Annotated in this window: 108 protein-coding genes, 1 tRNA gene, 3 pseudogenes and 1 riboswitch (2 of these 113 cut by a window edge); of the genes and pseudogenes, 63 read left to right on the top strand and 49 right to left on the bottom strand. The window is 71.7% G+C overall.

Features of this window, described 5'->3' with window-relative positions; all coding sequences use genetic code 11:
- From ACFVFH_RS02700 to ACFVFH_RS02710, 3 genes are all read right to left on the bottom strand, one after another.
- Positions 1 to 680 carry the 5' portion of a prenyltransferase gene (locus tag ACFVFH_RS02700; RefSeq protein WP_383762389.1) on the bottom strand. It extends 394 nt beyond the left edge of the window, so 680 of the gene's 1074 nt are visible here — the first part of the coding sequence; the start codon lies at positions 678 to 680; the stop codon falls past the left edge of the window.
- Positions 677 to 1432, bottom strand: a complete 756-nt coding sequence (locus tag ACFVFH_RS02705) for a class I SAM-dependent methyltransferase (protein ID WP_383762391.1) — start codon at positions 1430 to 1432, stop codon at positions 677 to 679. Before ACFVFH_RS02705 ends, ACFVFH_RS02700 begins: the two co-directional genes overlap by 4 nt.
- A 63-nt stretch (positions 1433 to 1495) precedes the next feature.
- Positions 1496 to 2827 (bottom strand): glycosyltransferase family 4 protein, encoded by a 1332-nt coding sequence (locus ACFVFH_RS02710; RefSeq protein ID WP_383762393.1) that lies wholly within the window; start codon positions 2825 to 2827, stop codon positions 1496 to 1498.
- A gap of 231 nt (positions 2828 to 3058) precedes the next feature.
- Here ACFVFH_RS02710 and ACFVFH_RS02715 point away from each other — a divergent pair, with 231 nt between their 5' ends.
- The 8 genes from ACFVFH_RS02715 to ACFVFH_RS02750 all read left to right on the top strand — a co-directional run bounded on the left by ACFVFH_RS02715 (position 3059) and on the right by ACFVFH_RS02750 (position 10123).
- Positions 3059 to 3670, top strand: a complete 612-nt coding sequence (locus tag ACFVFH_RS02715) for a TetR family transcriptional regulator (RefSeq protein WP_383762395.1) — start codon at positions 3059 to 3061, stop codon at positions 3668 to 3670.
- Between the two features lie 162 nt (positions 3671 to 3832).
- A complete protein-coding gene (locus ACFVFH_RS02720) occupies positions 3833 to 4183 on the top strand; it encodes a DUF4190 domain-containing protein (RefSeq protein WP_383762398.1) in 351 nt (116 codons plus the stop codon).
- A 238-nt stretch (positions 4184 to 4421) separates the two neighbouring features.
- Positions 4422 to 5663, top strand: a complete 1242-nt coding sequence (locus tag ACFVFH_RS02725; RefSeq protein ID WP_383762400.1) for a substrate-binding domain-containing protein — start codon at positions 4422 to 4424, stop codon at positions 5661 to 5663.
- Between the two features lie 3 nt (positions 5664 to 5666).
- A complete protein-coding gene (locus tag ACFVFH_RS02730; protein ID WP_383762402.1) occupies positions 5667 to 6458 on the top strand; it encodes an ABC transporter ATP-binding protein in 792 nt (263 codons plus the stop codon).
- Positions 6455 to 7201: an ABC transporter ATP-binding protein gene (locus ACFVFH_RS02735; RefSeq protein WP_383762405.1), complete on the top strand. Its 747-nt coding sequence runs from the start codon at positions 6455 to 6457 to the stop codon at positions 7199 to 7201. The genes ACFVFH_RS02730 and ACFVFH_RS02735 overlap by 4 nt, the downstream gene beginning before the upstream one ends.
- The gene (locus ACFVFH_RS02740; RefSeq protein ID WP_383762407.1) at positions 7201 to 8088 is read left to right on the top strand and encodes a branched-chain amino acid ABC transporter permease; all 888 of its coding nucleotides are present in this window, start codon (positions 7201 to 7203) and stop codon (positions 8086 to 8088) included. The genes ACFVFH_RS02735 and ACFVFH_RS02740 overlap by 1 nt, the downstream gene beginning before the upstream one ends.
- Complete coding sequence (locus tag ACFVFH_RS02745; RefSeq protein ID WP_383762409.1) at positions 8085 to 9239, top strand: branched-chain amino acid ABC transporter permease; 1155 nt, start codon at positions 8085 to 8087, stop codon at positions 9237 to 9239. Before ACFVFH_RS02740 ends, ACFVFH_RS02745 begins: the two co-directional genes overlap by 4 nt.
- A complete protein-coding gene (locus tag ACFVFH_RS02750; protein ID WP_383762412.1) occupies positions 9236 to 10123 on the top strand; it encodes an alpha/beta hydrolase in 888 nt (295 codons plus the stop codon). The genes ACFVFH_RS02745 and ACFVFH_RS02750 overlap by 4 nt, the downstream gene beginning before the upstream one ends.
- 336 nt (positions 10124 to 10459) lie before the next feature.
- Here ACFVFH_RS02750 and ACFVFH_RS02755 read toward each other — a convergent pair whose 3' ends face one another.
- Together ACFVFH_RS02755 and ACFVFH_RS02760 are read right to left on the bottom strand one after the other, a co-directional pair.
- Positions 10460 to 12442 carry a helix-turn-helix domain-containing protein gene (locus ACFVFH_RS02755; protein WP_383762415.1) on the bottom strand — a complete coding sequence of 661 codons (1983 nt, stop codon included), beginning with the start codon at positions 12440 to 12442 and terminating at the stop codon, positions 10460 to 10462.
- A 30-nt stretch (positions 12443 to 12472) separates the two neighbouring features.
- Positions 12473 to 13279: a 3-hydroxybutyrate dehydrogenase gene (locus ACFVFH_RS02760; protein ID WP_383762418.1), complete on the bottom strand. Its 807-nt coding sequence runs from the start codon at positions 13277 to 13279 to the stop codon at positions 12473 to 12475.
- A gap of 637 nt (positions 13280 to 13916) precedes the next feature.
- On the opposite strand from ACFVFH_RS02760, the gene ACFVFH_RS02765 reads away from it, so the two are divergent.
- Positions 13917 to 15386 carry a PHB depolymerase family esterase gene (locus ACFVFH_RS02765; protein ID WP_383762420.1) on the top strand — a complete coding sequence of 490 codons (1470 nt, stop codon included), beginning with the start codon at positions 13917 to 13919 and terminating at the stop codon, positions 15384 to 15386.
- Between the two features lie 16 nt (positions 15387 to 15402).
- On the opposite strand, the gene ACFVFH_RS02770 is transcribed toward ACFVFH_RS02765, so the two are convergent.
- The 7 genes from ACFVFH_RS02770 to ACFVFH_RS02800 form a co-directional block, all read right to left on the bottom strand.
- Entirely contained in the window at positions 15403 to 16344 is a 942-nt protein-coding gene (locus ACFVFH_RS02770) for an urease accessory protein UreD (RefSeq protein ID WP_383762423.1), read from the bottom strand.
- Positions 16341 to 16982 (bottom strand): urease accessory protein UreG, encoded by a 642-nt coding sequence (gene ureG, locus ACFVFH_RS02775; protein ID WP_383763526.1) that lies wholly within the window; start codon positions 16980 to 16982, stop codon positions 16341 to 16343. The genes ACFVFH_RS02770 and ureG overlap by 4 nt, the downstream gene beginning before the upstream one ends.
- 101 nt (positions 16983 to 17083) lie before the next feature.
- On the bottom strand, positions 17084 to 17782 hold the full coding sequence (locus tag ACFVFH_RS02780) for an urease accessory protein UreF (RefSeq protein ID WP_383762426.1): 699 nt from the start codon (positions 17780 to 17782) through the stop codon (positions 17084 to 17086).
- 54 nt (positions 17783 to 17836) lie between these two features.
- Positions 17837 to 19561, bottom strand: coding sequence for an urease subunit alpha (gene ureC / locus ACFVFH_RS02785; RefSeq protein WP_383762429.1), 1725 nt, complete (start codon positions 19559 to 19561; stop codon positions 17837 to 17839).
- Complete coding sequence (locus ACFVFH_RS02790; RefSeq protein ID WP_383762432.1) at positions 19561 to 19971, bottom strand: urease subunit beta; 411 nt, start codon at positions 19969 to 19971, stop codon at positions 19561 to 19563. Before ACFVFH_RS02790 ends, ureC begins: the two co-directional genes overlap by 1 nt.
- A gap of 18 nt (positions 19972 to 19989) precedes the next feature.
- Positions 19990 to 20295, bottom strand: coding sequence for an urease subunit gamma (locus ACFVFH_RS02795; RefSeq protein ID WP_093543040.1), 306 nt, complete (start codon positions 20293 to 20295; stop codon positions 19990 to 19992).
- Positions 20292 to 21302, bottom strand: coding sequence for an urea transporter (locus tag ACFVFH_RS02800; RefSeq protein ID WP_383762435.1), 1011 nt, complete (start codon positions 21300 to 21302; stop codon positions 20292 to 20294). Before ACFVFH_RS02800 ends, ACFVFH_RS02795 begins: the two co-directional genes overlap by 4 nt.
- Before the next feature lie 508 nt (positions 21303 to 21810).
- On the opposite strand from ACFVFH_RS02800, the gene ACFVFH_RS02805 reads away from it, so the two are divergent.
- From ACFVFH_RS02805 to ACFVFH_RS02815, 3 genes and pseudogenes are all read left to right on the top strand, one after another.
- Entirely contained in the window at positions 21811 to 23427 is a 1617-nt protein-coding gene (locus tag ACFVFH_RS02805) for an alpha/beta fold hydrolase (RefSeq protein ID WP_383763529.1), read from the top strand.
- A 243-nt stretch (positions 23428 to 23670) separates the two neighbouring features.
- Positions 23671 to 25536, top strand: a complete 1866-nt coding sequence (locus ACFVFH_RS02810; RefSeq protein ID WP_383762438.1) for an FG-GAP-like repeat-containing protein — start codon at positions 23671 to 23673, stop codon at positions 25534 to 25536.
- Positions 25537 to 25747: 211 nt separating this feature from the next.
- Positions 25748 to 26053: pseudogene (locus tag ACFVFH_RS02815) on the top strand (SUMF1/EgtB/PvdO family nonheme iron enzyme); the annotation flags it as partial.
- Here ACFVFH_RS02815 and ACFVFH_RS02820 read toward each other — a convergent pair.
- Positions 26007 to 26240 (bottom strand): ferredoxin, encoded by a 234-nt coding sequence (locus ACFVFH_RS02820; RefSeq protein WP_383762441.1) that lies wholly within the window; start codon positions 26238 to 26240, stop codon positions 26007 to 26009. The pseudogene ACFVFH_RS02815 and the gene ACFVFH_RS02820 sit on opposite strands and share 47 nt — an antisense overlap.
- On the bottom strand, positions 26240 to 27700 hold the full coding sequence (locus ACFVFH_RS02825; protein ID WP_383762444.1) for an aldehyde dehydrogenase: 1461 nt from the start codon (positions 27698 to 27700) through the stop codon (positions 26240 to 26242). Before ACFVFH_RS02825 ends, ACFVFH_RS02820 begins: the two co-directional genes overlap by 1 nt.
- 268 nt (positions 27701 to 27968) lie before the next feature.
- Between ACFVFH_RS02825 and ACFVFH_RS02830 the strand changes: the two genes are divergently transcribed.
- The 8 genes from ACFVFH_RS02830 (at position 27969) to ACFVFH_RS02865 (ending at position 36788) form a co-directional block, all read left to right on the top strand.
- Positions 27969 to 29048 (top strand): MBL fold metallo-hydrolase, encoded by a 1080-nt coding sequence (locus tag ACFVFH_RS02830; protein WP_383762447.1) that lies wholly within the window; start codon positions 27969 to 27971, stop codon positions 29046 to 29048.
- Between the two features lie 206 nt (positions 29049 to 29254).
- Positions 29255 to 29389: riboswitch (cobalamin riboswitch) on the top strand.
- 106 nt (positions 29390 to 29495) lie between these two features.
- Positions 29496 to 30770, top strand: a complete 1275-nt coding sequence (locus ACFVFH_RS02835) for a prenyltransferase/squalene oxidase repeat-containing protein (protein WP_383762450.1) — start codon at positions 29496 to 29498, stop codon at positions 30768 to 30770.
- Positions 30767 to 31450 carry an SCO2322 family protein gene (locus ACFVFH_RS02840; protein ID WP_383762452.1) on the top strand — a complete coding sequence of 228 codons (684 nt, stop codon included), beginning with the start codon at positions 30767 to 30769 and terminating at the stop codon, positions 31448 to 31450. The genes ACFVFH_RS02835 and ACFVFH_RS02840 overlap by 4 nt, the downstream gene beginning before the upstream one ends.
- On the top strand, positions 31447 to 32604 hold the full coding sequence (locus tag ACFVFH_RS02845) for an energy-coupling factor transporter transmembrane component T (protein ID WP_383762454.1): 1158 nt from the start codon (positions 31447 to 31449) through the stop codon (positions 32602 to 32604). Before ACFVFH_RS02840 ends, ACFVFH_RS02845 begins: the two co-directional genes overlap by 4 nt.
- Positions 32601 to 34313 (top strand): ABC transporter ATP-binding protein, encoded by a 1713-nt coding sequence (locus ACFVFH_RS02850; protein ID WP_383762456.1) that lies wholly within the window; start codon positions 32601 to 32603, stop codon positions 34311 to 34313. The genes ACFVFH_RS02845 and ACFVFH_RS02850 overlap by 4 nt, the downstream gene beginning before the upstream one ends.
- Positions 34310 to 35128 carry an ECF transporter S component gene (locus ACFVFH_RS02855; RefSeq protein WP_383762458.1) on the top strand — a complete coding sequence of 273 codons (819 nt, stop codon included), beginning with the start codon at positions 34310 to 34312 and terminating at the stop codon, positions 35126 to 35128. The genes ACFVFH_RS02850 and ACFVFH_RS02855 overlap by 4 nt, the downstream gene beginning before the upstream one ends.
- Before the next feature lie 321 nt (positions 35129 to 35449).
- A complete protein-coding gene (locus tag ACFVFH_RS02860; protein WP_383762460.1) occupies positions 35450 to 35890 on the top strand; it encodes a transglycosylase SLT domain-containing protein in 441 nt (146 codons plus the stop codon).
- A gap of 193 nt (positions 35891 to 36083) precedes the next feature.
- Positions 36084 to 36788: a hypothetical protein gene (locus ACFVFH_RS02865; protein ID WP_383762463.1), complete on the top strand. Its 705-nt coding sequence runs from the start codon at positions 36084 to 36086 to the stop codon at positions 36786 to 36788.
- Between the two features lie 80 nt (positions 36789 to 36868).
- Here the strand turns inward: ACFVFH_RS02865 and ACFVFH_RS02870 are convergent, their stop codons facing one another.
- The gene (locus ACFVFH_RS02870) at positions 36869 to 38170 is read right to left on the bottom strand and encodes an alpha/beta hydrolase family protein (protein ID WP_383762466.1); all 1302 of its coding nucleotides are present in this window, start codon (positions 38168 to 38170) and stop codon (positions 36869 to 36871) included.
- A 150-nt stretch (positions 38171 to 38320) separates the two neighbouring features.
- Positions 38321 to 39490 carry a steroid 3-ketoacyl-CoA thiolase gene (locus ACFVFH_RS02875; RefSeq protein ID WP_383762468.1) on the bottom strand — a complete coding sequence of 390 codons (1170 nt, stop codon included), beginning with the start codon at positions 39488 to 39490 and terminating at the stop codon, positions 38321 to 38323.
- Between the two features lie 280 nt (positions 39491 to 39770).
- On the opposite strand from ACFVFH_RS02875, the gene ACFVFH_RS02880 reads away from it, so the two are divergent.
- Positions 39771 to 41081 (top strand): cytochrome P450, encoded by a 1311-nt coding sequence (locus ACFVFH_RS02880; RefSeq protein WP_383762471.1) that lies wholly within the window; start codon positions 39771 to 39773, stop codon positions 41079 to 41081.
- A 130-nt stretch (positions 41082 to 41211) separates the two neighbouring features.
- Positions 41212 to 42240: an AEC family transporter gene (locus tag ACFVFH_RS02885; RefSeq protein WP_383762474.1), complete on the top strand. Its 1029-nt coding sequence runs from the start codon at positions 41212 to 41214 to the stop codon at positions 42238 to 42240.
- Between the two features lie 143 nt (positions 42241 to 42383).
- Here the strand turns inward: ACFVFH_RS02885 and ACFVFH_RS02890 are convergent, their stop codons facing one another.
- Positions 42384 to 44372, bottom strand: a complete 1989-nt coding sequence (locus ACFVFH_RS02890; protein WP_383763532.1) for a bifunctional glycosyltransferase 87/phosphatase PAP2 family protein — start codon at positions 44370 to 44372, stop codon at positions 42384 to 42386.
- Positions 44373 to 44786: 414 nt separating this feature from the next.
- On the opposite strand from ACFVFH_RS02890, the gene ACFVFH_RS02895 reads away from it, so the two are divergent.
- Together ACFVFH_RS02895 and ACFVFH_RS02900 are read left to right on the top strand one after the other, a co-directional pair.
- A complete protein-coding gene (locus tag ACFVFH_RS02895; RefSeq protein ID WP_383763535.1) occupies positions 44787 to 45878 on the top strand; it encodes a DUF2330 domain-containing protein in 1092 nt (363 codons plus the stop codon).
- Between the two features lie 162 nt (positions 45879 to 46040).
- Positions 46041 to 46565, top strand: a complete 525-nt coding sequence (locus ACFVFH_RS02900) for a GNAT family N-acetyltransferase (RefSeq protein WP_383762477.1) — start codon at positions 46041 to 46043, stop codon at positions 46563 to 46565.
- 85 nt (positions 46566 to 46650) lie between these two features.
- On the opposite strand, the gene ACFVFH_RS02905 is transcribed toward ACFVFH_RS02900, so the two are convergent.
- Positions 46651 to 48735: an MFS transporter gene (locus ACFVFH_RS02905; RefSeq protein ID WP_383762479.1), complete on the bottom strand. Its 2085-nt coding sequence runs from the start codon at positions 48733 to 48735 to the stop codon at positions 46651 to 46653.
- A gap of 154 nt (positions 48736 to 48889) precedes the next feature.
- Between ACFVFH_RS02905 and ACFVFH_RS02910 the strand changes: the two genes are divergently transcribed.
- On the top strand, positions 48890 to 50185 hold the full coding sequence (locus ACFVFH_RS02910) for a peptidoglycan-binding protein (RefSeq protein ID WP_383762482.1): 1296 nt from the start codon (positions 48890 to 48892) through the stop codon (positions 50183 to 50185).
- 322 nt (positions 50186 to 50507) lie between these two features.
- On the top strand, positions 50508 to 51170 hold the full coding sequence (locus ACFVFH_RS02915; RefSeq protein WP_383762485.1) for an HAD-IA family hydrolase: 663 nt from the start codon (positions 50508 to 50510) through the stop codon (positions 51168 to 51170).
- 105 nt (positions 51171 to 51275) lie between these two features.
- Here ACFVFH_RS02915 and ACFVFH_RS02920 read toward each other — a convergent pair whose 3' ends face one another.
- A complete protein-coding gene (locus ACFVFH_RS02920; protein ID WP_383762488.1) occupies positions 51276 to 52010 on the bottom strand; it encodes an ABC transporter permease in 735 nt (244 codons plus the stop codon).
- Positions 52011 to 52277: 267 nt separating this feature from the next.
- On the opposite strand from ACFVFH_RS02920, the gene ACFVFH_RS02925 reads away from it, so the two are divergent.
- The 3 genes from ACFVFH_RS02925 (at position 52278) to ACFVFH_RS02935 (ending at position 55375) form a co-directional block, all read left to right on the top strand.
- Positions 52278 to 52922, top strand: a complete 645-nt coding sequence (locus ACFVFH_RS02925) for an HNH endonuclease family protein (RefSeq protein ID WP_383762490.1) — start codon at positions 52278 to 52280, stop codon at positions 52920 to 52922.
- 955 nt (positions 52923 to 53877) lie between these two features.
- Complete coding sequence (locus ACFVFH_RS02930; RefSeq protein WP_383762492.1) at positions 53878 to 54339, top strand: DoxX family protein; 462 nt, start codon at positions 53878 to 53880, stop codon at positions 54337 to 54339.
- A 364-nt stretch (positions 54340 to 54703) separates the two neighbouring features.
- A complete protein-coding gene (locus ACFVFH_RS02935; RefSeq protein WP_383762494.1) occupies positions 54704 to 55375 on the top strand; it encodes a DedA family protein in 672 nt (223 codons plus the stop codon).
- Here ACFVFH_RS02935 and ACFVFH_RS02940 read toward each other — a convergent pair.
- From ACFVFH_RS02940 to ACFVFH_RS02950, 3 genes are all read right to left on the bottom strand, one after another.
- The gene (locus tag ACFVFH_RS02940) at positions 55362 to 55586 is read right to left on the bottom strand and encodes a DUF2277 domain-containing protein (protein WP_266419691.1); all 225 of its coding nucleotides are present in this window, start codon (positions 55584 to 55586) and stop codon (positions 55362 to 55364) included. The genes ACFVFH_RS02935 and ACFVFH_RS02940 overlap by 14 nt on opposite strands.
- Before the next feature lie 161 nt (positions 55587 to 55747).
- Positions 55748 to 56212, bottom strand: coding sequence for a hypothetical protein (locus ACFVFH_RS02945; protein WP_383762497.1), 465 nt, complete (start codon positions 56210 to 56212; stop codon positions 55748 to 55750).
- 186 nt (positions 56213 to 56398) lie between these two features.
- The gene (locus ACFVFH_RS02950) at positions 56399 to 56899 is read right to left on the bottom strand and encodes a hypothetical protein (protein WP_383762499.1); all 501 of its coding nucleotides are present in this window, start codon (positions 56897 to 56899) and stop codon (positions 56399 to 56401) included.
- Here ACFVFH_RS02950 and ACFVFH_RS02955 point away from each other — a divergent pair.
- Together ACFVFH_RS02955 and ACFVFH_RS02960 are read left to right on the top strand one after the other, a co-directional pair.
- Positions 56889 to 57011, top strand: coding sequence for a hypothetical protein (locus ACFVFH_RS02955; protein ID WP_383762501.1), 123 nt, complete (start codon positions 56889 to 56891; stop codon positions 57009 to 57011). The two genes, ACFVFH_RS02950 and ACFVFH_RS02955, sit on opposite strands and share 11 nt — an antisense overlap.
- Before the next feature lie 250 nt (positions 57012 to 57261).
- Positions 57262 to 57336: a 50S ribosomal protein bL37 gene (locus ACFVFH_RS02960; RefSeq protein WP_015034725.1), complete on the top strand. Its 75-nt coding sequence runs from the start codon at positions 57262 to 57264 to the stop codon at positions 57334 to 57336.
- A gap of 340 nt (positions 57337 to 57676) precedes the next feature.
- On the opposite strand, the gene ACFVFH_RS02965 is transcribed toward ACFVFH_RS02960, so the two are convergent.
- The 5 genes from ACFVFH_RS02965 to ACFVFH_RS02985 all read right to left on the bottom strand — a co-directional run bounded on the left by ACFVFH_RS02965 (position 57677) and on the right by ACFVFH_RS02985 (position 62607).
- Complete coding sequence (locus ACFVFH_RS02965) at positions 57677 to 58108, bottom strand: hypothetical protein (RefSeq protein WP_383762503.1); 432 nt, start codon at positions 58106 to 58108, stop codon at positions 57677 to 57679.
- 798 nt (positions 58109 to 58906) lie between these two features.
- A complete protein-coding gene (locus tag ACFVFH_RS02970; RefSeq protein ID WP_383762506.1) occupies positions 58907 to 59545 on the bottom strand; it encodes an MAE_28990/MAE_18760 family HEPN-like nuclease in 639 nt (212 codons plus the stop codon).
- Between the two features lie 14 nt (positions 59546 to 59559).
- Complete coding sequence (locus ACFVFH_RS02975; RefSeq protein ID WP_383762508.1) at positions 59560 to 60663, bottom strand: DUF262 domain-containing protein; 1104 nt, start codon at positions 60661 to 60663, stop codon at positions 59560 to 59562.
- A gap of 638 nt (positions 60664 to 61301) precedes the next feature.
- Complete coding sequence (locus ACFVFH_RS02980) at positions 61302 to 61811, bottom strand: GNAT family N-acetyltransferase (protein ID WP_383762511.1); 510 nt, start codon at positions 61809 to 61811, stop codon at positions 61302 to 61304.
- A 22-nt stretch (positions 61812 to 61833) separates the two neighbouring features.
- The gene (locus ACFVFH_RS02985; RefSeq protein WP_383762514.1) at positions 61834 to 62607 is read right to left on the bottom strand and encodes a GntR family transcriptional regulator; all 774 of its coding nucleotides are present in this window, start codon (positions 62605 to 62607) and stop codon (positions 61834 to 61836) included.
- Positions 62608 to 62748: 141 nt separating this feature from the next.
- Between ACFVFH_RS02985 and ACFVFH_RS02990 the strand changes: the two genes are divergently transcribed.
- Entirely contained in the window at positions 62749 to 63081 is a 333-nt protein-coding gene (locus ACFVFH_RS02990) for a hypothetical protein (RefSeq protein WP_032760241.1), read from the top strand.
- A 64-nt stretch (positions 63082 to 63145) separates the two neighbouring features.
- On the opposite strand, the gene ACFVFH_RS02995 is transcribed toward ACFVFH_RS02990, so the two are convergent.
- A complete protein-coding gene (locus tag ACFVFH_RS02995) occupies positions 63146 to 63286 on the bottom strand; it encodes a hypothetical protein (RefSeq protein ID WP_383763622.1) in 141 nt (46 codons plus the stop codon).
- On the opposite strand from ACFVFH_RS02995, the gene ACFVFH_RS03000 reads away from it, so the two are divergent.
- From ACFVFH_RS03000 to ACFVFH_RS03040, 9 genes and pseudogenes are all read left to right on the top strand, one after another.
- Positions 63219 to 64433: an FtsK/SpoIIIE domain-containing protein gene (locus ACFVFH_RS03000; protein ID WP_383763538.1), complete on the top strand. Its 1215-nt coding sequence runs from the start codon at positions 63219 to 63221 to the stop codon at positions 64431 to 64433. The genes ACFVFH_RS02995 and ACFVFH_RS03000 overlap by 68 nt on opposite strands.
- Positions 64434 to 64520: 87 nt before the next feature.
- A complete protein-coding gene (locus ACFVFH_RS03005; RefSeq protein ID WP_383762517.1) occupies positions 64521 to 64709 on the top strand; it encodes a hypothetical protein in 189 nt (62 codons plus the stop codon).
- Positions 64710 to 64789: 80 nt separating this feature from the next.
- Positions 64790 to 65404 carry a DUF2637 domain-containing protein gene (locus ACFVFH_RS03010; protein ID WP_383762519.1) on the top strand — a complete coding sequence of 205 codons (615 nt, stop codon included), beginning with the start codon at positions 64790 to 64792 and terminating at the stop codon, positions 65402 to 65404.
- Positions 65405 to 65424: 20 nt separating this feature from the next.
- A complete protein-coding gene (locus ACFVFH_RS03015; protein WP_383762522.1) occupies positions 65425 to 65613 on the top strand; it encodes a mobile element transfer protein in 189 nt (62 codons plus the stop codon).
- Positions 65614 to 65627: 14 nt separating this feature from the next.
- Positions 65628 to 65948 carry a SpdD protein gene (locus ACFVFH_RS03020; protein WP_383762525.1) on the top strand — a complete coding sequence of 107 codons (321 nt, stop codon included), beginning with the start codon at positions 65628 to 65630 and terminating at the stop codon, positions 65946 to 65948.
- 42 nt (positions 65949 to 65990) lie between these two features.
- Positions 65991 to 66728: pseudogene (locus tag ACFVFH_RS03025) on the top strand (DNA cytosine methyltransferase); the annotation flags it as partial.
- Positions 66725 to 68149: a replication initiator protein RepSA gene (gene repSA / locus ACFVFH_RS03030; protein ID WP_383762528.1), complete on the top strand. Its 1425-nt coding sequence runs from the start codon at positions 66725 to 66727 to the stop codon at positions 68147 to 68149. The pseudogene ACFVFH_RS03025 and the gene repSA, both read left to right, overlap by 4 nt.
- The gene (locus tag ACFVFH_RS03035) at positions 68146 to 68334 is read left to right on the top strand and encodes a helix-turn-helix domain-containing protein (RefSeq protein WP_383762531.1); all 189 of its coding nucleotides are present in this window, start codon (positions 68146 to 68148) and stop codon (positions 68332 to 68334) included. Before repSA ends, ACFVFH_RS03035 begins: the two co-directional genes overlap by 4 nt.
- A pseudogene (locus ACFVFH_RS03040) lies at positions 68334 to 69489 on the top strand (tyrosine-type recombinase/integrase). The gene ACFVFH_RS03035 and the pseudogene ACFVFH_RS03040 overlap by 1 nt, the downstream one beginning before the upstream one ends.
- A 68-nt stretch (positions 69490 to 69557) precedes the next feature.
- Here the strand turns inward: ACFVFH_RS03040 and ACFVFH_RS03045 are convergent.
- Positions 69558 to 69632 (bottom strand) — tRNA-Val (locus ACFVFH_RS03045).
- A 273-nt stretch (positions 69633 to 69905) separates the two neighbouring features.
- On the opposite strand from ACFVFH_RS03045, the gene ACFVFH_RS03050 reads away from it, so the two are divergent.
- The 4 genes from ACFVFH_RS03050 (at position 69906) to ACFVFH_RS03065 (ending at position 73427) form a co-directional block, all read left to right on the top strand.
- Positions 69906 to 70622, top strand: coding sequence for a DUF4097 family beta strand repeat-containing protein (locus ACFVFH_RS03050; RefSeq protein WP_383763541.1), 717 nt, complete (start codon positions 69906 to 69908; stop codon positions 70620 to 70622).
- Between the two features lie 71 nt (positions 70623 to 70693).
- The gene (locus ACFVFH_RS03055) at positions 70694 to 72061 is read left to right on the top strand and encodes a hypothetical protein (protein WP_383762534.1); all 1368 of its coding nucleotides are present in this window, start codon (positions 70694 to 70696) and stop codon (positions 72059 to 72061) included.
- A gap of 468 nt (positions 72062 to 72529) precedes the next feature.
- A complete protein-coding gene (locus tag ACFVFH_RS03060) occupies positions 72530 to 73120 on the top strand; it encodes a DUF4383 domain-containing protein (protein ID WP_383762537.1) in 591 nt (196 codons plus the stop codon).
- An 82-nt stretch (positions 73121 to 73202) separates the two neighbouring features.
- Positions 73203 to 73427 (top strand): zinc ribbon domain-containing protein, encoded by a 225-nt coding sequence (locus tag ACFVFH_RS03065; protein ID WP_383762539.1) that lies wholly within the window; start codon positions 73203 to 73205, stop codon positions 73425 to 73427.
- Between the two features lie 187 nt (positions 73428 to 73614).
- Here ACFVFH_RS03065 and ACFVFH_RS03070 read toward each other — a convergent pair whose 3' ends face one another.
- From ACFVFH_RS03070 to ACFVFH_RS03085, 4 genes are all read right to left on the bottom strand, one after another.
- The gene (locus ACFVFH_RS03070) at positions 73615 to 74274 is read right to left on the bottom strand and encodes an O-methyltransferase (protein ID WP_383762542.1); all 660 of its coding nucleotides are present in this window, start codon (positions 74272 to 74274) and stop codon (positions 73615 to 73617) included.
- Between the two features lie 46 nt (positions 74275 to 74320).
- The gene (locus ACFVFH_RS03075; RefSeq protein WP_383762545.1) at positions 74321 to 75178 is read right to left on the bottom strand and encodes an HAD family hydrolase; all 858 of its coding nucleotides are present in this window, start codon (positions 75176 to 75178) and stop codon (positions 74321 to 74323) included.
- A gap of 260 nt (positions 75179 to 75438) precedes the next feature.
- Positions 75439 to 78000 (bottom strand): phosphoribosyltransferase, encoded by a 2562-nt coding sequence (locus ACFVFH_RS03080; RefSeq protein WP_383762548.1) that lies wholly within the window; start codon positions 77998 to 78000, stop codon positions 75439 to 75441.
- Positions 78001 to 78301: 301 nt separating this feature from the next.
- A complete protein-coding gene (locus ACFVFH_RS03085) occupies positions 78302 to 79465 on the bottom strand; it encodes an HpcH/HpaI aldolase/citrate lyase family protein (protein WP_383762551.1) in 1164 nt (387 codons plus the stop codon).
- Positions 79466 to 79684: 219 nt separating this feature from the next.
- Between ACFVFH_RS03085 and ACFVFH_RS03090 the strand changes: the two genes are divergently transcribed.
- A complete protein-coding gene (locus ACFVFH_RS03090) occupies positions 79685 to 80587 on the top strand; it encodes a TerD family protein (protein ID WP_383762554.1) in 903 nt (300 codons plus the stop codon).
- 155 nt (positions 80588 to 80742) lie between these two features.
- On the opposite strand, the gene ACFVFH_RS03095 is transcribed toward ACFVFH_RS03090, so the two are convergent.
- From ACFVFH_RS03095 to ACFVFH_RS03120, 6 genes are all read right to left on the bottom strand, one after another.
- Positions 80743 to 81477: a Tellurium resistance gene (locus ACFVFH_RS03095; RefSeq protein ID WP_383762557.1), complete on the bottom strand. Its 735-nt coding sequence runs from the start codon at positions 81475 to 81477 to the stop codon at positions 80743 to 80745.
- Positions 81478 to 81647: 170 nt separating this feature from the next.
- A complete protein-coding gene (locus ACFVFH_RS03100; RefSeq protein ID WP_383762559.1) occupies positions 81648 to 82787 on the bottom strand; it encodes a DUF475 domain-containing protein in 1140 nt (379 codons plus the stop codon).
- A 70-nt stretch (positions 82788 to 82857) separates the two neighbouring features.
- A complete protein-coding gene (locus ACFVFH_RS03105; protein WP_383762562.1) occupies positions 82858 to 83433 on the bottom strand; it encodes a TerD family protein in 576 nt (191 codons plus the stop codon).
- Positions 83434 to 83601: 168 nt separating this feature from the next.
- Positions 83602 to 84177, bottom strand: a complete 576-nt coding sequence (locus ACFVFH_RS03110; RefSeq protein WP_383763544.1) for a TerD family protein — start codon at positions 84175 to 84177, stop codon at positions 83602 to 83604.
- 146 nt (positions 84178 to 84323) lie between these two features.
- Positions 84324 to 84782, bottom strand: a complete 459-nt coding sequence (locus tag ACFVFH_RS03115) for a peroxiredoxin (protein WP_124717865.1) — start codon at positions 84780 to 84782, stop codon at positions 84324 to 84326.
- Positions 84783 to 84944: 162 nt separating this feature from the next.
- Positions 84945 to 85367, bottom strand: a complete 423-nt coding sequence (locus tag ACFVFH_RS03120; RefSeq protein WP_093542974.1) for a DUF3052 domain-containing protein — start codon at positions 85365 to 85367, stop codon at positions 84945 to 84947.
- A gap of 471 nt (positions 85368 to 85838) precedes the next feature.
- Here ACFVFH_RS03120 and aceE point away from each other — a divergent pair, with 471 nt between their 5' ends.
- Positions 85839 to 88571, top strand: coding sequence for a pyruvate dehydrogenase (acetyl-transferring), homodimeric type (gene aceE / locus ACFVFH_RS03125; RefSeq protein ID WP_383762566.1), 2733 nt, complete (start codon positions 85839 to 85841; stop codon positions 88569 to 88571).
- Between the two features lie 156 nt (positions 88572 to 88727).
- Here aceE and ACFVFH_RS03130 read toward each other — a convergent pair whose 3' ends face one another.
- Positions 88728 to 89105: a peptidase inhibitor family I36 protein gene (locus ACFVFH_RS03130; protein WP_383762569.1), complete on the bottom strand. Its 378-nt coding sequence runs from the start codon at positions 89103 to 89105 to the stop codon at positions 88728 to 88730.
- 184 nt (positions 89106 to 89289) lie between these two features.
- Positions 89290 to 90900 (bottom strand): MFS transporter, encoded by a 1611-nt coding sequence (locus tag ACFVFH_RS03135; protein ID WP_383762572.1) that lies wholly within the window; start codon positions 90898 to 90900, stop codon positions 89290 to 89292.
- Positions 90901 to 91017: 117 nt separating this feature from the next.
- Here ACFVFH_RS03135 and ACFVFH_RS03140 point away from each other — a divergent pair, with 117 nt between their 5' ends.
- The 6 genes from ACFVFH_RS03140 (at position 91018) to ACFVFH_RS03165 (ending at position 97514) form a co-directional block, all read left to right on the top strand.
- Entirely contained in the window at positions 91018 to 91683 is a 666-nt protein-coding gene (locus tag ACFVFH_RS03140) for a TetR family transcriptional regulator (protein WP_383762574.1), read from the top strand.
- 230 nt (positions 91684 to 91913) lie between these two features.
- Complete coding sequence (locus ACFVFH_RS03145; RefSeq protein ID WP_383762578.1) at positions 91914 to 93125, top strand: alpha/beta hydrolase; 1212 nt, start codon at positions 91914 to 91916, stop codon at positions 93123 to 93125.
- Between the two features lie 85 nt (positions 93126 to 93210).
- Positions 93211 to 94161: a DUF4429 domain-containing protein gene (locus ACFVFH_RS03150; protein WP_383762580.1), complete on the top strand. Its 951-nt coding sequence runs from the start codon at positions 93211 to 93213 to the stop codon at positions 94159 to 94161.
- A 127-nt stretch (positions 94162 to 94288) separates the two neighbouring features.
- The gene (locus tag ACFVFH_RS03155; RefSeq protein WP_383762583.1) at positions 94289 to 95641 is read left to right on the top strand and encodes a sensor histidine kinase; all 1353 of its coding nucleotides are present in this window, start codon (positions 94289 to 94291) and stop codon (positions 95639 to 95641) included.
- Positions 95638 to 96321, top strand: coding sequence for a response regulator (locus ACFVFH_RS03160; protein ID WP_383762586.1), 684 nt, complete (start codon positions 95638 to 95640; stop codon positions 96319 to 96321). Before ACFVFH_RS03155 ends, ACFVFH_RS03160 begins: the two co-directional genes overlap by 4 nt.
- Positions 96322 to 96467: 146 nt before the next feature.
- Positions 96468 to 97514 carry an alpha/beta hydrolase gene (locus tag ACFVFH_RS03165; protein ID WP_383762588.1) on the top strand — a complete coding sequence of 349 codons (1047 nt, stop codon included), beginning with the start codon at positions 96468 to 96470 and terminating at the stop codon, positions 97512 to 97514.
- Positions 97515 to 97532: 18 nt separating this feature from the next.
- Here ACFVFH_RS03165 and ACFVFH_RS03170 read toward each other — a convergent pair whose 3' ends face one another.
- Both ACFVFH_RS03170 and ACFVFH_RS03175 read right to left on the bottom strand, forming a co-directional pair.
- Positions 97533 to 98549 carry an aldo/keto reductase gene (locus tag ACFVFH_RS03170; protein ID WP_383762590.1) on the bottom strand — a complete coding sequence of 339 codons (1017 nt, stop codon included), beginning with the start codon at positions 98547 to 98549 and terminating at the stop codon, positions 97533 to 97535.
- On the bottom strand, positions 98549 to 99010 hold the full coding sequence (locus ACFVFH_RS03175; RefSeq protein ID WP_383762593.1) for a MerR family transcriptional regulator: 462 nt from the start codon (positions 99008 to 99010) through the stop codon (positions 98549 to 98551). The genes ACFVFH_RS03170 and ACFVFH_RS03175 overlap by 1 nt, the downstream gene beginning before the upstream one ends.
- Before the next feature lie 118 nt (positions 99011 to 99128).
- Here ACFVFH_RS03175 and ACFVFH_RS03180 point away from each other — a divergent pair, with 118 nt between their 5' ends.
- Positions 99129 to 99950 carry a serine hydrolase domain-containing protein gene (locus ACFVFH_RS03180; protein ID WP_383762596.1) on the top strand — a complete coding sequence of 274 codons (822 nt, stop codon included), beginning with the start codon at positions 99129 to 99131 and terminating at the stop codon, positions 99948 to 99950.
- Here ACFVFH_RS03180 and ACFVFH_RS03185 read toward each other — a convergent pair.
- Positions 99910 to 100377 (bottom strand): ATP-binding protein, encoded by a 468-nt coding sequence (locus ACFVFH_RS03185; RefSeq protein WP_383762599.1) that lies wholly within the window; start codon positions 100375 to 100377, stop codon positions 99910 to 99912. The two genes, ACFVFH_RS03180 and ACFVFH_RS03185, sit on opposite strands and share 41 nt — an antisense overlap.
- 85 nt (positions 100378 to 100462) lie before the next feature.
- On the opposite strand from ACFVFH_RS03185, the gene ACFVFH_RS03190 reads away from it, so the two are divergent.
- Both ACFVFH_RS03190 and ACFVFH_RS03195 read left to right on the top strand, forming a co-directional pair.
- Positions 100463 to 101311, top strand: a complete 849-nt coding sequence (locus ACFVFH_RS03190) for a helix-turn-helix domain-containing protein (protein WP_383762602.1) — start codon at positions 100463 to 100465, stop codon at positions 101309 to 101311.
- Entirely contained in the window at positions 101271 to 101534 is a 264-nt protein-coding gene (locus ACFVFH_RS03195; protein WP_383762605.1) for a DUF397 domain-containing protein, read from the top strand. The genes ACFVFH_RS03190 and ACFVFH_RS03195 overlap by 41 nt, the downstream gene beginning before the upstream one ends.
- Positions 101535 to 101605: 71 nt before the next feature.
- Here ACFVFH_RS03195 and ACFVFH_RS03200 read toward each other — a convergent pair whose 3' ends face one another.
- Complete coding sequence (locus tag ACFVFH_RS03200; RefSeq protein WP_383762608.1) at positions 101606 to 102865, bottom strand: DUF4157 domain-containing protein; 1260 nt, start codon at positions 102863 to 102865, stop codon at positions 101606 to 101608.
- 190 nt (positions 102866 to 103055) lie between these two features.
- Here ACFVFH_RS03200 and ACFVFH_RS03205 point away from each other — a divergent pair, with 190 nt between their 5' ends.
- Entirely contained in the window at positions 103056 to 103646 is a 591-nt protein-coding gene (locus ACFVFH_RS03205) for a GNAT family N-acetyltransferase (RefSeq protein ID WP_383762611.1), read from the top strand.
- Positions 103647 to 103722: 76 nt separating this feature from the next.
- Here ACFVFH_RS03205 and ACFVFH_RS03210 read toward each other — a convergent pair whose 3' ends face one another.
- The 3 genes from ACFVFH_RS03210 to ACFVFH_RS03220 all read right to left on the bottom strand — a co-directional run bounded on the left by ACFVFH_RS03210 (position 103723) and on the right by ACFVFH_RS03220 (position 106123).
- Positions 103723 to 104814: a glutamate--cysteine ligase gene (locus ACFVFH_RS03210; RefSeq protein ID WP_383762614.1), complete on the bottom strand. Its 1092-nt coding sequence runs from the start codon at positions 104812 to 104814 to the stop codon at positions 103723 to 103725.
- Between the two features lie 162 nt (positions 104815 to 104976).
- Entirely contained in the window at positions 104977 to 105456 is a 480-nt protein-coding gene (locus tag ACFVFH_RS03215; protein ID WP_383762617.1) for a hemerythrin domain-containing protein, read from the bottom strand.
- A 511-nt stretch (positions 105457 to 105967) separates the two neighbouring features.
- A complete protein-coding gene (locus ACFVFH_RS03220; RefSeq protein WP_093542938.1) occupies positions 105968 to 106123 on the bottom strand; it encodes a DUF6131 family protein in 156 nt (51 codons plus the stop codon).
- A 206-nt stretch (positions 106124 to 106329) separates the two neighbouring features.
- Here ACFVFH_RS03220 and ACFVFH_RS03225 point away from each other — a divergent pair, with 206 nt between their 5' ends.
- From ACFVFH_RS03225 to ACFVFH_RS03235, 3 genes are all read left to right on the top strand, one after another.
- Positions 106330 to 107292: an iron-containing redox enzyme family protein gene (locus ACFVFH_RS03225; protein WP_383762621.1), complete on the top strand. Its 963-nt coding sequence runs from the start codon at positions 106330 to 106332 to the stop codon at positions 107290 to 107292.
- Positions 107293 to 107374: 82 nt separating this feature from the next.
- Positions 107375 to 108058: a HemK2/MTQ2 family protein methyltransferase gene (locus ACFVFH_RS03230; protein ID WP_383762624.1), complete on the top strand. Its 684-nt coding sequence runs from the start codon at positions 107375 to 107377 to the stop codon at positions 108056 to 108058.
- Positions 108042 to 108248 carry a CDGSH iron-sulfur domain-containing protein gene (locus ACFVFH_RS03235; protein ID WP_383762626.1) on the top strand — a complete coding sequence of 69 codons (207 nt, stop codon included), beginning with the start codon at positions 108042 to 108044 and terminating at the stop codon, positions 108246 to 108248. Before ACFVFH_RS03230 ends, ACFVFH_RS03235 begins: the two co-directional genes overlap by 17 nt.
- Positions 108249 to 108251: 3 nt before the next feature.
- Here ACFVFH_RS03235 and ACFVFH_RS03240 read toward each other — a convergent pair whose 3' ends face one another.
- Positions 108252 to 108911: a pirin family protein gene (locus ACFVFH_RS03240; RefSeq protein ID WP_383762629.1), complete on the bottom strand. Its 660-nt coding sequence runs from the start codon at positions 108909 to 108911 to the stop codon at positions 108252 to 108254.
- A gap of 186 nt (positions 108912 to 109097) precedes the next feature.
- Between ACFVFH_RS03240 and ACFVFH_RS03245 the strand changes: the two genes are divergently transcribed.
- The 3 genes from ACFVFH_RS03245 to ACFVFH_RS03255 form a co-directional block, all read left to right on the top strand.
- The gene (locus tag ACFVFH_RS03245) at positions 109098 to 110297 is read left to right on the top strand and encodes a PucR family transcriptional regulator (protein WP_383762632.1); all 1200 of its coding nucleotides are present in this window, start codon (positions 109098 to 109100) and stop codon (positions 110295 to 110297) included.
- Positions 110298 to 110386: 89 nt separating this feature from the next.
- Positions 110387 to 111301, top strand: a complete 915-nt coding sequence (locus tag ACFVFH_RS03250) for an ACP S-malonyltransferase (RefSeq protein ID WP_383762635.1) — start codon at positions 110387 to 110389, stop codon at positions 111299 to 111301.
- Positions 111302 to 111314: 13 nt separating this feature from the next.
- A protein-coding gene (locus ACFVFH_RS03255) for a ketoacyl-ACP synthase III (protein ID WP_383762638.1) crosses the window boundary here: on the top strand, positions 111315 to 112217 show its 5' portion. It continues 99 nt past the right edge of the window; the window shows 903 of its 1002 coding nt (coding positions 1–903); it begins with the start codon at positions 111315 to 111317; its stop codon lies beyond the right edge, outside the window.

A 112217-nucleotide genomic window follows, 5' to 3' on the forward strand; every position in this document is an offset into this window, starting at 1 on the left:
CCGAGGACCGGGTAGTACCAGTCCATCGAGTAGCGGCCCTTGTCCAGGAAGCGTTCCGGGTGGGCACGGATGGCGTGGCTCAGCGCGCCCGTCGCCAACTCCCAGTCGGGCTGCGGCTCCTCGCGCCGTTCGGCGATGGCGAGCGCGCAGCGCAGCGCCTGGTGGATGGAGGAGCAGCCGGTCAGCAGCGCGTCCTCGACGGGGGTTCCGTCGGCCTCGCGCTTCCAGCCGATCTGGCCGCCGGGCAGCTGGAGCCGCAGGACGAACTCGACGGCGGCGAAGACGGTCGGCCACATCCGGTCGACGAACGCGTCGTCGCCGGTGGCGAGGTAGTGGTGCCAGACGCCGACGGCCACGTACGCGCAGAAGTTGGTCTCCAGCGAGCGGTCGGTCGGCCGGCCGGGGTCGCCGTCCTGGTACGCGGCGTACCAGGAGCCGTCCTCGTTCTGATGGCGGGCCAGCCATTCGTAGGCGCGCTCCGCGGCACCGTGCTCGCCCGCCGCGTCGAGGGCCATGGCGGCCTCGGTGTGGTCCCAGGGGTCGAGGTGGTGGCCGCGGAACCAGGGCAGGGCGCCGTCCGCGCGCTGCTCGGCGAGGAGTGCGGCGACGGTCTCGGCGGCCTGTTCGGCGGTGAGGACCCCGGGCAGGACGAGGTGTTCGGTCTGCTCGGGAACGGTCACGCCTCGGCCTCGGTGAGGTTCTCGGCGGCGGCCGCGGGCAGGTGCGGCTTGGTCGCGTACGCCACGAAGCTCTTGCCGACGACCGGGTTGAGCAGCTGTTCGGCCACCCGGGTCGCCATCGGCTTCTTCATGATGTCCCAGACCAGCAGCTTGTGGTACGCGCGGACCGGCAGCGCCTTGTCGTTGTCCACCCCGAAGGCGCACTTGAGCCACCAGTAGGGCGAGTGCAGGGCGTGCGCGTGGTGGGTGCCGTACGGCTTGAGGCCGGCGCCGCGGATCCTGCCGAGGAGTTCGTCGGCCTTGTAGATGCGGATATGGCCGCCCTCGACCTCGTGGTACGCGTCGGAGAGGGTCCAGCAGACCTTCTCGGGGCCGTAGCGCGGCACGGTGATCGCGATCCGGCCGCCGGGCCTGAGGACCCGGACCATCTCGGCGAGCACGCCCTTGTCGTCGGGGATGTGCTCCATCACCTCGGAGATGATCACGACGTCGAAGGACGCGTCGGGGAACGGCAGGTTGAGCGCGTCGCCCTGCATCGCGGTGGCGGTGGCGCCCTCGGGGGCCTCGCCGGCCTCCTTCATCGCGGCGAACCACTTCGCGACCTCGCGGATCTCCTCGCCGTTCTGGTCGAGTGCCACGACCTGGGCGCCGCGCCGGTAGCACTCGAAGGCGTGGCGTCCGGCGCCGCAGCCCAGGTCGAGCACTCGGTCACCTGCGGCGAGCGGGAAGCGGGTGAAGTCCACGGTCAGCACGAATGCCTGCTTTCGCGGTCGAGGGGTGTCAGGGGGCGGGGACGACGGGTACGGGCGGCGGGGTCAACGACGGCCGCCGGAGCGCCTGGCACCGGACCGGGCGGCGATCGCCTCGCGGTAGAGGGCGACGGTGCCGATGGCGGCCTGCTTCCAGGTGAAGCGGGAGAGCACCCGGTCGCGGCCCGCGGCACCGAGCCGGGCCCGCAGCTCCGGGTCGCCGAGCAGCCGGGCGAGCGCGTCGGCCAGCGCCCCGGCGTCGGCGGGCGGGACGGCCAGGCAGGTCTCGCCGTCCGGGCCCGCCACCTCGGGGATCGCACCGCCGGTGGTGGCGACGAGCGGGGTGCCGGTGGCCATGGCCTCGGCGGCGGGCAGCGAGAAGCCCTCGTACAGCGAGGGGACGCAGGCGATCTGGGCACCGCGCACCAGGTCGACGAGTTCGGCGTCGCTGATGCCCTTGACGAACTCGACGGCGTCCTGGAGCCCGTGCCGCTCGATGGCCTGGGCGACCGGTCCGTCCTCGGCCCGCTTGCCGACGACCACGAGGTGCGCCGCCGGGTTGCCGGTGCGGAGCTTGGCGAGCGCCTCGACCAGGTGGACGAGGCCCTTCAGGGGGACGTCGGCGCTGGAGGTGGTGACGATCCGGCCGGGCACCTCGGCGACCGAGGGGTCCGGCGACCAGAGGTCGGTGTCGGCGCCGATGTGCACGACGTGGACGCGCTCCGGGCGCACCCCGAGGTGGTCGATGATCTCCTGCTGGGAGGAGCCGGAGACGGTGAGCACCGAGGGCAGCCGCCGCGCGACCCGCTTCTGCATGCGGGTGAAGCCGTACCAGCGGCGTACGGAGGCGCGTCGGCGGCGGGTCTCCGCGGCGTCCAGGTCCAGCTGCCGGTCGACGGTGATGGGGTGGTGGATCGTGGTGACGAGCGGGGCGCCGAGGTCGGCGAGCAGCCCGTAGCCGAGCGTCTGGTTGTCGTGGACGACGTCGAACTCGCCGCGCCGGGCGGCGAGATGGCGCCGGGCGCGCAGGCTGAAGGTGAGCGGCTCGGGGAAGCCGCCGGTCCACATGGTGGCGACCTCGGCGGCGTCGATCCAGTCCCGGTACTCGCCGCGCTTCGGGGTACGGAACGGGTCGGGCTGGCGGTAGAGGTCCAGGCTCGGCAGTTCGGTGAGCGGGACGCCCTCGTCGAGCACCGGATAGGGCTGGGCGCCGATCACTTCGACGCCGTGGCCGAGGCGGGCGAGCTCGCGGGCGAGGTGGCGTACGTAGACGCCCTGGCCGCCGCAGAAGGGGTTGCCCTTGTAGGTGAGGAGTGCGATGCGCAACGGGCGGTCGTCGTCGGTGCCGGGCGTGTCGCCGCCCGTACGGGGGCCCGACTCTATGGCCTCAGCGGTCACACTCGGCCCCCTTCTCACTGCGTGTTCGCCGGAGCGTAACCGCTCACGCTAATCTAGAACAAGTTTCAGACTGGATCGTTCAATGAGCTACGAATCTACCGGCAGGTAGCGTCGGTGCAACGGCCGGATCAGGTGATTCGCGCCACCACCGGGCACGCTGGCATGCTGTGCGCCCCCGGGGGACCGGGCACCTCCCTGCCGGTCGCGGACAGAAGCCATGGATGAGGACACATGACAGCGGAAGCCAGGCCGGCATCGCCGCCCCTGACCGAGCGGCAGGAGGCCCGGCGCCGCCGCATCCTGCACGCCAGCGCCCAGCTCGCGGGCCGGGGCGGCTTCGAGGCGGTACAGATGCGCGAGGTCGCGGAGGAGGCCGGGGTCGCCCTGGGCACGCTGTACCGCTACTTCCCGTCCAAGATCCATCTGCTGGTCGCCACCATGCAGGACCAGTTGCAGCACATGCACACCACGCTGCACAAACGTCCCCCGACCGGCCAGGACCCGGCGCAGCGGGTCGCCGACACCCTGATGCGGGCCTTCCGGGCGCTTCAGCGCGAGCCGCACCTGGCGGACGCGATGGTGCGGGCGCTGACCTTCGCGGACCGCAGCGTCAGCCCGGAGGTGGACACCGTCTCGCGGATCACGACGGCGATCATCCTGGACGCGATGGGGCTGGAGCACCCGACGCCGGAGCAGCTGTCCGCGGTCCGGGTCATCGAGCACACCTGGCACTCGGCGCTGATCACCTGGCTCTCGGGGCGGGCGTCGATCGCCCAGGTGAAGATCGACATCGACACGGTGTGCCGGCTGATCGACGTGACGAAGCCGTCGGACCCGGCCTGAGGGCACTCCCGGCACAGCCGCCGGACCCGGCCCCAGAGCGCTCGTAGCACATACGAGTGCCACTCCGCAGTGTTTTCATTACATTTCTCTCACCGGTCCGACCGAAAGAACCACAGGCCACTCCTTACCATGGTCATGACCAGTACCGATGGAGAGGAAGACATGGCTGACCAGTCAGGCACCACAGGCGGCACGGCCCAGGCCCCGGCCCCGGGCGGACCGGGATACGGCGTCCAGCCGCCGGCCGGCTACGGGTACCCCGGTGGCGCCCCGCTGCCCAGCGGCAAGGCGACCGCCTCGATGGTGCTCGGCATCCTCGGTCTGGTGCTCATCCCGATCATCCTGCCGATCATCGCGCTCTGCCTCGGCATCTCGGCCAAGCGCATGGCCGACCGGGGCCAGGGCGGCGGCCGGGGCCAGGCGGTCGCGGGCATCGTGATGGGCTGGATCGGCATCGCGTTCGCCCTGCTCGGCGTCACCGTGGCCACGATCCAGGGCATCAGCGCGATGTGACGGGCCACCGCCCGCAACCCGCGCAGCACTCACCACGCGCCGCGCAGCCCGCGGCACGCACAGGCCGCGCGGGGGAACCGTACGATCCGGTTCCCCCGCGCGGCTTCCGCGTTCCCGGCCCATGTGCGGGCCCCACATGCGCACCGCGCCAGGTGGGGCGTCCGGCACCATGTCGACGGGAGCGCGGTGTTCATACGGTTCGGCGACATCACATGAACACGCCGAGGAGCCGGTCACCATGCGTCGCAGAGCCACGGGCAGCCCCCGCCCCCTCAGATCACTGTCCACCGCCGTCGCACTGGCCTCCGCCGGTCTCCTGCTGGTCGGGTGCACCGCCGCCGGGAAGGCGGGCGAGGGCGATTCCGGCGGGGACGCGAAGGACCGGACCGTCGAGGTGGGCCTGGTGTACTCCCGGACCGGACTCCTCGCGGACTACGGCAAGCAGTACCGCGACGGGTTCATGGCGGGCCTGGACCACGCCACCCACGGCACCCGCGAGGTGGCGGGACACCGCATCGAGGTCACCGAGCAGGACGACGCGGGCGACCCGGGCAAGGCGGTCTCCGCGGCCAAGAACCTGATCGGCAAGGGGTACAAGGTGCTGGCGGGCACCACCGACTCCGGGGTGGCGCTCCAGATGGCGCCGCTCGCCGCCCAGAACAAGGTGCTCTACATCAGCGGCCCGGCCGCCACCGACGCCCTGACCGGCATCAACGACTACACCTTCCGTTCGGGCCGGCAGTCCTACCAGGACATCCTGACCGCCGGGACCATGCTCGGCGGGGCCAAGGGCAAGAAGGTCACCGTGCTGGCCCAGGACTCCACGTTCGGCCAGGCCAATGTGGCCGCCGTGAAGGCCGTCCTCGGTGCCGGGGGCGCGAAGGTGGGCTCGGTACTGGCTCCGCCCAGCGCCACGGACCTGACCCCCTTCGCCCGGCAGGTGAAGGCGGGCCGGCCCGATCTGGTCTTCGTCGCCTGGGCCGGGTCGACCGCCCCGGCGCTGTGGACCGCGCTGGACCAGCAGGGCGTGCTGGAGGCGGGCAAGGTCGTCACGGGCCTCGCCGGAACGGCCTCGTACCCGGTCTTCGGCGACGCCGGTCCCAAGGTGTCGTTCCTGGCGCACTACTTCCCCGGCGCGGCGGGCGGCAACGCCGTGGAGAAGGCCATGCTCGACTCGGTCACCAAGGCCGGCGGCACCCCGGACCTGTTCACCCCCGACGGCTTCACCGCCGCGCAGATGGTGGTGCGCGCGATCGAGAAGGGCGGCGCCGACGACACCGCCGCCATGGTGAAGGCCCTGGAGGGCTGGAGCTTCGACGGGGTGAAGGGCAAGGAGCGGGTCCGGGCCGAGGACCACGCCCTGGTGCAGCCGATGTTCGTCGCGAAGCTCGACGGGGAGGGCGCCGGTGCCCGGCCCGAGCTGGTGACCACCGCGCCGATGGACGCGGTGGCGCCGCCCGCGAAGCCCTCGGCGGGCTGACCGGTGACCGCACCGGACATCACCGCACGGCGCACGGCCGGAGCACCGGACACCGCCCCGGTGCTCCGGCTCGCCGGACTCGGCTGGGGCGTCGGCGGGGCGACCATCGTCGAGGACGTCTCGCTGAGCGTCCACGAGGGCGAGTTCCTGGCCTTCATCGGCCCCAACGGGGCGGGCAAGACCTCCCTGTTCAACCTGATCAGCGGGGTGACCACCGCCACCTCCGGAACCATCGAGCTGGACGGCACGGACATGACGGCCGCCCCCGCGCACGCACGGGCGCGACGCGGACTCGGCCGCACCTTCCAGACCTCCAGCCTCTGGTCTGCGATGAGCGTGGCCGACCACGTCCGGCTGGCCGCGCAGGCGGCCCGGGGCGGCTCCCACCGGCTCTGGCGCCGGGCGTCCCGCTACAGCGCCGAGGTGGACGGCGTACTGGAGCGCACCGGCCTCGGCCACCGGGCACGGGCGACGGCGGCCGAACTGTCGCACGGCGAGAAGCGGAAGCTGGAACTCGCGGTGCTGCTGGTGGGCGAGCCCCGGCTGATGCTGCTCGACGAGCCGATGGCCGGGGTCAGCGCGGAGGAGGTCCCCGCGCTGACCGAGCTGATCCGCGCCCTGCACCGGGACGAGGGACGCACCGTCCTGATGGTCGAGCACCACATGGACGTCCTGCTGGGCCTGGCCGACCGACTCGCCGTGATGCACCACGGCAGGCTGCTGGCGCTGGACACCCCCGGGGCCGTCACCGCCGACCCGACCGTCCAGCGGGCCTACCTCGGGGAGGGGCTGTGACGGCCGGGACCCTGCTCGCCGTACGGGACCTGCGGGTCCTGATCGGCGGCCGGCACATCCTGCACGGCGTCGACCTGGACGTCGCCCGGCACGGGGTGACCGCGCTGCTGGGCCGCAACGGCGCCGGGAAGACCACGACCGTACGCGGTGTGCTCGGCCTCGTCCCGCGCACCGGCAGCGTCCGGCTGGACGGCGCGGAGACCGTGGCGCTGCCCACCCACACCGTGGTGCGGCTCGGCATCGGCTACGCCCCCGAGGACCGGGGCGTCTTCGCCTCGCTGACCGTCGCGGAGAATCTGCGCCTGGCCGAGCGGCCCGGCGCGGACGGGCCCGCCTACGGACTCGTCCACGAGCTGTTCCCGGAACTGAAGCGCCGGGAGCGGCAGTTGGCGGGCACGCTGTCCGGCGGGCAGCAGCAGATGGTGGCGATCGGCCGCACCCTGCTCAACGGCAACCGCCTGATCATCGCCGACGAACCCACCAAGGGCCTGGCGCCCAAGGTGGTCACCGAGGTCGCCCAGGTGCTGGAGCGGGCCGCCGAGGCGGTACCGGTGCTGCTCGTGGAGCAGAACCTCGCCGTCGTACGGCGGCTGGCCCGGCACTGCGCGGTGCTCGCCGACGGCCGGACGGCCCACCAGGGGCCGGCCGCCGAACTGCTGGGCGACGCGGAGGCGGCCCGGCGGCTGCTGGGAGTCGGTCACGGACCGGCCGCCGCGGCACCTTCCCGGGAGGCGGATTCCTGATGTCCACCGTCGTACTGCTCACCATGACCGGACTCGGTCTGGGAGCCCTCTACTTCCTGATCGCCTCCGGCCTCTCGCTGATCTTCGGCCTGATGGACGTGCTCAACTTCGCGCACGGGGCGCTGCTGTCCATCGGCGCGTACGGCACCTGGTGGGCGGCCTCCGGCCATCTGCCCGGCGCCGGTCCGGGCGGCGCGGGCTTCGTCCTCGCGGTCCTGTTCGGTACGGCGGTGGGCACCGCGGCCGCCGTGCTGCTGGAACTCGCCGTCGTCAGGCCGCTCTACACCCGGCCGCGCGAGCAGGTGCTCGCCACGGTCGGGGTGGGGCTCGCCGTCCCGGCCCTGCTGTCGGGGATCTGGGGCTCGGACGCCCGGACCTTCCCCGGCCCGAAGGCGCTGTCCGGCACCTTCGGCCTGTTCGGCGCCCAGGTGCCGGTGAACCGGCTGGTGCTGGTCGCGGCGGCGGTCGTGGTGCTGGTGGCGCTGCGGCTCTTCCTCGGCGGGACCCGGCACGGCCTGGTGGTACGGGCCGGGGTCGAGGACCGCGCGATGGTCACCGCGCTCGGCATCGACGTCCGGAAGGCGTTCACGCTCGTCTTCGCGATCGGCGGCTGCGTGGCCGCGCTCGGCGGGGCGCTCGGCGGCCTCTACTTCGGTTCGGTCGACCCCCGTCAGGGCACCTCGCTGCTGATCTTCGCGTTCGTCGTGGTGGTCACCGGCGGCATGGGGTCGGTGAGCGGCGCCGCCGTGGCGTCCGTCGTCATCGGCCTGGTCCAGCAGTTCGCCAACTACTACACCGCAGCGGGCCTCGGCGACCTGGCCGTCGTCGTCCTGCTCGCCGCGCTGCTGCTCGTACGGCCGCGCGGACTGACCGGGAGGCTCGCGTGAGCACCGCCGCCGAGACACACCACCGCACCGGCGGGGAGGACCGCGCCCCCGCACGCGCCGGGGCCGCCGCCCCGCGGCTGCGCCGCTGGTGGCCCGCCGCCGCCCTGCTGCTCCTGGCCCTCGCGCCTTTCAGCGCGCTGCCGCTGCCGGGGCTCCTGGACGGCCCGCTGGGCAGTCCGGGGAGCCTGCAACTCCTCGCCACCTGCCTGTTGTTCGGCGCGCTGGCGACCGGCTACGACCTGCTGCTCGGCCGCACCGGGCTGCTCTCCTTCGGGCACGCGCTCTACTTCGCCGCGGGCAGCTACGCCACCAATATGTTCCTGCTGGAGGCGGGCCTCCCGTTCGCCGTGTCCGCACTGCTCGGCATCGGCTGCGGGATCGTCCTCGCGCTGGTCCTGGGCTCGGTGAGCCTGCGGGTCACCGGCATCGGCTTCTCCATGGTGACACTGGCCTTCGCCCAGGCGGGGTCGATCCTGGTCGCCCGCAACCCCGGCGGGCTGACCGGCGGCGAGGAGGGCCGTGCCGTCCCCGCCGACCTGCTGCCGTCCGGGCTCGTCGGCATCGGGAACACCGCGAACCTCTACTGGCTGGCGCTCGCCTACCTCGTCCTGACCCTCGCCGTCGTCCACCGGGCGGTCAACTCCCCCACCGGCCGGGTCTGGGAGGGCATCAAGGAGAACGAGCGCCGGGTGGAGGTGCTGGGGCTGAAGCCGTACGGGTTCAAGCTCACGGCCTTCGTCCTGGCGGGCGCCCTGGCCGCGCTGGGCGGGCTGGTCCACCTGCTGCTCACCGGCGGCTCGACCCCCCAGACGACCACCTCCGACTTCACCCTGTCCCTGCTGGTGATGGTGGTGCTGGGCGGTACCGGCACCCGGTGGGGGCCGATGGCCGGCGGCATCCTCTACACCTGGGCCGACCACCGGCTCGGCGATCTGGCCGGATCGGGCATGGTCGCGGAACTGCCGGCGATGCTGCGGGTGCCGCTCTCCCAGCCGCTGTTCCTGCTCGGTGCGGTGTTCGTGGCCGTGGTACACCTGCTCCCCGGCGGCCTGGGGCGGCTGCCGTCGCGGCTGCGCGCGGCACGCCGTACGCCCGCCGCCGCCGAAACGTCCAGGGACAGCAACTCCCGGAAGGAGAACGGACAGCCGTGATCGCGTACGAAGAGGTACGGGTCCCCGTGGCCGGGGGCGAGCTGACGGTACTGCGGTGGCCGGCCCGGGAGCCCGGGGCGCCGGTCGTCGTCGCCCTGCACGGCATCACGGCCAACGCCCTGTCCTGGGGCCGGGTGGCGAGGCTGCTGGACGGCCGCGTCACCCTCGTGGCGCCGGACCTGCGCGGCCGGGCGGGGAGTTCGGCGCTGCCGGGCCCGTACGGGATCGCCGCGCACGCCGACGACGCGGCCGCGGTGGCCACGGCGCTGGGCCCTCCGGGGCGGGTGGTGCTGGCGGGGCACTCGATGGGCGCCTTCGTGGCGGCACTGGCCGCCGTACGGCACCCGGAGCGGTTCGGGCCGCTGCTGCTGGTCGACGGCGGCGTCGGCTTCCCGGCCCCCACCCATCTCTCCCCGGACGACCTGCTGACCGCGGTGATCGGCCCGGCCATGGACCGGCTGTCGACGACCTTTCCCGACCGGGCCGCGTACCGCTCGTTCTGGCAGGCGCACCCGGCGTTCGCGGACGCCTGGTCGGACGAGGTGGACGCGTACATCCAGCGCGATCTGACCGGGGCGGAACCCGCCCTGCGCTCCAGCTGCCGGATCGAGGCGGTGCGCGCCGACGGCGTGGGCCTCTTCGGCGAGGAGGTGCTGGCGGCGGTGCGCGGGCTGCCCGTCCCGGCGACGCTGCTGTGGGCACCGCGCGGTCTGATGGACGAGGCGCAGGGGCTGTACGACGAGGACCGGCTGGCGGCGGCGGACCTCGGGGACACCCGGGTGACGCCGGTCGAGGTGCCGGACACCAACCACTACACACTGCTGACGGGGGACACGGGCGCCGCGGAGATCGCGCGCCGCCTGGTGGAACTGTCCGACACCTGAGAAGCGGGCCGCGCCGGGGCGAGCGGGCGGGGCTGACGGGCGGGGCGAGCGGGCGGGCGGGCCGGGCGAGCGGGCGGGCCGGGCGCGCGGGCAGGCGGGGCGAGCAAGCGGGCGGGACGGACGAGCGGGCAGGCAGGGCGCGCGCGGGCAGGCAGGCAGGCAGGCAGGCGAGCGGGGCGAGCGGGCGGGCCGGGCGCGCGGGCAGGCAGGCAGGGCGCGCGGGCAGGCAGGGCGCGCGGGCAGGCAGGCGAGCGGGGCGAGCAGGCGGGCAGGGCGAACGGGCCAGGCGAGCAGGCCGGTCGCGCGGGCAAGCGGTCGGGCCGGGCGGGCGGAGGGCTACCGTTCGCGTCCGTTCGTCAGCAGGTGCAGCCGCAGGGCGAGTTGCAGCTCCAGGGCGCGGCCCGGCTCGTTCCAGTCGCGGCCCAGCAGCACCTGCACCCGGTCCAGCCGCTGCACCACCGTGTTGACGTGCACGTGGAGTTCGTCCTTGGCGCGGACGAGGCTGCCCCCCGAGCCGAAGTAGGCGCCCAGGGTGCGCACCAGGTGGGTGCCGCGCTGCGCGTCGTACTCCAGCAGCGGCCCGAGCGTCGCCGTGACGAATCCGTCGACGTCCTGCGCGTTGCCCAGCACCACGCCCAGGAAGCCGAGTTCCTCGACACAGGCCCCCTCCCCCGTACGCCCCAGGACCCGCATCGCGCGCAGGCAGCGGGCCGCCTCCCCGTACGCGGCGGCCAGCTCCCGGGCGCCGCGCGCGGGCCCGGTGGCGGCGACGGTGACCGGGGTCTGGGCGAGTTGGCCGAGCTGGGCCGCCGCCGCGCGGGCCGCGTCCCCCGGGGCCGGGCCGGAGTCACCGGCCGCCACCAGCAGCACCACGCTCCCGGCGTGCTCCGCGCTGACCCCGTGGATGCCGCCGCCGAACAGATAGCGGACCGCGGCGGGGGCCAGCCGCTCCCGGGTCCCGCCCTCGGCGACCAGCAGCAGATGCGGGCGGTCGAGGTCGATGCCGAGGCGGCGGCCGCGTTCGGCGAGTCCGGCCGGGTCGCGGTCCGCGTCGGTCAGCAGATCGGTGATCAGCTCGCCGCGGATCCGGTTCTCGGTCTCGGCGACCGTGCGGCGCAGCAGCAGGAGGAGGCCGGTGACCACCGCGGCCCGTTCGAACAGCCGCCGGTCGGAGTCGTCGAGCTGCCCGCGCCGGTGCAGGACCAGCCCGGCCAGGAGTTCCCGTCCGGCGAGGACCGCGCAGATCCACCGGCCGTCGCGGTGCACGGCACGGGCACCGGTGCGGGACTCCTCCGCGGTCTCGGCCAGCCAACCGGCGTCCATGCCGTCGGCGGCGAAGGCCGCGCCGTCGGGCCGGACGGCCGCCAGCGGGCGGCCGCCCGGGTCGTGGATGGTGAGCGGGGAGTCCAGCAGCCCCGCGACCGCCGACGCGACGTCCTTGACGTCCCCGCCGCGCAGCACCAGGTCGGTCAGCCGGTCATGGGACTCCTCGGCCCGGCGCATGGCCGCCGAGTGGGCCCGCACCGCCGCGTTGGCCTCGGCCAACTCGGCGTTCGCGCCCGCCAGTTCGTCCAGCGCGGACCGGGTGTCGGCGAGGGCGCGGGCGGTGTCGATGGCGATCGCGGCGTGCGCGGCGAGCGAGCAGAGCAGCGCGACCTCGTCGGGGCTGAAGACCCGGGCGGAGCGGTCGGCGGCGAAGAGGACGCCGATGACCTTTCCCGTGCCGCCGCGGCTGGAGCCGAGCAGCAGCGGTACGCCCAGGATGGCGACGAGCCCCTCGTCGAGCACTCCGGCGTTGATGTTGCGGGTGTGGTGGAAGCGGTCGTCGGTGCGGTAGTCGGGGGTCGCGTACGGGCGTGCGGTCTGTGCGACCAGGCCGCCCAGGCCGTGTCCGAGCTCCAGCCGCAGCTCCTGGAAGACCACCGAGACCGATCCGTCGGTGACCCGCATGTAGGTGTCCCCGGCCTCCTCGTCGGGGAGGGTGAGGTACGCCGTGTCCGTGCCGAGCAGCATCCTGGCCCGGCGGACGATCGCCTTCAGCACCTCGTCCAGGTCGCGGGAGGCGGCCAGGTCGCCCGCGGTGTCGAAGAGCGCGGTGAGCTGGAGCTCGCGGCGGCGGTGCTGGCGCAGCGCGCCCCTGATCCGCAGGGCGGTGGCGGTGGCCCGCTCCACCTCCGCCAGCTCGCCCGCGGGCACCCCGGCGGCACGGGCCCGCGAGGAGACGGCGCCCAGCGTCTCGGCGGGGGCGTCGTCGGCCAGCAGATCGAGCAGACGGCGCAGATGGGGCGCGGCGGAGGCGGAGGCGGGCGGTTCAGACATGGGCGGCCGGTATTCGTCGGGGGCGGGCGGTCAGTTGGCGGTCCAGCCGCCGTCCATGGAGAGCGAGGTTCCGGTGATGTGCCCGGTGCGCGGACCGCAGAGCCAGAGCACGGCCCCGGCGACGTCGTCGGGCTCGATCAGCCGCTTGATCGCGCTGCGCTCCAGCATGACCCGGCCCACCACCTCCTCCTCGGAGATGCCGTGCGTACGGGCCTGGTCCGCGATCTGGTTCTCGACCAGGGGGGTGCGTACGTAGCCGGGGCTGACGCAGTTGCTCGTCACCCCGTGCTCCGCCGCTTCGAGCGCGACCACCTTGCTGAGTCCCTCCAGTGCGTGCTTGGCCGTCACATAGGCCGATTTGTAGGGGCTGGCCCGCAGTCCGTGCACGGACGAGATGTTGACCACGCGCCCCCAGCCGCGTTCGTACATGCCCGGCAGGGTCCGGCGCAAGATGCGGAACGGGGTCTCCACCATGACGCGCTGGATCAGTGCGAAGCGGTCCGGGGGGAACGCGTGCACGGGCGCGACGTGCTGGAGCCCGGCGTTGTTGACCACGACGTCCACGTCGGCGGGGAGGGTGTCCACCACGTCGGGGACGGCGAGGTCGGCCACCCATGCCGTCCCGCCGATCGCCGACGCGAGGTCCCGCGCGGCGTCGGCCGCCTTGTCCACCACGTGCACATGGGCGCCGGCGGCCGCCAGGGCCTGGGCGCAGGCCCGTCCGATCCCGCTCGCGGCTCCGGTCACCAGGGCGGTGCGCCCGGCGAGGAACGGGTCCCCGGGCGACGGGGCGGTGTGCGGGGCGGGCCCGGGGCCGGGGCGCTGAGGAGTCTCCATGGCCGTCACCGTAAGGAGGCCGGGGCCCGCGTCACACGGCGTCGGTGCACACACCGCCGCGCACCGGCATGGTGGCCACCCACATGGGCGAGTCCGGCGGCGGGCGGTCCGTGGGCCGCGTCCAGCGCCGTCGGTGCGCCCCGTCTCCCGCCCCGCCCGCCGCCCGCACGCGCCTCCGGCGCCGCTCCCTCGGTGCGCCCCGTCTCCCGCCCCGCCCGCCGCCCGCACGCGCCTCCGGTACCGCTCCGTCGATGCGCCGCGTCCCGCCCCGCCGGTGCGCCCCTCGCCGCCCACCACCCGACCGCCTCGTCGGTGGGCGTGCCCATCGGCATGGTGCCGGGGCCGAGCACACCCGCCTCCCGGCGGGTGGCGGGGTCCGTGCCGAGGGGGCGGTGGCCCACGGCGGGTCCCCTCCCGGATCACCCGTCCCGGTGCGGGTGCCGGCCCGGAGTCCGTGCCCCGGAGTGCACCTCATGGCAGGCGGACGCAACGGCCGGGCCGCACACAGCCGGGCCCGGGGTGTGTCCGCGCGGCCCATGGGCGGGTACGCCGCCTCGTCCTAGCGTCCGCCCCACAGCAGCCGCCCGCGCCGCCCGCACGGCCCGAGCGGCCCCGCTCCCCCACCCAGGAGGCACCCGTGCGCCCATCGATCCTGCGACGGCTGCTGCGGCGCGTCGCGTCCGCGGCCGCGCTCGCGCTCGTCGCGGCGACGCTGAGCACCGCCGCCGCCGTGCAGCCGGCCACGGCCGCCGGCGGTCTGCAACAGGTCACCGGCTTCGGCACGAACCCCGGCAACCTCCAGATGTACGCGTACGTCCCGGCCGGTCTGCCCGCGAACGCGCCGCAGGTCGTCGCCCTGCACGGCTGCACCCAGAGCGCGAACGACTACTACGCGGCGTCGGGCTGGCCGAAGTACGCCGATCTGTGGGGCTTCGCCGTGGTCTTCCCGCAGACCACGGCCGCCAACAACGCGCTGTCCTGCTTCGGCTGGTTCGATCCGGCGGAGGACGGCCGGGGCAGGGGCGAGGCCGCCTCGGTCGTGCAGATGGTGGAGTACGCGAAGCAGCGGTACGGCTCGGACGGCCGCCGGGTGTACGTCACCGGCCTCTCGGCGGGCGGCGGCATGACGGCCGATCTGCTGGCCGCGTACCCGGACGTCTTCGCGGGCGGCTCGGTGGCCTCGGGGCTGCCCGCCCAGTGCGCGACGAGCCAGGCGGGCGCGTCCGGCTGCCAGACGGGGCCGCCGAAGCTGACGCCCGCGCAGTGGGGCGACAAGGTGCGCGGCGCCCATCCCGGGTACGCGGGGCCCTGGCCCCGGGTGGCGATCTGGCAGGGCACCGCCGACTACACGGTGTACCCCGCCAACGCCACGGCCCTGCGCGACCAGTGGACGGACGTCTGGGGCATCGGCCAGACCCCGTCGGCCACCGACAGCCTCCCCGGCGGCACCACGCGCAGTGTGTACGACGACGCCTCGGGGAGTCCCGCGGTGGTGACGTACTCCGTGGCCGGGATGGGGCACGGCCTGGCCGTGAGCCCCGGTTCGGGGGCGGAGAACTGCGGCGCGACGGCCGCGTACTTCCTGAACGCCCTCTGCTCGACGTACCACACCGGTGTGTTCTGGGGCCTGGACCGGGACGTGCCCGGTGGCGGGGAGCAGTTGCCCGCCCCGTCCGGCCTGCGGGTCACGGGCGTCACGGCGGACAGCGTCTCGCTGGCCTGGGACGCGGTCGCGGGCGCGGACTCGTACGCGGTGCACCGCGACGGCGTGCGGGTGGCCACCGCCGCCTCCCCCTCGTACACCGACCCGGGTCTCACCGCCGGTACGGCGTACCGCTACACGGTCGCGGCGGTGGACCCGGCGGGCGCCCCCGGGACCGCCTCGGCCCAGGTGACCGCGACCACGTCCGGCGGCGCGCCCGCGCGGTGCTTCACGGCGACCAACTACGCGCAGGTGGCGGCCGGCCGGGCCCGGACGGCGGGCGGCCATGTGTACGCCGTCGGCTCGGACCAGGACATGGGCCTGTACAACGTCTTCGTCACCCACACCCTGAGGGAGTCGCCGCCCGGGTACTTCGTGATCGCGGACACCGGGTGCACGGCCTGAGCGGTGCCCGGCGCGGTCAGGTCTTGCGCAGGTCCGGGGCCGGGACGCCGATGAGCAGCCGCCGCACCGCGTCCCACACGGCGCGCATCGCGCGGGTGAGGGCGGGCGGATCGCTGCCGACGACCCGGACCCAGGCCCCGCAGTCGTCGGGCAGGGTGCTCGCCCCGAAGGCCAGGCCGGTCGGGGCGAGCGCCTCGTGGAGCGTGTCGGCGACCCGGTCCGCGGGGGCGAGCGGGGTGACCGCGTACAGGGTGGCCATCAGGTCGTGGTCCCCGAAGACGGCGGGTCCGGTGACCGGGCCCGGTCCCCGTGGATCGAGGCGGACGGTGTCCACGGCCAGGAGCGTGCCGTCGGGGCGGCGGATCTCCAGGTCGCTGAAGAGCATCCGGTAGGCGTGCCGTTCGCCGCGGGCCAGCCGTCCGGCCGCGATCGTCTCGCCCAGCAGCACGGTGGCGGTCGGGTCGACGGTCACCCGGGTGTGCTGGTAGAGGCGCGCGTCCCGGTAGGGGATCAGCGGGTCGGGCAGGTACTCGACGTAACTGCCCTCGTCCGCCGCGAGTTCGACGATCTGGGTCGCGTGGTCGAACTCCATCCGGTGCACCTTGGTGGCGGCCTGGGTGGTGAGGTGGACCGAGGTGCCGGGGCCGCAGTCGATGTCGATCCGGTTGCGGTCCGCCTGGATGATGCCGCCGCCGGTGGACATCAGATAGGTCACCGGGAGATCGGGGCGCGCCGGGTCGATGTACAGCGGGCGCATGATCTGGAGCGGTGACTTCTGGTACCGGTGGACGAGCTCGGTGCGCCCGCCGGCCCGTGCGTAGCGCAGTTCGAGGAGGCCGACCTTGCCGGGGCGCCCGGCGGCCAGGGTGTCCGGGGTCCCGGTGAGGTCGAGCATCCGGGCCGGTACCCGACGGGGTTCGTAGTGCGCGGGATCCAGCCGCGCGGGCGCCTCGGTCATGCGGAGGCCGTCTCCTGGGCGGCCTCGTGGGAGAGGAGGAAGTCGGCGATGGTGCCGAGGCCCTCCCCGGTGAGCGAGTTGGTCAGCACCACCGGGCGGCCCTCCCGGACCCGGTGGGCGTCCGACTCCATGACGGCGAGGTCGCACCGCACGTAGGGAGCGATGTCCACCTTGTTGATGACGAGCAGTTCGGACTCGGTGATGCCGGGGCCGCGCTTGCGCGGCATCTTGTCGCCCTCGGCGGTGTCCAGCACGAAGAGGAACAGGTCGACCAGCGCGGGGCTGAAGGTGAGGGTCAGGTTGTCCCCGCCGCTCTCGAAGAGCAGGGTGTCCACCTCGGGGAAGCGCTCCAGGAGTTCGTCCGCGGCGGCCTGGTTCATCGTCGGGTCGTCACGGACGGCGGTGTGCGGGCAGGCCCCGGTCTCCACGCCGACGATCCGGTCCGCGTCGAGGACCCCGGCCAGGGTGCGGCGCACGTGCGCGGCGTCCTCGGTGGTGAAGATGTCGTTGGTGATGACGGCGGGGATCCGGCCGCGCTCGATCAGTACCGGCACGAGCGCCTCGATCAGCGCGGTCTTGCCGGAGCCGACCGGTCCGGCGACGCCGACGCGCAGCACGCCGTCCTTCGGGCGCCGCATGAGCTCGTCGTCGTGGTGGTGGTGCCTGGCCTGCATGGGGTCGTGCATGGTGGTCCTTGTCCTCGTGGTGTGGGTGCGGGGGAAGGGGTACGGGGGCCGGGCTAGCTGGCGAACAGCCGTGCCTCGGCGCGTTCGTGGCGGCCGGCCATGACGTCGGCGACCGGGACGCAGCCGCCGATGTCGGGCAGCTCCCGGTCCAGGGCCGCCTCGACGGTCTCCTCGATGACCGGGGCGGCCCCGTGCAGGACGACCTGCGCGCGGCGGTGGTCGGTGAGCCGGAGCCGCAGGGCGGCCCCCACGAGACTGGCCGCGAAGGCGAACAGCTCGCAGGTGACCGCCTGGCGGACGGGCAGCCCGTTGCCCGCGTGGACGACGGCGGCGACGACCGGCTGGCAGCCGCGTACGGCGCCGTCCCGGTAGAGGCCCCGGTACCGCTCGATCGGCGCGGTGGCGTACACCTCGCCGGCCAGGTCCAGCAGCTGCCGTCCGGTGCGGACGGCGGCCTGCCGGGCCTCCCGGCCCAGTTTGGTGGCGTGCAGCCGCTGTTCGACGGCCACCACCCGCTCCCAGTCGTCGGCGGTGACCGCGCGGTGGGCGAGCGCGAGGGCGGTGGCGTCGGCCGGGCCCACGCTGTGGCGCAGCAGGTCGTGCAGGAGCGCCGGCAGGCTCGACGGGGTGACCGCGCGGGCCTGCTGAAAGCCCTCCAGTCCGTGCGAGAGCGTGTAGTAGCCACTGGGGAAGGCCGAGTCGGTGAGCTGGAGCCCGGTCAGCAGGGCCGGGATCGGTATCGGGTCGTTCACTCCGGGGTTTCCGTTCGGGCGGGTCGTCGGACGGTGCCGTGCGGCCGGGCGTCGTCAGACGATGTAGAAGAGGTGGTTGAGCGGGAGCCGTTCGGCCGGTTCGATGGTGGCGGGTTCCCCGTCGACGGTGACCTTGTACGTCTCCGGGTCCACCTCGATGTGCGGCAGCGCGTCGTTGCGCACCATGTGCTGCTTGCCGATGGTGCGGCAGCGCTGGACGGGCTCGATCCGCCGTTGCAGTCCCAGTTCGGCGGGGACCCCGGCGGCGATGGACGCCTGTGACATGAACGTCACCGAGGTGCGCTGCTTGGCGCGGCCGTGGGTGCCGAACATCGGCCGGTAGTACACCGGTTGCGGGGTCGGCAGGGAGGCGTTGGGGTCGCCCATCAGGGCCCAGTTGACCATGCCGCCCTTGATGATCAGCTTGGGCTTGGCGGCGAAGGAGTGGATCGGCCAGAGCACGATGTCGGCGAGCTTGCCGGGCTCCAGGGAGCCGATCACGTCCGCCGCGCCGACCGCCCGCGCGGGGTTGATCGTCAGCTTGGCCAGGTAGCGCAGGACTCGCGCGTTGTCGTTGCGGGAGCTGTCCTCCGCGAGCGGGCCGCGCATCTCCTTGCAGTGGTGCGCGGTCTGGAAGGCGCGGACGAAGGACTCGCCGACCCGGCCCATGGCCTGGGAGTCCGAGGAGAAGATGCTGATGACCCCGAGGTCGTGCAGCACGGTCTCGGCGGCGATCGTCTCGGCGCGGACCCGGCTGTCGGCGAAGGAGACGTCCTCGGGGATGTCCCGGGACAGGTGGTGACAGACCATCACCATGTCCAGCAGCTCGTCCACCGCGTTGACCGTGTACGGCAGGGTGGGGTTGGTGGAGGCCGGCAGGACGTTGGCCTCGCCCGACACCCGGATGATGTCGGGGGCGTGGCCGCCGCCCGCGCCCTCGGTGTGGAAGGTGTGGATGGTCCGGCCGTCGATCGCCGAGAGGGTGTCCTCGTAGAAGCCGCCCTCGTTGAGCGTGTCGGTGTGGATGGCCATCTGGACGTCGTACTCGTCGGCGACCCGCAGCGCGGTGTCGATCGAGGCGGGGGTGGCGCCCCAGTCCTCGTGCACCTTCAGTCCGGCCGCCCCGGCCTCGACCTGCTCGCGCAGTGCCTCGGGCAGGCTGCCGTTCCCCTTGCCGAGCAGCCCCACGTTGACCGGCAGGTCCTCCACGGCCTCCAGCATCCGGTGGATGTTCCAGGGGCCGGGGGTGCAGGTGGTGCCGTTGGACCCGTCGGTGGGGCCGGTGCCGCCGCCGAAGAAGGTGGTGATGCCGTTGGAGAGCCCTTCCTGGGCCTGTTGCGGCGCGATGAAGTGGATATGCGTGTCGACGCCGCCGGCGGTGGCGATGAGGTGCTCGCCGGATATCACCTCGGTGCCGGGGCCGATGACGAGCTTGGGGTCGACGCCGCTCTGGAGGTGCGGGTTGCCCGCCTTGCCGACGCCGACGATGAGGCCGCCGCGGACCCCGATGTCGCCCTTGACGACGCCGAGGACCGGGTCGAGGACCACGACGTTGGTGATGACGAGGTCCAGGGCGCCCTCGCGGTTGAGCGCGGACGGGTCCTGGGCCATGCCGTCCCGGATGGCCTTGCCGCCGCCGTAGACGGCCTCTTCGCCGTAGGACCCGGCGTTGTGGTCGTACTCGACCTCGACGACCAGGTTGGTGTCGGCCAGGTGGAACCGGTCGCCCACGGTGGGGCCGAACAGATCCGTGTACTGCTTGCGCGGGATGATCGCCATCAGATCCGTTCCTCTTCCTCGCTCTTCTCGGTGCCGGACCCGGGGTGCACGAACCCGAGTTCGGCGGCGCGGCGCAGCGCGTTCCGCTTGGTGTCCGGGGCCCTCAGGCCGCCGTCGACGAGCCCGGCGAACCCGACGAGCCGCCCGGTGCCCGCGAAGGCGCACAGCTCGACCTCGCGGGTGTCGCCGGGCTCGAAGCGCACGGCGGTCCCGGAGGGGATGTCGAGCCGCATGCCGTAGGCGGCCTCGCGGTCGAAGCGCAGGGCGCGGTTGATCTCGAAGAAGTGGTAGTGGGAACCGATCTGGACGGCCCGGTCACCGGTGTTGGCGACGGTGAGCCTCGTCCTGGCCCGGTTGGCGTTGATCTCCACGGGTTCGTCCCCGTAGAGGTAGTGGGCTCCGCCCGACATCTGTGTCTCCTCGGTCTTTCAGGCGCTGATCGGGTCGTGGCAGGTGACCAGCTTCGTTCCGTCGACGAAGGCCGTCTCGACCTGGAGGACGGTGAGCATCTCCCGTACGCCGGGCATCACGTCGTCGCCGGAGACGACCGTGCGGCCCAGCTCCATGCATTCGGCGACGGTGTGGCCGTCGCGCGCGGCCTCCAGGACGGCCTCGGTGATCAGGGCGGCTGCTTCGCTGTAGTTGAGCTTGGTTCCCCGGTCCCTGCGGCGGCGGGCCAGGTCCGCGACCACGTAGACATGGAGTTTGTCGATTTCCCGCGGTGCGAGGTTCATGACGTCACGTCTGCTTTCTCGAAGGGTGCTTTCTCGACTGGTGCTTTTCCGACGGAGAGCCCGGGGCGGCCCAGAGCCGGACCGGCCGCCAGGAAGAGCCAGGTCGTCACGGTGAACGGCCAGGTGAACGGGGTGGTACCGAACGACTGGGCGAACACTTCCCAGGCGGCGGCGAAGGGGACCGTGGCGACGGCGGCGAGTGCCGCGTAACCGGTGGTCCAGGAGGTCGGGGCCAGGAAGACGGCTCCCAGGGCGATGGCGCAGAGCACCGCGTTGTAGCCGTACAGCCCGTCGGTGATCGAAGCGGCGGGCAGCCCGGCCGCGCAGGCCGTCAGGAGCGCGACGGCGCTGGCCCCCACCGCGGCGAGCGCCACGGTCCGGGAGGCGACGAGGAGCCCGGCGAGCACGATCAGGCCCGCGTACCAGGTGTCGAGGAAGAAGATCTGGCCGATGTTGGCGCAGAGCGCCCGTCCCGCGTCGGCGAGGCTCAGCTCCGTGAACCCCGGCAGGCGCGCGGTCGCGCCGACGGTGACCGGGCCCTTCGACAGGGCGACGGTCAGGGCGCTGACGACCAGACAGTACGGGGCCGTCAGCACGGGCAGTCCGAGGGGGGTCAGCAGCCGGCCGACCGCCCCGCTCAGCACGGCGCAGACCGCCGCCGCGAGCACGACCAGCACGGCCGTCCGCCACGAGGCGCCGAGCCGCAGCACCAGGGCGAGGCCGGTCAGGCAGCCGCAGTAGCCCTGGAGCCCCTGCGCCACGCCCTTCTGGTCGGCCCCGAGCAGAACGGCGGCGCCGGTGGACGCGGCGGTGCCGAGCAGCCCGAACACCCCGAGCCGCCACCCGCCGACGAACAGCGCGAGCGCGAACAGCAGCCCGGACCACGGGCTGCCGACGAGCACCACCTGTGCGATGCCGCGCAACTGCGCCGCCCCGGCCCGGGGCACGGCCACTACCCCGGGAAATACCCGGCCCCGTATTCGCACCGCCTGTTCTGCTGCGGGCACGTCTTCTCTCCTTTGAGACACGACGAATGAGGGCACACCGAATTCATCCGCATCACCCCATTCGAGGGATGTGGATCTTGATCAACAATCTGTTGAGACGGTACGCCCGACCGTGGCGCAAAGACATCGACAAGGAATGCTCACGGAGTGCTACAGAACATGCACTCTCGGAAGTATCCCCAGCTCAACACCTCACCCAACTACCCCACAAGTAATCCGGAGCAACCCATTCCGTGGATTTCTTGATCAGAGGTTGAACATTCCACATCAACCTTTTGACCGAAAGATAAGACCCGCAAAGGCACTTCACCCCTTTCCGGCCATCCGGAACAGCGGGCACACCCCAGCACCTCGCACCACAACCACGTGTAGCATGCATATATAAAATTCGGCAAGAACATTGGGTTAAATCCCGGCACAAGGGAGCCGACCCGGCACGGCCCGTGGGGACCCGGCGTATGCTGCCCCCTCCCCACGGGTTCGGACCGTCCATGAGTGAATGGGCGCCATGCTCTCCGACTTCACCCACGGCCACGGCGGCGAACGCCTCAGCGGTGTGTACGGCGGCGAGCCGTCCGGGACCACGGCCGTGCTGCTGCACGGCGCGGGCACCGGCAGCAAGGAGAGACTGCTGCCGCTGGTACGGGAGTTCGTGGCCCGAGGCTGCCGTGCGGTCGCCTTCGACTTCTCCGGACACGGCGAAAGCACCGGCAGCCTCGCCGAGTCGAGCCTGCGTCGGCGGTTCGAGCAGGCGGTGTCCGTGATCGAGGCGTACGCGGAACCGGACGCGCCTCTGGTCCTGGTGGGGTTCAGCATGAGCGGGCAGACGGTGGCCGATCTCGCCCGGCACTATGGGGACCGGGTGGTGTCACTGGGGCTGTGCGCGCCCGCCGCGTACGCCGCCGAGGCGTGGCACGAGCCCTTCGGGAACGGGGACGGACGGTTCAGCCGGATCATCCGGCGGCCGGGCAGCTGGCGCGAGGCGCCCGCGTTCCGGACCCTGCGGGCGTACGAGGGCCGGGCCGTGCTCGCCGTACCGGGCACGGACGCGGTGATCCCGTCGGCGGTGACCGAGGCGGTGCAGGAGGCGCTGGCCGCGCGCGCCCAGTACACCCGGCTGGACCTGCCGGACGCGCCGCACCAGTTGGGGCTGTGGTTCCGCGATCACGCCGACGACCGGCGGGAGTTCGCGACGGCGGTGCTGTCCGGCCTCGACGACCGGGGCTGGACGGCGACGCGCGCGTGGATGGCCCGGCACATCGGCCCCGGCCGCTCGGTCACCGGCTCCCGCCTCCTGGCCGGCGGCTGGAGCTCCCAGATGCGCCGGCTCACCCTCGACGACGGCACGGACCTGGTGCAACGCACCTTCGTGAAGCCCTTCTTCCGGCGCCACGCAGCCGGGCTGCTCCGCCGCGAGGCGTCCGTCCTGACCCTGCTCGCCGAGCAGGAATCCGTCCCCGCGCCCGGCCTCGTCGCCGTGGACGCCACCGCCGAACACTGCGACCACCCGACCCTGCTGATGTCCGCGCTGCCGGGCCGCGTCCGCGTCGACGAAGACGATCTCGACCGGCGGCTCGACCTGCTCGCGGCCCAGCTCGTCCGCGTCCACGGCGTCTCACCGGCCGAGCGCCCGCGCACCTACCAGGCGTGGACGCCCCCAAAACGCGTCCGCACCCCGGACGGCCCCCTGTGGGAGCGGGCCGCGGACGTGCTCCGCCGCGACCCGCCCCCGTACGAAGGCCGGTTCCTGCACCGCGACTTCCACCCCGGGAACGTGCTCTTCTCCGGGTCGGGGCCCGGACTCCGGATCACCGGGGTCGTCGACTGGGTCGAGACGTCCTGGGGCCCCGCCGACCTGGACGTGGCCCACTGCTCGACCGCCCTCGCCCTACTGCACGGACCGGCGTACGGCCTGGACTTCCGCGACCGGTACGAGGCCCGGGGCGGCCACGGCCTCGCCGAGGGCCCCGACCACCTGTACTGGTGCCTGCTCGACGCCCTCCACTACTGCCCCGACGCGACGAAACTGGCCGGCCCCTGGCGCGAGATGGGCCGCACCGACCTGACGCCCGAGGTCCTGGGAGCCCGGCTGGAGGCGTACGTGGACGGGCTGCTGCGCCGCTAGGGCGGGGCCATCGCCCGACCCGCCTCGGGAAGTGGCAAGTTGTCGACGCTTATGCGTCAGCTTCACAGGGAAAAAAGGGAATTTTTATCCCATTTTCATGGGAGATGACAGGTCCTCGGCAGGCGTTTTCGGGCCACGCTTCCCCCATCCGGATAGCCGCCAACGCCACATTTCATCCACATTCCTCACACTTTCCACACACCCTAAGGTGCATATCGACCAGACCGGAAGGGGTGTCACTTCATGCGATTTCCCAGCGGGAAAAGTAGACAAATAAATATCAAGGGTGCGACCGCGTCGGTCGCGTGTGTGCTGGTGCTCGCGCTGGCGCTTCCCTCGCACGCGCAGGCGTCCGGGTCCGCGCAGGCCACGGGCGGCGGGCGGCCCGGCGTCACGTCCGGCCCGGGGGCGGCCGATCCGTCGGCCGCGTACGGCCGGGAGAAGTCCGTCGTCACATCGGCGGTGCTGTCCACCGGGCGCGACTCCGTGCCCGACACCCCGACCGGCCTGGACACCAGCCCGAGTTCGGGCGGCTGTCCGGCCTCCGGCCCGTTCGTCTCCCTCGGCAACACCGATGTGACGCTCGGCGCGGAGGTCTCCGACCCCGACGGCGGCACGCTGAACGCCCGGTTCGAGCTGTGGGCGACGGGCCACCATCCCGACGAGGACCCCGGCGGGTCCCTGATCGTCGGCGCCGAGGTCTCCGCGGCTTCCGGGACAGTGGCCTCGCTCCGGGTGCCGGGGGAGACACTGCGGCAGCACCTCACCGCCGCCGACGGCAACTTCTCCTGGCGGGTCCGGGCGCAGGACCGCACGTCCCGGTCCGCGTGGGCACCGGCCGACGACGGGCCCGGCTGCCGGTTCGTCTACGACCCCGACCGCCCGAGCGCACCGCCGACCGTCGAGTCGACCGACTTCCCCGACGCTTCCGAGGGCCGGCCGCAGGAGACCGGAAAGGCCCGGAAGCCCGGCACGTTCATCGTCGGCGACGGCGGTGTCGACGACGTGACGTCGTACGAGTACTGGACGGACTGGGCCCCCGGCCCGCGCTCCGTCGTGCCCACCGCCGACCTCGACGGGGACGGGAGGAAGGACGGCGAGGTCACGCTCGTTCCGCCGACGAGCGGACCGCACACGCTGAACGTCCGCAGCCTGGACGCCGCCGGGAACCGGTCGGACCTCACCCGGTACAGCTTCTGGGCCGACGGCCCCACCGCCCCGGACGGGCCCGGGGACCTCGACGGCGACGGAATCGCCGACCTCTACGGTGTACGCGCCGACGGTGAGCTGGTGCTCTTCCCCGGTGAGGGGGACGGCCGCGTCGGAGCCGCCACCGTGGCCGCGAGCACCGACTTCGACGGCGCCGCCCTCACCCGTCGCGGTGACTGGACCGGGGACGGCTACGAGGACCTGATCGCCGCGCTCCCCGGCGACGGCGGGAAGTCCCTCCACCTGTTCCCCAACAACGGAACGGGCTTCGCCTGCACGAGCCCCGGCGAACAGCCCGACGAGCAGTCGCCGCCCTGCACCGAGGGCGCGCGGCAGCTCCGGGTGTTCGACGAGCGGAACAACCACTGGGCGGCGGCCGACCAGATCCTCGCGATCGGAGACGTCGACGGGCCGCAGGACATCGACGGCGACGGCACGGCGGACGTTCCGGGCTTCCCCGACCTCCTGGTCAAGGAAGGCGACCGGCTCTGGCTGTACTTCGGCTCCCCGGCCTACTACCTCGACATGGAACGGGACCCGGTCCTGCTCGGTGAGGGCCCCTGGGCCGACTACGACCTCGTCGCGCCGGGCGACCGCACCGGGAACGGGCACGTGGACCTCATCGCCCGCGACAGGAACACCGGCCGGCTGCTCCTCTTCGAAGGCACGGGACACTCCGGCGAGGGGCTCGGTTCCGAGTCGGCGTCCGTCGTCCTCGACACCGGCTGGACCCCCGCCGACCGTCCGCTGCTCACGGCCGCCCCGGACGCGGGCGGCGATCGGGCCGCCGGCCTCTGGGCGACCGGCGGCGACGGCGGGCTCCGCTACTACCCGGACGTCCCGGGCAGCGGGATCCCCGTGGGCACCGCGGACCGGCCGGACCTCCAGGCGCTGAGCTGATCCCGGCGGCACGGAACCGAGCGGCGGCCCGTACCGGACGCGTTCCGGTACGGGCCGCCCGCGTGCGGGAACGCGCCGGTGCCCGTCCGGTTGCCCGGCGGCGGGGCCGAGGCCCTGGTCATGGACGCGCGTACGGGCACGGGAACCGGGCTGGTCGACGTCCCGCCGGGGTCGGTGACGCCGACGGACCGGCGGACGCGGCGCAGTTGGCTCGTGCGAACGCGTCCATGAGGTGGGCGGCAAGGACCCCGACGCCTGGGGTCTCCACGAGATGCCGGGCAACGTCCGGGACTGGTGCGGGGACGCCCACGACGCCGAGGCGTACGGCGCCTGCCGGGTGCTGCGCGGCGGCGGCTGGTGCGACGAGCACGGGAGCCGCCGCGCCTCCGCCCGCCGCCGCAGCCACCGGACGTTCCGCGTCGACGACATGGGCTTCCGCCTCGCCCGCTCGGGCACCGACGGACCGCCGTTTACTCCTCCGGCGGGAACACCACCTCGTCCGAGCCGCTCAGGGTGATCGTGATCGCCTCGACCGGGCAGCCCTCGGCGGCCGTGAGGACCTTCTCGTCGGCGTCGGTCTCCGCGTCCACCGGGTGGGACTGACGGGCGGTGTCCAGGGCGAAGCGGCCCGGGGCGTGGTTCAGGCACATCCCGGAGCCGATGCAGACGCCCCGGTCGACCTCCACGGACCAGCGGTCCCCCATCACGCCTCCCCGTATCCGGCCGGCAGGTGGATCATCTTGTGCTCGAAGTACTCGCCGTACCCCTCGGGGCCGAACTCCCGGCCCAGACCGGAGTTCTTGTACCCACCGAACGGGCCCAGCATGTCGAGGCTGAAGGTGTTCACGCTGTACGTGCCGGTCCTGACCCGGCGGGCGATGTCGATGCCGTGCTCGGTGTCGGCGGTCCAGACGCTGCCGCTCAGTCCGTACTCGGAGTCGTCGGCGATCCTCACCGCCTCGTCCTCGTCGCCGTACGGCAGCAGGCAGATGACGGGACCGAAGATCTCCTCGCGGGCGATGCGCATGGAGTTGTCGACGTCCCCGAAGAGGGTCGGCTCGACGTACCAGCCGCGCTCCTGGGACGCCGGACGGCCGCCGCCGGTCAGGACCTTGGCGCCCTCGTCCTGCCCGATCCGGATGTAGTCGAGCGAACGCCGCTGCTGGCGGCGGGCGACGAGGGGGCCGAGTTCGGTGGCGGGGTCCAGCGGATCGCCGACCTTCAGCGCGCCCGCCGCGGCGGCGAACGCCTCGGCCGTCTCGTCGTAGCGGGAACGCGGGACGAGGATGCGGGTCTGGGCCACGCACGCCTGGCCGTTGATCATCCAGGCGAAGGGGACGATGCCCGCGACGGCGGCGTCCAGGTCGGCGTCCGGGAGGATCACCGCGGCGGACTTGCCGCCCAGCTCCAGGGTGACCCGGGTGAGGTTGCGGGAGGCGACCTCCATCACCCGGCGCCCGGCGGCCACCGACCCGGTGAACGACACCTTGTCGACGCCCGGGTGCCCGACCAGGTACTCGCTGACCTCCCGGTCGGCGGGCAGGATCGACAGCACGCCCTCCGGCAGCCCGGCGTCGGCGGCGATCTCCGCCAGCAGATAGGCGTCCAGCGGCGTCTCCGGCGAGACCTTGAGCACCGCGGAGCAGCCCGCCAGCAGGGCCGGCGCGAGCTTGGCGGCGGCGGTGAACTGCGGGACGTTCCACGGCACCACGGCCGCGACCACCCCGACCGGCTCCCGGCGCACCAGCAGCGGCCCGAGCGCCCCGGCCCGCCGTTCCTCGTACGGGAAGTCGCGGGCGACGGTGATCGCCGAGTCCCACACCATCATCGCGGCGAGTGCCTGCACCATCACGCTCGATGTGTACGGGGTGCCGTTCTGCGCGCTGATGACCCGGGCGATCTCCTCGTACCGCGCGGCGAACGCGTCCTTGATCCGGGTCACCACCGCGATCCGCTCGTCCAGGCCCATCCGCGCCCAGGGCCCCTCGTCGAACGCCCGCCGCGCGGCGGCGACGGCCCGGTCCACGTCCGCCTCGCAGGCGTGCGGCACCCGGCCGATGACCTGTTCGGTGTGGGGCGAGACGACCTCGATCACGTCCCGGCCCAGCGGATCGACCAACTCCCCGCCGATGAAGAGTTTTCCGTGTTCGACAAGCTCGGTCATGACTGCTGCCTCCCGCGGCCCGGCGCGCGTCGTCCGGATCGGTGTCCGGGTCGGTGCCCGACCCGGCATCTGACTCTGTTTCAGAACTGATACCAGTTCCAGTTCCAGGAGTCCACGGCCGCGACCACGGCCCTCGAAGCCGCGGGGTCCGTGAGAGCGTCCGGAGGAGATGGGTGACCAGGGCTACTACTGAAACAAGTTCTCGTTACAGTGGGGGCGACGCACCGGAACCGCGAAACCGCACGTCGTCTGGAGAGATGGGGACCTCATGGCACAGGTGACCGACCACGGCGGAGGCGTGCACAGCATCAAGGTGCCCATCCCGGACAACCCGCTCGGCCACACGCTCGTGCACGTCCTGGAGACCGACCGGGGTCCGGTCCTGATCGACACCGGGTGGGACGACCCCGAGGCATGGGACACGCTCCGCGCCGGACTCACCGCCGTCGGTACGGAGATGGCGGACATCCACGGCGTGGTCATCACCCACCACCACCCCGACCACCACGGGCTCTCCGGGCAGGTGCGGGAGGCCTCCGGGGCGTGGATCGCCATGCACGCGGCGGACACCGCGATCGTGCGCCGTACCCGTGAGTCCCGGCCCGGCACCTGGCTGACGTATCTCGTGGCCAAGCTCACCGCGGTCGGCGCGCCCGAGGAGCACCTCGCGCCGCTGCGGGCCGCCGCGGCGGACGGGGGCCGTCTGCGGACCCTGCCGGGGCTGCGGGCCGCCCTGCCGGACCGGGAGATCGTGCCCGGCGAGCTGCTCGACCTGGCGGGGCGCAGACTGCGGGCGATCTGGACGCCGGGGCACACGCCGGGGCACGTGTGTCTGCATCTGGACGAGGAGCATCCGGGGAATCTGCCGGGCCGGGGGCGGCTCTTCTCCGGCGATCACCTGCTGCCGGGGATCAGCCCGCACATCGGGCTGTACGAGGACCCGGACGACGCCGCCGCCACCGATCCCCCCGCGGGCTCCCGGCCGCGTCCGAGCGGGGGAGACCCGCTCGGCGACTACCTCGACTCGCTGGAGCGGATCGGCAGGCTCGGGGCCGCCGAGGTGCTGCCCGCCCATCAGTACGCCTTCACCGACGCGGCCGGGCGGGTACGGGAGCTCCTCGCCCATCACGAGGAACGGCTGACCGGGCTGCTCGGGCTGCTGGCCGGGCCGCTGACGCCGTGGGAACTGGCCGAGCGGATGGAGTGGAACCGGCCCTGGGAGCAGATCCCGCACGGCTCCCGGAACATCGCGGTCTCGGAGGCGGAGGCGCATCTGCGGAGGCTGGTGAAGCTCGGTCGCGCGGAGGCGGTGCCGGGGACCGAGCCGGTGACGTACATCGCGGTGTGAGCGGCGAGCGGGGCGCGGCCGGCGGTGAATGGCGAGGGTGGTGTGAGCCGGGCCGGGCGGTACGGCTCCGCGCCGCCCTACTGACCCACCCTGGCATGCGGGTCATGGTCATTCGTGCGGGACCGGTCGTGCCAGTGGATTCCGCGTGATCGCCGGGACGGCCCCCGGGACGCCCGGCCTAAGCCGCCCCGGGGACCGTCCCGGACCGCCCGGTAGAGTGTGCGGGTCGTCATCATGCCCGTTCAGGGGGAAGCCGGTGCGAATCCGGCACTGACCACGCAGCCGTGAACCGTCCCGGAGACGGTGAGCCGGAATGCCCTGTCCGCGGACGTGACCGGCTCCCACCACCGATCCCGGTGGTCGGCACCGTCGAGGTATACGGAGCCGGAGCCTGGTGCCTGAGCGTGCCTGTGCCCGGTTCGTCGCACAGGAGAGGCCCCGCCCGCCATGACCGTACGCCGCAGCGCAGCAACGCTCGCCGCCACCGCCGCCGTGCTCTGCGCGGCCGCAGCGCCGGTCGCGGTCGCCGCGCCGTCCCCGTCGCCCTCGCCGTCCGCCGCGCTGCCCGCCGGGCTGTACGGCACGAAGGACCCCACCTACGACGGGGTGTGGCGGCAGTCGATGGCCTTCCTCGCCCAGCGGCTCGAAGGGGTCACCCCGGCCGCGAAGTCGGTGGACTGGCTGATCGGCCAGCAGTGCGCCGACGGGGCCTACGCGGCGTACCGGGCCGATGTCTCCGAGCCGTGCGACGACAAGACGGTGCTGGACACCAACGCCACCGCGGCCGCCACCCAGGCACTGGTCGAGGTCGGCGGCCACCGGGACATCGTGAACAACGGCGTGCGCTGGCTGAAGTCCGTGCAGAACGAGGACGGCGGCTGGGGCTACACCGCGGGCGCGCCCAGCGACGCCAACTCCACCTCCCTGGTGATCGGCGCCCTCGCCCGCCAGGGACAGCGGCTCGCGGACATCACGACCCCCGGCGGCAAGACCCCCTACGACCCGCTGCTCGCGCTCGCGATCCCGTGCGGCGGCAAGGACGGCGGGGCCTTCGCGTACCAGCCCGACAAGAAGGGGAAGCTGACCGCGAACGCGGACGCCACCGCGGCCGCCGTGCTCGGCACGATGGGCAAGGCCATGGCCGTCGGCGACAACGCCGCGGGCAAGGCCCCCCGCTGCCACCCGGGCTCCGGCCTCACGCCCGAGCAGGCCGCCCAGAACGGCGCCCACTACCTCGTCGGCGCCCTCGCCGGGAGCGGCCATCTGAACCAGGCGCCGATGCCCGGTGCCGCCGACACGACCCCGCAGCCCGACTTCGGCAACACCGCCGACGCGGTCGTCGCGCTGTCCGCCTCCGGCCACCAGGACAAGGCGGCCGGGGCGATCGCCTGGCTGAAGAAGAACGCCATGGACTGGGCCGGGCAGAACGGCCCCGCCGCCTACGCCCAGCTGGTCCTGGCCGCCCACGCGACCGGCAACGACGCCCGCGACTTCGGCGGAGTCGACCTGGTGGCCCGGCTGAACGCGGCCGGCCCCGCGCCCGCCGCCGTCGTGACGCCCGACCCGTCCGCCGACACCGGGTACGAGGCCACCGAGAAGGACCAGGTCCACAGCGGCGACGACGTGATCGGCGGCGTGTGGTGGTACATCGGCATCGCCCTGGTCCTCGCCGCGATCGCGTTCTTCCTGATCAGCGGTCGCCGGAAGAACAGGCAGCCGTGAGGCGGGCGGGAAGGGCCACCGCGCTGCTGGTGGTCCTGGGCGCCGTCCTGGCCGTGCTGGGCGCGGGACCGGCCCAGGCGGCCGGCTACCGCTACTGGTCGTTCTGGGAGGACTCCGGCTCCGGCTGGACGTACGCCACCCAGGGCCCGTCCCTGGTCCGGCCCGACGACGGCGCGGTGGAGGGCTTCCGGTTCTCGGTGAGCGAGGACTCCCAGGACGCGGCGAAACCGCGCCGCGCCCCCGACTTCGCGAAGATCTGCGCGGGCACCCCGGCCGAGGACGGCACCAAGCGGATCGCCCTCGTCATCGACCCGGGCACCGCCGCCGACGCCCCGGCCGGTGAGACCCCGCCCGCGCCGCGCACCGCGTGCGCCCGGGTGAGCCCCGACGCCAGTGCGGCCGAGGCGCTCGCCGCCGTGGCCAAGCCCCTGCGGTACAGCGGCGACGCGATGCTCTGCGCCATCACCGGCTACCCGGCCTCGGGCTGCGGCGAGCAGGTCTCCGGCGACGGGCACGGCACGCCCGCCCCGTCCCCGACCGGCTCCGCGTCCGCGTCGTCGGCCGCCGGCGGCTCGGGCGGTTCCGGCGGCTCCCCGTCCGCCGGGGTGTTCGTCGGCATCGGCGCCGTTCTCCTCCTCGGCGTCGCCGCGGTCGTGCGGGCCCGCCGCCGCCGCGGATGACCACCCCGACCGGCTCCGCGGTCCTGGCGAGCCGCCGCCCGCTGCGCGCCCCCGAAGCGACCCGGAGCAACGCGCTGCCCGCCGGGGCCTGGTGGCTGTGGGCGCTCGGCCTGGCCACCGCCGCCTCCCGCACCACCAACCCGCTGCTGCTCGGGCTGCTGGTGGGGGTGGCCGGTTATGTCGTGGCGGCGCGCCGCACGGACGCCCCGTGGGCCCGTTCGTACGGGGCGTTCCTCAGGATCGGACTGTTCGTCATCGCCGTGCGGCTGGTCTTCTCCGTCTTCCTCGGCTCGCCGATCCCCGGCACCCATCCGCTGTTCACGCTCCCCGAGGTGCCGCTGCCCGGCTGGGCGCAGGGGATCAGGATCGGCGGCCGGGTCACCGCCGAGCAGCTGCTCTTCGCCCTGTACGACGGGGCGAAACTGGCCACCCTGCTGATCTGCGTCGGTGCGGCGAACTCGCTCGCCAACCCGGCCCGGCTGCTGAAGTCGCTGCCGGGCGCGCTGTACGAGGCGGGCGTCGCCGTCGTCGTCGCGATGACCTTCGCGCCGAACATGGTCGCCGACGTGATGCGGCTGCGCACCGCCCGCCGGCTGCGCGGCCGTCCGACCGGCGGCATCGGCGCGGTCCTCCAGACCGGGCTGCCGGTCCTGGAGGGCGCGCTGGAGCGGTCGGTCGCGGTGGCGGCGTCGATGGACGCGCGGGGGTACGGGCGCACGGCGCAGGTCCCGCCCGCCGTCCGGCACACCACGAACGTCCTCACCCTCGGCGGGCTGCTCGGCGTGTGCGCCGGTACGTACGGGCTGCTGGCCGCGGAGGGCGCCCGGTACGGGCTGCCCCTGCTGGTCGCCGGGCTCGTCGCCGCGATGGCCGGGCTGCGGCTCGGCGGGGCCCGCTCGGTGCGTACCCGTTACCGGCCCGACCGGTGGGGCGCGCGGGCCTGGCTGGTGGCGGGCTCGGGGGTCGCGGTGGCGGTGGCGATGATCCGGGCGGGCGGGGTCCTCGGGGAGGCGCTGCACCCCGGGGTGGTGCCGCTGGTCGCGCCGGCGCTTCCGCTGTGGCCCGCGGCGGCGGTGCTGATCGGGCTGCTGCCCGCGGTGGTGGCGCCCGTGCCGCCCTCGGCGGGCGCCCCGTATTCCAAGGAGTTCCAGTGATCCGGTTCGAGCAGGTCTCGGTGCGCTACGAAGGAACGGAGCGCCCCACCCTGACCGGGGTCGATCTGACCGTTCCGGAGGGCGAGTTGGTGCTGCTCGTCGGTCCGTCCGGGGTCGGCAAGTCCACGCTGCTGGGTGCCGTGTCCGGTCTGGTGCCGCACTTCACCGGCGGCACGCTGAGCGGCCGGGTCACGGTCGACGGGCGCGACACCCGTACCCACAGACCGCGCGAGCTCGCCGATCTGGTCGGCACGGTGGGCCAGGACCCGCTCTCCCACTTCGTCACCGACACGGTCGAGGACGAGCTGGCGTACGGCATGGAGTCGCTGGGGCTCGCCCCCGACGTGATGCGGCGGCGGGTCGAGGAGACCCTCGACCTGCTGGGCCTCGCCGAGCTGCGCGACCGGCCGATCGCCACGCTCTCCGGCGGCCAGCAGCAGCGGGTGGCGATCGGTTCCGTCCTCACCCCGCATCCGAGGGTCCTGGTCCTCGACGAGCCGACCTCCGCGCTGGACCCGGCGGCGGCCGAGGAGGTCCTCGCCGTGCTGCAACGGCTGGTGCACGACCTGGGCACGACGGTCCTGATGGCGGAGCACCGGCTGGAGCGGGTCGTCCAGTACGCGGACCGGGTGGTCCTGCTGCCGTCGCCGGGCGCCGCCCCCGTCGTGGGCGCGCCCGCGGACGTCATGGCCGTCTCCCCGGTCCATCCGCCGGTCGTCGCGCTGGGCAGGCTGGCGGGGTGGGAGCCGCTGCCGCTCTCGGTCCGCGACGCGCGGCGCCGGGCGGCGGAGCTGCGCGAGCGGCTGGCGCCGGTGCGCCCGCCCGCCCCCGGGCCGGTGGCGGCCGCCGCCGTGCCCGCCCCGGCCCCCTCGCCCGTGCGGCGCGGAGCGCTGGCCCGGCTGCTGGGCCGTGGGACCGGCGACCGCGGTGGGCCCGAGCCGGTCGCCGGTCCCACGGCCCGGGTCGAGCGGCTCGGGGTACGGCGCGGGCGCGTCGAGGCGCTGCGCCGGGTGACGCTCACCGTCGGCCCCGGCGAGACCGTCGCCCTGATGGGGCGCAACGGCGCCGGCAAGTCCACCCTGCTGGCGGCGCTCGTCGGCATGGTCGAGCCGACCACCGGCACCGTCCTGGTCGGCGGCCGGCCCCCGCACCGCACCGAGCCGCGCGAGATGGTGCGCCGGGTCGGGCTGGTACCGCAGGAGCCACGCGATCTGCTGTACGCGGACACCGTCGCCGCCGAGTGCGCCGCGGCCGACGGCGACGCGGGCGCCGCCCCGGGCAGCTGCCGGGCCCTGGTCTCCGAGCTGCTGCCGGGTGTGCCGGACGACACCCATCCCCGTGATCTCTCCGAGGGCCAGCGCCTCGCGCTCGCCCTGGCCGTCGTGCTCACCGCGCGGCCCCCGCTGCTGCTCCTGGACGAGCCGACCCGCGGTCTGGACTACGCGGCGAAGGCCCGGCTGGTGGGGGTGGTGCGGGGTCTCGCGGCCGAGGGCCACGCGATCGTGCTGGCCACCCATGACGTGGAGCTCGCCGCGGAGCTGGCGCACCGGGTGGTGATCCTCGCCGACGGGGAGATTGTCGCGGACGGGGAGACCCGGCAGGTGGTGGTGTCGTCCCCGGCGTTCGCCCCGCAGACGGCGAAGATCCTCGCGCCGCAGGAGTGGCTGACCGTGCCGCAGGTGCGCGCCGCGCTCGGCGGGTCCTCGTGAGCGCGCGCCGGGCGCGGCCGGTACGGCTCGGGCCGCGTGCGATCGCCGCGCTCGTCCTCGTCAGCGCGATCGGGCTGGTGGCGTTCGGCTGGCCGCTGCTGGCCGGTCCGGAGGCCGGGCTGGCGCACTCGCGGGACGCGCCGTGGCTGTTCGCCGCGCTGCTGCCGCTGCTGGTCGGGGTGGTGGTCGCGATGATCGCCGACTCCGGTCTGGACGCGAAGGCGGTGGCGATGCTGGGGGTGCTGGCCGCGGTCGGCGCGGCGCTGCGGCCGCTGGGGGCGGGCACGGCGGGGCTGGAGCCGATGTTCTTCCTGATGGTGCTGAGCGGCCGGGTGCTCGGGCCGGGCTTCGGCTTCGTGCTGGGCTCGGTGACCATGTTCGCCTCCGCGCTGCTCACCGGCGGGGTGGGGCCGTGGATGCCGTTCCAGATGCTGTCGATGGGCTGGTTCTCGATGGGCGCGGGCCTGCTGCCCGGCCCGGACCGGCTGCGCGGGCGGGCCGAGCTGCTGACGCTGGCGGGGTACGGGTGCGTGGCGTCGTTCGCGTACGGCACGGTGATGAACCTGTACGGCTGGACGATCGTGCCCGGTCTCGGCTCGGGGATCTCGTTCCACCCGGGGGACTCGGTGGCGGAGAACCTGGTGCGCTTCCTGGCGTACTGCGTGGCCACCTCGCTCGGCTGGGACCTGGGCCGGGCGGTGCTCACCGCGGTGCTGACGCTGGCCGTCGGACCGGCGCTGCTGAAGGCGCTGCGCCGGGCCACCCGGCGCGCCAACTTCGAGGCCCAGGTCACATTTGACGCTCCCCGCGAGTGAGGGCTCCCACAGGACCTTGGTCCACCACTACCGGGGGTCGTAGTCGCCCCGTGGCCGAGGGCCGCGCCCGGGTCCCGCGCCGACCTGCGGTGATGCCTCCGGGGCGGCCGGGGCGGCCCGGGTCGTTCGGGCCCGGGTGCTAGGCGGGCTCGTACCGGGGGTCGTTGCGGTGGTTGAAAGCCGCCGCTAACACTGGATGAGTCGCCGAGCACCGCAGGGTCCGCCGAACCGGACCGCGGTCGACGAAGACCGGTCCACCCGCACCACCGCACGACTGCGGACCGGCCCGCGACTCCCCCGTACCCGACGTTAGGTCTCTCTGTGTCGTTCGCCCGTAACCTCCTCGCCAAGCCCCGCAACGCCCGCCGCAAGTCCGCCGTCGCAGGCGCCGCCGTGCTCCTCGGCGCCACCGGCCTGGGCCTCGGCGTCTCCCCGGCCATGGCCGCACCGGCCGCCGCGCCGACGACCGTCGCGGCGAGCGCGCAGGCCACGGCGAAGTCGATGATCGGCGACGCCGCGCAGTTCCAGTGCTTCAGCAACATCGTCCAGCACGAGAGCGGCTGGAACCACACCGCCACCAACGCCTCCTCCGGCGCCTACGGTCTCGTGCAGGCCCTGCCCGGCTCGAAGATGGCCTCCGCCGGTGCCGACTGGCAGACCAACCCCGCCACCCAGATCAAGTGGGGCGTGGACTACATGAACTCCCGCTACGGCAGCCCGTGCGCCGCCTGGTCGTTCTGGCAGGCCAACAGCTGGTACTGAGCCGGCGACCCGAACACCCTCACCGAGGCCCCGACCACCGGTCGGGGCCTCGGCCGTGCCCGGCCCCGGCCCGGTCGTCCGCCGGGCGGCGGGGCGCCGGACCACGCTTGGCCAAACCATTACCCGTTAGTCCATTTAGGCGCTTTTGGCTCGACCGTCCGTTCCCAGCGGCCACCGGCGCGTTGTCACTCTCGTGGAACCACGAGAATTCTGGGAGCGGAACACCGTCCTGGCGGAAGCTTTCTGCGCCAGCGACGAACGCATGCGCCAGGCACAGGCGTTGCTGGACGAGACACAGGCGGAGCGCAGCAGAACGCTGGCCGCCTTCGCCGTCACGGTCGGTGACGACGGATCGATCGCGGATCTGATGGGCCTGAACGAACGAGAAGTGCGATTAGCACGACGCACGGTCGGCCGCAGTGACGCGCGCAACCTCGCCGAGAAACTCCTGAGCCGGTCCCAGCCGGCGGCGGGCGGCGCGGCGGAGCCCCCCGCGCCGGAGAACGCCGTACCGCACCCGGCCGACGAGACCCCCGTCCCGCCGCAGCCTCCGGACGCCCCGCAGCCGCCACCGTCCTCGGCTCCGGCCCTCATCCCGGCACCCTCGCCGCCGGCCGAGGTGGAGCACACCGTCGCCTGGTCGCCGAGCATGGACTCCGTGCTGCTGTGGAGCTGGGAGTCGGGCCTGGACCTCCAGACGGTGGCCGCCGAACTCGGGCTGGAGGTACGCACGCTGCTGATGCGCGTCCAGGAACTCGCCAACGACGGTCTGCTCACCCTCGCGACCCCGGTCGCGGAGGTGAGCCGGTCCGGACGGCACCGCCGCCACCCCCACGAGGAGGGCTACGCGGCGCTGTTCAGCCCGACCGCCACCTTCCCCACCCACGTGCCGTACTGATCACGCACCCCCGTCGCCCCGGCGACCGGGCCCCGGCCGGACGACCGGCCGGGGTTCCCCCCACCCCGCCGGTCCCGCGCTCAGTGCCGCGCGGCCACCGCGTCGAACCAGCGGACGATCTGCGGCCCCGACTTCATGTACGTGGTGTTGTGGTCGACCGGACCCTGGTCGACCACCGGGGCGCCGACGCCCCGGGCCTTGAGGTCGGCGGCGCAGTGGCGGGCGTTGGCGATCGGGACATCGGTGTCGCCGGACGCGGAGTAGAGCCGTACCGGGACGCCCGGCTTCCAGGCGCAGTTGCCGTCCTGGGCGCGCGCCGCCTCCAGCAGACCGCCGTCGAGGTGCTGGAGCCTGCGGTAGTAGTCGTCGGTGAGCATCTCCTTCAGCGTCGCGGGCAGCGCCGAGATGATCTGCTCCTCGGTGTGGTGGGTGTCGAAGAGATCGTCGACGACGTCCGCGTAGGGCTTCCGGAACGCCTCGGAGGTGTCCTTGTAGAGCGGGTGCAGTCTGCTCTGCGCGGTGAGGTAGTACGCCATGTAGAAGACGGCGCTGGTGTCGTTGACCCGGCCGTCGAAGAGGGCGGGCGTCTCGGCGTTCTCGATGTCGTAGGGGCCCGATACGGGGGCGAGCGCCCGGAGCCTGAAGTTCCGGTCCGCCCCCTTGTCGAGCGCCCTGCCCAGGGCCATCGCGACCTGGCCGCCCTGGGAGAAGCCGCTGGCGTACACCTCGCCGGTGAGCGGCCGGTTCAGCCGCAGCGCGGCGGTCCGGGAGGCGCGCAGCATGTCGACGGAGGCGGTGACGGCGGACGCGGTGTCCATGTAGGGGTGGCGGCCGGGGCCCTTGCCGAGGCCCAGGTAGTCGGGTGCGGCGACGGCACGGCCCGCCGAGGCGTGCAGGTACGAGGCGAAGCGGCCGAAGTCCTCGGCGGCGGAGGGCGCGTAGTCGCGGTGGGCCATGGTGCCGTGGGTGTCGGAGACCACGTCGAGACGGTGCGGCCCGCCCTTGGGGAGGGTCAGGAGGCCGGTCGCGGTGGTGGGGGCGCCCTGCGGGGTGACGGTGCGGTAGGTGAGGCGGTAGGCCCGCAGCCCCTGGCGGACGGTGCCGGTGTCCATGCCGCCCGAGGCGAGGAACTCGGCCACCCGCGCGCGGTCGAGGTCGGCCACGGGGGTGAGGGCCAGGAGGGTGCCTCTGCCGTGCGCGGCCTGGGAGTGCGCGGCCTGGGAGTGCGCCGCCGCGGGCGCTCCGGCGGGCTGCTGCGCCACGGCCGGCGCGACGCCGAGGGCGGCGAGGACCAGCGCCGCTGCGGCCGCGGTCGTGCGGCGGGCGATGCGTCTCGTTGTGCGCGAAGTCCCTTGTGCGGTCGGGGCGTTGTTGTTTTCCATGGCGACGAAACTATGCGGGGCCTCGCCGCGCCGACATCGGCGTGGGCCCCCGGTCCTGGGTGCACCTGACACCACCCCGGGCCGGGGGCCTGCCCGACGCTCGCGGCCGACCGGGTCCGGCCGGAGGCGCTCAGAGCCGCTCAGAGCCGCTCAGAGCCGCTGGATGATCGTCCCGGTCGCCAGCGCTCCGCCCGCGCACATCGTGATGAGCGCGAACTCCTTGTCCCGGCGCTCCAGTTCGTGCAGCGCGGTGGTGATGAGCCGGGCGCCGGTGGCACCCACCGGGTGGCCGAGCGCGATGGCCCCGCCGTTGACGTTGACCTTTTCGAGGTCCTGCTCGAAGACCTGGGCCCAGCTCAGCACCACGGAGGCGAAGGCCTCGTTGATCTCGACGATGTCGATGTCCTTGAGCGACATCCCGGCCTTGCCGAGCACCGCGCGGGTCGCGTCGACCGGCCCGTCGAGGTGGAAGTGCGGATCCGAACCGACCAGGGCCTGGGCGACGATCCGGGCGCGCGGCCGGAGCTTGAGGGCGCGCGCCATCCGCTTGGAGGCCCACATGATCGCGCAGGCGCCGTCGGAGATCTGCGAGGAGTTGCCCGCGGTGTGGATGGCCGTGGGCATGACCGGCTTGAGCCGGCCGAGCCCGTCCATGGTGGTGTCGCGCAACCCTTCGTCCCGGTCGACCAGACGCCACATGCCCTGTCCGGCCGCCTGCTCCTCCTCGGTGGTCGGCACCTGGACCGCGTACGTCTCCCGTTTGAACCGTTCCTCGGCCCAGGCGACGGCGGCCCGCTCCTGCGAGATCAGCCCGAGCGAGTCGACGTTCTCCCGGGTCAGCCCGCGCTTGCGGGCGATGCGCTCGGCGGCCTCGAACTGGTTGGGCAGGTCGACGTTCCACTCGTCGGGCCAGGGCTTGCCCGGCCCGTGCTTGGAGCCGCTGCCCAGCGGCACCCGCGACATGGCCTCGACACCACAGCTGATGCCGATGTCGACGACCCCGGCCGCGACCATGTTGGCCACCATGTGGGAGGCCTGCTGCGAGGAGCCGCACTGGCAGTCCACGGTGGTGGCGGCGGTCTCGTACGGGAGGCCCACCGCGAGCCAGGCGTTGCGGGCCGGGTTCATGGACTGTTCACCGGCATGGGTGACCGTGCCGCCGACGATCTGTTCGACGCAGTCGGCGTGGATGCCGGTGCGGCCGAGGAGTTCTCGGTAGGTCTCGCCCAGCAGATAGCCGGGATGCAGATTGGCGAGCGCGCCTCCGCGCTTGCCGATGGGGGTGCGTACGGCTTCGACGATGACGGGTTCCGCGGCCATGAGCTCGTCCTCTCCTCGCACTTCCGCAGGGGCGTCCCGGCGCCCACGGGTGGAACTAGTACGCGTTCTAGTTCTGCAAGCAGTCTTATGAGCCTTACCCCCGGTACGCAAGAGGCCTGCACGCACCACGCGTCCGCTCCATACCGGCCCCACCCACTCTTCACGCAACAGAACGGACCACCGCTCTTGCCAGTTGTAGAACTCGTTACTACCTTTCCGTCAACATCTGATGGGCCGTCAGGCAATGTCCGCCGGCCCTCGGACCGACCTGGAGATGCCGATGCCCTGCCCCCATCTGCCCGAAGGGTTCGACTTCACCGACCCCGATCTGCTCCAATCCCGCATTCCGCACCCGGAGTTCGCCCAGATGCGGCAGACCGCACCGGTCTGGTGGTGCACCCAGCCGAACGGCATCTCCGGTTTCGACGACGCGGGCTACTGGGTCGTCACCCGGCACGCCGACGTCAAGTACGTCTCCACCCACCCCGAGCTGTTCTCCTCGCACACCAACACCGCGGTCATCCGCTTCAACGAGTCGATCAGCCGGGACCAGATCGACGTCCAGAAGCTGATCATGCTGAACATGGACCCGCCCGAGCACACCCGGGTCCGCCAGATCGTCCAGCGGGGCTTCACCCCCCGGGCGGTGCGCTCCCTGGAGCAGGCCCTTCGCAGCCGCGCCCGCTCGATCGTGGAGACCGCGCTCGCCTCGGCCGACGACGACGGTTCGTTCGACTTCGTCACCAACATCGCCGTCGAACTGCCGCTCCAGGCGATCGCGGAGCTCATCGGCGTACCGCAGGAGGACCGGTCCAAGCTCTTCGACTGGTCCAACAAGATGGCCGCGTACGACGATCCCGAGTACGCGATCACCGAGGAGATCGGCACCGAGGCGGCCATGGAGATCGTCTCGTACTCGATGAACCTGGCGGCCGCCCGCAAGGAGTGCCCGGCCAAGGACATCGTCTCCCAGCTGGTCGCCGCGGAGGGCGAGGGGAACCTCTCCTCCGACGAGTTCGGCTTCTTCGTGATCCTGCTCGCCGTCGCCGGCAACGAGACCACCCGCAACGCCATCAGCCACGGCATGCACGCCTTCCTCACCCACCCCGAGGAGTGGGAGCTCTACAAGCGCGAGCGCCCGGAGACGACGGCCGAGGAGATCGTCCGCTGGGCCACCCCCGTGGTCTCCTTCCAGCGGACCGCGACCCAGGACACCGAACTGGGCGGGCAGCGGATCAGGAAGGGCGACCGGGTCGGGCTGTTCTACTCGTCGGCCAACAACGACCCCGAGGTCTTCGAGAACCCGGAGACCTTCGACATCTCCCGCGATCCCAATCCGCACCTCGGCTTCGGCGGCGGCGGCCCGCACTTCTGCCTCGGCAAGTCCCTCGCCGTGATGGAGATCAACCTGATCTTCAACGCGATCGCGGACGTGCTGCCCGATCTGCGGCTGGTCGGCGATCCCCGGCGGCTGCGCTCGGCCTGGCTCAACGGGATCAAGCAGCTCCAGGTCAGTACGGCCACGAGCCCCGCCGGTCCGGGTGGCCCGGGTGCCGGTACCGCCGATTCCGGTTCCGCCGCCGGGAGCTGACCGCTTCCGCCGGTCGTGGACGGCGGGGGCCTCCTTCCTCACGCCCCGGCCCCCGTCGTCCGTACCGGGCGCCGCCCGTCGCCGAACCCCCGAGCGGGAGGCGCACAACGGCGCGAGGATCATGACGGGCATGCGTGCCCTGCTCTCCGCCTTCACCCCCATCTGGATGCTCACCGCGATCGGGTACGCGGTCGGCCGCAGCGGTCTGCTGGGCGACCGGGCGGAGGCCGTGCTCGGCCGGTTCGTCTTCCACGTGGCCATGCCCGCGGCGCTGTTCACCATGGTGTCCGGGGCACGGCCGGGCTCCTTCGCCAACTCCTCGATGGTGGCCTTCGCCGTCAGTACCGCGCTGGTCTGCGGTCTCGGGTTCCTGGCGTCCGGGCGGCTCTTCGGGCGGGGCACGGCCGACCGGGCGGTCGGCGGCATGGCCTCGGGCTACGTCAACTCCGCCAATCTCGGCATTCCGGTGGCGGTGCAGGTGCTCGGTGACGCCTCGTTCGTCGCCCAGATCATCCTGTTCCAGGTCCTGTTGGTCTCCCCGGTGGTCCTCACCCTGCTGGACACGGGCACGGGGGCGAGGGCGGGGACGGGCTCCGGGAAGCGCGTGGTGGTCCGGCGGATGGTGACCATGCCGGTCCGCAATCCCGTCATCATGGCCTCCCTGCTCGGGCTGGCCGTCTCCGCGCTCGGGCTGCGGCTGCCGCACGCCCTCGCCCACTCCTTCGACCTGCTGGGCACCGCCGCCGTACCGACGGCCCTGGTCACGCTGGGCCTCTCCCTGAACGGCCGCCCGTCCGGCGGCACCGCGGCGTCCCTGAACGGCCGCCCGTCCGGCGGCACCGCGGCGAAGGAGGCGCCACCCGGGGCGCACGCGGGGCGCACGGGGCGTGCCGAGGTCGCCGTGACGGTGGCGCTCAAGACGCTCCTCCAGCCCCTGGTCGCCTACCTCGTCGGCGGCCCGCTGCTGGGGCTGCCGGAGCACCAGCTCCTGGCCGTGGTGGTCTGCTCGGCGCTGCCGACCGCTCAGAACGCCTTCCTCTACGCCCAGCAGTACGGGCTGGACACCCGGGTGGCCCGCGACGCCGTGGTCTCCTCGACGGTGGTCTCCATGGTCACGCTCTCGCTCGCCGCCTGGGCCCTGGGACCGGCGGGTTCCTGAGCCGTTCGAGTGGCGGACCGGGGCGTACGGGCGGATGCTGGTCGGGCGGCGATCCATGCCGAAGGGGTGCCGGGACGAGGTGTTCGTCCCGGCACCCCTTCGGCCCCTCCGGCCCGCTCGGAGCTGCTTACCCTCCAGCCCGCTCAGAGCTGTTTGCCGCCCACCGCGTCGTCCGTCGCCCTCGGCAGCTGCACCGGCAGCGCCACCGGCGCCGCCGGGCCGTCCTGCGGCTTCGCCGCCGCCGGTACCGCCACTGGCCGCGGCCTCCGGGGGCCCGCCAGCAGACGGGTGAGCCCGAAGCCGAGCGCGACCACGGCCGCTCCGCCCACCGCGTCCAGCACCCAGTGATTGGCCGTGGCGACGATCGCGGAGACCGTGAGGAGCGGGTGCAGCAGCCCCAGCGCCTTCATCCACGCCTTCGGGGCCAGCAGGACGACGATCACACCGCACCAGAGCGACCAGCCGAAGTGCAGCGAGGGCATCGCCGCGTACTGGTTGGTCACCGCGGTCAGGCTTCCGTAGTCCGGTTTCGCGAAGTCCTGGACGCCGTGGACCGTGTCGATGAAACCGAGCCCCGGCATCAGGCGCGGCGGGGCCAGCGGGTAGAGCCAGAACCCGGCCAGCGCGAACAGCGTGGCGAAGCCGATGGTGCCGCGGGCCCAGCGGTAGTCCGCGGGGCGGCGTACGTAGAGCACCCCGAGGATCGCCAGCGGCACGACGAAGTGGAACGTCGCGTAGTAGTAGTCGAAGAAGGCCCTCAGCGGGCCGATGTGCGCGACCGCGTGGTTGACCCGGTGCTCGATGTCGATGTGCAGCCACTGTTCGACGGCGTGGATCTGGCGGCCGTGGTGCTCGGCGGTGGCCCGGCCGGCCGTCGCCGCGAGCCGGACATGGGCGTACGCGGAGTACACGACCCTGATCAGGAGCAGTTCCAGCAGCAGGTTGGGACGGCTCAGCACCCGCCGGAGCGGCAGCAGCGGGACCCGGCTCCAGCGGGCCGGGGCCGGGGCGGCGCGGTCCGCGGGGATCGGGTGCCGCCAGTGCTCCGAGGTGCGCGGCAGGAACGGCACGGCGCAGGCCGCGACGAGCGCGACGATCAGCAGCACGTTGTCGCGCACGGGGAAGACCGCCTCGATGTTCGGCAGCAGCACCGTCCCCGGCAGGGTGAGCACCAGGACCACGACCGCGGGCCAGACCAGCCGGTCGGAGGCCCGCTTCCCGACCCGTCCGGCCACGGCGAGCAGCACCCACAGCAGCTGGTGCTGCCAGGCGGTCGGCGAGACGGCGACCGCGACGCAGCCGGTCACGGCGACGGCGAGGAGCAGCTGCCCGTCCCCGGCGTACCGGGCGGCGCGGCGCAGCCCGAGGAAGCAGACGGCGGCCGCCAGCGCCGCGTACAGCGCGATCTCCGGCGGGCCCGCGAGGCCGGACCGGAGCAGGGCGCCGTGCAGGGACTGGTTGGCGAGGCCGTCCGCGTGGCCGCCGAGCCCGGCGCCCGCGACATGGTGCACCCAGTACGTCCATGAGTCGCCCGGCATCACGGCCCAGGCCAGGGCCGTACAGGCGGCGAAGACCGCGCCGCCGGTCAGCGCGGCCCGTTGGCGCCCGGTCAGCCAGAAGAGCACCGCGAAGAGCAGCACGGTCGGCTGGAGCGCGGCCGCCAGTCCGACCAGGAGGCCCGGGGCGCGTTCCCCGCGCACCACGAAGCAGCCCAGCAGCACCAGCAGGACGGGCAGGATGCTGGTCTGCCCCAGGTCCAGGGCGTCGCGCACCGGCAGCGAGACCATCAGCAGGCTGATCGCGACGGGTGCGGACAGCAGCGCGGTACGGCGGGACACCGGCCCCGGCAGCGCACGCGCGGCCACGACGCCCAGCGCGGCGACGAGCAGCAGCGAGCCGAAGGTCCAGACGACGCCCAGGTTCTGTTCGGCGGCGCGGGCCAGCGGTTTCAGCACCAGCCCGGCGAACGGGGTCCCGGTGAACCGGTCGCTGTCGTACAGCGAGCCCGTCAGGTGCAGGACGCCGTTCTCGCCGATCCAGGTCTCCAGATCGGTGAGCCGCTCGCCCGGCGGCTGTCTCAGCACCACCGCCATCTGCCGCACCGCCAGCGCGGCCACGACCAGCCAGAGCAGGGCACGGGCGGTCCCGGTCCTCGCCCCCGTCGCCACGTCCCCGCCCACCCCGTGCTCCGCATTCGCCACGCCGCGCCGCCCCTCCCGCCGATCCCGGTACCCGTCCCTCGATCCGGACGTTTCTGAAACCATCGCACCGCACTACGACATAGACCCAATCGACCCTTTTCCCACCTGACTGTCACCCGGCTTCCCACCGAATGGACGTACGGACGCCCCGGGCGCGCCGGGGTCGCCGGGGCCTCCGGAGGCGGAAACGTGGCCGGAACCGGAACCCGGGTTCGTACGTCCTCCCCCGTGTTCGTCGATCACGGGGGAGGCAGGCGGTCCATGCGGCACGCAGGGGTGAAACGGAGAACACCGGGTGACGGCGGCGGGCGCGCGTGGACGGCGCGTGCGCTGTCCCTGCTGCTGATGCTGGTGTCGCTGCAACTGGGATCACTGATCAGCCCGGCGTTCGCCTGTGGCTGCGGGGCGATGGTTCCGGGCGGGGGAACCCGGGTCTCGGTCGACCGGGAGACGTCCGTGGTCGGCTGGGACGGCCGGACCGAGCAGATCGTCATGCGGCTCACGGTCCGCGGGAACGCCCCCGAGGCGGCCTGGATCATGCCGGTGCCGCACCGCGCGAGCGTGGGGCTGGGCGATCCCGGCCTCTTCTCCGAGCTCTCCGCCCTGACCTCGCCGGAGCGGGTGACCCGGCACTACTTCTGGCCGCGCTCCCACGACTGGCCGTTCACCGGCCCCTCCCGCGTCGGTGACGGGGCACGGGCTCCGATGCCCGGGGCCCCGGCGGTCGAGGTGGTCGGCCGGGAGCGGCTCGGCCCCTTCGACGTGGCGCGGCTGGCCGCGAACGACCCCGAGGCCCTGCGGAAGTGGCTGGAGGACAACGGTTTCGACCTGCCCGACCGGCTGGCGACGGCGCTGAGGCCCTATGTCGACCAGGGGTGGGAGTACGTAGCGATCCGGCTCGCCCCCCGCGAGGGCGACAACCCGCTCGGCGGCACGCTCGACCCGCTGCGGCTGCGCTTCGCCAGCGACCGGCTGGTCTACCCGATGCGGCTGTCGAAGCTGGCGTCGACCCCGCAGCAGCTCGGTCTGTACGTCCTCGCCGCGCACCGCATGGAGCCGCGCGGCCCGATCGGCGGCGATGCGCCGGAGGTGACGTACGCGGGCCGGATCGATCCCCGCTCGGGGGCGCAGGGCACGGACGCGCTCGACGGGCTGACGGGCGGGAAGCCGGTCTTCCTCACCGCGATCGAGCAGTCGTTCCCGCACCCGGAGCGGATCGACGGCGATCACGAGCTGCGCGCGGCCGACGCCGACACCCCGTACCGGCGCCAGGTGTACGAGGACCGGCTGCTGACCGTGGTCGGCACCCCCGCCTGGGTGCTCTCGCTGCTCGCGACGGTGCTGCTGGCGGCGGCCGTCACGGTGGTGCTGGTGCTGCGGGCCCGGCGACCGGCGGGGCCCGGGGGACAGCAGGGCCAGGAGGGGCAAGAGGGGTAGTAGGGGCCGGAGGGGCCCTGGGGCCGGAGGGGCCCTGGGGACAGAAGGGACAGCAGGAGTAACAGGGACAGCAGGGTCGGGAGGGCCAGGAGGGCCGGGGAGCACCCGTCGGCCGGTGAAATCGTTGGCCGCCTTGAGCGTGTCCGGCCGAGAATGGCCGGCATGACCTGGACATGGGCCCCTGAACCGTTCGACTCCCCCGATGCCACGCTGCTGCGCCGCGACTACTACGGCGAGGTCGCCGGGCGCTACTGGGGGCGGCCCGCCACCGCCGAGGAGATCGACGAGGGGCTCACCGACGACGGGGCCGACCGGCTCGTCCCGCCCACCGGCCAGTTCGTCGTCGGCCGCTTCGACGGGGCGGCGGCGGCCTGCGCCGGGCTGCTGGTGGTGGACGCGGACACCGCCGAGGTGACGCGGGTGTTCGTGCGCCCCGGGCACCGGGGCACGGGCGGCGGCGGACTGCTCATGGCAGCCGTCGAGGAGACGGCCCGCGCCTTCGGCATCCGCACGCTCCGGCTCGACACCCGCGACGACCTGGTCGAGGCGCGGGGCCTGTACGCGAAGCACGGCTACCGGGAGGTCCCGGCGTTCCACCGGCGGCAGTACGCGGAGCACTGGTTCGCGAAGGAGTTGCCCGCGCCGTGCCCGGCATCCGAGGCACGTACGACGCCCGGGGCGCCGTAGTCCGCGCCCACGCGGATACCGGCGCGCCCGCGACCGGCACACGGCGGGACGCCATGGCCCCGCCCCGGCACGGGTTCAGTCCGGTTCAGTCCGGTTCGGGTCGGTTCAGGCCGCTGCGGGCCGCGTGGTCCCGCTTCGGTTCGGGGCTGTGCGGCCGTTCCCTGCTCGACCCGTTCGTCTCGGCGGTCAGCTCCTCCACGAGCCTGACCAGGTCGGTCGGGCGGTCCGGCCCCCACCAGTCGCCCAGCAGCTCGGCCATGGACTCCTCCCGGGCGTCCGAGAGCTTCACCACGACCTCCGATCCGGCCTCGGTGAGCACCAGCTGTACGCCCTCGCGCCGCACCAGCCCGCGTTCCTCCAGCTGGCGGGCCGCGTCACTGATCACCCGCAGCGGCACCGGGGCGATGTCGGCGAGCATCGCCGGTTCGACCGTGCCGTGCCGTTTGATCCGCAGCAGCATCCAACTGGCCGCGGGCAGCAGGTCGTACCCCGCCTTCTTGGTGATCTTCACATAGACCTCGCGGCGCCCCGCCCGGGTGGCGAGCACCGAGAGCGCGCGGGCGCATTCGTCGTACGAGGACCGTTGGACCGGGTTCGACGCCAGCGTCTCGCTCACCTCCGGGGCCGTGACCGAGCCACGTAGTTTGTCCTCCTTGAGGAACCAGGCGAAGACGAAGGCGACCAGCACGACGGGGGCCGCGTACAGGAACACGTCCGTGATTGAGGTCGCGTAGGCGTGGAGCACCGCGGGCCGCAGCGTGGGCGGCAGTTGCCCGATGGCGCGCGGGTCGGAGGCCAGTCCGTTCACGCCGGCACCGGGGGGCAGCGCGTGGCCGGCGAGCGCCGCGGCGAGTTTGTCGGTGAGCCGGTTGGTGAAGATCGTGCCGAAGACGGCGACGCCGAAGGAGGCGCCGATGGAACGGAAGAAGGTGGCCCCGGAGGTGGCGACGCCGAGGTCCTCGTAGGTGACGGCGTTCTGCACGACCAGCACCAGGACCTGCATCACCAGGCCGAGCCCCGCGCCGAAGACGAAGAAGTAACTGCTCATCACCCAGGTGCTGCTGGTCTCCGTGAGCCGGTGCAGCAGCAGGAGTCCGATGGCGGTCAGGCCGGTGCCCGCGATCGGGAAGACCTTCCAGCGGCCGGTGCGGCTGACGATCTGGCCGGAGGCGGTCGAGGTGAGGAGCAGCCCGAACACCATCGGGAGCATGTGCACCCCGGACATCGTCGGCGAGATGGAGTGCACCACCTGGAGGAAGGTCGGCAGATAGGTCATCGCCCCGAACATCGCGAAGCCGACGACGAAGCTGATGACGGCGACGAGTGTGAAGGTCCTGATCCGGAAGAGCTTCAGCGGGATGACGGGTTCGGCGGCCCGGCGTTCCACGTACACGAAGGCGACCAGCAGCAGCACGCTCAGCACGGCGAGGCCGATGATCTGCGCCGAGCCCCAGGCCCAGGTGGTGCCGCCGAGCGAGGCCACGAGCACCATGCAGGTGGCGACGGAGGCGATGAGGAAGGTGCCGAGGTAGTCGATGGTGTGTTTCGTGCTGCGGACCGGGATGTGCAGTACGGCGGCGATCACCAGGAGCGCCACGACGCCGATCGGCAGGTTGATGTAGAAGACCCACCGCCAGGTGAGCTGCTCGGTGAACAGACCGCCGAGGAGCGGCCCGAGCACGCTCGTCGCCCCGAAGACCGCCCCGAACAGCCCCTGGTACTTGCCGCGTTCGCGCGGCGGGACGAGGTCGCCGACGATCGCCATCGAGAGCACGATGAGGCCGCCGCCGCCGAGTCCCTGAAGGGCCCGGAAGCCGATGAGCTGCGGCATGTTCTGGGCGATGCCGCAGAGTGCCGAACCGATGAGGAAGATGACGATGGCGGCCTGGAAGAGCTTCTTGCGGCCGTACTGGTCGCCGAGCTTGCCCCAGAGCGGGGTCGCGGCGGTCGAGGCCAGCAGATAGGCCGTGACCACCCAGGAGAGATGTTCCAGACCGCCGAGGTCGCTGACGATGGTGGGCAGTGCGGTGGCGACGATGGTCTGGTCGAGCGCGGCCAGGAGCATGCCGAGGAGCAGTGCCCCGATGGCCACGAGGATCGACCGCCTGGAGCGCTCCGCGCCGGGGGCCGGTACCGGGGCCGGTGCCGGGGGGCTCAAATGCTGGGCCATGGAACATCTCCTCGGGTCCGCTACATCCCTATCCTGGCCTTTCCGTACGGTTATGGCCTGCTGAGCAGGGGCACGCCGGGAGCGCGCTGCATAATCGCAGGGCAATCAAGGGGAGGGGCCCACGATGACCGGACATATATGCCCGGAGTGCGGTATGGACGGCGGACCCGGCAGAAGACCCGGGGCCCGTTCCATGTGCGGCTGCGGGCGGTCGGCGGCCGAGCAGTGGTCGGCAGCCGAGCCGTACCGGGCCGCCGAGCCGTACCGGGCCGCCGAACAGCATCGGGCCGAGCGGGCGGCGGCGGACCAGGCGGAGATCGCTGCCGCCGAGGACTTCGATCCGCTGCGGATACGGCCGTACGTGACGCTGGGGAACGACACCGCGCGGACTTCGGCGCCGGGGCAGCCGGGGCAGCCGGAAGAGCGTGGGGCACAGGTGTCTGCGGAGGGGTCTGACGCGCACCTCCCCGTGACGGAGCGTCCGGACGGACGGGCGCCACACCCCGCAGCGGAACATCCGAACGGGCGGGCGCCGCACGACGGGCAGGAGCCGCACCACGGGCAGGCGCCGCACGACGGGCGGGCGCCGCACGACGGGCAGACGCCACACCACGGGCAGGAGCCGCGCCTCCCCGGGGCGGACGCCGCAACCACGATGCCGCTCTTCCTGGGCTCGGGCGCGGCGGGCCGTCCCCTGCCGGACGCCGCCGGACCGAACGCCCCTGCCGCTCCCGTCCCCACCCCCACCCCCACCCCCACCCCCACCACCGTCCCTGTCCTCGTCCCCACCGCAGGCGCGGCCGGTCCTTCCGGCGGCGAGGGCGAGGAACCCGAACCGTCGCAGCGCCGCCGCCCCTTCGCCGCCGCCGCGGTCGGAGCGGCACTGATCGCCGTGGTGGGCGCGGCGGCCTTCGCGAGCGGGCTCCTCGGCGGAGGCGGCGACGGGGACACGGACCGGCAGCAGGCCCTGCCCGGCACGGCGGTCGACGACCTCCCCGGGGCGAGCCTCCGCGCGACGGATCCGGCATCGGCCTCCGTATCGCACTCCCCCTCCGCCCCGGCCCCCACGGCCCCGTCCGCATCCGCCCCGGCCTCCGCGTCGACCTCGGCAAGCACCTCGCCGTCCCCCTCCGCGTCCGCCACCTCCTCGCAACCCGCCTCCTCCCCCTCGCCCTCGGGGACCCCCAGCGGTTCGACGTCGCCCGCGTCCCTCGCCGGGGCCGCGCTGCACCCGGGCGACCAGGGCCCCGAGGTGGCCGAACTACAACGCCGCCTGGAGGAGCTGTGGCTGTACCACGGGCGCGACGACGGCACCTATTCGGACCAGGTCGAGCGCGCGGTGAGGGTCTACCAGTCGTACAAGTTCATCGAGGGCGACCCCTCGGGGGTGTACGGCCCCCACACCCGCCGCGCACTGGAGGCGGAGACGACGGGCCGGGGCTCCTCCTGAGACCGGAACCCCTCCCGAGACCGGACTCCTACTGAGGCCGGAACTCCCCCGAGACCGGACGCCTCCCGAGGCCGGGACGCCCCCTGAGGCCAGGGTTCCTTCCGAGTCCGAGGCCGAGTCCGAGTCCGAGTCCGAGGCCGGGACGGAAGGGACCCGGCCGCCCGGATCGGCAGGGATTGGCTTTCTCGGACATGTTTTTGTATCGTGATGGAACAAAGTAGCCTCCGCCCGCCACCCCCTGACCGGCGGGCGAGGCTGCTTGTTCTCCTTCCCGCGTACGCGCCCCCGGGGCCTGCGCTTCCCCCCGTTCTGGAGACCGCCCATGCCGGCCACCGTCCTCACCGCCCGCGCCCTCCTCCTGGACATGGACGGCACCCTGGTGAACTCCGATGCCGTAGTGGAGCGCTGCTGGCGGCGCTGGGCGCTGCGGCAGGGGCTGGACCCGGAGGCCGCGCTCAAGGTCGTTCACGGACGGCAGGGGTACGCCACCATGGCGGTACTCCTCCCGGACCGCCCGATGGAGCAGAACTACGCGGACAACCGGGCCATGCTCGCCGAGGAGACCGCTGACACCGAGGGTGTCGTGCCGGTCGGCGGTGCCGCCGCCTTCATGGACGCCATCGCCGCCCTCCCGCACGCCCTGGTCACCTCGGCCGACGCCGCACTGGCCCGGACCCGGATGGCCGCTTCGGGCCTGCGGATGCCCGAGATCCGGGTCACCGCCGAGAACGTCGGCGCCAGCAAGCCGGACCCCGAGGGCTTCCTCAAGGGCGCGGCCGAGCTGGGCTTCGACCCGGCGGACTGCATCGTCTTCGAGGACTCGGAGGCGGGCATCGCGGCGGGCCGGGCGGCGGGCATGCGGGTCGTGGGCGTCGGCCCGCGCGCCGGAGCGCTCTCCCCCGACGCCCATGTCGAGGACCTGACGCAGATCCGGGTGGAAGCGACGCCCGACGGCTCGATCCACCTGCACATCAGCGCCCGCTAGCGTCCGCCCCGAACGCCCCCTCCCCGGCAGCCGGCCCGCCCACTCTTCCAGCCCGCTCGACCCGACGTGGCCGCCCGGCGCCGGCCCATCCGCCCGGCGCGGTCTTCACCCGCGGTGCATCCGGCCCCGCGCCACGAGTTCGAGCACGGTCGTGACGGCTACCGCCTGTACGGCCATCAGGGCTACCAGTACGAACAACTGCACGGCCCCCGCCTGTACAGGTGAGGCGCCGCCGAGCAGCATGCCCACAAAGGCGCCCGGCAGGGTCACGAGCCCCACCGTCCGGGTCTGATCGAGCCCCGGCAGCAGCGCGTCCGCCGCCGCGGGCCGCGCGATCTCCATCCGCGCGTCGCGGTCGAGCAACCCGAGCGCCATGGCCGCCTCCACCTCCCCGCGCCGGGACGTCAGCTCGTCCAGCGCCCGCCGCCCGCCGAGCACGGTCGCGGTCAGCGCACCGCCGATGAGGATGCCGGTCACCGGAATCAGCGCGATGCCCCGGACCGGCAGGAGTCCGGTGAGCAGCAGCAGGGCGACCACCGGCACGACCCCGGCCGCGATCGGCAACGCCGCCCACCACCAGGTGCCGTTGCGGGTGACCCGGCGCCCCGCGGTCCGTACCGCCACGGCGTACATCAGCGCCATGAACGCGAGCAGCGGCGGCAGCGAACGGACCACCCAGCCGATGAGCAGGGAGACCGCGGCGAGTTGGACCGCGGCCCGCAGCCCGGCCAGCAGGATCTCGCGCGACCGGCCGAGCGAGGCCAGCGCGGCGACCCCCGCCGCTGCCGCGAGCAGCACGGCGAGCACGACCCCGAGCGTGATGTTGACCGGTAGCAGCACGCCGCAACCCTACGACCGGCCCGGCCCGGAGCACCCGCGGGAACCGGCCTTGCCCGCAGTCGCGCTGTCGCCGCATCAGCCCGTACGCCCGCGCAGATGTGGACGTACGCCCCCATGCTCCAGTCCTGTTGGTCAGAACCCTTGATGTGACGTGACCATGTCGCCACTCTGTTACCTGGCGCCCACCCCACGGAAACCTGGCGCCGTCACGATGGCCGGGCCCCACGGGTCACCCGTCCAAGTTCCCCCCACGTCAAGGGAGTTCGTATGTCTGGTGTCTACGCGCGTCGCATCGCCGTCGTCGCCGCATCCGCCGCCTTCGCCGCAACCACCGGTCTGCTCACCGCACCCACCGCACAGGCGGCCATGCCCACCCCGGTCTCCGCTTCGACCGCCCGCACCTATCTGAGCGAGCTGACCGTGGCCCCCGAGGGCTCGTCGAGCGGCTACAGCCGCGACAAGTTCCCGCACTGGATCACCCAGTCGGGCGCCTGCAACACCCGTGAGGTCGTCCTCAAGCGCGACGGTACGAATGTGGAGACGAACTCCAGCTGTGCTGCCGTCAGCGGCAGTTGGTACTCGGAGTACGACGGCGCCACCTGGACCGCCGCGTCCGACCTGGACATCGACCACATGGTCCCGCTCGCCGAAGCCTGGCGTTCGGGCGCCAGCAGCTGGACCACCGCCCAGCGACAGGCGTACGCCAACGATCTGACGCGCCCCCAGCTCATCGCGGTCACGGACAACGTCAACCAGTCCAAGGGCGACAAGGACCCGGCCAAGTGGATGCCGCCGCGGGCCGCGTACCAGTGCACGTACGCCCGCGCCTGGGTGCACGTCAAGCACTACTACGACCTGACCGTCGACTCGGCGGAGAAGAGCGCGCTGCAATCCGTCCTCAACAACTGCTGATCCGCACAACGGAGTCGGGCCCCGCCGGCGAGGCCCCGGACGGAGAACCCTGAGAGCCCCGGACGCAACCGCCGGGCCTCCACGCGACGCTTCCGCCGCGCCGCGCCGCCCGCCCCGACTCCGGGGCGTTCCACACCGTACGGAGCCGTGCACACCGCACGGCTCCGTACGCGTGTGCGCGACGAGCCGGCGCTGGAACCGATGCAGGAACCGGCGCAGGGAACGAACCCGCGCCGGGACCGCTGCGTTACGAGCCCCGCCGCCCAACCCACGGCCCCGGCACCCCGCCCACCCGCAACCAGCAACCAGCAACCAGCAACCAGCAACCAGCAACCACAGAAAATCACCGACTCATTTTCGGCCGAGTACGGCCACCCATTGGCCGACACGCGCACAGCCCTCGCGCGCGAACCTCGACGGTCCCCGCCGCCGGACGCCGAGAAGCCCCGCGGCCCCACAGAACGGCCGCCGCTCTCCCCCCGCTCCCCCCGTGTCCACCCTCGATCGACCCCCACGGCCATGGCTACCGCCGCCATTGGTCCACCCCACGGAACGCCGACGCGCGACGCCACGCCACGGCGAACGCGGCGGATACGAGGGGCGCCGGGCGCACTCCCGCCGCCGGACGCGAAGGAAGGGCGGTTTCGAGGGCCGCTCACGGCACGGCCGACCGTTCGCGCGACCGGCCCAGTGGTACAGGAGCGGCGGATCTCGGTTCGGCGGCCGCCCCGCGCCCCACCCTCGCATGGCCGGAAAGCTGCGCTGCCATTGGTTCAGGCCAAGCCCATGACAGGAGGTACACAGCTTGCGGCCACGCCGGACCGGAGGCTGACCGACACATGCGGGACGACTTTCAGCCAGTCGACATGATGTTGAACTTGCAAGCATTGGTGAGGTTTCCCTAATCTGATCCACTCAGTCGGTTCACGTCCCCACCAGACCGAAGGAGCCCCCCATGCAGACACATCTGAACCAGGCCCGGCCCTACGCGCTCGGCCTCTTCCGGATCGTCGTAGGCCTGCTCTTCACTTCCCACGGCGCCGCCTCCCTCTTCGGCATACTCGGCGGCGCGATGGGCGGCGGCTCCATACCCGCCGGCACCTGGCCAGGCTGGTACGCGGCGGTCATCCAGTTCGTCGGCGGCATCCTCGTGATGCTCGGGTTCGGCACTCGTACCGCCGCCCTGATCTGCTCCGGCTCCATGGCGTACGCGTACTTCAAGGTCCACCAGCCCGAGGCCCTGTTCCCGCTGCAGAACGGCGGCGAACCCTCGGTCATCTTCTGCTGGACCTTCCTCCTGCTGGTCTTCACCGGCCCCGGCGCGCTGGCCGTGGACCGGCTGTTCGCCCGGGGAGGCACAGAGCACGACGAGGACCGCGCGACCGAACAGGCACCGTCCACGTCCGTCACGGTCTGACCAGCGGGACCGCCTTCCCCCACCCACAGACCACCCCGCCCCCGCTCCCCCCTCCCGCGCCTGCCCCCACCACCCCCATCTCCACCCCCACCCCATCCCCAGGTCCAGCTCCAGGTCTCCGCTCTCCCCCATCCCCGGGCCGCTCCCGGGCCGTTTCCCGAGGCCGGGCCGGTCGTTCCTCACGTACATCCGGGCATGCGCCCGGAACCGAGGCTTCCCATTTCCGGATGCACGTGAGGTTCCCAACATCATTCGTATTTGTGGATCACCGGATGAACGTCAGGCGTACGCTGTACAGCTGACCCTGCCGCTCCTGCCGCTCCCCTGCGACGTCGCGGCGTTGTTCCGAATCGGGGAGTAGTAGGTGCTTGAGAGTGTGGGCGCACTGACCAGCAGCCCATGGATCTACGCCGTGGTCGCCCTTTCGGTGCTCCTGGACGTCTTCCTGCCCCTGCTGCCCAGCGGGGTGCTGGTGATCACCGCCGCGACGGCGGCCGCCGCCGGTTCGACCACCGTCGCGAGCGCCGGCGCCGCCGGGCAGGTGACCGAGGTCCCTTCACTCCTTGCCCTGATGCTCTGCGCGGCCACGGCCTCGGTGCTCGGCGACCTCGTCGCGTACCGGCTGGCCTGGCGCGGCGGGGAGCGTCTGGACCGGGCCATCGCCCGCTCCCGCCGCCTCACCTCCGCGCAGGAACGCCTCGGCGCCGCCCTCGCCCGGGGCGGCGGCATCCTCGTCATCATCGCCCGCTTCGCCCCGGCCGGACGCTCGGTGGTCTCGCTGGGCGCGGGCGCCGCGCACCGCAAGGTCAAGGAATTCCTGCCCTGGTCGGCGCTGGCGGGCGTGGCATGGGCCGGTTACAGCGTGGGCCTCGGCTACTTCGGCGGCCAGTGGCTCGGCGCGACCTGGGTGGGCACGGCCGTCTCGGTCCTCGCCCTGTTCGTGGCGGGCGCCCTGGCCGCGTACCTCATGCGCCGACCGGCCGCGGAAGCCGCCGCCGCGGCATCGGCGGCCGCCGCGGCCCCTACGGCGTCCTGACCGCACCCCGTATCTCCAGCCCGTCCAGCAGTCGGACGGTCGCTTCGGTGATCTCCTCGACGGCCCGGTCGAACACCTCCTGGTTGTGCGCGGCCGGAGCGCGGAAGCCGGACACCTTGCGTACGAACTGCAGGGCGGCGGCCCGGATCTCCTCCTCGGTGGCCTCTTCGGGGATGGCGGGCGGACGTAGGGTCTTGATGCTGCGGCACATGTCTCCAGTGTGAACCGCACCACTGACAGCCGCCCCCTCCGAAGCCCTTCCGAGGCACGCCCCAGCTGACCGCCCCCTCCGACCGCGGCCTGACCGTCGCCTGACCGCGGCCTCTGACCGCCTCAGCCGGCTGCCTCAGACGGCTGCCTCAGACGGCTGCCTCAGACGACCGCCTTCGAACGGTCCGTGCACAGGGCCCAGATCACGAACACGTCGATGGCGATGGAGATGATCGCCCAGACCGGTTGGTACGGCAGCCAGATGAAGTTGATGACCAGGCTGACGGCGGCGAGGACCACACCCGTGGCACGGGCCCATCCGGCGCCCTTGAGGATGCCCCAGCCGACGATCCCGAGCACGATGCCGAGGATGAGGTGGATCCATCCCCATGAGGTCACGTCGAACTTGAAGGTGTAGTTCCTGACGTGCGCGTAGACGTCGTCGGTGGCGATCCCGCTGATCCCCTTGATCACTCCGAGGACACCGTCGACGAGCAGCAGGACACCGGCGAAGACGATTCCACTGGCGGCCCAGGGGTTGATGTCCCCCTGCTCGGGATCGACGTTCCGCCGTCCGGAAGAACCGGAAGAACCGGCCGGACCGGGCGTGGGCGCTGAGTGTGCCATCGAGACTCCTTGGCCGGATCGGTGCTCCGGGACAGAACCGACCCTGCCTGGCACCCGTCGGCGCAACCACCCGGACGCACCCGTACGGATGACGCGTACGGCCGACGACGTACGGCTGACGCACGGGACCACGGGCGCGGAGCCGGGGAACGGCTCCACACCCGTCACCGCGCGTGCCGTCCGTCGCTACGACAACGGGAGCCGCGTCACCTCGTACACCCTGCACGTCATCTTGCCCGGCACCTTCCCCAGCCCCTGGGCCTTCTGCACGGACTTCCGCCCCGCCGCCAGATCGGTCGCCGTGGCCAGCCCCGAGGCCCGGCGCGTACCCTCCCCGTCCACGAACTCCACGGACACGATGTACGAGGCCTTGGTGTCGGAGTGGTTCACGATCTCCACGTCCGCGTCCGGCCACTCGGTCAGCGAGTCCACCTCGCACCGCGTGATCCGCACATCACCCGTGACGTCCGCGCCTTCGAGAGCGGGCAGCTCCGTGGGTACGCCGGAGGCCTCAGCCGACGCGGACTCCCCTCCCGCAACAGGCGCCCCACTCTCCGCCGCCTCCGTCGCCGACGGCTTCGGCTTCGCCGACGACGCCCCACCACCGCCCCCGCTCGCCACGGCGATCAGCACCCCGAGCGCCAGCAGGACGGCCACCCCGCCGACCACGGACAGCGTGACGATCAACCCGGTACGGGACTTCCTGGGCGGCTGCGGAAACCCGTACGCCGCGGTGGCGGGCTGCGGCCAGTGCTCGTACGGCGACGAGGACGGCGGCTGGACGGGCGAACCGGCCTGAGGCGCCTGGCCGGGCTGTGGCTCCTGACCGGGCTGAGGCGGCGGATAGCCGTACGACATGTATCCCCCCTGGGACGTTACTGACGTGAACAAGCCACGTTACGGCGAGCCCTGCCCCACCCTCTCCGCAGGGGACGCCCGAAGGCCACGGACATCACTACGCCGCGCTCCCCGCCGACCGCTGATGCGGAAGGAACAAGCCGAACCTAAACTGACGAAACCACCAAAACCCCAGGTGAGGGAGGTACGTCATGGCCAAGCGAGGAAACAAGCGCCGCGCCCGCAAGAAGAAGAACGCCAACCACGGCAAGCGCCCCAACGCCTGAACCGCGACCCCACCGAACGCCCCGCATCCCCGAAGCAGATACCGAAGGCCCTCAACCATGATCGGTCGGGGGCCTTCGCACTGGTGGACGCGGACGGTTTCGAACCGCCGACATCTGCTGCGCCGACGGTCCATAGACGTACCCGCGCGTTCGCTACCGTTCGTCGCCGCTGTCGCACGGTTGGACACTCACCCGACAGACCGGAGTGCCTAGGGATGGTCCGGACGAGGGCTCTGGCACCAGCCGAAAGGAACAGTGAGCGCGCTACGAAGTGGAACACCGATGGCTTCTCCCCACTCCGCTTCACACCTCACTCCGAACCACTCCGGGTCACTCCGGGTCACTCCGAGGGCGAAGTCCCGGTCGTAGGACGCCATGCCGCCGGCCAGGTCACGTCTTGGGCAACGGCTCCCGACACACCGAGGCTGGCTCGGGCGTGCGCGACATAGCGACTCCGAGCCTCTCGAAAGTCCAGATAGGCCTGATCCCAGTTCTGTTCGACCTCTGTGGCGATACCCCGAGCCAGAAGCTCCAGCCGCCACAGACAGTGATCTACTGTCTTGGACGCGGTATTTGCTTCCGTGTCACCGAGCAACCCGAGTGTTTCCGACAATGCGGAGCGCCGAGATTCCAGCTCACCAACCTCCTTGAGAATTTCGGGTGTTGGCTCCAGAGGAATCGGGCCCGAGACGAGTCCACGGGCAGCAGCGATCATCTGATAGCGAGCCGCCAGTTCTTTGACGGCGTGGGCGTACTCGGCATAGGCAGCCAACCGACGTTCATCCCACCGTACGGCTTGTTGTCTGCGCCATCTCGTTCGCTCGTTCAAGCTGCTCACCAGGAATGACGTAAGCGCCCCCAGGACCACACCCACGAGCGGCAATATCTGGCCGGCCAGACCCACAACGAACCCCGATCTCCTGACGTTTGAAGTCCCTGATCCTCGCCTCAGCCGTCGGACAACACAACGTCTCGCGAGAGACACGCGGTGGGCTGTCGGCCAGTCCTTGCCCACTGCCTACCTCAGCTCCCATCCCGCCCAGCACTCGCGAACCGCACCCCGATGTCCCAACCCGACCGGCGGTGTACGACGCGTGAGCCGATGCAGCGGATCGGGCCTTCGTCGGTGCGGGCCGCACTGATCCAGCAGCACCTGGTGAACGGCCGTGACCACGCCACCGCCGCCCGGCGACGCATGTGGCACGATGCCTCTCCTCAGCGCCGCGGCTGAGGAACGAACAAGGCCCAGGCTCCCGGTTCAGCACCGGTGACCTGGGCCTTTGTCTTGTCTACCTACTGGTGGGCGCGGACGGTTTCGAACCGCCGACATCTGCTTTGTAAGTTCGCTCAGGCATCCTGCTCCCAGGCAAACAGCCCAGACGTCAGCGTTCTGGACGGCCGGCCTGTACCGCCTCTGTACGCCATCGTTGATGTCAGTTCTAGATGTCATGTCACCGCGGTACGAACACCGGAGCCGTTCGATCGCGGGAGAACTCAAAGCATCCCTGCCCAACGAGAACGGCGGTAGCGACCATCCGCGACACGGAAAACCCGGACCGGCATTTCGATTTCACTGGGCCAGATAATACTCATCACGAGCCGCATTCAATAGCTGATCGGAGAATAGATCGATAAGGTATCGAACCGAATCCAGCCGCTCTTCCGCATCTTGGCGATCAAATTTCGCCAGCTCTCCGTGAGCCACTTGATTTCGCCCATATAGCAGCTTTTCATCAATGAAAGCATTGCGGGTTTCGTATTCATCCAAATAATCAAGACCAAGGCCTTGCACGAGTGTCTTAAATACAACGGATGATAGATTACTCTCGGTATCGAAGCACTTCTCTGGCCTAGCCGAAAAGGTCTTCTTTCTGTCTGCGTCAATACAGTCAAGCAAGTCGCCGAGGAAGTGATTCTTAGAGCTAACCGAAGCCTGCTTGAAGCGCGACGCAACATAAGCCGCCTGGAAAGGATACTTAAGTCGCCCAACTGGCAACTGGCGGGAATTTATGTGCTTCACATAGAAGGCGCTGCCAGCCTTCACGAATCCCTCCCAGTGCGCATAAGAAATCACTACGGCAGCGCGATGCAATAGTTCCTGATGGGACTGATCTTTCCCTTCCTGGAATAGGATAGAGAATCGCGACAGCTCGACCTTCCGCAAGGACAAATCTCGCTGCACCTTGTCGCTGAATCTTTCCAGATCCACGTGCCCCTCCGGCGCTAGCTGGAAAAGAGTTGGCGTCCGAACGGGATGGTGATCTTCATTCGCTGATCTGCCCTGACGCCGGTAGCGTGACCTGCACTGAAACGGCTATCCGACCAGAGAAGGGATCGCTTTTCCTGAATTTTATCGGAACTTGGAAACTCGCCCGGCAGGTGGAACCCCAGCCCTAGAGCAAGCGCCTCAAACGCCGTAAGAGAGAAGGGGCCCTCAGATCGTTCCCTCGCAGCGTTGAAACGCCTCAAGACGTCGGCTCCACCGGCCTCACGCAACGCCTGGAAGGTAGCCCTAAAGGCTTCACTCTCCTCGTCGAGACGCTGGTCATCATATTCGACCAAGGAGACGATCTCGGAGGTCAAAAAGTCTCCGATGTTGCCCACGGTGGAGAGTTTTTCCCTTGGGAGCTTCCGCAGGAGCACGAACCGCAGAGCGAGTTCCATATGGTAGCGCTCATTGATCAGCCGTTCCGGCAAATCAACGACTCCAACAAATGACCGATCCTGCGAAATGCCCGCAAGCCATTTATAATGCTTATCACTGAGACTCACAAGTAGGCAGTTTCGAAGCTCTTGCGGAGTCGCCAGAGAGCCGAATGAATTAAGCCTCTGAAACAGATCGTACTTTGTTCGATTGTCACTTTCTCGCTTGATGATTTTCACATCAATGCGCGCACGCTTAAAGTCAATCCTTTGGGCAGGAGTCAGGTTCCTCTGGGCACCTTCACGCTCCTCATATGCGCAGCCCTCAAGTTGACTCAAAAAAGGTGGCTTAGTGCAGACAAGAGGAGCGTGAAGATTCCCGTTCTCATCTTTCAGGATACCCATGAATTGGAAAATCGTAGACATGCGCTGGACCCCATCCACAACATCCCAGACACCCTTCTCGTTTTGGGCGACAAACATGCTCGGAAGAGGAATTCCAAGGAGAATACTTTCAATTAGACGGCTACTCTGTTCAATCCTCCAGCGAAAAATTCTCTGGAACTCAGGGTGAATATCAATCTCACCATCTTTATAGAGGTTTGCCAGCTCGCCAATGGACATTGGATAGGAATCCGTTGCGATCCTGCGACGATACTGTTCGATTTCATTTTCAAGCGTCATATCAAGAGGCTAGCAGCTCGCGCGAGCGGCCCGCGGGTCTTCGCAACCATCGCCACCAAGCCCCAGATGGGCGACTATGCCAGCAGCGCTGTGAAGCAACTCGTGGCGGGATCGTCCACTGCGCTTGGCGGACCTCTGGTTCCGACCGCTAACTGGAGAATCCTCAGGTCACACGAAACTTCAGCCCTTCCCCACCACCCACCTCAGCTCCCATCCCGTCCGCCTTCGACCCACACACCGTGGAGCGGTCGTGGTTCAGGGCGTCAAGGTGGAGCGCGCCACTGTACGAACGACCTTGACGCCCTGGGCCGCGACTGCTCGGCTCTGCCTCGGTCGAAGGCGGTCGGGATGGGAGCCCCACGACGCTCACCCTGCTCCGGCCGGCACTCGCGAACGGTGCCCCGTCCATCCCGGAGTCTGAGCGCCCCCGCTGGAGGCATCCTCTTGAAGCCGCGGGCTTGGTTCTCGTCTCATGCCCCCGGGCCTATCCAGTTGTGGGCTCGCGTCGGCGGCGGCAGCGCCGAGCGGGCCGAAGGCAGGAGCGCGGGCGCAGCCAGAGCCGGGAAGCGCGCCCGGCGGAGCGGAGCGCAGCCGGGTGCCTTGAAATGAGGTAGAGAAACCTGTAACAGCTCTCGTCGTCAGGTGAGTGCCACGAAGCAAACGACGTCGACCTGCTTGCCTCCGAAGGTGTGGACGGCCTCACCGATGCGTTGCCAGCCGAGGCGTTCATAGAGGCGGATCGCGGCTGCGTCCTTCGTCAAGACCTCCAGCACCAAGCGCATGTGCTTGTCTCGGGCGTAGGCCGTAGCGGCTTCCATAAGACGTTTACCGGCGGACGCCTTACGTGCCTCACGCGCCACGAAGAGTCGGGCCAGGACCCCGATGTGGGAGTCGTCGTCACCGCTCTCTTCCCTCCAGAGTCGGGCCACCTCCTCTCCCGGCTGGGGGCTGTTGATGGCGACATGCCCCACCACATGTCCATCGAGTTCCGCGACCCATGCCGCCAGAAGTCCTTCTGACGATAGCCAAGCTTCTGGGTCCTCCACCCCTTCGACCGGGTATCCGTCGGATTCATGTACGGCGGTGAGAACGGTTGCCGCCTCCGCAAGGTCACGTGCCTCACGCGGACGAACTGTGGCCGTTGACATGCGTTTCCCCCTCCAGCGCGGTCTACTCAACCGGCAGTTCGTAGAGCAGTCCTGTTTGGTCGGCTCGGTGTACGTACCTAGACACCTCGAACGGCCGCAAGTCCTGATCAAGGCTGGTGTGGAGCACCTCCAGAACCGGCACACCTGGCAGCAACTGGAGGAACCGGGCTTCCTCTGGCGTCGGCATCCGCGCGCTGATCTCGTCACGGACCCGCGTCATGACGTGCCCTAGATCCTCAAGCCGCCCATAGATTCCGTCCTTGCCGGTCTTCAGCTGCATGAGCAGGGTGCCCTGCGCCTCGTCCCACCGGAGGTACGTCGAGACGATCTGAACGGGTTCGTCATCGGCGAAGTAGTGGTTCTCCCGGTGCACGACACTCTGTTCGGCCGAGGCCACACCAAGGCGCTCCGCCACGTCAAGCGGCGGCGTTTCACGCTCGATGTAGAGCACGTCAATCCTCGGCGTCTTGCCTTGGCGCTGTGCCTCTAGCCGGAATGGGGTTAGCCCAGTCTCCCGGTTCTTGATCGAGTACCGATCGCTCCCGAATCTGAACAGCCTCTGCGGCTCGCGGACGAACACCCCCCGTCCGTGCTTGGCAGTCACGAGACCTTGCTCCGCGAGCAGCCGTACAGCCTCGCGTGCCGTGTTGCGAGCGGCCCCGTACTCCTCGGCCAAGGCGCGCTCCGAAGGCAACTTCTCGCCGGCCGGGATCTCTCCGTCGCGGATCCGCCGGCGTAGTTCTTCCGCGATGCGTCTGCTTGCTGGCTGCTGGATAGAGGGCTCGGACGGGGTCATGCCGACAGCGTACCAACTGGCTCAAGCCAGAAGCTTGACGGCGCTTCCCGCGACGTGCCCAACTGGCTTAAGCCAGCAAGTGGCTCAAGCGAGTTGGGGCTGGCGCTTCTCGTGCTGCCCCATGCGATGGGGGAGACGCTCATGCCGTCCTTCAAGATCGATGTTTCAACCGCTGTCGTGTTCGTGGCGACGCCTCCGACGCCGAAGCTCGTGAGCAAGCAGACCGGCGAGATCGCGATCGACCGGGAGACCGGTGCCCCGCTCGCGACGGTGGGCCTGCTGGTCGCGGACGAGGGAGAGGGCAACCTCTACCAGGTGACCGTGCCGAACACGGGCGTCCCGGAGAACCTGGCCCCCGGCACTCCGGTCACGGTGATCGGTCTCAAGGCGCGCGACTGGGAGAACACCTTCAACGGCCAGACCCGGCACGGGATCAGCTTCCGCGCGGTCGCTGTGACCCCGCTGGGGGCCTGATCATGTCGGACCTGTCCACGGTGATCGAGGTTGCGGGGGCCTTATCGGCCGCCGGTGGCCTCGGTTACGCGAAGGCCCGCTCCCCTCGGGTGTTCTGGTCGCTGGTCGGTGCCCCGGTCGCCCGGGGCCGCTTCTCGGTGACGTATCGGGCGACGATGGATGTGTGCGGGTTGACGGTCCAGCCGTCCCGCCTGCGGGCGTTCATGGTCCGCAAGGTGGCATGCCAGGAAGTCCAGCCGGTTCCCCCGCAGGTCCGCCGGGTCCGCTACTCCTCGACCGGGATGCGGGCGACGCTTCGCCTCCCTGCCGGTCTGGAGCCTGCCGACGTGGCCACTGCCTCGGAACGGCTGCGCCACGCCTGGGGCGTCCACTCGGTCCACGTGGTCGAGGTGAAGCCGGGGTTCGTGGAACTGCGGATGACCGGGTACGACGTTCTGCGCCGGGTGAAGATGCCCCGCCGGCTCCCGCGCAACACCACCGCCGGTCCGCTGGTCGTGCCGGTCGCGCTGCGGGAGGACGGTACGGCGTTCGTTCGAGACTATCAGAAGGTCCCGCACGCCCCGACCGTTGGGGCGAACCAGTCGGGCAAGTCGATGTATCAGCGCAACCTCATCTCCGGTCTCGCCAAGCTCCCGGTCGGCCTGGTCGGGATCGACTGCAAGCGGGGTGTCGAACAGCGCGGCTATGCACCCCGCCTCTCCGCCCTGGCCATCACCCCGGACGAGGCGGACGGGCTGCTGGAAGCCCTCATCGGTGAGATGGAGGAGCGCTTCGGCCTCCTCAGCTCCCACGGTGTCCCGGACATGTGGGGCCTGCCGGCGAAGCTGCGCCCGGTGCCGCTGGTCGTCCTGGTCGACGAGGTTGCCGAGCTGTTCCTCGTGGCCGCGAAGAAGGACGAGGAACGCCGGGACCGGATGGTGATGCGGATGATCCGGCTCGCGCAGATGGCCCGCGCGGTCGGGATCTTCCTGGAGGTCTGCGGGCAGCGCTTCGGCTCCGACCTCGGCAAGGGAGCCACCGCCCTGCGTGCCCAGCTCACCAGGCGTGTGGTGCACCGGGTCAACGACAAGCAGACCGCCGAAATGGCCCTCGGGGACATCGCCCCCGAAGCCGTCTTCGCCGCCACCACCATCGCCCCCGACCGTCCCGGTGTCGCGGTGGCCGGGGACTCCTCCGGCGGCTGGTCCCGCATCCGCACCCCCGCCATGACCCCCGCCCAAGCCGTCGCGGTCTGCCGGGAGTTCGCCCACCTCACCCCGCACCTCGCCGCTCTGGCACCCTTCCGGTCGGCCGTCTCCGCCGCCCCGGCCCCGGGCCCGTCGCTCCTCAAGCCCCGCCCGGCAACCGGCTAACAACCCTCCCTGCAAGTCCAGTTGGCGTGACTGCTTCGCACCAGGTCCCTACCCCGCCCATGCCCGGAACCGGAAGGAACCACCGCCATGGCCACCCGTCGGACCACCGCCAAGCCTCCGAAGAACGCCCCGCCCGCCCAGGCCGTGTGCTCGCCGTGCGACGGGTCCGGGATGGTCGCCGCCACGGTCCGCGTCGGCCGCAAGCGCCGCCCGGTCGGGCAGCAGGACGGCCTCTGCCTCAACTGCCTCGGCTCCGGCCTCGCCCCCGGCGCCTGACCACCCCACGCCCCGGTGCCCGGCGGCGGCCCCTGTTCCCCGCCCGGCACCGGTCCACCCCTGAAAGGAGGTGAACCCCTGTGTCCCGCATCCGTATCGACGCCGTACTCATCCAGGCCGTGATCGCCGGTGCCCTCTCCTTCGCCCACCTGCACGACCTGGCCGAAGCAGCCGGGCAGGACGGCTGGAAAGCCTGGGCCTACCCGATCAGCGTCGACCTGCTCCTGGTCGCGGCCTGGCGTCGCATGCGCACCACCGCCGACAACCGCGCCGCCTGGGCCTGGTTCATCATCGCCCTGGCCGCGTCCCTCGGTGCGAACATCGCCACCGCCGGACTCCTCGACCTGGGCGACGTTCCGGCCTGGCTGCGCATCCTCGTCGCCGGCTGGCCCGCCCTCGCCTTCCTCGGCGGCACCCTCCTCGTCCACGCCCCCGCCACCGCGCCCGCCGACCCGGACCCCGTCGCGGCTGCCGCACCGCCGGCTGCCCCGGCCGCCGAACCGGTCCCGGACGTGACGGTGGAACGGGCTCCCGAACCGGCTCCGGAACTTCCGCCGGCACTGCTCGACCACGCCCGGAAGCTGGCCGACGCCCACCAGACCGCGACCGGTGCCCGGATCGACCCGGCCACCCTCCGCGCCCGCCTCGGCGTCCCCGCACCCCTCGCCGACGCCATCACCGCCCAACTCGCCTAACTCGCAAGGAGGTTCACGTCATGCCGCGTCCGAACCGCTTCACGAACGTGCTCCGCACAGGCCCCGTTCAGGTCGGCACCCACTACGGCGGCCGAGGCCGCACCAAGCACGTCGCCGCCTGCACCGCACCCCGCTGCGACTTCTCCGCCGACTACCACGGCCGCGCCGCCGCCGAACTCGCCGCCCGCACCCACCGCTGCAACCCCTGACAGGAGGCCCAACCGTGTTCACCCCGAAGATCCCGCCCCCGGACACCGCACCCACCCCCGCAACGTCCCTCGTCCCGCCGCCCACCGGCCTCGTGCACCCCCCGGCCTGCACCTGCCACCACACCCCGACCGTCCCGGCACCGGCTGCGCCTGCCCGTCCGGCTGTGCGGTTCACCCCGGGTTCGCTGCTCGTCGCCGCCGGCGGGACCGCTGTGGTCCTGGTCGTCGGGACGGTCCTGGTCTCGATGCTCCTCGCGGTCGCGATCACCGCCGCCTCGGTCGCCGTGTACGCCGTGGTCCTGCGCTCGCTGCTCAACCGCCCGAACAACCGCTGACAGCACCGACACCCGCCCCCTCTACGCACCGCCTGCACCGACCCCCGCTCCCTCCTGGTCGCCGAACCCCTCCGCTACGCCCTGGACCTCCACCCCGAGTGGATCGCCCTGGAAGAAGTCCCCGCAGCACAGCCCCTCTTCGAGCACACCGCCCGCATCCTGCGCACCCGTGGCTACTCGACGTGGGTCGGCATCCTCAACGCCGCCGACCACGGTGTCCCCCAGACCCGCCGGCGTGCCGTGCTGATGGCCTCGCGCACCCGCACCGCCACCCCGCCCGAGCCCACCCATGCCGAGACCGCGCAACCGGAAACCCTCTTCGGACCGGGCCAGCTGCCCTGGGTGTCCATGGGCGAGGCGATCGGCTGCCCCGCAGGAGATGTCATCACCCGGGGCAACCACACCTCCGGGGGGAGTCGCTTCTCCACCACCGCGCCCGCGTGGGCGCTGACGGGTAGGGCCCGCTCCTGGACCCTGCGCGTCGGCAACCGACCCAACGCCACCCGCCGCACCCTCGACCGCCCCGCCCCCACCCTCCTGTTCGGCCACGCCCTGAAGAACGTGTCCTGGCACGACGACCACGGCACACCCGCACGCCGGCTCGACGCCACCGAAGCGGCCGTCCTCCAGGGCTTCCCCGCCGACTACCCGTGGCAGGGGTCGCGGACCAAGCAGTTCGAGCAGATCGGCAACGCCGTCCCCCCGCCCCTGGCCACCGCCATCCTCACCGGCCTCGGCGTGAACGTCGCCGCCACCGCTGGTCTGGAGGTGGCCGCATGAGCGACACCGCCACCATAGCGGGCCTGGACCCGACCACCCTGGGCGATCCGCTGAGGGTGGTCGGATCTCCCGGCTTCGACCGCCTCACCGAACAGCTCCGCCGCACCGGCGGCTGCTCCCAGCCCATCCACCTCACCGGAGCAACCAAGACCATCGACCGCACCACCGGCACCTTGCTGCACCACTACACGACGGACGCCGAACCGGGTGGACGCCTTCGGATCGCCTGCGGAAACCGCCGCGCCTCCCGCTGCCCTGCCTGCGCCTGGACCTACGCCTGGACCTACGCCTGGGACACCTACCACCTCATCCGCGCTGGCCTCACCGGCGACCCCGACAAGGGCACCCCGACCACGATCCGGGACCACCCCCGGGTCTTCGCCACGCTGACGGCCCCCTCGTTCGGCCCGGTCCACAACCGGCCCGGCAACAGGCTCTGCCGCTGCGGGGTTCGGCACTCGGAGGATGCACCGGAGCTGGGTACGCCGCTCGATCCGGAGACGTACGACTACGCAGGGGCGGTGCTGTGGAACAACCACGCCTCCGACCTCTGGCGCTACTTCACGATCTACCTCCGACGCGAAATCGCCCGCCGCGCCGGACTCCCCCAGAAAGCCGCCCGCGAACAGTCCAAAGTCTCCTTCGGGAAAGTCGCGGAGTACCAGAAGCGCGGAGCCGTCCACTTCCACGCGGTCATCCGCTTCGACGGACCCGAAGGCCCCGACACCCCGCCCCCGGCCTGGGCCACCCTCGACCTCCTGGACGACGCGATCCGCGCCGCCGCCAACCGCGTTGAAGTCGACGTGCCGGCCAACCCGGAAGCTGGAATCCATGAGGGCTGGACCCTTCGGTGGGGCACGCAGCTCGATGTGCAGCCCATCGGCGCGTTCGGCAACGGCGAAGACCTCACCGAACAGGCCGTCGCCTCCTACGTCGCCAAGTACGCCACCAAGGCGGCCGAGACCACCGGGACCGTCGACCACCGCGTCGGCAACAAGGAAGCGCTCGTGCTCCTCGACGTGCCCGAGCACCCACGCCGGCTGATCGAAGCGTGCCTGGACCTGCACCACGCCTACCCGGAACGCAAGCTCCGCGACTGGGCCCACATGCTCGGCTTCTGCGGCCACTTCTGCACCAAGTCCCGCGCCTACTCCACCACCCTCGGCGCACTCCGCCGGGTCCGCGCCGACTACCGCGCTGCCGAACAACGCGCCGCCCTCGGCCTCCCCGACCCCGACGACCACCCGGAGGCCACCACGCTCACGCTCGCGCACTGGACCTACGCCGGCAACGGCCACACCCCCGGCGAATCCTGGCTCGCCGCCAACATCCACCGCGACATCCAACACAACCGCGAAACCGCCCGCGAACACCGCACCGAACTGCAAGACCAACTCGCTCTGGAAGGAGCCGCATCGTGACCACCGCCACCCCCGAACTCCTCACCGTGCCCGAGGTCATGGCGCGGCTGAAACTCGGACGCTCCACCGTCTACGACCTGATCCGCTCCCGCCGGCTGGTCTCCATCACCATCGGCCGGGCCCGCCGCATCCCCGCCGACGCCGTGCGGGACTTCATCGTCAACGAGATCGAGGAAGCCGCCTGATGCCTCCCCAGCGCAAGCGCAACCCCAACGGCGCGGGCACCATCACCAAGCGCAAGGACGGCCGCTATCAAGCCGCGGTCTACGTGCTCCAGCCGGACGGCACCCGGGCCCGCAAGTTCGCCTACGGCAAGACCTGGGCCGAGTGCGAACCAAGCGCCGTGACCTGCTTGCCAAAGTGGACCAAGGCGTACCCGTGCCCACGCGGTCGGCCAAACTCTCCGAGTGGCTGCCCCACTGGCTGGAGAACATCATCAAGCCGCGCCGCAAGCGCACGACCTACGCGAAGTACGAGACGCACATCCGCCTCTACCTCGTGCCCATGCTCGGCTCGAAGCGCCTCGAATCGTTGAGCGTCGCTGACGTCCGGCGCTTCCTGGTACGGCTGGAGCAGCAAACCACCGCGGCGACAGCCAAGGAGTCCCACCGCGTCCTGCGTACAACGCTGACGACTGCGTGCCGGGAGGAACTCGTCATGCGGAACGTGGCGACCCTCGTGGAACCGCCCTCGGCAGTGGCTCGGGATCTCTCCCCCTGGTCCTTGGACGAGACCCTGTCCTTCCTCACCGCCGCCCGGAGGGACCCGCTCTATGCGGCCTTCGTCCTCGCCATCGCGCTCGGCTTCCGCCGCGGTGAGATCGTCGGCCTTCGGTGGGAGAACGTGGACCTCGACAAGCGGGAGATCCGGGTTCGTACTCAGCGGCAGCGTGTCCGCGGTGAGGCGTATGAGGACGATCCCAAGGGGCGCCGCAGGAAGCAGACGTTGCCTCTGCCCGCCCTGTGTGTCGCTCCGCTCCGCTGGGAACGTCTGCGGCAAGCGGCCCTGCGTGAGGCTGCTGGTGATCAGTGGGAGGAGACCGGCTACGTCTTCACCACCCGCTCCGGCCGACCGATCGAGCCGCGCAACCTGTACCGCTCGTTCACCCGGGTCGCCGGAACCGCAGGGCTTCGCGTCATCCGGCTGCACGATGCCCGCCATGGCTGCGCGACCTTGCTCACCGCCGCCGGGGTCGCTCCCCGTGTCGTGATGGAGATCCTCGGCTCAGTCAGATCGCGGTCACGATGAACATCTATGCCCACGTCGTCCAGGACACGCAGCGCGAGGCCGTGAGTCACCTCGACCGGATGTTGAAGCGCCAACGTCCCGACCGTGGGTGACCGCGCCCGTTGATGTCAGAAGTGGATGTCAAAGACCCCCAGCCATGATCGGCTGGGGGTCTTTGTGCTGGTGGGCGCGGACGGTTTCGAACCGCCGACATCTGCTTTGTAAGAGCAGCGCTCTACCCCTGAGCTACGCACCCGTGGATGAGGCAACAGCGTACATGGACTACGGCCCGTGGTCACAAACGGTGCCCGGCGGCAGCGGGGGCGGGGTTCGGGGAGGCGGGGGGCGGTGCGGGTTCGTACGGGGGATATCCCTACCCCGCGTACGGGAGCCCTCCGGATTCCGTGCGGGGCGGGGAGGTACGTACCGTGAAGCCGCAACGTCGGGAGCGCCCGTCGTACGACCTGGGGGAAAGATCATCGTGGCAGTCCGTGGCCGTACCTTCATCGCGTCCGGTGGCGCCGTGCTCATGGCGCTCGCGCTTGCCGGTTGTGGCAGTGCGGACGCGGGCGACGCGTCTGCCGAGCACAAGTCGTTCGCGCTGAGCGGGAAGACGCTGACCATCCGTTCCGGGCACTCGTCGTTGGAGCTCGTACCGGCCGATGTGCGGAAGGTCGAGGTGACCCGTCGCGTGGACGGTTGGGTGGTGCTCGGGAACGGGCCCGATCCGCGGTGGGAGATGGAGAACGACACGCTCACGCTTCAGGTGAAGTGCAAGGCACTGGTCAGCAACTGCGCCGCGGAGCATCAGGTGAAGGTGCCGCGCGGGGTGGCGGTGGTCGTCGAGGGGGACAACGGGACGGTCGTCGCTTCCGGCTTCCGTACCCCGCTCACGCTCGGCGCCGACAACGGCCGGGTGACCGTGCGGGACTGCGCCGGGCCGCTCAAGCTGTCCAGCGACAACGGCGGCATCGTCGGCGAGAGGATATCCGCCAAGTCCGTCTCCGCCCGGTCCGACAACGGCAGCATCCGGCTGGGGTTCACGACCGCGCCGGATCTCGTGGACAGCGTGAGCGACAACGGGGCGATCACCATCGATCTGCCGGCCGGTTCCGTGCGGTACGCGGTGGATGCCGCCGCCCGCAACGGGAGCATGTCGGTGGACGCCCCCCGCAGTGCCGACAGCGGGCATGTGGTGAAGGCCCGGAGCAACAACGGCGAAGTCAAGGTCCGAAGCGCGAACTAACCGGCCCGTGTGTTCGTCCTTACCTGGTGGGAGAATGTACCGGGCAGGGCGAAACGGCACGGGAGAGGGATGTGACGGCGACACACGCGCAGCCGCGGTCGGGAGCGGGTGGGACCTCCGCCGTCAAGGACGTCCTGGTGCTGATGTTGTTGCCGGTGCCGTTGCTCGCCGCCGCGCTGACGGCCGCGTTCGCCGGGGGCGGTACGAGACGCTGGTTCGGCGGGCGCGGGGAGAGCCAGCGCGCCGAGGCGCAGGCCGCGAAGGATGCCGCCGCCTCGGCCTTCTACGAGCTGGACACGGCCCAGCGCGATCTTCGGATCTCGATCGAGACGATCACCGCGGTGGACAGCTCGCCCGCCGCGCGCAGGGTCGTGGACGACTTCGCCGCTCTGGGCCGCCGCATCGACGAGGCCAGTAACACCTACATCACCGCGGTCGACGCGCACGACCTGGACCGGGACGATCTGGAGCCCTCCGTCGCCACGCGCGCGCGGGGCGAGCTGGCCGCGGCCAAGGACGAGCTGGTACGGGTCAAGGCCGAGCTGGACCGGTTCGCCCAGGGGCTCGGGCCGCTGCTGGGCAGTGCGGAGACGCAGCTCGCCCGGCTCGCGCCCGCCGTGGAGCGGGCCCGGCAGGCGCTGCTGGGTGCGAGCAACGCGCTCGACGCGGTGCGCGCGTCCGGCCTGCGGGCGGACGATCTCGCCGCCCGGCTGGCGGCCCTCGCTCCCGAGCTGACCAAGCTCAACCAGGGCGCCGGCCGGCACGGCGTCCCGGAGACCCTGGAGCGTGCCGACCGGGTGGTGCGCGATGCCGAGGCGGTACGGTCCGAGGCGGCCGAGCTGCCCGGTCGCGCCGCCGAGATAGACCACCGGCTCGTATCGCTGCGCACGCGCGCCCAGGCGCTGACGACCCGGGCCGGTTCGGTGGAACCGGTGCTGAGCGAGTTGCGGCGGCGGTTCTCGGCGGCGTGCTGGCAGGACCTCCAGCCCGTGCCCGAGCAGGCGGCCATCCATGTGCGGCAGGCCGAGGAGAAGCTGAAGGAGGCCGCCCAGGCGCGGGACGAGCAGCGGTGGGCCGATGCGACGTCCCGGCTGAGCACGGTCCGCGCGCTGCTGAACGCCACGGACGAGGCGGTGTCCGCCGCCGGTGACCGGCTGCACCGGCTGGATGACGTGGCCAAGGACCCGCAGCAGGAGATCCAGCGGACCCGGTTCGCGGTCCGGGACGCGCAGCGCCTGGCCATGGCCGGCCGCAGCACGCCCGACCCGCGCCACGCCCGTCCGCTGGACGATGCCGTGGCCCGGCTGGATCGCGCCGTCGCCGGGCTCGACGGGCGTCATCCCGACTACTGGCACTTCCTGACCGAGACGGAGGCCGTGCGGCAGACGGCCGCGCGCGTGGTCTCCGAGATCCGTGAGGAGCGCGGGGCCGGCGCCTGAGCCGGACCGAGCCGGACCGAGCCGAGCCACGCGACGCCGTGTGCCAGCCGAGCCACGCGACGCCGTGCCAGCCACGCCACGCCGTGGCAGCCGAGCCACGCAACGCCATGCCAGCCGTGCCAGCCGTGCCACGCGACGCCGTGCCAGCCGTGCCACGCCACGCCGTGCCACGCCAGTCGCGGCACGTGGATCGCCGCACTCAGACGGGCCGGGCCGCGCGGCCCGGGCCGTCCGCGTGCCGTGCCGCTGCTCTGCCGGAGGGCCCCGGGGCGCGCCGAGCAGTCGTACGGCGCGCCCCGGGGGTCGCGTAGGCCACGCCCTACCGCCGCGCCGTACCAAGGCGGTGTCCGTTCTCCGGGAGGCTCGGCTACCTCCACACGTGCACGGTCTCCGGTGTGCGGCAGCCGTGCCCCGGGCGGATCCTGGAAGTACGCGCTCCCAGGAGGCCGCCGAAGGAGGCCGACCGACATGGCCACCCACGTACTGCACGGCACGGGCCGACGTTCTCCCCGTCGCCGCAGGGCCACCCGGCTCGACCAGCATCTGCCGGTCGACTACCGGCTCAATCGGGTCTACCGGGTCGGAGCGGGGTTGATGGGGCTGGTGCTGGTCGCCTTCGGTGTGCTGGGGCTGATCAACCGGATCGGCTTCTTCAGTATCGGCGGAGCCACCGTCGCGGGCCTCAACACCAACGGCGCCCTGAGCGTCCTGTCCATCTGTGTGGGGCTGCTGCTGTTCATCGGAATGGTGATCGGCGGCAACTTCGCCTCGACGCTCAACATGGTCCTGGGCATCGCCTTCATCCTCAGCGGCTTCGTCAATCTCGCGCTGCTGGAGACCGACTACAACTTCCTTGCCTTCCAGCTCCAGAACGTGCTGTTCAGCTTCCTGGTCGGTCTGATGCTGATGGTCTTCGGGATGTACGGGCGCGTCAGCGGCGGTCTTCCGCACGACAACCCGTACTGGCGGGCCCGGCACCCCGAGGAGGCCGAGCGGGAGGCGCGACTGGCCCGGAGGGCGGCCACTCCGCCGATGCCGACCGCCCGACGCGAGCCCTGATCCAGTGACCTTGCTGATCCGCGCCGTGATCCGGCTGGTCCGCGTCGTGATCCTGCGGGGCGGTGACGGATAGCCTGGGGCCATGCCTCGTTACGAATTCCGCTGCCGCTCCTGCGGAGACACGTTCGAACTCAGCCGCCCGATGGCCCAGTCCTCCGACCCGGCCTCCTGCCCCGCCGGGCACTCCGACACCGTGAAGCTGCTCTCCACCGTCGCCGTCGGCGGGTCGTCCGCCAACTCCGCGCCCGCCGCCCCCTCGGCCGGCGGGGGCGGGGGCGGCTGCTGTGGTGGGGGCTGCTGCGGCTGAGGTCGGACGGCAGCGGTCATGGCGGTCCTGGGTCGCTGTCCAGGGCCGCCATTGTCCTGGGTCGCTGCCCAGGACCGCCGTTGTCCAGGGCCGCCGCTGCCTAGGGCCGCCGTCCTGCGCCGCCGCCGTCCGGCCGCTCTGCCGGGAGTGGCAGAGCGGACCTCAGTAGTCGTGGCGGGGCGCTCCCCTACCGCTTGCGGGAGAGCGTGAGGCCGTCCGACACGGTCAGCAGCACGCTGTCCATCCGCGGATCGGCGGCCACGTGCTCGTTGAACTCCTTGATCGCCGCCGCTCCGCCGGTCGCCTCAGGGTCGGTCACCCTGCCGTGGAAGAGCACGTTGTCCGTGACGACGAGACCGCCCTGCCGCATCCTGGGCACCAGCTCCTCCCAGTACGGGATGTAGTTGCCCTTGTCCGCGTCCAGGTAGGCGAGGTCGATGTGCGGCTCGGCCGGCATGGCCCGCAGCGTGTCGAGCGCGGGGGCGATGCGGAGTTCGATCCGGTCCGCGACGCCCGCCTTCTCCCACGCCTCCCGGCCGTAGGCGGTCCACTCCTCCGAGACGTCGCAGGCGATCAGCCGTCCACCGGCGGGCAGCGCCTGCGCCATCGACAGGGCGGAGAAGCCGGTGAACGTCCCGACCTCCACGATGTGCCGGGCCCCGGTCAGCCGTACGAGGAAGGCGAGCAGCGGGCCCTGCTCCTCGGCCGACTGCATCCCGGCCTGCTCGGGCAGCCGTGCGTACGTGGTCTCGACCAGCTCCCGCTGCACCGCGTCGAGCGGCGGGTTGTGCGCCAGCATGTACGCGTACAGCTCGTCCGTGATCTTGGTTTCGTTGCCCTTGGTCATCCCGCGCTCCTCGTGCGTCGATCGGCCGTCACGCCTGCGTCCGGCGTCAGGACGATCTTCCCTCGCCCGCGGCCCGGAGGAAGTGCCGAAGGATCTCCTCGCCCGCCGCCACGCCCTGCGCGGCGGTCACCTCCGTGTGCGGGGCGCTCCAGCCGGTATCGGCCAGTTCGCCATGGGCCGGGCGCCAGGCACGGTCGGCGGCGAGGAGCAGATCGGCGTCCAGGCAGCTGTCCCCGGCGGCGAGGGTGAGCGTGGCGCCGGTGCGCCGCGCCACCTCGGCCATGGCGGCGCTCTTGGTGAGCGGGCCCGGAACGGCGTAGATCTTGCGGCCCTGGAGGGAGACCGTCCAGCCGCGCGTCCGCGCCCACGCGCCCAGTTCCTCGACCCAGCCCTCGGGCAGCAGCGCGCGTTCCACGACGAGATAGGCGAAGAGGTCCTCGGCGACCCGTTCCTTGAGCAGCCAGGCGGGATCGGACGCGGCCAGGAGGTGGGCGCGGACCTCGGCGAGGGGGGCGCACTCCTCCGCGAGGCCGCGGGCCACCCGCCGCTGCCAGTCGGGGTCGGACTCGCCGTCGACGAGCAGGTGGCCCCCGTTGGCGCAGATCGCGTAGCGGGGCGCGGGGCCGGGCAGCCGGATGCGTCCGTACTGCTCGCGGGTGCGGGTGGTCGTCGGGACGAAGACCGTGGTGCGGGCCAGCTCGTCGAGCAGCGCCGCGGCCGTCTCCGTCAGGTAGGAGAGCGGCTTGCGGTCGTACACCTCCACGCAGAGCAGGCGGGGGGCCTCGGCGTCCGGCATAGCGAGGTGGAGCGCCGCCGCGGAGTAGATCAGGGTGCGGTCGAGGTCGCTGGCGACGAGCGTCACGGGAGCGGCGGCCGGACCGGTCACCGGACCGGAAGCGGCCACCGGACCGAGGGCGGCCACCGGACCGGAAGCGGCAGCGGATGCGGACGCGGGCACAGACGCGGAAGCGGACCCGGACGTAGACGTAGACGCGTACCCGGACGTGGACGCGGATGCGGACGTGGACCCGGACGCGAACGTAGACCCGGACGTGGACGCGGACGTGGACGCGGATGTGGACGCGGATGTGGACGCGGACGTGGACGCGGATGTGGACGCGGACGTGGACGCGGGCATAGACGCGGATGTGGACGCGGACGTGGTCACTTCGACTCCACCGCCTTGCCGTCCGCGCCGGTCGCGCCCCTGGTGTACTTCGGGTGGATCAGGCCGACGCAGCTGTACGGGAGTTCGTCGACCTCCTCCACCGGTACGCCCCGCTGCTCGGCCAGCAGCCGGATGTGTTCGAGGTCCGCGCCCGCGCCGCGCTTGGCGAGGATCTTCCACGGGACGCGGCGCAGCAGCACCCGGGTCGTCTCGCCGACGCCGGGCTTGACGAGGTTCACGTCGTGGATGCCGTACTCCTCGCTGATGCGCTCGACGGCGGCCCAGCCCTCCCAGGTGGGCGCGCGGTCGGCCGCGAGCAGTTCCTTGACCTCGGCGTCCACGGCGTCGACCACCTCGTCGAAGTGGGCGGCGACGGTGTCGAGGAAGTGGCCGGACACATCGGCGTCCGCGAGCTCGCGGTAGAACTTCGCGCCGTGGAAGTCCTCGGGGCCCACCAGGTCGGAACGGAGGACGGTCCGCGAGATCAGCCCGGAGACCGTGGAGTTGAGGCAGGCGGACGGGATGAGGAAGTCCTCGCGGGTGCCGTAGGTACGGACGCAGCCGCCCGGGTCGGCCAGGACCGCGATCTCGGGGTCGAAGCCCTCGAACCCGGCCAGCGCCGCCGACAGCTCACGGGTGATCGCCCCCTTGCCGGTCCAGCCGTCGACGAAGACCACGTCCGCCGGGTCGTGATGGGCGGCCAGCCAGCGCAGGGCGTTGGCGTCGATGCCGCGGCCGCGCACGATGGAGACGGCGTAGTGCGGCAGATCGACTCCGTGCCGGTGCCGGGCCCAGCGGCGCATGAGGACGCCCACGGGCGTGCCGGCCCTCGCGAGCGAGACCAGGACCGGGCGGGGGGTGCGCTCGGCGAGGACCGTCTCGGTGACGGTGCCCACGGCGCGGGCGACGCGGGCGGCCGACAGCTCCAGCGCAGCCTTGAAAAGGCTCTGGTAGTGGGCGGAGGGCTGGTACTCCACGGGCAGCGACTCGGCGTAGTGCGCGCCACCGCTCTGTATCGCCTCCTCGCGCTCCTCGGTGGGCGCCTCCAGCTCGGTGTCCGAGAGGTCCTGGAGCAGCCAGCCGACCTCGTCCGGCGCGTAGGAGGAGAAGGCGGGGCCGCGAAGGGGCTCGGGCAGCACGGGGGGTTCCTGCCGTTCGGTGGGGTCCGCCGGGATGCGCGACGGGACGTACGAGGGGACGACCGCGAGCACCACCTGGCCGGTGTGCTCGGCGAGTTGCGCCAACAGCCCGCCGGGGGCGTGGAGTCCGGGGGTGTCGGCGGTGGAGTCGACGACGAGGACCACGGCGTCGAAACCGGCGCCCGCGACGTTGTACGCGTACCGGTCGCCGGGCCCGTCGGCCGGGTCGTCGTGGGCCGGGAAGACCAGCCGGGTCCGTATCGCGTAACCCGGGTCGTCGACGGCGAGGACGGGGGAACGCGTGGTGGTGGAGTAGCGCACCTCGACGTCGGTGCGGTCCTCCAGGGCCGTGCCCAGCCGCAGGGGGGCGTACATCAGCTCCTCGAAGCCGAGGATCAGTACGCGGCGGACGTCGTCGCCCAGGGCGTCGGCGACGCGGGTGGCCATGGCGGGGAGGGCCCGCTCCAGGACCGTCCGGTGGGCGGGGGTGAAGCCGTGCCGTCCGCCGTCGGGCACCCCGGCGGGCCACTGGAGGTCCACCCGGGTGCAGGGACGGGGCCCCGCGTCGGCCCGGGGCGCGTCGGGTACGGCCCCGTCGTGCGCGGCGACCAGGGCCCGGCCCTTCTCCAGGACGCCCTCCGGGAGGGTGACCGTGCCCGTGCTGCGTGCGACGAGGTCGACGCGGGCGCCGATCTCCGCGGCGAACTCGGTCAGGCGGCCCTGGTCGGCCGCCGACCGCATGTCCACCAGGGCGACGATGACGTATCGGTTGCGCGGGTACCGCTCGTGCAGGGTGCGGATGGTGTTGAGCACGGTGTTGCCCGTGGAGAACTCGTCGTCCACCAGCACCAGCGGCGCGTCCGTGTAGACGGACGTGTCCGTGTCCGTGTAGACGGACGTGTCCGTGTCCGTGTTCGCGCCCGTGGACGCGCCCGCGTCCATGTTCGTGTGCGCGTCCGCCGGGGGCCGCCCCCCGCCCAGCAGGTCCGGGTCCTCCGGGAGCAGCAGGTGGGAGGTGGCGTGGGAGTGGGACTCCTCGAAGCCGCCGGCCGGTGCCACGCCCTCGACGGGGCGGCGCGTCGAGTGGAGGTACGGTGCCACGCCCAGCCCGTCGGCGACCGCGTGGCCGAGACCGGTGGCCGTCTCCGCGTAGCCGAGCACGACCGCGCGGCGCGCCTCGGCCTCACCGAGCAGCGCGCGCACCCTCCGGCCGAGCTCGAATCCGGCGCCATACACCACGGAGGGCTTCTGCGGCACGTGCTTGCCGAGCACGTTCGACACCAGGAGATGGGCCCGCTTGGGGTTGCGGCGCAGGGCGAGGCCCAGCAGTTCCCTCAGCTCGCCGTCACCGTCGGGCCTCCCGTCGCCGACGAGCTCGACGCCCAGTCGCTCCGCCACCCAGCTGCCCGACCACACCACGTTCGCCGTCTCCTTCTCTGCCGTCCGTCCGGTTCCGCCGTCCGTCCGTTCCTGCCGTCCGTCCGGTTCCGCCGTCCGTCCGGTCCCGCAATCCGACCGTTCCTGCCGTCCGTCCGGTTCTGCCGTTCGTCCGGTTCTGCCGTCCGACCGGTCCCGCCGTTCGTCCGGTTTCGCCATCCGACCGGTCCTGCCATCCATCCCGCGCCTGCTCGGCGGGACCCACTCGCGCCTACTCGTACTCGGCTACTCGTACTCGGCGGGACACACCCCCACCTCGCCCCGCCCCTCGCTCATTCCGCGCTCATTCCGCGAGGCCCGCCGCCAGCAGCTCCACGAAGCCGACGTCCTGTCCGGCCACGCCGAAGACCTCGGCCCGCAACAGGGTCCGCTCGGCCCAGGCGCGGTGCGGCTTCACCTCGTTCATCTTGTTCGTGTACGCGGAGCGCATGACGCCACCGCCGCCCCGCTCCGGCCGCAGGATGTCCTCCGCGTCGCTGAACTCCTCGTGGCTGACCACGGACAGCGCGTGCACGGGCGCGACGTGCGACGGGTGGATGCAGGTCTTGCCGAGCAGGCCGTTGGCCCGGTCGAGCTCGATCTCGCGCAGCAGGCCGTCCAGATCGTGCTCGATCAGCGCGGTGCGCAGCTCCTCGGCCCGGCCCGCCAGGAAGGGGCTGCTGCGCAGCTGCGGCTTGAACATGCGTTCCTGGAGCCGGAAGTACTCCCAGACCGGTCCGGTGATCGTGAAGCCGGTGCCGTCCGCGCGGCCCAGCACATTGACCACATCTGCGATCACGGAGCCGACGATCTGCACGTCGTACGCCGTCATGTCGGGCGCCCTGCGCAGCCCGTACGCCGAGCAGAAGTCGGTGACGCCGAGCCGCAGCGCGAGCACCCGCTCGCGGTACTTGTCGACGGTGCGGGCTATTCCCTGGAGCGTCGCCCCACGGGTTTCCAGATACAGCAGCTCGGGGGATTCGAGGACGGGCATCGCGAACAGGCGCCGCCCGCACGCCTTCTCGGCGTCGGTGAGCGCCTCCATGAAGGGAACGCCCCGGTCCTCCGTGAACTTCGGAAGTACAAAACCGGACAACATCCGGCCGGTGGCGCCGAGCCGGTCCACCAGGTCGACTATCTGGCCCGGCTCCCGGACCCGGATGAAGAGCAGCGGCAGATCGGCCTCGCGCGCGTCCAGCTCGGCGAACTGCCTGACCAGGTTCTCCTCGGCGTCCACGACCTCGGAGTCGTCGATCGAGTCCTCCAGGCACAGCACCATGGAGACGACACCGCGCCCGGCCTGCTTGATGATGTCGTCGGCGAGTCTCGGCCGGGTGGCGGGGCTGTACAGGGTCGCCCCCAGGGCAGCCGCGAGCACACGGGCCGGGGAATCCGGACCGAACTCGCAGGGCTCCTGGAAGAACAGGCTCTCCCGCACGGCGGGCGCAATATGCCCGAAATGACGCATGTGACTCCCCCGAACTACCCGACCGGCCAGACAACGCATGGCCGGTAATAGTACGTACGATCGGGTGTCAAGAGTTCCCCGCAGCCATGAATTCCGGGTAACTCGTCCATTTCCCGACGGGGTGGAGCACTGCGGACCCTGTGATTCCGGTACGACGCCGGGACACCCGGTACGCCCCCGCGTTGTCCGGGCGGGCAGCCAGCAGGCAGGATGACCGGCATGACGCACGCGATGGTGAAAGGCTCGAACGTCCCTCTGGACGCCATGGCCGTACGGGCCGTGCTGCGCTGGACCCCGGGCACCGGGGTTCCGGACGTGGACGCCTCGGCGCTGCTGCTCGGAGTCGGCGGCCGCGTGCGCTCGGACGAGGACTTCGTCTTCTACAACCAGCCCCGCCACCCCTCCGGCCTGGTGCGACGGCTGCCGAAGCGCAGCGTCCCCGAGGGGCTCACGGACACCATCGAGGCCGATCTGAGCGGGCTCGACGCCTCGGTCGAGCAGGTGGTGGTCGCCGCGTCCTCCGACGGGGCCGCGTTCGCTCAGGTGCACGATCTGCGCATCCTGCTGTACGACGCGGCGACGCCCGGCGGGGAGCCGCTCGCGGTCTTCGACGTGCGGCCGGAAACCGGTGAGGAGACGGCGATCATCTGCGGCGAGCTCTACCGCCGCGGCGATGGCTGGAAATTCCGGGCCGTGGGGCAGGGCTACCCCACCGGACTGGTCGGTCTGGCGACCGCCTTCGGCATCTCGGTCGACGAGACCGCGGCCGAACCGGAGCCCGCCCCGTCCCACACGGCGGCACCCGCCCCGTCGCACACGGCGGCACCCGTCCCGGCGGCCACGCCCGGCTTCCCGCCCGCGCCCGACTTCCCCCCGGCCGCCCCCGACTTCCCTCCGGCCGCGCCCGGCCCGGACGCGCAGACCACGGTCCAGCACCAGCAGCCCGCGTACGGCTATCCACAGCCCGCGGCTGCCCGGCCCACGGCCCAGCCCGCGTACGGGTACCCCCAGACCGCCGCGCCGCCGGCCTACGGCTATCCGCAGCCCGCCGCGGCCGCGGCGCCCGCACCGGACCCGAACTTCGTGCTGCCGCCGCAGGGGCCGCAGTTCGTGCGGTCCTGAGCGGGCAGGGCCCGGGGAGGCCCCGTCCCGGAGACCGGACCCGGGGACACCTGCCCGGGGACCGGGCCCGGGGAAGCCCCGTCCCGGAGACCGGCCCGGGGACACCCGCCCGGAGACCGGGCCCGCGTCCTTGGTGGTGCCCGCGCCGATCCCGGTCAGGTCCGGGTCTTGTAGCCGCGCCCCCACTGCATGCCGAAGCCGTACATCCGGTCCAGCTCCGACTGGAAGCCGTAGACGAACTTCACCTCGCGCCGCACGATCAGGTCGTCCTTGACGTTCTCCACCGTGAACACGGCGCAGGAACGGGCCTCCGGAGCGTGCTCGTCGAGTTCGATCTCGATCCGGGGGCCGTTGCCCGGATAGAGCGTCACCTTGGCGTGCGTACGGTCGAAGGCCGGGGTCTGGTCGTAGATGTAGACGAAGAACAGCAGTCGTTTGAACTGGTCGCGCTGGTCGAGATTGACGTAGACCGTCTCACCCGACGGCGCCCCGAAGCGGTCGTCCCCGCTGAGCCGGATGTACGGCGGCGCGTTCAGATCGCCTATGAGGTTGCCCAGCGGCTGGACCACTCCCTTGGTGCCGTCCTTGAGCTCGTACATGCAGCCCAGGTCCAGGTCGACGTTGACCATGCCCTGGGTGTGGGCCTGGACCACATCCGGCTTGAAGAGCTTCAGCGGCCGCAGCAGCCGGCCGCTCTGGCGCGACCGGCCCATGATGTCCGACGTGCGCATCTGCCAGGAGAGGTTGACCCGCAGATTGCCGGACAGCGCGCCCTGCTTGGTCAGCGAGACCGTGGCGTGCCGGCGGGAGAGCACGATGGAACTCGTCGCCGAGTTGCCCGACTCGAACTGCGCCTCCCGCCGTGGCCACAGGTTGTCCCAGAACGCCATCCCCAACCCCCACACATGTAGAAAAGTGCCCCGGACTCCGCGGCCGTCCCGTCTCTCACCGGGGGCGCCCACATCACTGCGGGGCGGCCGCGGGGCCGGGCCCGGATGTCTCCGGAGAACCGTTGCCTCACGGACCGCCCCGCTGAGAGCGTTCCTCAATCCCTACCGGGTCACACCCCGGACGGGACTTCCGCCTTGGAATCGGCGTCGCCGCCCTCCGCCTCCAGCGCCTTGTTGCGCCGGACCGAGGACCAGAAGGACCAGGCGATCAGCACCACACCGACGAGGCCGGTGATCAGCTCGTTGATCTGGTACTGGATGGTGACGAGCAGGATGACGGCCAGCGCGCCGATGGCGTAGTGGGCGCCGTGCTCCAGGTAGACGTAGTCGTCGAGCGTGCCCTGGCGGACCAGGTAGACCGTGAGCGAACGGACGTACATGGCGCCGATGCCGAGGCCGAGGGCCATCAGCACGATGTTGTTGGTGATGGCGAAGGCACCGATGACACCGTCGAACGAGAAGGAGGCGTCGAGCACTTCCAGGTACAGGAACATGAAGAAGGCGGCCTTGCCCGCCAGGACGACGGCCGAGACCTTCTTGCCGCTCTTCTTCGCCTCTTCCTCGGCCTCGTGCTCGCGCTCTTCCTCCTCCTCCAGCTTGTCCTCGAAGAAGCCGGAGAGACCGCCGACGATGAGGTACGTGATCAGACCGGCGACACCGGCGAGCAGGACCGTCTCCGCCTTGTCCGCGTGACCGCCGCCGTGCTGGTGCGCGTTGCCCGCGAAGGTCAGGGCCGCGATCAGCAGCACGATCAGCGCGATGCAGACCGACAGCATGTCGACCTTGCCGAGCTTGGCCAGCGGGCGCTCGATCCAGCGCAGCCACTGGATGTCACGGTCCTCGAAAATGAAGTCGAGGAAGATCATCAGCAGGAACATGCCACCGAAGGCGGCGATCGCCGGGTGGGCGTCCGTGACCAGTTCCTGGTAGCGATCGGGCTGGTTGAACGAAAGGTCGACCGCTTCGATCGGGCCCAGTTTGGCGGTGATGGCCACGATCACGACGGGGAACACCAGTCGCATGCCGAAGACCGCGATGAGCACACCGACCGTGAGGAAGATCTTCTGCCAGAAGGCATTCATCTTCTTCAGGATTCCGGCGTTGACCACCGCGTTGTCGAAGGACAGCGAGATCTCCAGGACGGAAAGAATCGCGACGACCCCGAAGGCTTCCCACCCCCCGTAGATCACAGCTGCGACCAGGCCGAGCGCGGTAATCGCGAACGACCAGCCGAAGGTTTTCAGAAGCACTGGCTACCCCATCGTGTATGTAACGGGTCTCCCCCGAGGTGTACGGGGCTCCCCCGCGCCGTGCGCGGCTTTACGAAACGTTGACCCCGAAGTCTAGAGCGATACCGCGCAGCCCGGACGCGTACCCCTGTCCCACCGCACGGAACTTCCACTCGCCGTTGTACCGATAGAGCTCGCCGAAGATCATCGCGGTTTCCGTCGAGGCGTCCTCGCTGAGGTCGTAGCGTGCGAGTTCCTGGCCGTCCGCCTGGTTGACCACGCGAATGAACGCATTGCCGACCTGGCCGAAGGTCTGGCCCCGGTTGTCGGCGTCATGGATGGAGACCGGGAAAACGATCTTGTCGCAGTTCGCCGGGACCTGGGTGAGATTCACGATGACCGATTCGTCGTCGCCCTCCCCCTCGCCCGTGAGGTTGTCCCCGGTGTGCTCCACGGAGCCGTCGGGGCTCTTGAGGTTGTTGTAGAACACGAACCACTCGTCGCCGAGCACCCGGCCCGACTGGCACAGCAGTGCGCTGGCGTCGAGGTCGAAGTCGGCGCCGGTGGTGGATCGTGCGTCCCAGCCGAGCCCGACCAGCACCTGGGTGAGGTTGGGTGCGGCCTTGGAGAGGGAGACGTTGCCTCCCTTGGCGAGCGTGACGCCCATGGTGTGTGTCCTCCCCGAGTCGTTGAACCGTCTGCCGGGCCCGTCGGGCCGTGGAGCCCCGGACCGTCTGTCGAGCGCGTCCGGCGCCGCACGGAGGTGCGGCGCCGGACGGATTCATGCGGGCGTGCCCCGGGCCGGGCCTCGGCGGGCCGGCCCGGTCGCGCCTTCTCAGACGTTGACGCCGAAGTCCTGCGCGATGCCGCGCAGCCCCGAGGCGTACCCCTGACCGATGGCGCGGAACTTCCACTCCGCCCCGTTGCGGTACAGCTCGCCGAAGACCATGGCGGTCTCCGTCGAGGCGTCCTCGCTGAGGTCGTAGCGGGCCAGCTCGCTGTTGTCGGCCTGGTTGACCACGCGGATGTACGCGTTGCGCACCTGGCCGAAGCTCTGCTGCCGGGTCTCGGCCTCGTAGATCGAGACCGGGAAGACGATCTTGTCGACATCGGCCGGAACGGCGGCCAGGTTGACCTTGATGACCTCGTCGTCGCCCTCGCCCTCACCGGTGAGGTTGTCACCGGTGTGCTCGACGGAACCGTCGGGGCTCTTGAGGTTGTTGAAGAAGACGAAGTTACCGTCGCTGCCGACCTTGCCCGCGGCGTTCGTCAGCAGGGCGCTGGCGTCGAGGTCGAAGTCACCACCGGTGGTGGTGCGGGCGTCCCAGCCGAGACCGACGACGACCGCGGTCAGGTTGGGCGCGGCCTTGGTCAGCGAGACGTTGCCGCCCTTGCTGAGGCTGACTCCCACGAGTCCTCCCATTGGTTTCCTTGGGGGCCGGCAGGCGCCGGCGCCTCCACGTTGCGTTGGCATCCGATCAACGACTGGATCCTAGTGACCGGTTCCCGGCGAAGCAGGCTTTTCGCCGGGTCGCCCGCGGATCAGCCGGTACCGGCTCAGAGCGCGTCGAGCGCCTTGATGTACTCGTTGAGGTCGCGTGCGTCGGGCAGGCCGTTGACGACGGTCCAGCGCACCACGCCCTCCTTGTCGATGATGAAGGTGCCGCGCACCGCGCAGCCCTTCTCCTCGTCGAAGACACCGTAGGCACGGGAGGTCTCGCCGTGCGGCCAGAAGTCCGAGACCAGCGGGTACTCCAGGCCCTCCTGCTCGGCGAAGACGCGCAGGGTGTGGATGGAGTCGTTGGAGACGGCGAGGAGCTGGGTGTCGTCGTTCTCGAACTTCGGCAGCTCGTCGCGGAGCGCGCAGAGCTCACCCGTGCAGACGCCCGTGAAGGCGAACGGGTAGAACAGCAGCACCACGTTCTTCTCGCCGCGGAAGTCGGAGAGCTTCACGGTCCGGCCGTGGTTGTCCTTGAGCTCGAAATCCGGGGCCTTGGTGCCGACCTCGATCGCCATGAAAAGCGTCCCTTCGCTACGTTCACCGGGCTGGGCCGTCCGGGTGGCTCCCACCCTACGCAGCGCCGGGGCCGGGGCGCTGCGGCGCCCCCGGCCGTACGAAGGCCCCCGGCGGCGGGGTGCCGTCGGGGGCCTTCAGAGCGAATGCGTGGCGAGCGTGGTTCAGCGCTTGGGCGTGGCCAGACGGCTGCCCGCCCAGTCCTTGCCCGCGTTGACGCTCCTGGTCTGGGAGAGACCGGCCGTCTGTGCTGCCTCGTTGATGTCGCTCGGCTCGACGTATCCGTCACGGCCGGTCTTCGGCGTCATCAGCCAGACCGTACCGCCGTCCTCGAGCAGACCAATGGCATCCACCAGCGCGTCCGTAAGGTCGCCGTCCTCGTCGCGGAACCACAGCAGGACGACGTCTGCGACGTCGTCGTAGTCCTCATCGACGAGATCCTGGCCGATCGTGGCCTCAATGCCCTCACGGAGCTCCTGCTCGACGTCGTCGTCGTAGCCGATCTCCTGGACCACCTGTCCGGGCTCGAACCCCAGGCGTGCTGCCGGGTTGGTCCGCTCCTCCGCGTGGTCCGCGGTCGCGCTCACGGGTTGCCTCCTGATCATGTTTCGGAAAATGCTTCAGCCACGCGCGTGCGCGGGGCATTGGCCGTAGTCCACACGGGAGCGGCGGATCGCGCAAGTACCCAGCGTGCGAGACCGCCTAAACGGTGACGTTCCCTGCCACGTCGCCGCACTGCCGGGCGGCCCCCCGCGGGGGCCCTGCGCTTCCTTCCACACCCTTTACGTCCTTCCACAGCTTATGCCGTTTCGGTCCGCCATTCGGAGTCGAACATCCTTTGGGAACGCTTGGACGGGTTGGGCGTATGGTTGCGGTTTGGCCCGGACCATCCCCGCGCGCCGTACGCGATGTCTCACCACACGGCGGTTACCCCTCGGTAGAGATGACGTTTACGCCCTCGCGGTACACGATGGTGATGGCGTACTTGCATACATCCCGGGGGCATGTTCTCCGTCAATCAGGCCCCGTAGAGCACCACCGAACAGCGAAGGAACAGCGTGGCTTCCGGATCCGATCGCAACCCGATCATCATTGGCGGCCTGCCGAGCCAGGTCCCGGACTTCGATCCCGAAGAGACCCAGGAATGGCTCGACTCGCTCGACGCCGCAGTCGACGAGCGAGGCCGCGAGCGGGCCCGTTATCTGATGCTCCGGCTCATCGAGCGGGCGCGCGAGAAGCGCGTCGCCGTGCCGGAGATGCGCAGTACGGACTACGTGAACACGATCGCCACGAAGGACGAGCCGTTCTTCCCCGGCGACGAGGAGATCGAGCGCAAGGTCCTCAACGCGACCCGCTGGAACGCGGCCGTGATGGTCTCGCGCGCCCAGCGTCCGGGCATCGGCGTCGGCGGCCACATCGCCACCTTCGCCTCCTCGGCCTCGCTGTACGACGTGGGCTTCAACCACTTCTTCCGCGGCAAGGACGACGGCCTGGGCGGCGACCAGATCTTCTTCCAGGGGCACGCGTCCCCGGGCATCTACGCCCGCGCCTTCCTGCTCGACCGGCTGAGCGAGGCGCAGCTCGACGCCTTCCGTCAGGAGAAGTCGAAGGCGCCCAACGGCCTGTCCAGCTACCCGCACCCGCGGCTGATGCCGGACTTCTGGGAGTTCCCGACCGTCTCGATGGGCCTCGGCCCGCTCGGCGCGATCTACCAGGCCCGGATGAACCGCTACATGGAGGCGCGCGGCATCGCCGACACCTCCAAGTCCCACGTCTGGGCCTACCTGGGCGACGGCGAGATGGACGAGCCGGAGTCCCTCGGCCAGCTCTCCATCGCCGCCCGCGAGGGCCTGGACAACCTCACCTTCGTCGTCAACTGCAACCTCCAGCGGCTCGACGGCCCGGTGCGCGGCAACGGCAAGATCATCCAGGAGCTGGAGTCGCAGTTCCGCGGCGCCGGGTGGAACGTCATCAAGCTGGTCTGGGACCGCTCCTGGGACCCGCTGCTCGCGCAGGACCGCACCGGCATCCTGGTCAACAAGCTCAACACCACGCCGGACGGCCAGTTCCAGACGTACGCCACCGAGTCGGGCGCGTACATCCGGGAGCACTTCTTCGGGGACGACCCGCGGCTGCGCGACATGGTCAAGGACATGACCGACGACCAGATCCTGCACCTGGGCCGCGGCGGTCACGACCACAAGAAGGTCTACGCGGCCTACGCGGCGGCCAAGGCCCACAAGGGCCAGCCGACGGTGATCCTGGCGCAGACGGTCAAGGGCTGGACCCTGGGGCCGAACTTCGAGGGCCGCAACGCGACCCACCAGATGAAGAAGCTCACGGTCGAGGACCTCAAGCGGTTCCGCGACCGGCTGCACATCCCGATCACGGACAAGCAGCTGGAGGACGGCCTGCCGCCGTACTACCACCCGGGCCGTGACTCGGAGGAGATCCAGTACATGCACGACCGCCGCAAGGGTCTGGGCGGTTACGTCCCGACCCGGGTGGTGCGTGCCAAGCCGCTGGTCCTGCCCGAGGACAAGACGTACGCGACCGCGAAGAAGGGTTCGGGTCAGCAGTCGATCGCCACGACCATGGCGTTCGTCCGCATCCTGAAGGACCTCATGCGGGACAAGGAGATCGGCAAGCGTTTCGTGCTGATCGCGCCCGACGAGTACCGCACCTTCGGCATGGACGCCTTCTTCCCGAGCGCGAAGATCTACAACCCGCTGGGCCAGCAGTACGAGGCGGTGGACCGGGATCTGCTGCTCGCGTACAAGGAGTCGCCGACCGGTCAGATGCTGCACGACGGCATCTCGGAGGCCGGCTGCACGGCCTCGCTGATCGCCGCCGGTTCGGCGTACGCCACGCACGGCGAGCCGCTGATCCCGGTCTACGTCTTCTACTCGATGTTCGGTTTCCAGCGCACGGGTGACCAGTTCTGGCAGATGGCCGACCAGCTCGCGCGCGGCTTCGTGCTGGGTGCGACCGCCGGACGTACGACGCTGACCGGCGAGGGTCTCCAGCACGCGGACGGCCACTCGCAGCTGCTCGCCTCGACCAACCCGGGCTGTGTCGCGTACGACCCGGCGTTCGGGTACGAGATCGCGCACATCGTCAAGGACGGTCTGCGCAGGATGTACGGCGAGAACAGTGAGGACGTCTTCTACTACCTCACCGTGTACAACGAGCCGATCCAGCACCCGGCCGAGCCGGCGGACGTGGACGTGGAGGGCATCCTCAAGGGCGTCTACCGCTTCAAGGCGGCCGACCGGGGCGAGATCCCGGCCCAGATCATGGCGTCCGGTGTGGCGGTCCCCTGGGCGGTCGAGGCGCAGCGGATCCTCGCCGAGGAGTGGAACGTCAGGGCGGACGTCTGGTCGGCGACCTCCTGGAACGAGCTGCGCCGCGAGGCCGTGGACGTGGAGCGGTACAACCTGCTGCACCCGGAGGAGGAGCAGCGCGTCCCGTACGTGACGCGGAAGCTCTCCGGCTCCGAGGGTCCGTTCGTGGCGGTCTCGGACTGGATGCGTTCGGTGCCGGACCAGATCGCGCGCTGGGTGCCCGGTGCGTACCAGTCGCTGGGTGCGGACGGCTTCGGCTTCGCCGACACCCGTGGCGCGGCCCGCCGGTTCTTCCACATCGACGCGCAGTCGATCGTCCTCGCGGTGCTCACCGAGCTCGCGAAGGAGAACCGGATCGACCGCTCGCTGCTGAAGCAGGCCATCGACCGGTACGAGCTGCTGGACGTCGCGGCGGCCGAGCCGGGCGCGGCGGGCGGCGACGCGTAGCGCCGAGGAGCGGTGACGGAGGGCGGCGGGGCCGGGAGGTCCCGCCGCCCTCCGGCATTCGCGGCCAGGAGGTCCCGCCGCCCTCCTGCGCTCGGGGCCGGGAGGTCCCGCCGCCCTCCGGCGTTCGCGGCCGGTGCCCGGTGCTCGGGCCCCGGGTCAGTTCTCCCAGATCTTGAAGGCCCTGACCTGGTACGGGGACCGGGGCACCCAGGTGCCGCCGCCCGGGTAGGTCTCGAACTCACCGGTCTCGGCGCACTCCGCCGACTGGTAGGTGGTGACGGGGCGGCCGGTGCGGTTGGCGAGGGCCTGGACCCTGCTGCCCTTCGGCAGTGCGACGCAGCTCTCGATGTCGGTCGTGGACAGCTCGTGGGTCCGGCGGGTGCCGGTGAAGTCCGGCTGGTCCCAGAGGCAGAGCTGTCCGGCGGCGCAGGAGCCGAGTCCGACGGGCGCGGAGTGCGCGGCCGGCTGCGGGAGAAGTGCCGTGGCGGCGAGCGCGGTGGCGGCCAGGGTGGTGGCGAGGACGGTCGTGCGCATGGAAGTACCCCCGTGGTGGTGCGAATCAGTTGCCCGCACCCTGACCTGCGCGGCAGTGCCCGGGGAAGGGGGCCGGGGGTGTGCCACCCGGATAGGCGACAGCCCCGCCGGACGGGTCCGGCGGGGCTGTCGTACGCATGGCGTTGACGGGTGGGCGCGGGGCCCGGGGCCGTCGGGCGGGTGGTCAGATGTGACCGGCGCCCATGCCCGCCTCGGCGTTCGTACCGCGCTTGGTGAGGGTGGCGACCAGCGCGGCGACGACGGCGACGACACCGGCGACCATGAACGCCGTGCTCATCCCCGACACGAAGGTGTCATGGGCGACGCCCGCGATCTTCCCGGCGATCTCCGGCGGGACGTCCCCGCCGACCGGCGCGATGCCCACCTCGACGGCCGAGGACGTCTGGTCCAGCTGCTCCGGGCTGAGCGGCGGGAGCTGGGCCGCCTTCCAGTTGTCGGCCAGCTTGGCGTCGACCTGGGAGGCCATGACGGCGCCGAGCACCGCCGTGCCGAGGCTGCCGCCGACCTGCATGGCGGCCTGCTGGAGACCGCCCGCGACGCCGGAGAGCTCCATCGGGGCGTTGCCGACGATGACCTCGGTGGCGCCGACCATCACCGGGGCGAGGCCGAGGCCGAGCAGGCCGAACCAGATCGACATGGTCAGGGTGGAGGTGCCGATGTCCAGCTGGGACATGCCGAACATGGCGACCGCCGTGCACACCATGCCGCCGACCAGCGGGACCCGGGGGCCGAACTTGGTGATCATGGCGCCCGCGAGCGGCGAGGCGACGATCATCATGCCGGTCAGCGGCAGCAGGTGCAGACCGCTGTCGACGGGGCTCAGCCCGTGCACGTTCTGGAGGTAGAAGGTGACGAAGAACAGCCCGCCCATGAACGCGAAGGCCATCAGCACCATCAGGACCGCGCCTGCGGACAGCGGGATGGAACGGAACATCGCGAGCGGGATCAGCGGTTCCCGGACGTTCTTCTGGGAGAGGGCGAAGACCACGAACAGGGCCACGGCGGCGCCCAGGAAGCCGAGCGTCTTGTAGTCGCCCCAGCCCCATTCGGCGCCCTTGATGAGCGCCCAGATCAGGCAGAACATCGCCTGGGACAGCAGCACGATGCCGCCGATGTCGAAGGAGCGCGGCGCGTTCTCGGCGCGGTGGTCCTTGAGGATCACCAGGCCCAGCAGCAGCGCGATCACGCCGACCGGCACGTTGATGAAGAAGACGGACTGCCAGCTGACGTGCTCGACGAGCACGCCGCCGAGGATCGGACCACCCGCGGTCGAGGCGCCGATCACCATGCCCCAGATGCCGATCGCCATGTTCAGCTTCTCGGCCGGGAAGGTGGCGCGGAGCAGGCCGAGCGCGGCGGGCATCAGCAGGGCGCCGAAGAGCCCCTGGAGCACCCGGAACACGATCACCAGGGCGACGCTGTCGGACAGGCCGATGGCCCCGGACGCCGCGGCGAAGCCCACGACGCCTATGAGGAAGGTCTGGCGGTGGCCGAACCGGTCACCGAGTTTGCCCGCGGTGATCAGGGAGACCGCGAGGGCGAGCATGTAGCCGTTGGTGATCCACTGGACGTCCGCGAGCGAGGCGTTCAGGTCCTGCTGGATGGCGGGGTTGGCGATCGCGACGATCGTGCCGTCGAGCGCGACCATCATCACGCCGATGGCCACGGAGAAGAGCGTCAGCCAGGGGTGGCCGCGCAGCCCCTTGGCAGGGGCGGGAGCGGCGGCTTCCTGCGGCTCCCGCGACGCCTTGTCGACGGTGGTCTGACTAGTCATGCCGGGGACATTAGTGTCAGTCGCTGACAGTTGACAAACCATTTCACAAGTCGGTAACTGTCACGTAGCTCACAGGTACGCTGAGCTGGACAAAGCAGGAGAAAGAAGGCCAGTTAAGTGACCGATGGGCAGCGGGCCGCGCATCCGACCGGACTGCGCGAACGGAAGAAGCGACGCACCCGGGACGCCCTGTTGCACGCCGCCCTCGATCTTTTCACCACCCAGGGGTACGAGCGGACCACGGTCGACGAGATCGTCGACGCCGTGGAGGTCTCCCAGCGCACGTTCTTCCGCTACTTCGCCTCCAAGGAGGAGGCGGCCTTCGCCATCCAGAAGATGGTGGAGTCGCACTTCCTCGCGCAGCTGCGCCGACGCCCTGCGGCCGAGGCCCCGTTCGAGGCGATGCGCAACGCGGTCCTGTGCGCCTGGAACACCCTCGGCGAGGTGATCGAGGAGACCGTCACGGTCGAACTCCACATGCGTACGTACCGGATGATCGAGTCGACGCCCTCGCTGCTCGCCGCCCATCTGCGGCGGTGCAGCGACCTGGAGAACCAGATCGCGCTGCTGATCGCCGGGCGCGAGGGGCTCGATGTGGACAAGGACCCGCGGCCGAGGGTCGCGGTGGCCGCGTTCTGCGGGGTGATACGGGTCTCCGGTCAGCTCTGGGGGCGGGGCCGGGACTCCGACGTGGATTCGCTGCGGGCCCTGACCGAGGCGCACCTGGACCAGCTCGGACCCGCACTGGCCGGCGACTGGCGGTCGGACGGCGGCGCGGAATAGTCGCACGGGCACCCCCCGGTGTGCCGTATTCCTCAGCGGCGCGGCATGACCGACCTCACAACAGCCGCGCCCCGGCGGCCACATGCGGCCTCCCGGAGCCACCGCGCGCACCTGAGTGTGCGGGTGACAACCACACAGCGTGAAAAGTGCGCGCGTGAATTCCCCGCAGCCGAGTGATGTGTGTCACCCTCGTCACGGCTGTCGTCGCGCGTCTCCTAATGTGGGCCTGAGTGACTTCCTTCGACTCCTCCCCCACGCTCACCGCATGGCGCGCGCTGCTCGCCGTCGCGGTCGTGTTCGTGATGCTGGCGACCACTGGCTGGACCGCCGTACGTCACCAACCCTCCGACGAGCCACGCACGATCGCACTCGCCGCCTGGGCGCGGGGCCGGGTGGCGGGTCATGCGCTGCCGGACGCCGATGCCCCGCCGTACCGGCTGGCCCACTTCTTCGCCACGCTGACGGCCGCGCAGCGCACCGCACTTGCCGACAAGTACCCCTTGGTCGTGGGCAATCTGAACGGCGCCCCGGTCACCCTGCGCTACCGCGCCAACCGGCGTGCCGTGGCGCAGGCGCGGCAGGTCGAACGGCGGCGCGCGCACGATGTGCGGCTCTCTCCGGACGGCCGCGCCGAGGCGGTCCGCCGGATGGACCGTCTCGGTTCGATGCTCGCCCCCGGCCGCCACTTCCTCGCCTTCGACCCGTCCGGGAAGGGCCGCGCCGCCGAGGTGTTCGGCAGTCTCGACCGGGCCGACCGGATCTCGGTGATCGTCCCCGGCGTCGACACCACCCTGCTGACACTGGAGCGGTCCGCGCCGAAGGTGAACGCCGCCCCCGTCGGCATGGCGAAGTCGCTGTACGCGGCGGAGCGCGCCGCGCTCCCCGGCACCCGTACCGCCGTCATCGCCTGGGCCGACTACACCTCGCCCGCCGGTATCGGCATGGACGCCGCCCTGGGCAACCTCGCCGAGCGCGGGGCGGTGCGGCTGAAGGCCCTGGTGGAGGCGCTGCCCGGCAAGGCCCCGGTCTCGTTGTTCTGCCACAGCTACGGCTCGGTGCTGTGCGGGGTCGCCGCGCATGAACTGCCCGCCAGGGTCGGCGACATCGCGGTGGCCGGCAGCCCCGGCATGCGGGTGGAGAACGCCGCGCAGCTGCGCACCGGGGCCCGGGTGTGGGCGATGCGGGACCGGGGCGACTGGATCGAGGACGTACCGAATCTTGAGCTCGGCGGCCTGGGCCACGGGGCGGACCCGGTCGACCCGGCCTTCGGCTCGCGGATCGTCTCGGCGGGCGACGCGATCGGGCACAGTGGCTATTTCGAGCCGGGCACCGAGAGCCTCGACAACTTCGCCGCCATCGGCGTGGGCGCCTACGCGTCGGTGAGCTGTGCGGCCTCCGACAGCGGCTGCCACGAACGAATCACCGGAAGCCAGGGCATCTGACGCGCGCGGGGCCCTGGCGGACCATCGAACCGCAGCCTGCGCCGAGGGGGGACGTACGAGGCAAGTGCCGCATACGATGAGGCGCATGGGTGATGTGCTGGCCGGAATTCATGCCACCTGGGAGTTCGACACCGACTCCGTGCTCATCCGCTTCGAACGGGGAATCCGCACACCGAAACTCTTCCAGAGTCTGCGGGAACGACGCGTCCCGTACGCGGCGCTGTCGTCGGTGACGCTGACCCCGGGCAAGCGGGGCACGGTAATCCTGCGTGCCGTGCCGAGACCTGGTGCCGATCCGCTGGTCGAGGCCGCGGCGGGGCAGCTGAAGGACGGCTGCGATCCGTACCGGCTGGTGCTCCCCGCCGAGCGCGCGACGCTCGCCGAGTACTACGCGGACGAGCTGCGGGCCCTGCTCGGCCCGGACGCGGCGGAGCCCGCCGAGCGGTTCCTGGTCGCGGCGCCCGAGGCGCCGATGCAGTTCAAGGCGTACGACGGCCGGGCGGCTTTCGACGGTCAGCGGGTCTCCTTCCGCTGGTTCTGGACGGGCGCGTCGACGGCGAAGTGGAAGGCCGGCGACCAGACGTTCCCGGTGACGGAGCTGAGCGGGGTCGAGTGGCGCTCGCCGGAGGGGTTCGAGGGCTGTCTGCGGCTGGTGCCCAGAGGCCTGGAGAACACGGCCCCGGAGCCCGCCCCCGGCGGTGGCGCGGGCCTGGCGGCGGACCCGGGCGCGGTGCGGTGCCCGCAGCCGATGGCGTCCCGCCCCTCCCGGGCCGACCAGGACCCGGCCGCGGTGGTCTTCGGCCTCGGCTACGGCCCGGTGCACGAGTCGCTGCCGTTCGCCGCGGCCGTGCTGGAGTCGGTGCGCAGGAACCATTCGGCTGCCGCCGTGCCCGCCGCCGTCCTGGCCTCCGCGGTACGGCGCGACCCCGCGGACATCGCGGAGCGGATCAGGCACCTCGGGGAGCTGCACGTGGCGGGGCTGGTGACGGACGACGAGTTCAGCGCCAAGAAGGCCCAGCTGCTGGCCGAGTTGTAGGACCGCGCGGCGGAGCGGGCGGCGGCCGGTGACCGCCCCGTAGTACCCCCGTACGAGGCGCCTGGTCGCGAACCGGAACCCCGGTATGACGCCACCGGGCACGTCCGCTGCCTACGCTGATGCGGCCATGACGACTTCCCCGCCCCGAGCCCCGCACTCCGCTCCGCCCCCGGGTCCCCCGCAGCCCGCTGCCGACGGGCTGGTGAGCGCCGCCCGCCGCAACCTCCGCGAGATCGCCCACGGGCTCTCCCACCCGTCCCACCCCCCGGTCCCGCCCCTGGCGGGCGCGCGCAAACGGTGGCGGAGGCTGCTGCCGTACGCGGTCGTCCTCGTCCTCACCGCGATCTTCCTCCCGGTCACGATCAATGTGCTGACCCATGAGTACGAGCTGCCCGACGCGGTGGCGGGTCTGCTGGTCGTCGCCCAGACGGGGCCGCTCCTGATGCTGGCGCACCGCCCGTTGCAGGCGTGGTGGATCATCTTCCCCGCCGATGTCCTGGGGGCGCTGGTCCTGCTCGCCTACCCGGAGCCGCCGCAGGGCATCTGGCCCTGGCCCCCGCCCACGCTGATCTGCTACTTCTTCGTGCTGCTCGCGGTGGCCCTGCGCGAGACCCGGCGGACCGCGGTCTCCGTCTGGGCGCTGACCGCGGCGACGAGCCTGGTCCTGCATCTGGCCGCCACGGACCGCAGCAACGGCACCTCGGCGCTGCTCCCGGCCCTCGGCGCGGTGTTCATGGTGATCGGCGCGGTGATCCGGGAGCGGGGCGACGCCCAGCGCCGGCTGGCCGAGCAGGAGACCATCAGCGAGGCCGAACGGGCGCAGCGCACGCTGCTGGAAGAACGCGCCAGGATCGCCCGCGAGCTGCACGACGTGGTCGCGCACCACATGTCCGTGATCACGGTCCAGGCCGACTCCGCGCCGTACCGGATCAGCGGGCTGCCCGAGGAGGCGTGCGAGGAGTTCGCGGCGATCGCGGCGAGCGCACGGGAGTCGCTGACGGAGATGCGGCGGCTGCTGACGGTGCTGCGCAACGACGGCACGAAGGGCGAGCGGGCACCGCAGCCGGGTCTCGACCGGGTGCAGCAGCTGGTGGAGGCGACGGTACGGGCGGGGCTCCCGGCCGAACTCTCGCTCCCCGCCCGGCTTCCGGACATGCCGCAGGCGGTGGACGTGTCGGCGTACCGGATCGTGCAGGAGGCGCTGGCCAATGTGATCCGGCACGCGCCCGGTGCGCTGACCCGGATATCGGTCACCGCCGACGCCACGCATCTGACCGTCCTGGTGGTCAACGACCGGGCGCGGCAACCCGATTCGCCGTTGGAGTCGTCCGGCACGGGGCACGGCCTGGTCGGGATGCGCGAACGCGTACGGTTGACCGGCGGCACGCTGGACACCGGACCGCTGCCGGGCGGCGGCTTCCGGGTGGCCGCGCGGCTTCCGCTGACCGCTGCCACGCCCAAGGACCCGGAGGACTCTTGACCATCCGTGTGATCATCGTCGACGACCAGGCCATGGTGCGGGCGGGGTTCGCGGCGCTGCTCTCGGCGCAGAGCGACATCGACGTGGTCGGTGAGGCGCCGGACGGGCGCCAGGGCATCGACGTCAGCCGCAGCGTCCACCCGGACGTGGTCCTGATGGATGTCCGGATGCCCGAGATGGACGGCCTGGCGGCCGCCCGCGAGCTGCTGAACCCGCCGCGGGGGGTGGTGCACCGGCCGAAGGTCCTGATGCTCACCACGTTCGACGTGGACGACTACGTGTACGAGGCGCTGCGCGCCGGGGCGTCGGGCTTCCTGCTGAAGGACGCGCCGCCCGCGGACCTGATCTCGGCGGTGCGGGTGGTCGCGGCGGGCGAGGCGCTGCTCGCGCCGTCCGTGACGCGCCGTCTGATAGCGGACTTCGCCCGGCAGGGCCCGACCGGGGCCACCCGGAGCGGTCAGTCGCTGCGGCTGAACGGGCTGACGCCGCGCGAGACGGAGGTGCTGGAGCTGATCGCGCGGGGCCTGTCCAACCAGGAGATCGCGGCGAACCTGGTGCTGGCCGAGCAGACGGTGAAGACGCACATCGGGCGGGTGCTGGCCAAGCTGGACCTGCGGGACCGGGCGCAGGCGGTGATCTTCGCGTACGAGGCGGGGGTGGTGGTGCCGGGCGAGGGGTGAGGGTGGCGGCCCACGCCCTACCCGGGTATGACCGCGCACTTGACCCCCTGGTGTGACGCCCCCGGCCCTTCCCCCTCCCTAACTTCCTCCCCGTCGCGCCGCACGGCGCACGGGAGCCGGATCAGCCGGCGAGGGAGGACGACGGGATGCGCCGCTACGCGAGGACCCTGGCCGCGTTCGCACTGGCCACCACCGTGGCCACGGGGACGGTCGGCTGGGCGTCCGGCAACAGTCAGCAGCCCCTCACCGGGCCGCCCCCGGGCACCGCGGCCTGGCGCGCGGACCATGCGCTGGGGCGGGAGCTGCCCGACCCCGGGCGGAGCACCCCGGCCGAAGTGGCCCGCTTCTTCCGGGGGTTGACCGGAGCGCAGCAACAGGCCCTGGTCGTCCGCCATCCGCTCGTCGTCGGCAACCTGGACGGCGTCCCCGCCGAGCTGCGCTACCGGGCCAACGCCCTTTCGCTGCGCGCCGGTCACGACCCCCGGTACGCGCACCTCAAGGAGTCCCCGCGGCGGCAGATCCTCGCGTTCGATCCGCGCGGACGCGGTCAGGTCGCCGAGGTCTTCGGGGATCTGCGCACCGCGCGCCATGTCGCGGTCGTGGTGCCGGGCTCGGACATCGACGCCGGGACGTTCGACCGTACGAACGATGTGTACGGCACTCCGGCCGGCATGGCGAAGGCGCTGTACGCCCGGACCGGGAGCGGCAGCGCGGTCATCGCCTGGGCCGGATACACCACCCCCGTGGGCCTCGGCATCGACGCCGCGACGGGCTCGCTCGCCGAGGCGGGGGCCGGCCGGCTGGAGCGCTTCACGGACGGTCTCGCGGCCGACGGTGTGCCCGCGCCCGCCGTGTTCTGCCACAGCTACGGCTCCGTCGTGTGCGGGCTCGCCGCGTCCCGGCTGCACGCCCGGGACCTGGTCGTCCTCGGCTCGCCGGGGATGCGCGCGGACGATGTCGCCGATCTGCACACCGATGCCCGGGTGTGGGCGGCGAAGGACGCCACGGACTGGATCGGCGATGTGCCGAACGTCGAGGTGGCGGGGCTCGGGCAAGGCCCCGACCCGGCCGCCCCGGAGTTCGGCGCGCGCCGCGTCCCGGCCGAGGACGCCCGCGGCCACACCGGCTACTTCGTCCCGGGCACGGACTCGCTGCGCGCCTTCGCCGCGATCACCGCGGGGAAGGCGCGCTGAGCCCGGGGCGACGAGCGGCTATTCGCGCGCGGCGGACGTCGAGCTCATGTCCGGGTACCGGTCCCCGGCCACCAGGCCCGCGATCGGCTCCAGCCGCGCCAGCTCCCCGTCGCTCAGCGTGAGCCGGGTGGCGGCCACGTTCTCCAGCAGCCGGCTGCTCCTGCGGGTGCCCGGGATCGGCACCACGGTCAGCCCGTGCACCTGGGCCCGCTGCTGCACCCAGGCGAGGGCCACCTGCGCGGCCGACACCCCGTGCGCCGCCGCGATCTTGTGGACGGGCTCCAGCAGGGCGGCGTTCTTCTTCGCGTTGTCGCCGGTGAAGCGGGGCTGGAACTGGCGGAAGTCGCCCTTCGACAGGTCCTTGGCCGCGTCCGTGAACGCCCCGGTCAGAAAGCCCCGGCCGAGCGGCGAGTACGGCACGACGGTCACCCCGAGCTCGACGGCGGCCGGTACGGCGCTGCGCTCGATGTCCCGGCTGAAGAGCGACCACTCCGACTGGAGGGCGGCGATCGGGTGCACCGCGTACGCCTCGCGCAGCTCCGCACCGGTCACCTCGCTCAGCCCGAGCTGCTTGACCTTGCCCTGCTGGACCAGTTCGGCCATGGCCCCGACGGACTCGGCGAACGGAACGGCCGGGTCGCGGCGGTGCATGTAGTAGAGGTCGATGACATCGGTGCCCAGCCGCCGCAGGCTGTTCTCGACGGCCTGGCGGATGTACGCGGGGTCGTTGCGCACGCCCCGGTAGTGCGGGTCGTCGTCCTTGCGCTCGATCGCGAACTTCGTGGCGAGGGTGATCTCCTCCCGGTGCGCCCCGACGAACGGGGCGAGGAAGGTCTCGTTGGCGCCGCTGCCGTAGATGTCGGCGGTGTCGAAGAGGGTGACACCCGCCGCCAGCGCCGTCTCCAGCGTCTCGCGGGCCGAGGACTCGTCGGTGTCCCCGTAGAACTCGCTCATGCCCATGCAGCCGAGCCCCTGCACGCCGACCTGAGGGCCGCCGTTGCCGAGCTCCACGGTGGTGATCTTGTCGTCAGTCATCAGACACGGGGCCTTTCCGGCGCCCGCCGGGCGCCCGCATAGAAGTCGATCTTGTGGTCGAGCACGGCGAGGGTGTCCTGGAGCTCCGCGATCCGCGACTTCACGTCGCGCCGGGTCGCCTCCAGCAGCTCCTTCCGTTCCTCGAAGGTGTCCTCGCCCTCGCGCAGCAGCTCCGCGTACCGCACCATGTCGGCGACCGGCATCCCGGTCAGCCGCAGCTTGCCGACGAAGGCGAGCCAGTCCAGATCGCGGTTGGTGAAGCGGCGCTGCCCGGTGTGGGACCGGTCCACGTGCGGCATCAGCCCGATCCGCTCGTACCAGCGCAGGGTGTGCGCGGTGAGCCCGGTGAAGGCCGCGACCTCACTGATGGTGTACCGGTCCTGACCTTCGGGACGCGGATGCGCCGGGGGTGCCGTGGTGCAGACGTCCACCTTCGCCGAAGTGCTCTCCATCACCGTCATGCCCTCCACGCTAGAACCTTGGAGTGCACTCGAAGCAAGCGCAATCGGAGAGGAACCCGCCCGCGCACCCTCCGGGGGCCGCGCCGGGGCGTCCGACCCGCCCGTTACGCTCGTACGCATGCAGAGCCTGGCGATGATCGACAACTGGCCCGTCCCCACCGCGGCGGCCGCCGTCGTACGAGCGGACGGCACCGTTCTCGGTACGCACGGGCCGACCGGGCACCGTTTCCCGCTCGCCTCCGTCACCAAGCCGCTCGCGGCCTACGCGGCGCTGGTGGCGTACGAGGAGGGTGCGGTGGAGCTGGACGATCCGGCGGGCCCGGAGGGGTCCACCGTCCGGCATCTGCTGGCGCACACCAGCGGGCTCGCCTTCGACGAGCACCGGACGACGGCCGCGCCCGGCACCCGCCGGCTCTACTCCAACGCGGGCTTCGAGGTGCTCGGCGACCACATCGCCAAGGCCACCGACATCCCGTTCCCCGAGTACGTCCGCCAGGCCGTGCTGGAGCCGCTGGGCATGACCGCCACCACCGTGGACGGCTCGCCCGCCAAGGACGGTGTCTCGACCGTCGACGACCTCGTCCGGTTCGCGGCGGAGGTGCAGGTGCCCCAGCTGCTCGACCCGCACACGGTCCTGGCCGCGCAGACCGTCGTCCACCCCGGCCTGAAGGGCGTACTGCCCGGCTACGGACACCAGAACCCCAACGACTGGGGCCTCGGCTTCGAGATCCGGGACTCCAAGTCCCCGCACTGGACGGGAAGTTCCTCCTCCCCCGCGACCTTCGGGCACTTCGGCCAGGCGGGGACGTTCCTGTGGGTCGACCCGGTCGCGGGCGCGGCGTGCGTCGCGCTGACCGACCGGGCCTTCGGCCCGTGGGCGGTGGAGGCGTGGCCCCCGTTCACGGACGCGGTGCTGGCGGAGCTCCGTTCCGGTCGCTGAGCGGCGCCTTCGCGGCCAGGCACTCGAACCACACCGTCTTGCCGCACCCGTCCCGGCGCGGCTCCACGCCCCACCGGTCGGTGAGCGCGTCGACCAGCACCAGACCCCGGCCCCCTTCGTCGAGTTCGTCCCCGACGACCATGCTCGGCACCTTCGGACAGCCGTCCGCGACCTCCACCCGCACGCCCCCGGCGGGAAGCAGGAAGATGAACGTCTGGCAGCGGCGGCCCGGCACATGCCGTACGACGTTCGCGATCAGCTCGGTCAACGCCAGCTCCGCCGCGTCGGCCACCCCGAGGAGCCTCCAGGCGGTGAGGTAGAGGCGCAGGATGCGGCGGAGGTGCCGCGCGGAGTGCTCACCCACCGCGAAGTCCGCGTGATAGGTCGGGTCCGCGCTGACCGGCGGTGTGGAAATTACGTGATTCATGTCACCAGGGTGCAGTGACGTGGTTACGCTCGGCTACGTACGGAAACGAACGCCGTGAGGCGTTGAACGCCGGAGGTGCCCCGCCGTGGCCAACATCCATACGCTCGACCCCAACGCTTCCCCATTGGACTACTACGGCTGGGAGTTGCGGCGCCAGAGAGAGGCGGCCTGCCTCAAACAGGGGCAGCTGGGGGAGATCATCTTCTGCACCGGTTCCCTGATCGGCCAGATCGAGACCACGAAAAAGCTCCCCACTCGCGACTTCTCCGAGCGCGTGGACGCGGCGCTCGGCACGGACGGGGTGTTCTCCCGGCTCGTCGGCCTGGTCCTGCGCAGTCAGTTGCCGACGTGGTTCCAGCCCTATGCGGACATGGAAGCCCGCGCGATGTACATCTCCACGTACCAGGCGCAGCTGGTGTACGGACTGTTGCAGACGGAGGAGTACGCACGGGCGGTGCTGGCCACCGGCATGCCGGACGACCTGGAGGGCCTGGTGGCCGCCCGGATGGAGCGCCAGCGCATCCTGGAGCGGGAACATCCCCCGCTCGCCTGGGCCATCCTCGACGAGGCCGTGCTGCACCGGCCGATCGGCGGCCGAGACGTCATGCGGAGGCAACTGCTCCGCCTGTTGGAGCTCGCCGACCACCGCTGGATGCGGATTCAGGTGCTGCCCTTCGCGGCCGGTGAACACGCCAGCCTGGACGGCTCGTTCAACCTCCTTCGCTTCGAGAGCGACCCCGACATCGTCTACACGGAGGACATCGTCTCCGGCCATATGACCGCCAACCCTGACACCATCAGGGAAGCCGCACTCCGTTACGCTCATTTGCAGGCCACGGCCCTCTCCGTCGGGGAGTCCGTGGCGCTGATCACCCGCGTGATGGAGGAGTGTTATGGAGACCGGCCACGACCTGAGGAACGCGCGGTGGCGTAAGTCCAGTTACAGCGGCAGCACCGGCGGCGACTGCGTCGAGTGCACCGTCACCGGCGGAGCCGCCTGGCGTAAGTCCAGTTACAGCGGCACCAACGGCGGCGAATGCGTCGAGGTGGTCGACGGCCTCCCCTGCGCCGTGCCCGTGCGTGACAGCAAGAACCCGGACGGCCCCGTCCTGATCGTCGGGGCGAGCGCCTGGCGGGCCTTCGTGGGCACGCTCTGAAGCCGTCCGGAGCCTGAACGGCGCAAGGGGCCCGGGACGACCGACCGTCGTCCCGGGCCCCTTCGTCGTCGTCAGACGAGCGGTTCGATCATGTGGGTCCGGCGCTGGGACCGCGTGGCCGCACTGCCCGACCAGGCCGTCCGGTTCGGGTCGAGGCCCACACCGTTGGCGAGGCCGAGCCGGGCGATCACCGCGTTGTGCTCGATGCAGGCCTGCTCCAGCGGGTCGATGAAGTCGCTCTGGAGTTCGGCCGGTGTGACCGCGGCTCCGGCGCTGACCTTCGCCTCGATGAAGTCGTAGACGCGCTCCAGCTGTTCGGAGCGGGGCGTGATGGCGCCGTCCTCGGCGAAGTTGAGGTCCGGTCCGCTGTTGCCCGGGTCGTCGTTGCGGTCGCCCGGTGCGGGGCCGAGCGCGAAGTTGGCCGGGACGTTCTTCAACGCCTTGGACACGGAGGCGAGTTGGTTGCTGTTGCTGGTGAACGCGGTCGGGGCGACCGGCGCCAGGGCCGTCACGACGGAGGTCAGCTGGGCCGGGGTGAGGAGCCCGGCGAACCGTTCGAGCAGCGACTTGGGCACGATGTGGTGCAGGGTGTGCACGAGCGCGTTGCCCGGGTTGGCCGTCTTCTGCGCGGCCAGGGCGTTCTTCGTCGGGTTGTTCTTCCAGTCGCCCGCGCGCTGGACCGCCGTCCCTGCGGAGGACGGGGCCCGCGACGCGGGCCGGTGGCCCTCGGCGGGCTCCTCGGAGCGCAGCGGGGCGGACATGACCCGGCGGGCGTTCTGCTCCGCCGCCCGTTCAAAGGTGTCCGAGGGGTCGGAGATCCGCAGGCCCGCGCCGTTGTCGGTGCCGAGGACGGCGCCCTGCCGCTGCTGGATGACGTGGGTCAGCTCATGGGCGAGGGTGTGCTTGTCGCCTCCGCCCGTGCCGACGACGACATGGTGTCCGGAGGTGTAGGCGCGGGCGCCGACCTCGGCGGCGGAGGCCCGTGCGGCGCTGTCGTCGTGGATGCGTACGTCGGAGAAGTCGGCGCCCAGGCGGGTTTCCATCTCCTCCCGGAGCCCGGCGCCCATGGGCCTGCCCCCGGTCCTGAGGACGTCGTGGACGGCGGAGCGCTGCACATCGTGCTGATGCTCCCCGTGCTGGTGCTCCTCGGGCTGTGCCGAGGGGTGGCCCGCCCGGCGGAGCAGTTGGACGACGGCGGCGTTGCCCAGGCTGCTCTGGAGGGCGAGCGGCAGCTGTCCGGGCAGCTCCTCCGTCTCCGGCCGTCTCTCCGGCGTACGCGCGCGAGCGGAACCGGCGGGAGCTTGGGTGCGGTCGGTGTCTCGTGCGCGCATCAGAAGCCTTCCGGGAGGGAGCACAGGGTGGCCGACTCCATCCCTACGCGAAACGGACCGGTGCGGGCCAGGTACACAAGGGCAGAATCGGTCGGCCCACCGGACAGAGGGACATGGCCGACGCGACCGCCCGGCGGATCCCGAGCGCAACGGGGTACGCCGGGCCGGGAACCCGCTACCCTCCTCGGCCATGGCCGACCTTGTCCGCGCTGCCGCCGCCGATGTCCCCGCCCTCGCCTCCGTACTCGCCGACGCCTACGCCGAGGACCCCGTCTGGAGCTGGCTGATGCCCCGCGACCGGGACCGGCGGCTGCGGCTGCTGTTCACCGCGCACCTGGCCCGGCAGGTCCCGGCCGGGCGGGTCTGGACCGACCCGGAGCGCGCGGTGGCGGCGGTGTGGGCGCGCCCCGGGCAGTGGAAGCTGCCGATGACGTACCTGCTGCGCAACGCGGGGCCCCTCGTACGCGCCACCCGGGCCCAGCTGCCGCGTACCGCCGGGCGGTTGTTCGCCATGGAGCACCGCCACCCGGCCGCTCCGGAGCACTGGTACGTCGAGTACATCGGCACCCGGGCCGACGCGCGCGGCACCGGGCGCGGGGCGCGGGTGCTCGGTGGGCTGCTGGCACAGGCGGACGCGGACGGGCGGCCGGTCTTCCTGGAGTCCAGCAACCGCCGCAATCTCACCTTCTACCAGCGGCACGGCTTCGCCGTGCACGAGGAGATGACCTTCCGGGCGGGACCGCCGATGTGGTCGATGTGGCGCCGGGACGGCGGCCGGTAGTCCGGAGCCCGGTCGGGCGCCCTCCGGCAGACGTCCCGGGCCGGGGCGCCCCGGCCGCGCGGCGGTGGTCCGGGCGTCAGCCGCGCGTTCTGGCCACGCACTCGGTGACCACGGCGCCGAGGCTTCCGGTGCGGGCGAACAGGTCGCGCTGGGTCCGGGCACCGGTCCCCCGGTCCAGTACGTCCTTGAGCGCCTTCTCGGCCTGCCCGCAGTCACCCGCGTCCTCCAGGGCGTCGCGCACATGCGCGAACAGCGCCCCGACGACATCGGCCGCGGGCTCCGGGCGCATCGTGAGGGGGTCGAGCAGCTTTCCCTCCACGCCCGAACGGCCGGCCTGCCAGGCCGCCATGCGCAGGACGCCCACCCCCGCCGCGACCGGGGCCTCGCCCGCGCGCCATTCGCGTGCCGCGGTCTCGACCAGGCCGCGCACGAGCGTGGCGAGGAGCCTGGTGTCGTCCGGATTCAGACAGACGTCGGCGACCCTGACCTCGACCGTCGGATACCGGTGCGAGAGCCTGGCGTCGAAATAGAGCATCCCGGGGTCGCGCAGGACACCCGTCCCCATGAGGGCCCTGACCTGCTCGTGGTACTGCTCCGCGGTGCCGAATGCCTCGACCGGCCCGGCCGAGGGCCAGCGCTCCCAGACCCGGCTCCGGTAGCTGCTGTACGTGGTGTCCCGGCCCTGCCAGAACGGTGAGTTGGCGCTCAGCGCGAGGACGACCGGCAGCCAGGTGCGCATGCGGTCGAGCACGGCTACGCCCTCCTCGTCCGAGGCCACGGAGACGTGCACATGGCATCCGCACGTCAGCTGCTCCTGAGTGAGCTCGCCGAACTTGTCGGCCAGCCAGCTGTGCCGCTCGCCCTCGCCCAGCGAGGGGGTGACCGGCACCGGAGCGGTCGCGAGGGCCGCCACGGCCGCACCGGCCCGAGCCGCGCTCTCCGCGGCCTCGGCCCGCCAGCGGTGGATCTCCTCCCCCAGCTCCCCCATGTCGCTGTGCGGGGCCGTGGCGTACTCCAGCTGCTGGCGCTGGAGCTCCTGCTCGAACGCCGATCGCCGCGGCGAACGGCGTTCCGCGACGGCCAGCACGGCCGCGGAACGGGCCTTCGGCTCACCGCTGCGCGCGTCGACGAGCAGCAGTTCCTCCTCCACACCGACAGTCCGCACCATCGATTCCTCCCGGCGGCAAGCGTTCACGGGGCTGGGGCCTCTCGTTCGGATCACGCCGACTCGGATGCCCCGGTGTCCGATCCGGCCGGTCCCGGCGAAAGACCCCGGGCGTGCGCACCGCGCCGTGGCGCACCGCCGTGGTCGCGCGGGCTCACGGACCCGTCACGGCCCGCCGTCCAGCGGAGCGTCCGCCCCCAGGCACCGGCGGTCGCGGCGCACCAACCGGCCCAGCTCCCCCAGCACTTCGGGCCCGAGCACGGCCGCCAGCTTGGGGAACAGATCGTGTTCCTCCTCCCGCACGTGCGAGGCGACCGCGAACTTCAGCTTCGCGAGGGTGTCGTTGAAATCGGGATCGTCGACGCCCAGGTTCGCGAGGTCCTTGAGCAGCTGCTCGCCCCTCGCGTGGTCGGCCAGCTCCTTGTCCGCCAGCGCCGGGCCGTGCGGCAGGTGCTCGCGCATCACCGGGTGCAGGTGCAGTTCCTCGGTGACGGTGTGCCGTACGAGTTCGGCGGCCAGCCGGTCCGCGAGTTCGCGGCGCCGAGGGTGATCGACCGGCTGTAGTTCGATCTCCCAGAACAGCGCCTCCAGTTCCCGGTGATCGGCCACGAGCTCGGCGATCACATCACCCACCGGTTCCGTCACTGCGCCCTCCTTCTGTTCGCCTCTCGGAAGGAGTGGCTAGTACAGACAACAGGTCCGGCCCGCGGAACCCGCGCATCCTCGCGCGGGTCCGGGGAGGCGGTCACCTCCCCGGCGGAGCCGTCCGAGGAGCGCGCCGACCCGGTGCGTCCCGCATCGGACACGAAGCGTCAGCGCCAGTACGAGCACATCGAGGAGGCGAGTCCGAGCGGCAAGGACATCGAGGGCCGCTCGTCCGTGGACAAGCGGGAGCCACGCCGGGCCGGACGCGCGGAAGCCGCGCCGGGCCCTCGGGCACCGAGGCGGCGCGGCGTACGGATCATCGTCCGGCCCGCGTCATCGTGCGTCGGCCGTCCGGCCCTCCGGCGGCCGGGACGTCGCCAGGGGGCCACGGCGTCTGTGGACAGCGCGGGGCCCGACCACGGGCCGGTTCGCGGCCCGGGGGCGAGAACCCCATGGAGATGTGGACGCCCTTCCGGGGGCGCGGAGGCACCACCGGCCGGGCAGGGCGGGATTACCAGTAATGCCTGCGTCCCGCGACGGCGTGCCCCATCCCGCCCAGGATCCACAGGATGAGGCCGATCACGGCCAGGATGATCCCGATGGTCCACAGGATGGAGATCCCGGTGACGAAACCGATGACGAGCAGAATGACTCCGACGATGATCACAACACGCTCCGTTCTCGTGTGTGTCCCCCTCTCACTCTGTTCCTCCTGAGCCCTCGCGGCAACTGCCCACGATTCCGGGCCGACCCGCCCCGCCGGGCGGGGCGCCGGGGATGCGGGAACCCCCGCGCGCGGGGACCATCGATGGGGGGGCGGGGTCACCTCGCCCCCCGTCCGCACGCAGCCCCGGAACGGCCGGAGGGAGTGCGATGACCGAGAGCCGCCGCACACCGTCGCTGCCCCGGGGCAGGGGGCCGCTGTCGTCCGGGATCTCCGAGGCCCTGGCACATCGCACCGCGCTGCCCGGCCCCGCCCCGGCACAGTCGGCCGATCCGTTCGGGGACGATCTGCAACTGGCTCTCTACACCTGTTACGAACTGCACTACCGGGGCTTCGGCGGGGTCGACCCGGCATGGGAGTGGGATGCGTCCCTCCTCGCGGTCCGCGCCGCGCTGGAGGACCGCTTCCTCACCGCCCTGCGGCGGGAGGCGGCCGCGCACAAGCCCCTGGCCGACCTGCTGGCGGATCTGGTGGTCCAGCCCGCCGAGCCGGAGGGGGTGCCCCGGTTCCTCGCGGACCGCGGCACCCTGGACCAGCTGCGCGGCTACGCGCGCCAGCGTTCCCTCTACCACCTGAAGGAGGCGGACCCGCACGCCTGGGTGCTGCCCCGGCTCACCGGGCGCGCCAAGGCCGCCATGGCCGCGGTGGAGTTCGACGAGTTCGGCGGCGGCCGGGCGGACCGCGTGCACGCCCGGCTGTTCGCCGGTCTCATGGCCGATCTCGGGCTGGACACCCGGTACGGGCACTATCTGGACGACGGTTACGCCGAGATGCTCGCCCTGGTCAACGCCATGTCGCTGTTCGGACTGCACCGCAGGATGCGCGGGAGCCTGGTGGGGCACTTCGCCGCCGTCGAGATCACCTCCTCGCCCGCCTCCCGGCAGCTGGCGCGGGCCATGGCGCGCACCGGCGCCGGACCGGCGGCGGAGCACTTCTACGACGAGCACGTCGAAGCCGACGCCGTACACGAACAGGTCGTGCGCAACGAGGTGATCGGCGGGCTCCTCGACGAGGAACCCGGGCTGGAGGCGGACATCGCGTTCGGCATCGCCGCCACCTCGTACCTCGAAGACCGGCTCGGCCGGCGGTTCCTCACGGACTGGGGAGCGTGACGGCCCTCTCGTACCCACGGCGCCCGCAGCGGTGCGCACGCCGACCGCGCGACGAGCCGATTCCCACAAGGGGTGAAGGCGCATGGACGACGGACCGGTCAGCACACGCCCGCTCTCGCAGCCCTTCCTCGTCACGCTGCCCGGCGTCTACGCGCCCCAGCACGACACCCAGCTGCTGATGGCCGCGCTGGAACAGGAGGGCATCGCGCCCGGGACCGCCGTGCTGGACATCGGTACGGGCAGCGGGGCACTCGCCGTGCGCGCCGCTCAGCTCGGGGGCCGGGTGACGGCCGTCGACATCGCGCCGAGGGCGGTCGCCGCCGCCCGGCTCAACGCGATGCTGCACCGAAGACGCATCACCGTGCGCCGTGGCGATCTGCTCTCCGCCGCCGGTACCCGCCGCTACGACCTCGTGCTGTGCAACCCGCCGTACGTCCCCGCCCCGGACGCCGTGCCGCGCGGCGCCTCCCGTTCCTGGAACGCGGGGAGCGACGGCCGGGCGGTCATCGACCGCCTCTGCTCGGGGGCGCCGTCGGTGCTGCGGCGCGGCGGGGTCCTGCTGATGGTGCACTCCGGGCTGTGCGACACCGGGACCACTCTGGACCGGCTCAAGGACGTGGGGCTGGACGCCGTCGTCCGCAGCCGGACCCGCGTGCCCTTCGGCCCCGTGCTGCTCTCCCGCATCCGCTGGCTGCGCGAGCGCGAGCTGGTGGACACCGACGAGACGAATGAGGAGTTGGTGGTCATCCGTGCCGAACGCCCGTGACCGACAGTGCCGCATCACCCTGACGGAGCGCGGCCCCCTCCTCGTGGAGGGGCCGGTGGAGATCACCACACCCGACGGGGCCGTGCACACCTCGGACCGCTTCGTCGTCGCCATCTGCACGTGCCGGCGCAGCCGCATCCTGCCCTGGTGCGACACCAGCCACCGCCGCCGCGCCGGGCCCGCCCGATAGGCGTCAGGCCGACAGCTCCCAGACCAGCACCTCGGCCGCCCCGGCCGCCACCAGCTCCGGGCCCGGCTCGCCGCTGATCCGGGCCGAGTCGCCGGAGGCCAGCTCCGCGTCCCCGAGGCGCACCTCGCCGGTCACCACGTGGACGTACACCCGTGCCGCGTCCGGCAGGAGCGTGCGCTCCCCCGCGCCGAGCCTGCGCACATGCAGCGTCGCGCCGGCCGACGGGATGGCGTACGGGGCGGCGGAGTCGGCCATGCCGGGCACCACCGTGTACGCGGGCCGGCCGCCCGCCCCGAGCGGCGAGAGCCACATCTGAATGAACGTCAGCGGCTCGTCCCCGTCATTGCGTTCGACGTGTCGTACGCCGGACGCGGCGCTGAGGTGCTGGAGATCGCCGGGCCGTACGAGGGTGGCGTGGCCGGTGGAGTCGCGGTGGGTGAGCTCGCCCTCGACGACCCAGGTGACGATCTCCGTATGGCTGTGGGGGTGTTCCTCGAACCCGGCGCCGGGCGCCAGCCGTTCGGAGTTGCACGCCATGATCGGGCCGAAGCGCAGGTTGTCCGGGTCGTAGAAGCTGCCGAAGGAGAAGGCGTGCCGGGACAGGATGCCGGTGTCCTGGTCCCCGCCCGGGAAACGGTCCTCGGCGCGGTGTACGGAAATCACCCGCCCACGGTAGCCCGGCCGGAGCCCGCCATGATCCACCCGCCGGAGCGCGACGCGGTCGCCCCGCCCGAGCGGGGTGCGCTCCCGCCGTCCCGGGGCGGCGATCCCCCGGGCGCTACCCGCCGGTACGACCCGCGGTCGCCCCGGCCCTCGGTGCCCGTCGCCCGATAGGGCAATCTTGTCTCCGTGCCCCGACCCGATCCTGAGCAGCCCGATGCGAACGCCGCCCACCTGCATGCCGCGACCCTGAAACGCCTGGAACAGTCCTCCGGCCGGCTCGCCGCGAACGCGATCGCCCGCATGGACGAGTCGCTGCCGTGGTACCGGGCGATGCCACCGGAGAACCGGTCCTGGATCGGACTGGTCGCCCAGGCCGGTATCGCGGCGTTCACCGAGTGGTTCCGGCATCCGGAGACCCCGCAGGCCATCTCCACCGATGTGTTCGGGACGGCTCCGCGCGAGCTGACCCGGGCGATCACCCTGCGGCAGACCGTCGAGATGGTGCGGACGACGATCGAGGTCATGGAGGCCGCGATCGAGGAGGTCGCCGCGCCCGGCGACGAGTCGGTGCTGCGCGAGGCGCTGCTCGTCTACGCGCGCGAGATCGCCTTCGCGACCGCCCAGGTGTACGCGCAGGCCGCCGAGGCGCGCGGCGCCTGGGACGCCCGGCTGGAATCGCTCGTGGTGAACGCGGTGCTGTCCGGCGAGGCCGACGAGGGCGCCGTCTCGCGCGCCGCGGCGCTCGGCTGGAACTCCCCCGAGCACGTCTGCGTGGTGCTCGGCACCGCTCCGGACGGCGACAGCGAGCTGACCGTGGAGGCGATCAGGCGGGCCGCCCGCCACGCGAAGCTCCAGGTCCTGACGGGGGTGCTCGGCAACCGCCTGGTGGTCATCGCGGGCGGCAGCGACAACCCGCTCCAGGTGGCGAAGGCTCTGATCGGCCCGTACGCGGCGGGCCCGGTCGTGGCCGGTCCCGTGGTGCCGGACCTGCTGGCGGCCACCCGGTCCGCGCAGGCCGCGGCCGCCGGGCTCAAGGCGTGCGGGGCCTGGCAGGACGCGCCCCGGCCGGTGCTCGCCGACGATCTGCTGCCGGAGCGCGCGATGGCGGGCGACCCCGCCGCACGGGACCAGTTGGTGGAGGAGATCTACAGACCGCTGGAGGAAGCGGGCTCCGCACTGCTCGAAACACTGAGTGTGTATCTGGAGCAGGCGAGCAGCCTGGAGGGCGCGGCCAGAATGCTCTTCGTCCACCCGAACACCGTGCGCTACCGGCTCCGACGTGTGACAGACGTCACCGGATGGTCACCGTCCGACGTCCGCTCGGCCTTCACGCTGCGGATCGCCCTGATCCTGGGGCGCTTGGCCGCGAGAGATCCCCAGTCCTAGACTTTTGTCGGACATCAACAATTCCCCATACGGTTCTTCGTCCCTGTCCCCACGGGTGTTCCGGACCGTTCACAAGAGAGAGTGTGAGGGTGCTCGTACTCGTCGCTCCCGGCCAAGGCGCTCAGACGCCCGGCTTCCTGACTCCCTGGCTCGACCTCCCCGGTGCCGCCGACCGCATCGCGGCCTGGTCCGACGCCATCGGGCTCGACCTCGCCCACTACGGCACCGAGGCCGACGCGGACGCGATCCGTGACACCGCGGTGGCGCAGCCGCTGTTGGTCGCCGCCGGTCTGCTGTCCGCCGCCGCCCTCGACGCATCCCCGAACGTCGTCGCAGGTCACAGCGTTGGTGAGATCACCGCCGCGGCCCTCGCCGGAGTCATCGGCGACGAGGCGGCGCTCCGTCTCGTGCGGACCCGCGGGCTCGCCATGGCCGAGGCCGCCGCGGTCACCGAGACCGGCATGGCGGCGCTGCTCGGCGGCGACCCCGACGTGTCGGTCGCGCATCTGGAGAAGCTCGGGCTGACCCCGGCGAACGTCAACGGGGCCGGCCAGATCGTCGCCGCGGGCACCGCCGCGCAGATCGCCGCGCTGGTCGACGACGCCCCCGAGGGCGTGCGCCGCGTGGTGCCCCTCAAGGTGGCCGGCGCCTTCCACACGCCTCACATGGCCCCCGCCGTCGACCGGCTCCGCGAGGCTGCCGCCGAGCTGACGACCGCCGACCCGGCCGTGACATATGTCTCGAACGCCGACGGGAAGGCCGTGGCCACCGGCGACGAGGTCATCTCCCGGCTGGTCGGCCAGGTGGCCAACCCGGTCCGCTGGGACCTGTGCATGGAGACCTTCAAGGAGCTGGGCGTCACGGCTCTCATCGAGGCATGCCCCGGCGGCACCCTGACGGGCCTCGCCAAGCGCGCGCTGCCCGGTGTGCAGACGCTCGCGCTCAAGACCCCCGACGACCTCGACGCGGCCCGTGCGCTCATCTCCGAGCACGCGGGCGCCTAAGGAGCCCGAGAGAATGTCGAAGATCAAGCCCAGTCAAGGAGCCCCGTACGCGCGGATCATGGGTGTCGGCGGCTACCGCCCGACCCGGGTCGTGCCCAACGAGGTGATCCTCGAAAAGATCGACTCGTCCGACGAGTGGATCCGTTCGCGCTCCGGCATCGCCACCCGCCACTGGGCCTCCGAGGAGGAGACCGTGGCCGTGATGTCCGTCGAGGCGTCCGGCAAGGCCATCGCCGACGCCGGGATCAGGCCCGAGCAGATCGGCGCCGTGATCGTCTCCACCGTCTCGCACTTCAAGCAGACCCCGGCCATCGCGACCGAGATCGCCCACCTGGTCGGCGCGGGCAGGCCCGCCGCCTTCGACATCTCGGCGGGCTGCGCGGGCTTCGGCTATGGGCTGACCCTGGCCAAGGGCATGATCGTCGAGGGCTCGGCGGAGTACGTGCTGGTCATCGGCGTGGAGCGGCTCAGCGACCTCACCGACAAGGAGGACCGCGCGACGGCCTTCCTGTTCGGCGACGGCGCCGGCGCGGTCGTCGTCGGACCCTCCAAGGTGCCCGCCATAGGCCCGACCGTCTGGGGCTCCGAGGGCGACAAGTCCGAGACCATCAAGCAGACCGTGGGCTGGGACGAGTTCCACGCCGAGCGTCCGGAGAAGTTCCCGGCCATCACGCAGGAGGGCCAGGCGGTCTTCCGCTGGGCCGTCTTCGAGATGGCGAAGGTCGCCCAGCAGGCGCTGGACGCGGCCGGGATCGCCCCGGAAGACCTGGACGTCTTCATTCCGCACCAGGCCAACATGCGGATCATCGACTCGATGGTGAAGACCCTGAAGCTGCCGGAGCACGTCACCGTCGCCCGCGACGTGGAGACCACCGGCAACACCTCCGCCGCCTCGATTCCGCTCGCAATGGAGCGG

Source organism: Streptomyces sp. NPDC057697 (assembly GCF_042799335.1).
GTDB lineage: Bacteria > Actinomycetota > Actinomycetes > Streptomycetales > Streptomycetaceae > Streptomyces.

Coding starts and splice junctions, on each gene's coding strand:
- ACFVFH_RS02895 (WP_383763535.1), top strand. CDS start 44,787: ATGCTGGTGTCGCTGCAACTGGGATCACTGATCAGCCCGGCGTTCGCC.
- ACFVFH_RS03105 (WP_383762562.1), bottom strand. CDS start 83,433: ATGGGCGTCACGCTCGCCAAGGGAGGCAACGTCTCCCTCTCCAAGGCC.
- ACFVFH_RS02720 (WP_383762398.1), top strand. CDS start 3,833: ATGGCTGACCAGTCAGGCACCACAGGCGGCACGGCCCAGGCCCCGGCC.
- ACFVFH_RS02880 (WP_383762471.1), top strand. CDS start 39,771: ATGCCCTGCCCCCATCTGCCCGAAGGGTTCGACTTCACCGACCCCGAT.
- ureC (WP_383762429.1), bottom strand. CDS start 19,561: ATGGCGATCATCCCGCGCAAGCAGTACACGGATCTGTTCGGCCCCACC.
- ACFVFH_RS03130 (WP_383762569.1), bottom strand. CDS start 89,105: ATGCGCACGACCGTCCTCGCCACCACCCTGGCCGCCACCGCGCTCGCC.
- ACFVFH_RS02845 (WP_383762454.1), top strand. CDS start 31,447: ATGACCACCCCGACCGGCTCCGCGGTCCTGGCGAGCCGCCGCCCGCTG.
- ACFVFH_RS02715 (WP_383762395.1), top strand. CDS start 3,059: ATGACAGCGGAAGCCAGGCCGGCATCGCCGCCCCTGACCGAGCGGCAG.
- ACFVFH_RS02885 (WP_383762474.1), top strand. CDS start 41,212: ATGCGTGCCCTGCTCTCCGCCTTCACCCCCATCTGGATGCTCACCGCG.
- ACFVFH_RS03170 (WP_383762590.1), bottom strand. CDS start 98,549: ATGACTGACGACAAGATCACCACCGTGGAGCTCGGCAACGGCGGCCCT.
- ACFVFH_RS02755 (WP_383762415.1), bottom strand. CDS start 12,442: ATGTCTGAACCGCCCGCCTCCGCCTCCGCCGCGCCCCATCTGCGCCGT.
- ACFVFH_RS02985 (WP_383762514.1), bottom strand. CDS start 62,607: ATGACCCCGTCCGAGCCCTCTATCCAGCAGCCAGCAAGCAGACGCATC.
- ACFVFH_RS02830 (WP_383762447.1), top strand. CDS start 27,969: ATGGCACAGGTGACCGACCACGGCGGAGGCGTGCACAGCATCAAGGTG.
- ACFVFH_RS03015 (WP_383762522.1), top strand. CDS start 65,425: ATGCCGCGTCCGAACCGCTTCACGAACGTGCTCCGCACAGGCCCCGTT.
- ACFVFH_RS02725 (WP_383762400.1), top strand. CDS start 4,422: ATGCGTCGCAGAGCCACGGGCAGCCCCCGCCCCCTCAGATCACTGTCC.
- ACFVFH_RS03210 (WP_383762614.1), bottom strand. CDS start 104,814: ATGGTGCGGACTGTCGGTGTGGAGGAGGAACTGCTGCTCGTCGACGCG.
- ACFVFH_RS02915 (WP_383762485.1), top strand. CDS start 50,508: ATGCCGGCCACCGTCCTCACCGCCCGCGCCCTCCTCCTGGACATGGAC.
- ACFVFH_RS02820 (WP_383762441.1), bottom strand. CDS start 26,240: ATGGGGGACCGCTGGTCCGTGGAGGTCGACCGGGGCGTCTGCATCGGC.
- ACFVFH_RS02905 (WP_383762479.1), bottom strand. CDS start 48,735: ATGGCCCAGCATTTGAGCCCCCCGGCACCGGCCCCGGTACCGGCCCCC.
- ACFVFH_RS02795 (WP_093543040.1), bottom strand. CDS start 20,295: ATGAACCTCGCACCGCGGGAAATCGACAAACTCCATGTCTACGTGGTC.
- ACFVFH_RS03200 (WP_383762608.1), bottom strand. CDS start 102,865: ATGCGCGCACGAGACACCGACCGCACCCAAGCTCCCGCCGGTTCCGCT.
- ACFVFH_RS03115 (WP_124717865.1), bottom strand. CDS start 84,782: ATGGCGATCGAGGTCGGCACCAAGGCCCCGGATTTCGAGCTCAAGGAC.
- ACFVFH_RS03225 (WP_383762621.1), top strand. CDS start 106,330: ATGACCGAGAGCCGCCGCACACCGTCGCTGCCCCGGGGCAGGGGGCCG.
- ACFVFH_RS02945 (WP_383762497.1), bottom strand. CDS start 56,212: ATGGCACACTCAGCGCCCACGCCCGGTCCGGCCGGTTCTTCCGGTTCT.
- ACFVFH_RS02810 (WP_383762438.1), top strand. CDS start 23,671: ATGCGATTTCCCAGCGGGAAAAGTAGACAAATAAATATCAAGGGTGCG.
- ACFVFH_RS02990 (WP_032760241.1), top strand. CDS start 62,749: ATGCCGTCCTTCAAGATCGATGTTTCAACCGCTGTCGTGTTCGTGGCG.
- ACFVFH_RS02740 (WP_383762407.1), top strand. CDS start 7,201: ATGTCCACCGTCGTACTGCTCACCATGACCGGACTCGGTCTGGGAGCC.
- ACFVFH_RS03180 (WP_383762596.1), top strand. CDS start 99,129: ATGCAGAGCCTGGCGATGATCGACAACTGGCCCGTCCCCACCGCGGCG.
- ACFVFH_RS03135 (WP_383762572.1), bottom strand. CDS start 90,900: ATGACTAGTCAGACCACCGTCGACAAGGCGTCGCGGGAGCCGCAGGAA.
- ACFVFH_RS03070 (WP_383762542.1), bottom strand. CDS start 74,274: ATGACCAAGGGCAACGAAACCAAGATCACGGACGAGCTGTACGCGTAC.
- ACFVFH_RS02760 (WP_383762418.1), bottom strand. CDS start 13,279: ATGGAGACTCCTCAGCGCCCCGGCCCCGGGCCCGCCCCGCACACCGCC.
- ACFVFH_RS02900 (WP_383762477.1), top strand. CDS start 46,041: ATGACCTGGACATGGGCCCCTGAACCGTTCGACTCCCCCGATGCCACG.
- ACFVFH_RS02835 (WP_383762450.1), top strand. CDS start 29,496: ATGACCGTACGCCGCAGCGCAGCAACGCTCGCCGCCACCGCCGCCGTG.
- ACFVFH_RS03195 (WP_383762605.1), top strand. CDS start 101,271: ATGGAGACCGGCCACGACCTGAGGAACGCGCGGTGGCGTAAGTCCAGT.
- ACFVFH_RS02975 (WP_383762508.1), bottom strand. CDS start 60,663: ATGACGCTTGAAAATGAAATCGAACAGTATCGTCGCAGGATCGCAACG.
- ACFVFH_RS03185 (WP_383762599.1), bottom strand. CDS start 100,377: ATGAATCACGTAATTTCCACACCGCCGGTCAGCGCGGACCCGACCTAT.
- ACFVFH_RS03060 (WP_383762537.1), top strand. CDS start 72,530: ATGGCCACCCACGTACTGCACGGCACGGGCCGACGTTCTCCCCGTCGC.
- ACFVFH_RS03050 (WP_383763541.1), top strand. CDS start 69,906: ATGGCGCTCGCGCTTGCCGGTTGTGGCAGTGCGGACGCGGGCGACGCG.
- ACFVFH_RS03085 (WP_383762551.1), bottom strand. CDS start 79,465: ATGCGTCATTTCGGGCATATTGCGCCCGCCGTGCGGGAGAGCCTGTTC.
- ACFVFH_RS03090 (WP_383762554.1), top strand. CDS start 79,685: ATGACGCACGCGATGGTGAAAGGCTCGAACGTCCCTCTGGACGCCATG.
- ACFVFH_RS02875 (WP_383762468.1), bottom strand. CDS start 39,490: ATGGCCGCGGAACCCGTCATCGTCGAAGCCGTACGCACCCCCATCGGC.
- ACFVFH_RS03230 (WP_383762624.1), top strand. CDS start 107,375: ATGGACGACGGACCGGTCAGCACACGCCCGCTCTCGCAGCCCTTCCTC.
- ACFVFH_RS02925 (WP_383762490.1), top strand. CDS start 52,278: ATGTCTGGTGTCTACGCGCGTCGCATCGCCGTCGTCGCCGCATCCGCC.
- ACFVFH_RS02980 (WP_383762511.1), bottom strand. CDS start 61,811: ATGTCAACGGCCACAGTTCGTCCGCGTGAGGCACGTGACCTTGCGGAG.
- ACFVFH_RS02790 (WP_383762432.1), bottom strand. CDS start 19,971: ATGTCGGGCGGAGCCCACTACCTCTACGGGGACGAACCCGTGGAGATC.
- repSA (WP_383762528.1), top strand. CDS start 66,725: ATGAGCGACACCGCCACCATAGCGGGCCTGGACCCGACCACCCTGGGC.
- ACFVFH_RS03065 (WP_383762539.1), top strand. CDS start 73,203: ATGCCTCGTTACGAATTCCGCTGCCGCTCCTGCGGAGACACGTTCGAA.
- ACFVFH_RS03095 (WP_383762557.1), bottom strand. CDS start 81,477: ATGGCGTTCTGGGACAACCTGTGGCCACGGCGGGAGGCGCAGTTCGAG.
- ureG (WP_383763526.1), bottom strand. CDS start 16,982: ATGCGGCGCCCGAAGGACGGCGTGCTGCGCGTCGGCGTCGCCGGACCG.
- ACFVFH_RS02995 (WP_383763622.1), bottom strand. CDS start 63,286: ATGAACGCCCGCAGGCGGGACGGCTGGACCGTCAACCCGCACACATCC.
- ACFVFH_RS03155 (WP_383762583.1), top strand. CDS start 94,289: ATGACGACTTCCCCGCCCCGAGCCCCGCACTCCGCTCCGCCCCCGGGT.
- ACFVFH_RS03005 (WP_383762517.1), top strand. CDS start 64,521: ATGGCCACCCGTCGGACCACCGCCAAGCCTCCGAAGAACGCCCCGCCC.
- ACFVFH_RS02870 (WP_383762466.1), bottom strand. CDS start 38,170: ATGGAAAACAACAACGCCCCGACCGCACAAGGGACTTCGCGCACAACG.
- ACFVFH_RS02910 (WP_383762482.1), top strand. CDS start 48,890: ATGGACGGCGGACCCGGCAGAAGACCCGGGGCCCGTTCCATGTGCGGC.
- ACFVFH_RS02940 (WP_266419691.1), bottom strand. CDS start 55,586: ATGTGCCGCAGCATCAAGACCCTACGTCCGCCCGCCATCCCCGAAGAG.
- ACFVFH_RS02805 (WP_383763529.1), top strand. CDS start 21,811: ATGCTCTCCGACTTCACCCACGGCCACGGCGGCGAACGCCTCAGCGGT.
- ACFVFH_RS02825 (WP_383762444.1), bottom strand. CDS start 27,700: ATGACCGAGCTTGTCGAACACGGAAAACTCTTCATCGGCGGGGAGTTG.
- ACFVFH_RS03150 (WP_383762580.1), top strand. CDS start 93,211: ATGGGTGATGTGCTGGCCGGAATTCATGCCACCTGGGAGTTCGACACC.
- ACFVFH_RS03175 (WP_383762593.1), bottom strand. CDS start 99,010: ATGACGGTGATGGAGAGCACTTCGGCGAAGGTGGACGTCTGCACCACG.
- ACFVFH_RS03165 (WP_383762588.1), top strand. CDS start 96,468: ATGCGCCGCTACGCGAGGACCCTGGCCGCGTTCGCACTGGCCACCACC.
- ACFVFH_RS02930 (WP_383762492.1), top strand. CDS start 53,878: ATGCAGACACATCTGAACCAGGCCCGGCCCTACGCGCTCGGCCTCTTC.
- ACFVFH_RS03205 (WP_383762611.1), top strand. CDS start 103,056: ATGGCCGACCTTGTCCGCGCTGCCGCCGCCGATGTCCCCGCCCTCGCC.
- ACFVFH_RS02770 (WP_383762423.1), bottom strand. CDS start 16,344: ATGACCGAGGCGCCCGCGCGGCTGGATCCCGCGCACTACGAACCCCGT.